This window comes from Peptoniphilus harei, from assembly GCF_900454685.1.
Lineage (GTDB): Bacteria > Bacillota > Clostridia > Tissierellales > Peptoniphilaceae > Peptoniphilus_A > Peptoniphilus_A harei.
The window spans coordinates 346,030-461,372 of the sequence record NZ_UATM01000032.1 but is presented as its reverse complement, the minus strand read 5'-3'; the positions used below and the strand labels follow the sequence as shown (position 1 = coordinate 461,372).

Below are 115,343 nucleotides of genomic sequence, written 5' to 3'. Positions count from 1 at the left end.
TGGTTTTGAAAATATTAATATTTATTCTCTTTACTTTAACTTTAGCAAGGAATACTACAAGTCCTACGCCGATATCTTGGGAATTACTGATGACCTAGATAGGAAGGTGTCAACTTACTCCAAGGGGATGAAGAGGAAGCTATCCCTCCTCATCATTGTCCTAATGGATAGGGACATCATCTTCCTTGACGAAGTGACATCGGGAGTAGACCCCCTATCTCGAGTGGAAATTAGAAAGATTATAAAAATTTTAAAGGACCAAGGCAAGACTATTGTCATCACATCTCACGACTTGTCAGAGATTGAAAAGGTTGCCGACCTTGTGACTATGATCAAGGATGGAAAAATTTTATTTACAAAAGAAGTTTCCAAGCTTGGAGAAAATCTTGAGGACTTATTTATAGAGGAGGGGTCAAAATGAAGGACAAGGATCTAAACAAGGCTGCTAGATACCTAATATTTAGGGACAAGGAAGTTATCATCAACACAGTTTTATTTCTTGTAATCACCTTTGCCTACCTTCTCGGTCTATACAAATTTCTTTTTGCGGACAAAGAAGAAGATTTTATCATCCTCATGACCTATGCCTTATACTTGGTTTTGGGATAATTGGGTCCAATACTATCCTTGTAAACTTAAGTCTCAAGGACAAGCTAAGTGGAAGGCTGGAGTTTTTATTAGGGACTGGACTTGACGTGAGAGAAATCATCAAGGTTTACTCCATAGAAAACTGGAGGATTTCACCTCTTCCTTCCTTTATAATTTTTTTTGGAACTTATGTAATTTGTAACTTGGGTAAGTCATTTGTGGCTCTCTACCTTTCATGCATTAGCCTTCATTATTTTTTGATTTTGACCCTTAACGTCATGGCAATGTATAGGAAGAATTTTAAGTTTTTCAAAAATATAGTTTTCTTTAGCACAAGTCTTGGAATTTATCTCTTTGGAAATTTTTCTGGGAGTATTTTAAAATTCCTAGGCTCTATAAACTTGGACTTAAATATCTTTTTAATTCTTGTAAATATAATTCTTGGAATTGGCTTGGGTCTTTATTCATTGTATCAAATTAAGATGATGGACAATGAAAAAGTCATGGAGGTGAGCTCAGTTTGGTCTTAAAATTAATTGGTCTTGACCTAAAGAAAATCTTGGACAAGAATGCCCTCTTAATGAGTTTTTTTTGCTCTCGCCTTCACCTACCTTTCAAGCCTTTCTCTTGAAAAGGATACAAGCCTATCAAGATTTATGGGGACAGAAGGACTTGCCCTTATCTTTTTGATTTTCGCCATAGAATTTTCCAAGGGAAGCCTCCAAGAGGACAAGATAAGGAAGAAAATCGAGTTTTTCCTTGCCAATGGGGTTGGAATAAAATTCTTAGTTATAAAATATTTTGGAGCCATCTACCTAGCCAGCCTAATTACCCTCTTGCCATCCCTAATATTTTTTGCCTTCAAGACAAAAATTGGAGTCCTAGAAATTTTTAACTTCTTACTTACGGCAGGCCTTTACACAAATTTTTTAATTTTAAAAATTTTAAACACAGAAAATATGAATAAGATGACGGGGATTCAAAACAAGATAATTCTCCTGGGAGTCCTTATCTTGGTGATCTCAACTAATATTTATATTTTCACTTCTGTGATAGAATTGTACTTGATAAGCAAGTTTTTAATTTTAATTGTTATAAATATTTTTATGGTCCTTAGGACAAACAAGGAGAGGATTGGGGTGACCTACTTTTGATGGGGAAGAGAGTTTTAAAAATCATAATTTGCCAAGTGGCCCTAATCTTTTATTGGGCCTGGCTCTATAAAGTGGGGGACCTAATAGAAAACCAAGCCCTCATGAACCTAATGAGCTTTTTAATAATAGGAATTATCTACGGCTTTATTCACACAGAAATAAGTAAGAGTGAAGACAAAAAAAGTCATGGAGTCTTTATCTTTTTTTCCTTTATCTTTTTTACCTTGGCCCTAAATAAAAATTTAAGTCCAATAATTTTTATGGGCCTTGGACTTGTAACAAGTTTGGTCTACATCAAGAAAAACCTAAAACCTGATAGGGCTAGGCACATTAGTATCCTTCCAGTTTCAAGGAAGATGACCCAGGTGGCTGTCCTTGTCCTCCTATTTGTTTTCACAGGGATAATTTATCTCCTTGACCTTGATGGCCCTGTGATTCATATTTTCTATCAAATAATATTCTTTGCTTACTGTCTATTGTTTTTTCTCTTCCTCAAGGACAGGGAAGATGTTTATGAAGAAGTATTTAAACTTTTTTATATGTCTGACTATCTTGGCGAAGAGCGTGAGAACTTTGCAAGGCTCATCCACGATGAAGTCCTCCAAGATATTTTTGCAGCCAAAAACTATTTGAGCCTGAGGGACCCAAGGGTGGACCTGGCAGGGAACATCCTTACAAATTTAAATGGAAGGCTTAGGGAAATTATGAAGTTCTATCAAACTAGGCTCTTTGAAGACTTTGGCATAGAAGAAAACATTCAGGGAGTTTTTGAAAATCTTGCCAGTCTCTATCCAGAAAAGAAAACTAGGATAGATGAAAAAATTTCTGAGACCCTAAGAGGAAATGCGAGCAAGGAAGAAGTTAGGCTTATATCAACTATTACTAAGGAGCTTGTCAACAACATCTACAAGCATTCCGAGGCCACCTATATTTTTTATAGGCTCTATGAAGATGAGGACTTTATTATTATGGAAGTTGAAAGTGACGGCATGAGAGAGGAAGACTTCAAGAATATTGAAGACTCAAAGAGGGGTGTCCTTCTTTTGAAGGTCCTTGTGACCTCTAAGGAAGGGGAAATCTCTTATAAGGACAGGGATGGAAGTCTTTACACGAGAATAAAAATAAGAAGGTATAGAAATGAAAATTCTTTTATTAGATGACCACAAAATTTTTGGTGAGAGCCTGAAGCTCCTCTTGGAAGAGAGGGGGATTTTTTGCACCTACACCAGCGACATAAAAAAGTTTTATGAGGAAGTGGAGGGTGACTACGACATAATAATCTTGGATATAAACCTCAAGGAAGAGGATACGGGCTTTGACATCTTAGATAAGATCTATGATAAAAATAAAAAAATTGTGATTCTGACTTCCTACGACATGATAAACTACAAGAGGCTGGCCTTAGAAAAGGGAGCCAAGGACTTTATAAACAAGTCCCTTGATGTTGATGAGGTCATAGAAAGACTTGAGAGGGTTTACAAGGACGAAAAAATTCCCTTCGATGGGGAAGAGAAAATAATTGAACCCCTTACAAAGAGGGAAGAGGAGATTTTATTAGAAGTCTTAAGTGGCCTAACTAAAAAAGAAATTGCAGATAAACTCTACATCAGCGAGAGGACCCTCTACAACCACCTGGCAAATATTTACGCTAAGCTTGGTGCCAAGAATGCCATTGAGGCTTGCAAGATTGCTCTTGAGATGGGCTATCTCAGGCCCCTTATGTAATAAAAAAACTAGGCCCTAAGACCTAGTCATAAATTTAAATTTATTTATCTTCTGATACTATTTTATAAATTGCGTCAGAAGATTTTCTTTTTTTCTCACGAATTGTGTAGTCTTTTGCATAGCCAATTGTTATTACAAGTCTAATTCTCGACTTAGTTCCAAGGTACTTTTGGAGTTTCTCTTCGTCGAACCAACCCATTATGCAAGTGGAGAGTCCAAGGCTTGTGGCTTGTGCTGTAAAGTAGGCTGCTGAGATTCCTATGTCAATGGACTTGTAGTCTTGATTCTTTACAGAGGAACCAAGTTTGGCAGATAGATTGTAATTTTCTTCTGTAATCACTGCAAAGGCATTGACGTCCTTGGCGAAGGAATTCATCTTGCCTAGTTGCAAGAGGTCTCTAACATTTTTGGCTTCGTCACCCTTTACAATATAATAAAAATAAGGTTGGGCATTACAAGCAGAAGGTGAAAGCTTCATGGCTTCAAGGCAGGCATCAAGCTTTTCAGCCTCAACTTCTCTGTCAGGGTCATAGGACCTGCAGGACTGTCTTACTTTTGCTAAGTCTATAAATTCTTTAAATTCCATTATTTCCTCCTAAAAATTCATCTAAGTCCCCATCAAAGAAGAAAAATTCGTCATCACGCATAAGGCAAGGGACACCAACCCTATTTTCTTCTACAATTTCATCAAAGGCATCTGAGAAGTCTCTTTCCTTTAAAAATTTCTTGAGACTTGCCATTGAAGAAGTTATGTCTACAATCTCACATTTAATATCCTTCTTTTTAATCTCTTCTATTGCCGGCGGACAATCTGGGCAAAGGCTTGAAACAAAAAGTGTTAACATATTTATTCCCTCCAAAAATTTATCTAGTGAATTATAAAAATCCTGGTCCAGTGATTTTTTTCTCTTAGGTATATTAGAAAAAATATTTCGATCTCTCATCTTCTTGTTGAAGTGGCGGCTGGCAAGCAGGACCATAATGTTGTCATCGTTTACAAAGTCACCTTGAAAGTCTAGGACCCTGGCTCCCTTGGATAGACCAAGAGAAGCAAGCCCCCTGTCGTTAGTTATGACAAGGTCACCCTGCCTTGCCTGGTTGGCGATGTAAATATCGGCAGCTTCCTTTGTGACATCAACATCAACCACTTGACCATAGGAAGGTGTGAAATCTTGGCTATAATTTTTCACAGTGATAAGTTTTGCTCCATATTTCTTTGAGAGGTCTTCAACTATTTTTCTAACTGGCGAACCGTCTGCATCTAATAATATTTTCATACTTATACTTTACCCAATAAGAATTTAATTTAGCATATTAATAAAAGTATTGAAATATTATATGGACCTAGTTTAGGAGGAAGAATGCTAACCTTAGAATTTGAGGACTATTACTTTACAACAGTTTACACTCCTAAGGCAGGAGATGGCCTAAAAAGACTAGCAGAAAGACAAGAATGGGACAAGTTCTATGCCAACTACTTAGCAGACTTAGATAAAAATAAGCCAGTAATAGCAACAGGAGATTTTAACCTTGTCCACAAGTAAATTGACCTGAAAAATCCAGAGACCAATAAAAGATAACCAGGATTTACAGACGAAGAAAAAGAAGGATTTAAAGACACCTTTAGACACGCTCATGGAGACGTAGAAGGAATGGGCTCAAAGAATAAAAACGTCTAGGATTAACAAGTCAGGCTAGAGGATTGACTACTTTTTATTAAGTGATAGGATTAAGGACCAACTAGTAGAATCAAAAATGCCAAACTCTGAAGATAGACAGGATCAAACTCCAATCCTATTAGAAATAGAAATTTAATAGCAAAAACAAACAATGATAAAAGTCAGATTAAAGAGATAAGTACATTTCAAAACTTATTTCTTTTTTTAAAGCCCTGACCAGTTGATAATTGTTATCACAAAATCCAGTGTTTAAGCCATTTGTAAAGGGTTATAAATATAATATATTGGAAGTATATCCAAATAAAAAAGAAAGAGGTAAGTACAATGAAAAAATTAAAAGGAACAAAAACAGCAAGTAACTTAATAACAGCTTTTGCAGGAGAATCTCAAGCAGTTCAAAGATACACTCTATCTCAAAAAATTGCTGACAAAGAAGGCTACAAACACATAGCAAAAGTTTTTGAAGAAACAGCTTTAAATGAAAGAGCTCACGCAAACGCACTTTATAAGTACTTAAAAGACGAATTTGAAAATGAAGCCATTGAACTAAACCCTGATTATACAGCTTTCCCAGTAGTTTATAAGGACACAAAACTTGCCCTTAAAGGAGCTATTGATGGTGAAAATGACGAAGCTGAAACTATGTATCCAGAATTTGCAAAAATTGCAAAAGAAGAAGGCTTTGACGACATAGCAAAATCATTTACAGAAATAGGCGAAGTAGAAGAACACCACAGAGACAGGTACAAAACTCTTCTAGATACTCTAGAAGCAGGAGAAATGTTTAAAAAAGACGAAGTAACAATTTGGAAATGCCTAAACTGCGGATATATTTACGAAGGTGAAGAAGCTCCTGTAGTATGTCCAGCATGTAAACACCCACAAGGCTTCTTTATGGCAGTAGGCCTAGTAAAATAAAACATTAGAAATGAAATATAAAAGTATAGAAACCTGACCTAGCATATAGGCCAGGTTTTTTTGTACGCTTTAGCACAAGCTGTGAAAATTGGTGCACGGGAAAGAAAGTTCAAAGCATGGAATTCTACCGGTAATAGCCACTTATGGGGTCACCACATAAGCCGGTGGTTTTTATTTACAAATATAGTTGTATAATAATATAAAGAATAACTATATGATGTCAACATTAAAATGAGTAAAAAATAAAAGACAATTAAATAAAAATAAGCATAACAAACAAGCCTAAATTAATTAGGCAAAGAAAATAATAAAGTTTTAATTCTGAGGAATAAATTTAGAATTAGTTTTTAAAAGCTTAAAAATAACTCTAATTAAAATAGCTTTATCTTTACCCTAGCTGCTATTAGAATTGTTCTTTAAAACATTAGTCAGTTTAGTAAGATGAGCATTAGCAATAATTTTCTAGAAGGAAATTGAGAAAGCAAGAGTAGACTTTTGAATAATAGGATAAACACAAGTCTGAAGCTCGGAAAAGATAATATCAACAATTCTGCAAAGAGAAATTTTAAAAGTAGCTAAATCTTCCTTCAATCTAGAACAATATCTAGTTAGTGACTTAAGCCCCATTAAATGATATTATAAACGTAAGTGGGCTTTAGCATCATTGGAAGAAAGCATATAAGCAGTTAACTTAGCATTGCTTTTATCAGTTTTAGTATTTCTAAGCCTATGATTATCATATAGTAAAAAAATAACACTAATTACTGTGTGTTCATTATACAAGGAGATTAACATGAAATATATTTACAGAATATTTGTATTCCTTACTGTTATACTCCTCCTTGGTGCCTTGGGACTTACCTTTATATTTGCGCCAAGAGGACAAAAATTAACTAATGAAAACAAAATTAATAATAAAGAAGAAGTTCAAGAGCCAGAGAAGATTTCCATTTTTAATGAGGAAGAAGACATTGTAAACATCCTATTAATTGGAATTGACTCAAGTGATGTGACTTATGAAGTTGATGAAAATTCTAAGAGGGCAGACACAATTATGGTTCTATCAATTGATCCCAAGTACGACAGGGTTAGACTTATATCCATCCCAAGAGATACATATTACAAGATAAAGGGATATGACAACTACAGGATGAACGCCGCCTACTCTCGTGGAGGAATTGACCTACAAGTTTCCAGTGTTGAGGACCTACTTGGTATAAAAATTTCCCACTATGTCACTGTTAACTACGAAGCAGTGGAAGAACTTGTTGATGCAATTGGTGGTGTAGAAGTTTACACACCAGAGTACAAGTACACTGACCCGTCAACTGTGCCACCACTAGAAATTGACTTCGAAGAGGGACTTCACCTCTTAGATGGTAAGGAGTCAGTAAAATATCTTAGGATAAGAAAAATTTACAAGGACCAAGACCTTGACAGGATCAAGGCCCAACAAGACTTTATCATGAAGATCTTCGACAAGATGAAGTCACCTAAGATGCTTCTTAAGCTTCCAAAATTAGTTTCCATTGCCAACAAGCACATTGAAACAGACATGAACTATGGACAGCTTTCCTATCTTGCCTACTATGGGGTAAGCCTTGACAAGGAAAACATTGATATGAAGACTCTTGTTGGTCACATGAAGAAGGGGTCTCCTCTTTATTATGTTGACAAGAAGGATGCAGTTTACCAAGCTTCTGAGCTAGAAAGACTTAGAAATAATCCTGATGACCAAGAAGAAGTAATTTACTATACAGAAGAAGAACTTGCCAATATGACTGATGCTGAGAGGGCAGAAGCTGAACAAAAGATGAGGGACAGAGAGTTAAGAGAAAGAATAAAGGAAGAGGGAATTCAAGAAAATTCTTCTAATGAAGACTCTAACTCTAATAGGACTTCAAATAATAGCAACTAAAGAGAACCCGAGAGGGTTCTTTTTTTATGGCTTTAGGTATTAATAAGTAAAATTCTTTATATTAATAATATCTTAGAAAGTATCAAAAAATTTAGGTTTATTAATTTATTGTAAAGTCATAAACAATTTATTCTATATAAATAATTTTAAAGTCGTAAAAATTTTTTGGTTATCAAATTATTGCCAAGTTACAAGCAATCTCTTCAATATAAATTATTAGAAAGATATAAAAAAATTTCTTCTTATAAAATAATTATCAACTAGGAAAAAATTCTTACTTCATAATAATTTGTAACTTTATAAAAAATCACGACCTCTTAATAATTTAAAAATAAAAAATCACCAGTCGCCTGGTGATTCATAACTTACTCTTAACTATTCAGCCAAAATTTTTATTATATTTTTTACGACTTCCTTGGACTTTTCCATTTGGTCAAGGCTCACAAGCTCGTAGCGACCGTGGTAGTTGTAACCACCTGTAAAGAGGTTAGGCGTAGGCAGTCCCATAAAGGAGAGCTTTGATCCGTCAGTTCCACCTCTCACTGGTCCAATCATTGGCTCAACACCAGACCTTTCAAAGGCAGCCTTTGCCAAGTCGATGATTTCCATGTGATCCTCAAGCTTTTCCCTCATGTTGTAGTATTGGTCCTTGATTTCAATTTTTATTCTGTCGTCGTATTTCTTATTTAAAAAGTCTGCAATATCTTGGAATAATTTCTTCCTGGCCTCAAACTTTTCCCTTGAGTGGTCCCTGATGATGTAGGACATAGATGTGGACTCAACAGAGCCTTCAATGTTAAGAAGAAGTGAGAAACCCTCGTAGCCTTCTGTGTATTCGGGCCTTTCATTGACAGGAAGCATTGAGTTAAATTCCATAGCAATGAGCTGAGAATTTACCATGGCATCTTTTGCTGAACCTGGATGAACATTCTTACCTTGAATTTTAACCTTGCAAGATGCTGCGTTAAAAGTTTCGTATTCAAGTTCGCCAAGTGGTCCACCGTCAACAGTAAAGGCAAAGTCTGCCCCAAAGTCCTTGACATTAAACTTGTCGGCCCCTCTGCCTATTTCTTCGTCTGGTGTAAATGCAATCCTAATGTCGCCATATTTTGCATCTTTATCATTAATAAGTTCTTCAACAGCAGAAATTATAATTGCAATTCCTGCCTTGTCGTCTGCACCTAAGAGTGTAGTTCCGTCAGTTGTTATAAGAGTTTGACCCTTTAAGTCCTTTAAAAAAGGAAAGTCTTTAAGACTTGTTGTGAAGTCGTCATTTAATTTGATGTCCTTGCCGTCGTAAGATTCAATAATTCTCGGCTTGACGTCTTTTCCAGTCATGTCGGGAGCAGTGTCCATGTGGGCAATAAATCCCACAGTCTTCTTTGCCTTGACTCTTCCAGGAATCTTGCCATAGACGTAGCCATTTTCATCAATCTCAGCATCAATACCAAGAGACTTTAACTCTTCCACTAAATAATTCCCAAGTTTTAACTGTCTTTCAGTTGATGGGCAAGTCTCTGATGCCTCATCACTAGTTGTCTCAAAAGACACATATTTTAAAAATCTATCTAACATTTTTGTCATAAAAACCTCCAATAAAAATATTTTATCACAGAAAAAAGCGACTTCAAAAGCCGCTTCCTATATAATATTAATCAAAATCCTTTTTTGAAATTCTGTCTTCCACAGAATAATCATTGTCCAAAATTTCAACATTGTACTCGCCATTAAACATTGGAGAGGACAAGATATAGTCGGCAGTAGTTGGAGATGTGGCAAGGGCAATGTTGTAAAGAGTTGATATCCTAAGAAGGGCCTTGACGTCTGGGTCGTGAGGTTGGGCTTCAAGAGGATCCCAAAAGAAGATCAAAATATCAATTTGCGAATCTGATATCTTGGCACCAAGTTGTTGGTCGCCACCTAAAGGTCCAGACACAAGCCTCTTGACGTCTAGTGAAGTCTCTTGTGATATAAGGGCAGCAGTTGTTCCCGTCCCAATGAAGTTGTGGCCTCTTAGTTTATCTTCATGCTTTCTTACCCAAGCAAGGAGGTCTTTCTTCTTGTGGTCGTGGGCAACAAGGGCAATAGTTTTTTTATTTTTAACTCTTATAGATTTAACTTCCATAAACACCTCTTTAAATAAAATCTTGACTAAGCAATTTCTTTAATATATAATATCAAAGATTGAAATCCTTGCATAGTTTTTTAATCTATGCCGAAGACCATAAGGAGGTGAAAGTATGAATAAATACGAAGCGGTGATTATGTTTTATCCTGAAGTGGAAGAAGAAAAAAGAAATGCTTCCTTCGAAAGACTTAAAAAAGTAATCGAAAAAGACGGAAAAATCAACAACGTTGATGAATGGGGAATGAAAAAACTAGCTTACGAAATCGACTACAAAAACGAAGCTTACTATATTTTCTATGAATTTGAAACTAAAGCAGAAGACATAGTAGAAATCAACAGAGTAGCGAAAATCATGGACCCAGTAATGAGACAAATGATTATCAAAGTTGAAGACTAAGGAGTTTTTATGAATAGTGTAAGTTTAATCGGAAGATTAGTGAGAGATCCCGAACTTCGTTATGCGCAAACTGGCACAGCAATGTGTCGTTTCACAGTTGCCGTTGATAGAAGAATGAGCAAGCAAAGAAGACAAGAGGCACAAGCAAACAATCAGCCAACAGCTGACTTTATATCTTGTACAGCCTTTGGAGCAACAGCTGAGCTTATAGCCAACTATCACAGAAAAGGCAGTCAAATTGGAATCGAAGGCAGAATCCAAACTGGATCTTATGAAAAAGAAGGAAGGACAATTTACACAACAGACGTTGTAGTAAATAACCTTACTTTTATTGGATCAAGCCAAGGTGGGGGACAAGCACAAGGCGGCTTTAACCAAAACCAAGGTGGATTTAATAATCAAAACAACTTCCAAAGCCAAGGTGGCTTCAGTCAACCAGGTGGTGGAAACCAAGGACCAGTAAACTCTGCTTACGAAAATGATTTTTCAAAGAATGATAACGATGACGATGGATTTTTCCCTGTTGATAATGACGATATTCCATTTTAAGGAGGGTAAAAATGCAAAGAAGATTTGGCAGAAGGAAAAAAGTAGATCCTTTTGAAAAAGATAAGACTAAGAAAATTGACTATAAAGATGTTGAAACACTAAGAAATTACATTTCTGACCGTGGCAAGATTCTTCCAAGAAGAATCACTGGCTTAAACGCTAAACATCAAAGAGAAATGACAGTAGCTATCAAGAGAGCAAGACAAATTGCACTTCTTCCATATAGCGCTGACTAATAAATCTTAAATTAACTGTTGGGTAAGGACCCAGCAGTTTTTTTGTGCAAATTTATTGTGAAGTTATTATAAGACTTAGACTTGTAAACTTTCACAGCTTTACACTTTTATCTTCTTTTTAAATTTTTTTAAGATATAATCATACTAAAGAGAATAATTAGGAAAATATTTTAAATTTAAAAAAGGAGGATTTTATGAAGAAGAAATTTATTTTGAGTGCGTCAATACTTGCTCTGGCTATCCCAAGTCTTGTAACTGCCAATACTAATATTAGGATTTGGATGAAGGGGGACATGATTAAGTCTGATGTGGCTCCTTATATCTATGAGGAGAGGACTATGGTGCCTCTTAGGGTGATTTCTGAAAATCTTGGCAAAGAGGTTCTCTGGGATGGAGCCAATAGGAGCGTGCAAATTAGCGATGGTTATGGTGGAGTTCTCTACCTAACAATTGATAAGAAGGAGATAAAAAATTTTTCTGCTGGGAATAGCAATACTATTAAACTAGATGTGGCTCCTAAGATCAAGGACGACAGGACTTTTGTTCCCCTAAGGGCTATCGCCGAAGCCTTTGGTGAAAGGGTTGACTGGGACAAGGATAAGAGGGTAGTTGTAATTGGTGATGGCTATGACTCTAAGAAGATAAAAGATGAAAAGAAAGATCTTCAAGAGAAGAAGGAAGTCTTGGACCCTCTTGGTCTTGACTACCTTTACAAGAAAGAAATGATGAATAAGTCTGACGAGGAGAAGGCTGTTTATGAAAAAAAGATGAGAGAAATGCCTTCAAAAGTTTTCAAGGGATACAAGAATGGTGAAGTTGAGGCTTGTCTTGCCTGGTTATCTTTTGCTAAAGCTGGAGAATTTTTTGGTCCTGAACTAAATAAAGATCCATATTTAAATCCTAGAAAGGATGGACTGGGAATAAGTGTAAGAGAAAGAGGCTCTTCTATGTCAAGTTTTGATGATTATGAAAAGGACGAGAAGTATAAAAGAGAAATCATGGGCGTAAATTCTGGTCCATCAATGGCTATGCTTGAGTATTTTGATTATTACTTGAATTTCGATGGGACTTTTAATTCTTTTAGGCTTCCTTCTCACTATCACGGCACTGGTCCTGAAATGCTAAAGGAAGTTAAGAATATTGTTGCACATCCTAAAAAGATAAAGTTTATAAAGGCTGATAAGGGTGAAGTTGAAAAACTTTTAAAGACTTTGAGAGATAGCGACAATTTTTATAAGTTAAAGAATCTTGCTTAAATTATAGGGACTAGCTTAGGCTAGTCTTTTTTTTATTTAAAGGCTTATAAAATTTTATTTTTTTAAATAACACATAGACAGCTGTCGATATGACTTGTATAATATTGATGGAGGTGGCTTATGTCAGATAAAAATGAGGATAAATATTTTGCCTATTCCAAGATGCTAAAGGTCTTGTGTGAGCCAAAGAGGCTTCAAATTATAGATCTTTTGTCTTGTAGGGAATTGTGTGCCTGTGAAATTTTGGAATATTTTCATATAAGTCAACCAACTTTATCAAGTCATATGAAGAAGTTGGAGGAAGCCGATTTTATAAAATCTAGGAGAGATGGAAAAAACATTTATTACAGGCTTAAGGAAGAGAGTTTCAAGGAGATAATAAATTTTATTGCTGATATTTCTACAAATACTGAAGATTGTATTTGTAAGATTGAGAATTAGTTTTATCTGAAGCTTAAGGAGGAAAGTGATGGAAGAAAAAAGAGAAGGTATTAATTTTTTTCAAAAATATCTGACCCTATGGGTCCTTATCTGCATGGGAGTGGGAGTTTTTTTGGGGAAAGTTTTTCCACAAATGACAAGTTTTGTATCTGGATTACAAATTGAGGGGATTTCTGTTCCCATAGCGATTCTTATTTGGATAATGATTTATCCCATGATGATAAAAATAGATTTTGAAAGTATAAAGGAAGTTGGCAAGAACCCCAAGGGTCTTTTTGTCACATGGATTACAAATTGGCTTATAAAACCCTTTACTATGTTTGGGATTTCCTACTTATTCTTCTTTATAATTTTTAAAAATTTGATTCCAGAAGACCTTGCCAAGGATTATCTAGCTGGTGCTGTTTTGCTTGGGGCAGCACCTTGTACTGCCATGGTATTTGTCTGGAGCAGCTTAACTAAGGGAGACCCAGCCTACACTCTTGTTCAAGTTGCCACAAATGATTTGATTATACTTGTGGCCTTTATCCCAATAGTGAAGTTTCTCTTGGGAGTCTCAAAAGTTCTTGTTCCCTATAAAACTTTATTTGTAAGTGTCTTGCTTTTTGTGGCAGTTCCTTTACTTGCAGGTGTGATTACAAGGAAGTATCTTGTAGGCAAGAGGGGTAGTGACTATTTTGAGAAAGAATTTGTAAATAAGTTTGATGGTATAACAACTCTTGGTTTACTTTTAACTCTTATCCTCATCTTTAGTTCACAAGCAAATGCTATTGTCGAGAACCCACTTCACATTGTTTTAATAGGAATTCCCTTAATTTTGCAGACAATTTTAATCTTTTCTATAGCCTACATGGCTTGTAAGGTCTTGGGACTTCCCTTTAAAATAGCGGCACCTGCTGGACTTATTGGTGCTTCAAACTTTTTTGAACTAGCTCTTGCAGTTGCTGTTGCCCTATTTGGTGTCGGCTCAGCTGCATCCCTTGCATGCACTGTTGGTGTATTGACAGAAGTTCCTGTAATGTTATTTTTGGTAAATGTGGCGAATAAGACTAAGGGAAAATTTGCCTGAGCTTATGAGATGAATAAGTCTAAATTTGTGGAGGAAGATAAAATGAAAAAAGTAAAAGTTGCCTTTATTTGTGTTCACAATTCTTGCAGGAGTCAAATTGCTGAGGCCTTGGCTAAGCTGTTGGCAGGAGATGTTTTTGAATCTTATTCTGCAGGTACAGAAACTAAAGACAAGATAAATGAAGATTCTGTAAGGCTGATGAAAGAAATTTATAATATTGATATGGAGAAGAGTCAAGAACCCAAGACCCTTGATAAACTCCCTCCTATTGATATAGCTATTACAATGGGCTGCGAAGTTTATTGTCCTTATTTGGAAGCAAAATATAAGGAAGATTGGGGTCTAGATGATCCTTCTGGCAAAAGCGACAAAGAATTTAAAGAAGTTATAGAAAAAATAGAAGAGAAGATAAAAAATTTAAGAAAAGATCTCTTAGAGGGGAATTTAAGCTTTTAATGAGAAGGGCTAGCATATAAGCTAGCCTTTTTTAATTAGATTTTTTAAAGAGAAATAGAGGATGTAGCCTGATATAAATCCCAAGGCCTGCCTATCCCAGAAGTCTGAAGTATAAGTTTTTATTATAAATATTTCAAAGAGGACTAAGATAAGACCCATCCCATAAAAATATTTTCTAGTGGCAAGATTTGACTTCTCTAGCTTGTATGCAAATAGAAATTCTAAACTTATGTAAGTTATTGACCTTATAAAGAATATAAAATTCATATTATCACCATCTTAATGATAACAAGGCCTTGTAAATTTCTTGTAAAATTAAAAAAAATAAGGGACCAAGCGAGTCCCTCATTTCTATTATTTAATTAAAGAAATTATCTAAAATACTAGATAAAGTATTGGCATTGAAATTAGAATACTTAAAATAACTCTTTCAATCCAGATGATAATATAATCTGAGAATTTTAGAGGTATTTCAGTTCCCATCATAACAGGGATTGATGCTGAGAAGAATAGGATTTCTGATACAGAAACTATTGCTACTAGCATTTTTGTTATTAGGCCAAGGCCAGCTTCTGCTACAAGTGGTGCCGGAAGAAGCATTTCTGCAATACTCATTCCCAGTGCTTGTGCAACCATAAGTGGTTCTTCTACCTTTGTGATAAGTGTGAATGGATAGAAGATGTAGCCTATGATATCAAAGATTGGAGTGTACTCTGCAAGTAAAAGTCCAATCATACCAACGCCTAGTAGGGATGGGGCAATGTTAAGTGCCATTTTAAAACCATCGATAAAGTTGTCTTTTATAACTTTTCCTAGGGAGTCAGCATTTTTGTAGGCTTCCATACCTGTGTTAAGTGCATCTGAGAAAGTAACTTTCTTCTTTGCTTCTGGTATATATTCTTTCCCAGAATAATATTCTTGTGGCTTCTTGCTTAGTGGGAAGATTCTTGCTGTGATTGCTGTTACTAAGAAAGTAACAAAAAGTGTAATCCAGAAGTAAGCTAGCCAGTAGTCCATAAGGTCAAGAGTTTTTGCTACGATAATCATAAATGTAGCAGAAACTGTTGAGAAACCTGTTGCTATAATTGATGCTTCCTTCTTAGTGTAAGTGTCTTCCATATAAACCCTGTTTGTAATTAAAAGTGCTAATGAATAAGATCCAACAAAGGATGCAACAGCGTCAACTGCTGATCTACCAGGTGTCTTAAATACTGGTCTCATTACTGGTTCCATGAAGACTCCAATAAATTCCATAAGTCCAAAGCCTGTCAAAAAGGCAAGGAAGACTGATCCAATTGGCACAATTGTTGTTACTGAAACCATGATTCCGTTCCAAATAAGTGGTAGCATATCGCCGTCAAAAATCCTAGCGGGTCCCTTTTTTGTTACGAACATAAATAAGAATACAAGGGCAGCTAATTTTAATACGAAGAAAACCATGTGAAGTTTACTTTTTTGCCAAGATTTTGATTTTATAGCGTAAGCTATACCAGCTACAACCATAAATACACCAAAGATTAGGTTATAATTTGGGATTTTCTTAACAAAACTTGTCAAGTGGTCAATGGGGATGGTGTTAGCATCTCCAATTTGTACAGGTACGAAGAACATGAATATGCCAAAGAGTGCGTATAATACGAACATTAAGATGTCCTTCGAGTTAAACTTTTTACTTTCCATTATTATTCCTCCTTTAAAAACAATAAAAGTTCATCAAACGACTAGCCTTTCGGTTTATTATATCACAGTATTATCTGAGTGAGAGAAAACTTTTTCCTTTTTTAACACTCTTTGTTTGTAACGCTTTATCAAAGTATAAAGATTTTTTTGTTTGACTATATACAAATTTTATCTGTTGACTTGAATTCAACAATAAAAAAAGACGAGTAAGCCAGAGGCAAATCCATTTTAGAGTTTTGCTCTTAGTTCACTCGTCTTTTATATTTTTATTTGAAATCAACTTCTATTACATTGTCAGAGTTTGCTTCTTCAGTCTTATAGTAGTCGTAGATGTCTCTTCCAAATCTTGTAATTTTTAAATCCTTAAATTCATCTTCTATGATTCCAAGGTCCATTAGTATATTTATTAGAGAAAGCTCGAAGTCTTTAAATTTAAATTCATATATTCTTACAAGCTTGCCTTCGCTTAAGTCCTTTATAAGATTTATGACAAAGTCCTTGTACTTTTCATAATCCTTGCCAAAGGAATCTTTCAAAAAGTCCTTATTAGTTAGGGCTTCAACCCAAATTGCAAGTTTAGTAACTTCGTCAAAGGCTAGATAATCTTCGGCTATGTCTGTAATATAAATGTCCTGTCTTCCATATTCTTTTTGATCTATATGGATAAGATGTTTCTTCTTTAAAAAATTGAAGTAGAGTTCTATTAGTGGGAAGTGCTTGTTCTTGTAAGTCATCACTTCTCTTGTTGGTCTAAGATTTATTGACTCAGCAAAGTCTCTTAGCATGGCAGGAGAGAGATCGCCAGACTTTAGGACACCAACATAATTCATGTCCAAAAACTCAATAAAGAAGTCAAAGTATTCTATAAAATCATTAGCCTCAAGGTCTTCTTCATTTGCCATTAAGATTTCCAAAACCTTGTCTTCGTAAAAGAATCCAGCTTGGCTCTTTTTTAAGAGGTCAAGATAATTAAAAATATTTTTTTGAATTTCTCCAAGCTCACTTATTATCTTGCCAACATCTCTTCCAAGCCCTGCAAGTTTGGAGTAAAAAGTAATTAAATAGTCAAGAGACATCACTAGCTCATCCTTACTTAAAAATTCGCCAGCTTCTGATAAGCTTTTGAAAATTTCCTTGTAGTCAAGCTTGTAGTCGTCAAATCTCTTGTTTTTATCAGCAAGGACCTTAAAGTAAATTTTTGAGAATAGTCTTACTATGAAGCCCATAATGGCTTCGTCCTTGGCTCCAGGAAGTATTTTTTTGTAAAGGTCTAAGTTTTGTGCAATCTCTAAGTCCTCTGGATCGAAAGTGCTTAGGAGCTCTGCAAATTCAGAGAAGTCATAGTCATCAAAGTCTTCTGATTCTTCTCTTGGGTTTTCAAAAGTTACCTCGTAGACTGTCAAGAGGTTTAAGAGGTCAGACTTTAGAAAGTCCTTATTTAATTCAAGGGGTCCAAACTCCTGTCTCATGTGGTTGATTAAACTATCCACATTGTTTTTATAAGTTAATAAATCCTTGTTAGAAATCATTTGAAGAACTTGGAGGACCATTTTCCTTTCATCTTTACCAAAGACCCTTATTAGGCCCTTGCTTGCAGAAGAGTATTCGATGGAGTCGTCTAGTTCAACTTCTATATATTCATCTAAGAGACAGTCATAAAAGAGATAGTATCCATCTTTTTTTTCTATCTTGAAGAGGGAAACATAGGAATCTCTTAAAAGTTCTTCCATCTTTTCTATCATAGGTTCTTCAAGGTCTAGTGAAGTCAAAATATTTCTCAAGACATCCTTAGAATAATAATAAAAGTCCTTGAAGTCCAAGAGGATAAAAGCAGATATGTTATCTTGGGGTCTTTTCATTAGATAGGGATTTTCTCTTAATAAATCAAATTCCTCTTTTTTAATAAAATTTTCAAAACCTATTGTTGATTGGTATATTACTTTTTTACCTATTTCATAAATTTCTTTTTTGTCATCTTTCATTATTTCACCCTTATGTTTTCTATTTCTTCATTAAGTTGGTCCATGTATTTTAAAATATATTCAATGTGGTAGTTGTAGACCCTGTCTTCCACACCTAAGTCTTGTGTGGGCTCTTCTTTAAGGTCATATCTTTTTAGGGCTTCTTGGGAGACCTCCTGGCTAAATTTGTGGATATCCATATTCTCCACCACTTCAAGCCTAACTGATATGCTTTCTATGAGTGACATAATTTTTTTCTCGCGAGAGATTTTATTGTACTTGTATTGGAAGGGAGTGTCTGCCTCCTTCTCCAAAAGTTTGTAGAGTTTTGTGGTACTTGCTAGATTTTTATTAAATTCACTTAAGTCCACCTTTTCGCCTGAAAGGACTTGCCTTAGGACTAAGTTGCTAGATCTGTAGCAGCTCCTGGCAGATCTTATAAAATCTTCCCAAACATTGGGCGATGAAATAAAATAATTTACCAAGACGCCAACAAAAATACCAATAAGGGTACCAATGATACGGTTTGTTGCGTAGTAAAATTTATCTGAGTCGGAGCAAAAACTTGCTACAAAGACTATGCAAGAAAGCTGGGTCATGTCCTTCATCTTAAAAACTACTAAGATGTAAATTGTAAGGAGGATGCCAAGGCCTGCTATTAGGGGCTCCAGGTATTCTTTAACAGATATTTTAGAAAAGAGGTATCCCACCATTACTCCAAAGACACAGGTGAAGATCCTCTTCTTAAAGTCTTGGAGTGATTCAGACATTGAGGGTTTCATTGTTGAGACTGCAGCTATGGATACAAATATTGCTGAGTCTAGGTCCAAGAGGTAGGAGATGTAGAGGCCAATGACAACTGCAAGGGCTGTCTTAAGGGTACGCATCCCAATCCTATACTTATAGTCTATTTTATTTTTTATTGCCATAAGATCACAACCTTAAAAAATCAAAATTATTTTTTGCTTTATTCATGCTAATTATATCAAGAATAGTTTTAATTGTACATTTCACGAGTTTATGATGTTAATTAAATAAAATGATATATTTGTAAATTTTTGGGTAAATATTAAGCAAAGAAAAAGGAGAGTGACATTTATGTTATTGAACTTTGTTGGAAAAAACATTGAACTTACAGAATCTTTGAAGGAAATTGCAGAAAAAAAATTCTCCAGGTTAGATAAATATTTTTCTGAAGAAGTTGAAACAAGGCTTGTTTTCTCTACAATAAAAGATGAACAAACTGTTGAAGCTACAATATTTTTACCAAAGACAATTATTAGGGCAGAAGAAACTACAGACGACATGTACTCTTCAATGGACAACGCTGTGGATGCACTTGCTAGACAAATTAGAAAACACAAGACTAAATTAAAGAGAAGATATCAAAACAACGAAACAATTAGGTTTGACGAACTTTTTGATAAAGAACCACCAAAGGAAGAAGCAGAACACAAGATTGTAAAGAGAAAGAACTTCGAACTTAACCCAATGGATGAAGAAGAAGCAATCCTACAAATGGATCTTCTAAATCACAATTTCTTCGTTTTCTTAGACGCGGATACTGATGGAGTTTCTATTGTTTACAAGAGAAAAGATGGAAACTACGGTAAAATTGAAGTTTAATATTAATAATATAAAATGTGAGGGCGCTTAGGCGTCCTTTTTTCTTGTCCTTTTAAAATAGAATCTAGAAAATATTCTCCAAATAAAATTAAAGACCTCTTGCTTTAAAAAAATTAAAAAATTTTTTACTTACTATTTATATTTCATTTACAATCCTCTGTTAGATTATAAGTAATAAATCTTAGGAGGAAAGTATGAACAAATTAAAAAAAGCTTTGTCAATTTCACTTGCCCTAGTGACTTTGGCGCCTTCTCTTGTATTTGCCCAAGAGAAAGATTTTGGTAGTGCAAAAAATGTAATTGTGATGATACCAGATGGGATGAGTGTAGAAGCACTTACAACTGCAAGATGGATGACTAAGGACAAGAAGTTTGTAATGGACGACATGGCAACAGGCCTTGTTAGGACTAACAACGCCAACACACCTATGGCCGACTCTGCTCCAGCAGCAACAGCCATGGCAACTGGCATAAAGACAGAATCTCCTTTTGTTGGTTCTTATCCATCTAAAGACGGCATGCCAGGATTTTCTAACTTTGACAAGGAAAGGGCTAAACAACCCATAGCCAACGTCCTTGAAGGTGCAAAGAGAAGTGGAAGATCCACTGGTATTGTGTCCACATCAAATATCCAACACGCAACTCCAGCTGACTTTTCTGCCCACAATCCTGACAGAAATAACTATGAAGACCTTGGCGAACAACAAGTTTACCAAGACATGGACCTTGTCCTAGGTGCTGGTAGCACTTATTTAAGTAAAGAAACTAGAAAGGACAAGGAAGATCTTATTTCTGAAATAAAGACAAGGGGTTACGATTATGTGACTACTAAGGAAGGTCTAGAAGGATCAAAGGGCAACAAACTTTGGGGACTTTTTGAAGACAAGTCCTTCCCTTATGAAATAGATAGGGACAAGACTACCAAACCTTCACTTGCAGAAATGACTGACAAGGCTCTAGAAGTTTTATCAACAAATGACAAGGGATTTTTCCTAATGGTTGAAGGTTCTGAAGTTGACTGGGCTGCTCATGCCAATGACCCAGTAGCTCTTATACACGAAATCAAAGCCTTTGATGATGCAGTAAAAGTTGCAAAAGACTTTGCTGATGAAAAGGGGGACACAGTAATTTTAATTGCTGCTGACCATGGAACTGGTGGGATAACTTTTGGTCACAGAAACATTTCCAAGGGTTATGACAAGGCTCCTCTTGATGAATTTACAAAAATAATTTCATCTGCAAAAATTTCTGTGACAAAGGCTGCTGAAGAAGTGAAGGAAGACAAGTCCAATGTGGGAGAAGTAATGGAAAAGCACTTTGGCATAAAGAACCTTACAGAAGAAGAGTTAAATCTTATTAAGACTGAAAAGGACACAGGTTCAGCAATGGGAAGAGTTATCTCAGCAAGAAGTCACATTGCTTGGACAACTGGAGGTCACGTTGGTGGAGATGTAGGACTTTATTCTTACTCAACTACCAAGGATGCTAAGAGACTAATTGGAACAGTTCACAATTATGAAATTGGAAGATACGTGGAAGATGTCCTTGACATTGATCTTGATAAGTTGACAGAAGAACTTTACCAACCTATAAGAAGAGGCTTTGAAGAAAAGGGAGCCAAGGTTGAATTTAAGGTAAAGGGACCAAATGATTATGAAGCTATAGTTACTAAGGGATCTGATAAGATTATCTTCCCTGTTTCAAAGAACTACGCTATAAAAAATGGTGAAAAAGTTGAACTTGGTGGACTTACAATTTATTCCACAAGAGCTGTATATGTTCCACAAACAGCCTTTGATCTTGTAAAATAAATTTCTTAAATTCTTATTCATAAAATAATAAAAATAAATCCTCAAAAAAAAGACCTGCAGTTTTAATTTCTGCAGGTCTTTAACATTTGATTTTAAATTAAATTTATTCTAGATTTGTAGTTTCAATTCTAGTTTTATTCTTCTTACCAGTCTTAACAACAAAGATTGCGTAAGCAATAGCTAGGACTCCAGCTGCTGGATAGGCAATAGTAAATGGCAAGCGAAGTCCAAGTTTTTTCTCACTTATAATAAATGCGAAAACTATAAATGTGTAGAAGATTCCTGGTATCAAAGTTATTAAATAATTTTTGTTAGTGTTGATTAGATAAATTGTGGCAACTGCTAGGGCAAAGATTGCTACAAATTGGTTTGTGAATCCAAAGTATCTCCAAAGCATGTTAAATCCATTTGGGTTTGACTTAGCGAAGAAGAGGATTGCTATTGCAGGTATAAATAAAACTGCTGCAAGACCAGCTCTCTTTGCGCCAGATCTTTGGTCAATGTTTAATTCTTCAGAGATTATTAGTCTTAGAGACCTAAAGGCAGTGTCACCAGAAGTGATAGGTAGTGCTATTACTCCAAGAACTGCAAGTAATCCTCCAATGTCTCCCATAAAGTATTTTGAAATTTCTCCAACCATTAGGGTTCCAGCTGTATCAAGTGGAGCTCTTCCTGTTGAGAAGATTACCATGGCACCAGCTGCCCAAACCATTGCGATAAAACCTTCTGCAATCATAGTTGAGTAGAAAGTTGTCTTAGCTTCTGCTTCTGACTTAACAGTTCTTGACACAAGAGTAACTTGTGAACCGTGGAATCCTGATAGGATACCACATGCAACTGTTATAAAGAAGGATGGGATAAATCTTTGACCAAGTGGGTGTTCTGCAAGTAGACCGTAATTTGCAAAAGAAAGGTCTCCAGAACCCTTAACAAAGATTCCAATAAATACTCCAATGGCAGAGATAATTAAGAAGGCACCAAATAGTGGATATATTCTTCCAATTAGCTTGTCAATAGGAAGTACAGTTGAAAGGATGTAGTAGGCAAAGATCACTGCGTAGATAATCCAAATAACATTAGAATCTACACCAACCTTTAAGACGTCGTTGGCAATTAAGTCTCCAGGTGTGTAAACGAAAACTACACCAGTTAAGAGAAGTAGGATGGCAATAACGATATTATAAAATTTACGAACGCCGTCGCCAATATACTTACCAACAAGTTTTGGCACTTGAGACCCGCCATTTCTCATAGAGATGAAGCCTGTCATGTAATCGTGGACTGCACCTGCGAAGACACAACCTAATGGGATTGCCAAGAAGGCAATGGGTCCAAATAAAATACCTTGGATAGGTCCAAGTATAGGGCCAGTTCCTGCAATGTTAAGTAGGTTGATAAGCCAGTTCTTCTTTTCGCTCATCACTACATAGTCAACTCCGTCAGCTTTTGATACTGCTGGAGTAGGTCTATCGTCTGGTTGAAGTTGCTTTTCTACATATTTTGAGTAGAAAAAACCTCCAACAAATAAAATAATAATTCCGATAATAAATAGTAACATAAATTCCTCCCCTTACTTTTATTATTTCCTATAAGATTATAGGCTAAGACTGGCTCAATTACAAGAAAGTTGATGTTTGACATGGACTTATTGAGCCTTAGTTGAGAAAAAAATATGAAAAACTTTTACGAAATTAAAAAAAGGTCCACTATATTGGACCTAAAGATAAATAATCGAAAGTTAAAGTCTACAAAACTTATAAAAATGATGAAAATGGATTTAATTTTATTAAGTCAGGCTTTTAATAAGATTTTATTTTGCCATCGGTCTTTATTCTTGATTAAAAAGCAGGAATCTCAGAAGTTTTAAAATTATTTTAGACCAATAGTTTTTATAAGTAAACAAAACATAGATTTCTAATTATCCTTTTAAATCTCATTAAATGCTCGCAAATCCTTATTCTAAAGGGCTTCGAGCATTTTTACTGTTGGAAGATACTTCACGTTTCCTTATATATTTCCTCATGAATTGACTGTCAGAAGTGGTAAATTAGTAGTAAATTCATCTGTACTACTAAGCAACAAGACGTTCCTGCTGTTTCTTTTTTTCCAAGCGGTTCATCTCTGCCATAGCAGAATCGAATGTAGCATGTGCGTAATAGTTCAGCGTCATGTTTATATTCGCATGCCCCATAATGTACTGCAATGCTTTTGGGTTCATTCCTGCATTTGCATAGTTAGTGCAGAACGTATGACGCAAAATGTGTGGAGTGATATGGGGTAGCTTATCCTCATGATATTTATTGTATTTCTTGACAAGGTTTTTCAACATACCATTGTAATCACTTGCCACTTTAGGATAGTCTTTCCCATTGAGAAAAAGGAAATTACTATAACCATCAATCACAACACATTTACGGTTCTTCCGATTCGCCAGCACTCGCTGAAACGCTTGATAGGCTTCTTCAACCATAGGAACTTGTCGTTCGCCACTTTTAGTCTTGGGAGTTTCAATGTAGTATCCATTTTCAGTATCTCGTAGTAACTGATGGTCTACCTTGACAAGACGATTTTCAAAATCCAAATCTGGAAGTGTCAGACCGCCAAACTCTGAAATACGAAGACCCGTTTTTAAGAGTATCAGGATTTCATCATAATTCTTGCTGTAGGTCTTATCAGCTTTCGCAAAGGATAACAGCTTTTCTTCCTGCTCCGTTGTCAATGCGACTTTAGGAACAGTATCATCATCAATGACGGTATTTAGCTGGAAGTCAAAGGGATTCTTCCGAACACAATCGTCTTCAATCGCAATATAGAATGAAGCCCTTAAAGAACGCTTATAGTTATTGATGGTTTGATAAGCATATCCATCTTCACTCATTCTAATCGCCCATTCTTTAGCGTCTGATGGCTTAATACTGTCAATACTTCTTACACCTAACTTGTCTTTCTTCAAAATATCCATAAGATATTTGCGTCCAGTTTCAGTGTTTTTTCTAACCTTTGGTCTTTGAGCGTTCTGTTTTGCGTAAAGCTGGCAGAGTGTCATTTTCTTTCCTACAACATCAATACCATCATGAATGTCTTTCTGTAACTCTGCGATTTTCTCTCTAAGTGAGATACAATCACGCTTTCCTGCTGGTACTCGGTCTGTAGCCACAAGTTTCCACGAGTAAACAAATTGCGGTTCTCCAAATGAATCTATATATTTGTATAAGTATCTTCCGTCTTTTCGTTGGCTCTCTCCAGTCTTTAAGATTCGACCTTTATTGTCACGTCTTTTTTCTGACATGGCATTTGCTCCTTTCCTTTATGGAAAGAGCCTTGATACGACTTAATACTATTTTATCATATACAAGACCCTTTGGCGACGCTAGATTGCGTCCAATGTATCTATAATTTTTTCAAATTGTTTTCGTTTAATCTGAATACGATTGCCATTCATAATCAGCCAATTTGCATTTTTATTTTCCTCTGCCAAGCGTCGTAGCTTGTTTTCGCCAATACGAAAATATTTTGACGCTTCTTCAATGGTTAGGGTATAACGTTCCCAAATAGGAATGTCAGTCTGCTTCATAAAATCCTCCTTTCCAAATCACTTATTTGGATTTCATAAAAGTTGTTTTACCAGCAATCGAACAGCTTTAGCAAAGCTCACGGGAGTTCCACCCCTGCATGGTTCTCATGTAGCCATACTCATTGCCTGCGACGGTTTTATCACGCTCGGACTATTGACTGTATGGGAGTATCATTATCACGATAAGAATGTCGTTGCAGGCAATCCTGCTAAAGATTGCTTCTCGGATCACTAACATGAATCGCTCGCTATCTTTATAAGATAGGTCATGGCGGTTAGTTCCGTTGGCTCTTTTCTTATCGAAACGTATTCGATTACTTTTATTCAGTTTTCAAAGAACAATGGCTCGTTAGCCTATCAAAACACATTGAAAGCTCAATATGCTTTGGTGGAATAACAAACCTCCCTGTTCGGGAAGCGTGGAATGGTTTAGCACGCTTCCACGAAAGGAGAGAGGATATTACTTAATTTCAAATGACAAAATCTTTGTAATCAGTCTGGTTTCCATTCTTCCACGTAAGACTTCATCAACGACCATACTTTGATTGCCATATTCATCTTTCATAAGTCGTAGGGAACGCTTCGTTATGTACCCTCTGTAATGATGTAGAATCTGGTTAATCGCTTCGGTATCGCCATCTGTTGCCTTTACAATGAGAGGAAAGGGAATCATAGGATATTGTGTTTTCATTCTTCAAATTCCTCCATAAACTTTTTAATTAAGGCTAGTCCACTGGTTCTATGCCGATAGACAGTAGAACGGTTCAATTTCAACAGGTCTGCAATTTCTGAATCGCTCATGTCCATAAAGTAAAACAGCAGTAGAATTTCACGTTTCTTGTCTGGCAACTCACGTAATGCTTCACTCAACAAATCATTTTCAACGCCTACTGATAACCCATTGAGTGTAAAAATCTGAAAGTCAGTTGAATAGTTATCTGTTGTCGCAAACTGGCTAACAAGATAATCGCCAACATCCGAAAAGGACACCTCACGCTTTGCAATCCTTGAAAGATAAAGCATATAATTCTTTCGCTCGTCTTCCATAGCACGTTTACAGATATAGTCAAACTGATTTTCTATTGTGGTCTGAAAAGAAGATGGTTTCATGTTTCTCACCCCCTTTCTGTCTAGGAAAGGAAGTGAGCCTTGCTCGTTTATCTCCTTTCACTCTTAGTCCCAATGTGAAAGGGGGATTTGTTGCATTACTGATAAATAAACTTTGTAAAAAAGTTCTGAATAGCCAAAAAAGCATATAAACAGATTTATTTCTCTGTTTACATGCTTCTGTTATTCTATCTATATGATTTATAAAACCACATTGGTGGACGTACTTATCTATTGCAGATAGACGACTTTTTTTGACAAGAACCCAATGTAAGGAAATTTATTGTATATGATGTACTTCATGGCGACGTTGACCTCCAACAAACCGCCATTTGGAAGTAATATACAATATTTTAACAGCGTAAATAGCACTACCATATAACGGTTTTTTTTATTGGCGTTTAGTAGTGCTTTTTATTAAATATAAACCTATAAACCATATAACACGTTTTTCTATACCTGTTTTTAATTCAGTAGGAACAATAAAATGTATAGAGGTGGTCTACTATGCGTAAAAAAGAAGATAAATATGATTTTAGAGCCTTTGGTTTAGCCATTAAAGAAGCTCGATTGAAACGAGGTTTAACTCGTGAACAAGTGGGAGCATTGATTGAAATTGACCCACGGTACTTAACTAATATTGAAAATAAAGGGCAACACCCCAGCATACAAGTTCTTTATGACCTTGTATCGTTACTTGATGTGTCCGTTGATGAATTTTTCTTACCTGCTAATAACTTGGTAAAAAGCACCCGACGATTACAGATAGAGAAATACATGGATAGCTTTACAGACAAAGAACTATCCTTAATGGAATCTTTAGCCAGCGGTATCAACGAAGCAAGAAACATCGAAGACTAATTAAAAGAATCCATACATAACGGAAAGAGCCGATAAAATGAGATTGTATTAATCTCATTTTATCGGCTCTGCGTCTTTGCGTCTGGCTCTGTAATCACAGTTACTTTGAACTGCTTTATTTCAATTAAATTTTCTTGTCTGCATTTCGGACAATAGAGGGGGAATTTTTTTAATTCAGTATCTTCCCTTATCTTTAATCGTGTTTTATTTCCACATACAGGACACAATATCCACTTGTAGTTTATAATAACTATCTCCTCCTTTACACTTTAATTCAAATCTTTATTAAAAAATATTTCATCTTATTTAACAAGAAACCATATTTATATAACAACATAAAATACACTAAGTTATTTTATTGAACATATATCGTACTTTATCTATCCGACTATTTGGACGACGGGGCTGGCAAACAGGTTCACCGGTAGTAACATGGTACCCTTTTAACTCTGTTAAACAAACACTACGTCCATTTGTAAAGAAAGTTAAATCACTACGATATTCTTGAATACACCGAGCAGGGATTTCTCCACTAAGAATGACCTCATTATTTTTCAATTGAGTGTCTACGATGTTCGCACAATATTTAGGAGCATCGTTGTATGCTCGTGAAAGATATTCCTGTGGCGCATAAATTTTAAAACTAAGATATGGCTCTAACAATTCTGTTCCAGCTTTTTTTAAGACTTGTTCCAATACAATAGGAGCAAGCATCCGAAAATCTGCTGGGGTACTAACAGGGCTATAGTATAAGCCATACTTAAAACAGATTTTACAGTCCGTCACATTCCAACCATATAATCCTTGTTCGCAACCATAGCGTATCCCTTCCATAACTGCATTTTGAAATGATTGATTTAAGTATCCAAGAGAAACCGAGCTCTCATACTGCATTCCACTTCCCAACGGAAGCGGTGATACAGATAAACCAATGGAAGCCCAGAAAGGATTTGGCGGCACTTCGATGTGAATGGTATATTCTGCATTTTTTAACGGTCTCTCCATATAAATGACTGTAGGCTCTTTTAGTTCTATCTCCACATGATACTTTTCTTGCAACAGTGCACTAATCACTTCCATTTGTACTTTCCCTAAGAAAGAAAGTATAATTTCATGTGTCGTAGAATCCACGTAATATCGTAGAAGCGGATCACTATCTGAGATTTCCAAAAGGGCATCAAGCAACATTTCTCTCTGTTCAGGTTTACTCGGTTCAACAGTTGTTTGTAGTAGAGGGTGCGGATTTTCAATCTTTTTTCTCTGTGGCAATAGTTTTGTATCTCCAAGAACACTATTTAACTTCAAAAACTCATTTTGCAAAATAACAATTTCTCCAGAATAAGCTCTATCAATCTTACATAATTCACCATTTATTGAAGTATACATTTCTGTAACTTTTATTTTTTCTTTTTCTGATACTCTAACCGAATCTCGTAAATGTAGTACTCCACTATAAAGGCGTATATATGCAAGACGTTGTCTTTTTTTTGTATATTCAATTTTGAAAACATTTCCGCAAAGTTCAGACGGACCTCGATGTGTTGATGAATAAAATTTATTAGTAATAACTTCTATAAGGTTATCAATCCCTATATTACTTTTTGCACTTCCATGATAAAGAGGGAACAGAGAACAATTCTGAAATCTTATGCTTTCCTCTTGTTCGAGTTCCAATGCTTCTAATGATTTACCGGACATATATTTCTCTAAAAGGTCATCGTTTCCCTCTATTACCGTATCCCATTGTTCAGATTCGGTAAAGTTCGTCACACACATATTAGGATACAGTTCTACCTTCTGTTTGATTACAATTTCGGCAGAAAGTTTCTCTTTAATATCCTGATAAACCGTTGATAAATCAATTCCATTTTGGTCAATCTTATTGATAAAAAAGATTGTGGGAATCCCCATTTTCCTAAGTGCATGAAATAATATACGAGTTTGTGCTTGTACGCCATCTTTTGCAGAAATCAGTAGAATTGCCCCATCTAAAACTGATAATGAACGATATACTTCTGCTAAGAAATCCATATGTCCTGGCGTGTCTATGATGTTCACCTTCGTATTTTCCCACTGAAAAGAGGTTATTCCTGTCTGAATTGTAATTCCTCTCTGACGTTCTAAAAGCGTATTATCCGTCCTCGTTGTACCTTTGTCCACGCTTCCTAATTCTGTAATCGCTCCACTGTTATATAATAAGCTTTCTGTTAAGGTAGTTTTTCCTGCATCAACATGAGCTAAAACTCCAATATTAATAATTTTCATGTGATTTTCCTCCATTCAAAAACCCAAAAGGGCATAAAAATCCCAGTGATAAATACTTTTATCACTGGGATTTTTATGCATAACCATAGGTATACAAAGCATACAGATATTCTCTGGATACTTTAGAATCACATGATAAAGGTATTCTTAAACTGGGTACAAAAAACTAAGCCCTCCTAAAAAAGGACATCCAATTATTTGTTCCCACTATCAAATTGACAGTTTATTTAAGAATACCTTGTCGCATATTTATTAACTCCTTTTAAATAGATACTTAAATAATAGCACGTAAGAGCATATTTGTAAAGGAATCTCCAATTTTTTATCAAAGAGAGTACGTGATTACAAAATAGCTGTAATAATGTACCAATATTTGTTATTCTATAATCTTCCAATTACTCCCGTTCTTTTCAAGTACCAAATCAAATTGAGATACCTGCGTTGCTTTGGTCTGCTGGTCGATATACTCCACTGTCAGCGATACCGTGACTTGATTATCCTTACGATTGTGAATAGGATTTACCAGTTCTTGAAAGATGTACTCTTTTCCGATTGGTTTTAATATCCCGTCATTCACATAGTAGGAAAGTTCACTGGCTGTCGCTGTAGGATAGAGCTTGAAGAACGTCGTTAAAAACTCATTGATTTCATTGGTTGTAATGGAATCAACCGTCCCCTCACTTTCAATGGCTTTTGGTTTATAACTTGATTTCTTAGGTATGTTGGTAATGGTCGGATTCTTAACCAGTACCATATTTCCAGAACCATCTACATAGACACTCACTATATAAGCAGAGTGGACGGTCTTTGTATTTTCTCCCTCTGTAATGAGCTGGTCTACACTGTAGGTTACATTAAACTCATTGTCGCCAGTTGGCTCTACCGTCCATATCTGAAATCCTCTTACAGAAGACGATACAGGAATATCTTTGCGTACTGTATCAACATTGAGAGCTTGAAGTTCATCTGTCAGATAGCCTTTTAGACTTTCCATTCGATTATCAATGGACTTATCGGATTGCTCCCATGAATAGTAGACTTTCGCAAAGTTCTCTACAAAATTTTCTACATGATGAGTATCAACGTATTCCTTTTCTATGATAGTTGTTTCGTGAATAGTATGAGTATCTATAGCTGTAAAGTGCTTGAATATCGCAAAGCTGAAACTAAGCCCTAAAAGTACCCACAAGGCAATCACAACCTTTTTATGAGGATTGACCTTATAGTAGACACGAGGTTTCTTTTCCTTTGGTATCTGTTTTTCTTTATTCTGATTTTTTCTAAATTTCATCATTAAATCTTCCTTTCTCATTGTTTGATTCGTCCTGCTCCCACTAAATGCTGTTGCCAGTAGGGGCTTGTTAAGTCGGCATAACCGATTGGGTCGCCTGCATGAAACATACGGTTATTGCCAAGGTATATCCCAACATGAGTAATATAAGAGCCAGCGTTATAGGTAGAATGAAAGAAAACCAAATCGCCAGCTTGTGCTTCCGATAGTGGGATATGCTGGGTCACATCATATTGCTGTTGTGCGGTTCGTGGTAAGTTAATTCCAGCTTTTCCATACGTCCATTGTGTCAGTCCGCTACAATCAAAAGAAGTAGTCGGGGAAGCTCCACCGTAAACGTATCGCCAGCCCTCATATTTCAGTGCTTCGTCCATGATGGCTTGTACCGTATCATCATCAAACTCTGTTGTGACAAGATACTGCGTTACCAGTTGCACATAAAACATATTGCCATAGTTGTATCGCCAGCCCCCATTGATAGGTATGGCTATGGGATTGGGGTAAGACACTTTTTCGCCACCTGAATACTCTTTTGAGAAACTTTGAGCCAGTTCAAAGGTATATTTATTTCCACGATTAGCCACATACCCTAAGAAACCACCACCATAATTGTAGGACTGGATAACCGATTCTAAATCTACACTGAGCCTTTCGCTACTGGCTAATAATTCACTGAAATACTTCACACCTTGCTTAATGGATTCTTCTGTACTCAATGAATTAGGTGGAAGACCGAGGGATTCCGAGGACTGCATAACATCTTCCGCAGTACCGCCCGATTCCACCTGTATAATCGCAAGAAGTATGTTGACATATTCTTCAACGCCATATTCTTTGGCATATTTTTCTACCATAGGCTTATGAGCCAGCACTTCTGCGGAAACATTCACACCTCCATAATGAATATTGGAAATTCCGCTGTCCTGTTCATCTGAAAATAAAATGGCAACAAACAGAAGCAGTGAGAAGACCATCAAGAATAATCCAGAACCACCAATCACTAAAGTTTTCAACTTCATGGTTTCTTACCGACTTTCTTAATGGTGGCGGTTTTGATTGGTGGTCTACTTCTTGTATTTTGTAGTGGTACTCTTTGAACAGTAGACGGACGTTCTTTTGTGATTGGACGTTGTGAAGTTCTATCTGCTGTAGTGGTTGAAGTTGCTGGCTTTTGAACGGTTTTTTCTTGAACGGTATTGCCTTGGCGTTCCACTTTTGGACTTGAAAAATCGGACTTAACTGCTGGACGCTCTTGTTTGGCTTGTTGAGATTCCTTATATGAAGTCTGAATATTAGACTGTTTTGAGGTCTGTTCATCATGATATTGTTCTTGTCTTGTAGTCGGTCTTTCATGAACAGAAGAAGCAGGCTGTTTTTTCTGTTTGACCTGTTCCATTTCAGAGCGACGCTTCGCAATGGTTTTTCGCCTTTGTTCCTGCTGTTCCTTGCGTCCACTGGCTCTGTCCGCTTTGGTTTGAGAAATACTACTGGTTAAATCACGGACATTCTCTTTTACTTTGGATTTTCCTTGATATACTGCATATCTTGCATTGGTCGGCAAATCTTTAACCTGTTCTTTCAAACCACTAGCAGTGTCTACCATTCTGTCTTTGGTATCAGCTACTGTACCGATGGTTTGACCGATACGTTTTCCAAGTGTTGATTTTTCCTTTCCGTCTGGTCGGGAGTGATCTGCTTGTGTCCTTGCAGAACTCCCCGAACCCGACTGTCCTTTTTTACCTGTAACAATGGCAGACCCAGCCCCTAGAGTAGTCATGGAACGTCCAAGTTTCCGCTGTAGACGGTGCATGTGAGCGTGCATAAGCATACGAGGTTTTCTCATCACACGACTTCCCACACTTTGAGAATCGTTACTCTGTAGAGAAAACATACTCATTAAATCGCCCAGCTTGAAGTAGATTCCTGCAAAGGTCACAATCTGTAGAAAAGCAATCAAAAAGAACGGATAACCAGCCGATAAGGTATAGAGCATGGTTGAAATACTAAATGCTGTCGTAATAATCAATGTGATTCCAGCTCGTGTCAAAATGGTATTAAAGAGCTTTGTTATGGCTCGTTTTGACATACCATCAAATGATGGAATCATGCTTAAAATAAAGCTCACAGGCAGAAACATAGCATAGATGATAAAAAGTACCTGCGAGAAAATCATGATTCCTGTTAATAGGAATACAAATATGGAAATCCCAATATTGAAGACAAATAGGAAGAAGACTGTACCTAAACGGTTAATGGTCTTTGTAATGGTTAGATTGGTATTGCTTCTGTCTTCAATTTCTTCCGCAACAATTTTTTCTCTGTCTTCGCCATTGTTGGAATCTGGGCTGGTGGAGAGCAGGCTTTCCACACGGTCAATACCGATACTTTCAATGTCTGAACTGTTGTATTGAAGCAGTAGCCACGGTTGCTGAACCTGTATGGAAAACAGGCTATCTCTGATTAAGTCCACGCTGTCCTTGCCTTGACTATCGGAATGGGGCATGACAATCTTCGTGCCAAGTGATAAACTGGCATTACTGATGTCTGATGAAAAGTCATTGATTTTTTTAATGTAGTCGGGAGCGTAGGCAATAAAGGAAGCCGATAGGATAAACACCAGCACAAAATTCATAATGGCATGAATTGCCTTTGTGGTTTCTCTCTTTATCAGTCCCGTATAGGCAACATAAACCCCAAGAACCAAAATCAAGAGTAAGAGGAATCCAACATAGAAACCCTCTGTTGAAAATCCGTTTGCACTCACACCAGCTAAGGTCTGCATATTCTTACCAATGGAATCTGCTGTAGCGGAAATGAAGTCTAAGGAATAGGCTTCCTGTACTAAGTAACCTGTCGCATTGGAAACATACAAACTGATTGTCCAAATAAAATTGGTAATGGCATATAGTCCATACATGACCTGTTTTCCAATCCCGTCCGACCAGTTCCACGGAAGCCAGCCCCAGCTATTATCCACATAAAAATCCAGTTGATAGTTTTCAAGTGGGTATCGGCTGTATTCATTTGCCACATTGACCGTATCATCTACCAAGCCCGCAGCTTGAACCACCGTTCCCAGCATGGCTAAAAGAAAAATGGCAATCACAAGTGTGAAAGCCACTGTCATTGCCACTTTACCTAGACGTTTCAGCGTCCAGTTTGATTTTATTCTGTTTACTATTGATGGTTTCACATTTACACCTCTTTTCGCACAGGTGGTCTGGTATCAAAGGCATGGAGCAGTTCTTCAAATACAGGGTGGAACTGTATCACACCGACACGACCATATAAATCACTGATAAGGCATTGCCCGTTTTCCAAATCACGCAATCGCTTCTGATTGTTTTCGTCCTCTGGGTCTACACCAAAAAAGGCTAAGGTCTTTTTAATCTCGTTAAGGTCAGTGGAACGAAATGCAAATTTTAAGCCGAGGTTATTTTTCAGTTTTTCATCTAAGAGGTCGTCTGTATTTTGGGTCACGAAATATACCCCAGCGTTCATAGCACGACCAGCCCGAACCAGCTTCATAGATAGTGTTTTTCCTTGTGCTACCTGTAAAAAGCTCCATGCTTCGTCTAAATCTACAATCTTGAAAATGCTTCGGTCTGTATGGATAAAGTCTAAAGCAAAGGTACTAATGACAATCAGCATAGCAACGGATAAAAGCTCCATAGTGGTATATTCCTCAAAGGAAGTTTCCTTGTCGGGAAGTACCAAGTCCGCAACCTGTATAATGTTCAGTTGTTTTTCTAAGCTGATAGACTGCTCCACATAACCATTACTGAATAATAAATGTGCAAAGTCATAGTCTGTAAAACTTTCGATATGGTCGGCTATACTGGTACTTAGTGGCGTATTCTCAACCCGTAATTCCTCAATCACTTTCATCAACCCTCGTACTTCACTATTGGTTACTGCACGAATGGCTTTTCTAAGGATTGGGAAGCGTTCCCCATCACGAGAGGAAATCCCCGTAAGGAATGTCAGAATATCAATAGCCAGTGATTCAGAATCTTTGGGATTTTTCATAATCACATAAGGGTCAAGTAAGCCTTTGTTTTTCTCATCAGAAGTCAGAGTGACGATATTGATTTCATGGGAAATCTCTGGCAAGGTTTCTTTCCATCTGCCACGTTCTGCTTTTGGGTCTACAATCACTGCTTGTGCCCCATAAAGCACCGCATAATAGACGATAAGGTTATTCGCAAAGGATTTACCACCACCCAGCGAACCAACAAAAGCCGACGCTAACGCATTGGTTACTGAACCCTTAACCCCTTGACTGGCAAGAGCAGGTTTCAGATAGACATTGCGTCCAGTATCTAAGCTGTAGCCAACATAAATCCCCTCATTTTCCCCCAGCATTTGAGTAGCACCAAAACCTAAACCAGCGAGGAAATCAGAGGTCACGTATTGAATATAATCATTCATATAACGCTTGCTGGCAGGTAAAAATTCTTCATGTAAGCCGAGCATATCCCCAAATGGTCGTACCAGTTTTACGCTTAAATCGTCATAAAAATCTTTCACTTCATTACAACGACGTTTGAGTTCGTCAAGATCATTTGCTGATACCCTTACCACATAAGACAGCTTGTACATAGATTCCTTGCTTTGGTCTAAATTGGTTTCCAGCTCATTCACACTTTCCAGAGCTTCCGCCACATTGGAGCTGGTTTCATTATCACTTTGCCAAGCGTGGTTATCCAAGTCTTTCAGTTCTTTCTTTTTATTGCGGACAGTAGATAGGGCTTTACGATTCGCTACAATTTCCACATTCATTGACGTATCAATCGGGAATGTAAATTGCTGTTGCTGGTAGTAGAAGATTTCAGAGGACGGGAAGTCCAGTTCTCCGACAATGCTGTTAATGGTAAAGTAAGCTACATAGACGGTTTCATCTTCCTGCTGGATTTTCAAATATCGCTGTTTTTCTTCCACCAAACAGCGAGTAGGCTTAATCAAGTCATAGTATTTAATCAGCGTTTCATTATCCAGCTTTTTCTTTGATAGATGGTACTCATACTCTTCATAGGCAGTGTCTGTCTGTCCGTAAAGGTGTTCAATCAGATAGCCGAAGTCGTCCTTATCTAACCTGCGGATTTTGAAACGACGAGAGATTTTATTTTCTAAGAGCTTTTCCATCTTCTGAAAACGCAGGATTTCATCATTACTCATACTAACAAAATCGCCCATCAGCTTATGGTTCACATCATAGACAAAATCAGACAAAGCATTTTTTGCTTCAACGGTAAGACTTTTCATAGAAAACTCCTGATCGTTGAGAAGCAACTTAAAGCCGATAAAGAAACGGTAGTTCACTTGATTTTCGCCAATCATGGATATTAAAGCGTCTGTCTGTTGGTCGATTTTGTCATAGGCAACCGCTTTGAGCTTGCCAGTGACTTCATTTTTGGAACGCTCTTGTGCAGAACGTATGCTGGATTCTGTACTGATTTGTAAAGCATGAATTTTGCCATCACGATTTTGTGCGATAAGCTGTCTGAAAGAATCATGCACTTGTATTTTCTGTTCTGGACTTAGAAATGAGTAATTGTAAGGAACAAGCTCATAGTAAGCATAACATTCCCCGTCTTTATTCCAGACGAGATTGTTTTCAATGTATTTAATTGGATATGCCATAAAATTCACTCCTAACTGCTGTAATGGCTTCTTGTGGCTGGTTTCTGCCAAGCGTTACTTTTTTTCCTGCATAGGTCAGCTTTGGTCGCAGTGCATAAGCAATGACAGACTTCAAAAATCCATAAGGCTTTTTACCATCAAAAGTTTTTGTAGACATAAACCATGTGAAAGCCACAGGAATCCCAAAGTATTTGAGAAATGCTCCCTCTATCATGGAAAGAGGGGGCAAGTTGCCAAGTATCATCACTGCAAAGAGTGACACGACAAACCATGTCATTTGCGTAAAGGTTATGGGAAACGGAAGTCTAAAATCGTTGATGGAGTACAGCACTTTCTCAACAGACCAAATACTGGTATAGCTTCGTATTTTCTTCATAGAATCAATCCTTTCAATAGACGATTTCAAAAATCCCATAATTGGTTGTGATAAAAGTTCCCGAAATTTCTAAATCACGACCATAGGATTCGTAATCAATATAGTTTTGAAGACTGGTTGGCACTTCGCCCAATACTCCAGTTTCTTCAATGTAGTAACGTGCGACATCTGCCATATCATCACAATCCGAGTGAATGATAATATCCTCTTGATGTTCGCTTAGTTCCTCAATACTTGAAAAATGAGTGAGCAGAGCAGATAGCTCGGATTGTAGTTCCTCTGGCAACTCCGATACCATTTCCCATAGGCGATTGAGTTCGCCAATAGAAGTGTATTCGTCAACCGTAAAGGGTAACTCATAATCGTGAATGGCGTATTCCTCGTATTCATCATTCAAGCCGATTTTCTCTTTGACTTCTTCAAAATCAATGGGAAAGGTAAACCAAGCACCGACTAATTCTCCTTCATTGTATTTACCTAAGTTGGCAATATAGACTTGCATATCGTCCATGTGTTCACGTCCTTTCTTTGTAGAGATTCAAAAATCCCTACCGCACTTCGTTTGGTGTACCATTCTTTTGCGGAACATAAGAAAACCACTTATATTCCACAAAATAACGGTTTAATTTAAGCACCGATAATGCGATTAAATAGCTCTAATAAAATGTCTTTTACTCCAGCAGCGTTGAACACCAAGCCCACCGCAATAATCGCAATGATGAGAAAGCCAATCAGTTTACTAAACTCACGCTTGAAGCCAAGATACAAGCCAATTACAACGATTGCTAAAAGTACCAGTGATTGAGCATTTGATAGAAACCAGTTATAAAGGTTTTGTCCAAAATTCATAAAAATGTTCTCCTTTCTGTATGCAGTGAATTTGTATTTAAGTTATTTTTTTGTCGTTATCACGTCCTGTTCTTTTACCGACTGTTGCTTTAAAATCTGCTTGTGTCGGTCTGTCAGTTTCGCATGGTCGAGAATGTCTTTCACAACCTGCGTCTGGTTAATTTCATCAAGTGTAATAGCAACCTTTAAGGTCGGGGCGACTTGATGAGATAGCCAGTTTAGTGTCCTTTGGAAAGAGTAAGGCTCTGGTTTTGTGGTTAGCTTTAATCGTTCACGATTGTTTCCAATAAACCATGCCCATTCTTCATTGAGTTTCCAATCGGAACGTGCTTTTGAATCGTCCTTATCCACAAAGCGGATATACCGATTGATAATCTTAAAAGCTGTATGCTCTGGATTATCATAGACAAGTAAATCACGTACTGCATAATAGGCACGCTCATTTTTTAGTCGGATTTCAAAACGGTTTTTAACCTCTGCGTCTTCAATGGGAATATCATTTTTCTTGTACTGCTCATAGTCCTTTTCATAGATACAGAAATAGACTTCGCTTTGTAATGAACCGATATAAAGCGTGTTTCCCATACATTCCTTTTCATCTTTGCGTACCAGTTCGCCACTGCGATAGCTCTTGAAACTGCGGAACACCGAAATACACTCTTCCTGTAGGCATTTTTCCGTCAGTGTGGGAATATTCAAAATCCCTGTTTTATCGTTGATGGCAAGGTCAAGGCGTTTCATCACGCCACCAGCCACCAAAGCGTCCATAAAGAACTCATACCAGCTTCTTTGTTGTGCTAGAAGATAGCTTTCAAATTGTCTGCACCCACGACCTTTTAATTCCACCAGAACACCTTTGTCTATCTCATGAGAGCAGAGAACGAATATATCGCCTAAGGCATAATGTTCTGAATAAGAATAAAAGCCATAGTCTTCATGAAGAAAATAGGAAAGTTTCAATTGCAATATTTCTTCAACCACATGCTGTACGTCCATTGTGGGAAAGCGAATCCTTACATAGTCAAAGAGCATTTCAAGTGGGGCATCGGGATTGAAGCGTTCCAGAGTTTCCCAAAGGGATTGTTGCAACTCGTCTGATGGCTTAACCTTGCCAGTTTCAATGTCGCTAAGATATTGCCTTGTAATGCCTGTAGCAATAGCCAGTCGGTTTTGAGATAGCCCATAAGCCAACCGTTTTTCCTTTAAATGCTGTATCAAAGTTTGTTCATTCAGTTAAATCCCTCCAATTAAAAAAGGTATGTCAACTATTGAAGCTCATTTGACATACCACGAAATTTTCTAAACTCCTTGTAACCAAAGAATTTTCTGCTATTTTTTTGACTGTTTCCTGTCGATTTGTACCCCCCTGTTAGATACGGGGGGTTAGGTGCTGGCGTGGCTATCGCCACACCAGCCAGCAAGATCAGTCCACACCTGCGACTTTCGCTTCGCACGTCGCCTGCGTGGACTGTCTGCTGTTGGTTAGTTTTTTTATTTCCTCCAAAAAGTCATGACCTTTTGGTACTAAGGGAGTGTAAAATTCTGATATGACACTTGTTCCCACATCAACATAGCCACGACCTTTGATTTGTTTTAAGAAGAAATCTTTTTGTACATCACTGCCAAACATCATGCCATAGCCCATTTCAGACATTCTTCCAAGTGCCACTCTGAAATTAAACTGGTCACGGATTCCGTCGCCTAAATATTTTGCGTCTGGACGTTGACAAGCCAGTATTAAAAAGAAGCCAGCTTGACGACCTAACATGACAATCTGTTTGAGCTTGTTTAAGACTGCGGTATTTTCTTTATTTCCCAGCATTTCCATGAAAGCCACGTATTCATCAAAGATAAGAAAGTTTGCAGGAAGTCCTAAGTAGGCATAGTTCTCGCCAGTCTTATAGTTTTCCATCTCTTTCATAGCTTCACTTCGTGCCATCATTTCATCATAGAAACGGTCAATGCAGGAGAGCATATCTTCTTTTCTGTAGTAGACATTCCCCATCACAGAGCCTAAGTCGGCAAGGTCGGCGTTCTTTGGGTCAAGAATATAGAGCTTAGAATCTGTATAAAGCAAGGCTTCAATCAGTGTCAGTATAAAGTAAGTTTTACCGCCACCTGTACCACCAGCTATGAGCATGTGAGGGAGCTTGTCATATTCCCACCATACGTTTTCCATCAAGCGTAGTTTGCCATCTTTGGCTTGGACTTCATCAATAGAAATACGACTGGCGATGGTGTCATAGAGCAGGGTATATTCCACATAAGAATCTTTTAACTCTTTATCCGTCAGCTCACAGTACAATCCGCTTTCTAATTTCTTTTCCAAGTGTAGGAGCTGGTCTTGATATTTTCCTAGCGTGATTTCCACTCGCATCTGTATTAAACCATCTTTAAGGCGATAAAATATTTTGGGAAAGTAGGTTATCTTTTCCTTAGTACGACTGGACGAATCTTTGAAGAAGCCATCTGTTTTGACCTGTTCCGATTCATACCACTTGTTTTCAAGTACCATCTTAGCCAGCTTTTGACGGTGGTACAGTTGTTTTACTGTATCATATCTATATCTTTTGAATAGAAATGCCACCAGCAAGCAGACAAGAATTGCGACACTAACACTAATAACTAAATAGGGAATGTGAATCTTGTCTACTTGTGATAGGTTAAAGTCCTGCCAGTTAATCTGCTGGATTGTCTTCACATGAAACAGTCCGATAACCAGCAGGAAAATTGGCAGTAAGGACGCTACTGTAAAATGAAAGACTAAATCCTTGTCACTTGGGCGAATCCTTTTACCACGAATGCCAAACTGTTTCATGCGGGATTTCCTCCTTTCTCTCTAGTGGAAGTAGCATGACTATTTATCCGTGGCTGGCTCTTTTTTTAGGTTGTGGCTGATTTTTAAAGGTACTGGAATCTTTCGTCAATACAATATCGTCTGCCTTGATATACCAGTCAACATCTGCCCCTCGGAAGGTAGCGGTAGCGACGGTATCTGCAACTGGATTGATGATTTCCACTTTTGCGTTATAGTCAAACTCTTTCAAAGGAACACTGGCAGGAATACTCACTTGAATCATACGTCCTTGCCCTTTGGATTTTAAATCATAGGTACGTTCTTTGATTTCATCTGAAACCGTACCGTCGTCATTTTGGATTCGTACTTCACGACGGAGTGCTGAAAACTTTAATTCTCCAAATGTAGCGTCTTTATCTAATACAATGCCATTAGGTAATCTCATCATTTTTCCTCTCTTTCTTTATTCTTTTATCATGTCGTCCGCATGTAAAAGGTAATTTGTGAATCCACGAGTACCAATTTTATAGCCCTCTGCGGTAATACGTGGATTGACTAACATTACACGTTCCTCAAAGCCGAAATGTTTTTCTCCAGCTTCAGCAGGAAGCACCACCACAATATCATCTGCTCTTTGAACGTCAGAATAGAGGTTGTAGCTTCGAGATAAGACAGTTAATTGTCCGTTGATTCTTCGCTGTTCTACTTTATCCTCGCCAGCAAATTCTAAATTGCCAAATGTTTTTTCCATGTTGGGAATCACAAATTTAAGTTCCATATTTTTACCTATCCTTTCTTTTTATTGTTTGATAAATCTTGTTTGTTTGATGGTCTTAAAGGGAGGGGAGCGACCTTTTGATTCTTGATTTTCTGTTTTCATAAGTTCACTTCCTTTCAAATATTGGGTAAAAAAATAGACACCTCATTTTTTGAAGTGTCTACCTATTAAATATTCAATTTTATTGGAAGTATCTTTGTATCTTCACTTTTCAAGGATAAATCGTCGTATCAAAGCTCATTCATAAGTAGTAAATTAGTAGTAAATTGAGTGGTTTTGACCTTGATAAAGTGTGATAAGTCCAGTGTTTATGCGGATAATTAGATTTTTATACTGTTTTTAGTAATAAAAATTGTAAGAAAAAACTGCAGTCTTATTTCTTTTCAATATAGGCGATTTCTCTTTGGATAAAGCGACCTGCCACATTGGCAATTTCTCTTACAGATTTTATTTTTATATAAGAACTTCCAAATAAAAACTTTGCGTTGTCAACTTTGTCACTATTTAAAATGGCAGAAGTGTGAATACCCATTTTTTTAAGCTTATCCAATTCCAATTTTGTATTTTCAAGGGAGGCTTCTTCAGAATATTTTTTTGATCCAAAGAAATTTTTTGAACTTAGGGGTCTCATGTCACGAGGCTCAGCATCTGTTAGAGCAATTGTGAGACGGTTGTCATTTATATTTTCGATTAAATTTTTATAGGCTCGATAAAAAAGTCCGTCTCGGTTCCAACCCATGGCCTTGTATCGAAAGATTTTTTGGGGGTCGGACTTATCTCCATAATCTTTTAAGATGCTTATAACTGTATAGTCGCCCACACTTTGGTAGGAAATAACTCTGTTTAAGATGTCGTTGTTTTCGAGGGACTTGGAGACTATGTAGGCCTCAATTGCTATGTCTGATTCAACTTCTAAAAGAGAAGCAGAAGCGTCTAAGACTAGGTCCACTTTCATAATGGAGCGAGGCTTTAAATTTTTCTTGGAAAAAATATTTGCCCTTTCAGTAATCATGGACTTATAGGCCAGGCGTGAAACTAGCCTTCCCCTCTTGGTCACCACTTCTTCTTCGCCATATTGGAGGGAGAGGGCCACCCTAATTTTTTTGGACAGGCTTTTAATCTCCTTGTCGTAAAACTTTTTATCCTTCTTAAATTTTAAGAGGTGCCTTTCTATTGTTGACTCCTCAAGTTTTTCTTTACTTAAGTCTTTATTATCAAGTCCTCTTGTGAAATGGAGTTTTGATTTTTTGTGGGCTCCAAATAAATATTTTTCTTCGATTATTTTCATTTGGTCTTCTGAATAAATTGATTTGCCAAAATTTTTTTCAATAAAGTTTTCCCTCTCTCTTCGTCTTTTTGCAGCAAGGGAATATAGAAGTCCAGAAAGCCCAGAGCTTTTATTGTTTTTGAAGTCGCCAAAAATTGTTGGTTTGTTAGATCTTTCAAGTTTTACAAAGCCCATGGAGTCAAAGAAGGTAAAATTTTTTAGGGGAGAAAATTTTAAAAGTTCATTTTCTTTGTAATTTAAATTTTCTCTAAAGATTTTAAGGACTCTTTCTTCTACATTATTTTCATTTGTGTCGCAACAAAGTCTTAAGTTATTATAAATTTTTTCTCTTTTAGGACTTAGTTTATAGTCTTTCCCCAAAATCGTATTTATTTTTTTCATCTGGAGATCAAAGAATAAATTTTCCTTTAGTGCCAGGTTCTTTCGCTGCAAGTCATATTTATCTTCTGAAAATTTCTTTGCGTAAGTTTCCCTTAGGGAAGTCAAGACTCTTCGAGAGGATAATTCTTTTTTATAGACAAAATCTTCTAATAGATAGACTGCGAATAAGTCAAATTTATCCCTATTGAGATTGTACTCCCAGTTAGAAAATAAGTCCTCGAGACTCTTAGACCCAAAATATTTTGCAGAAAGGCCAATTATTAAATTTACATAAAAGTCGGGATTGCCAGAAATATCTTGGCCTGTGATAAAGGGTTCACTGTCATAGTCCATGGACCCGTCCCAAATTATATTTTTTATTCGATTTTTTTCTTTTATTAAAAATTTATCTTCCATAATAAGCAGTCACTCTTGAAAAATATTTTCAAAATATAAGTCTTCTTTAAACCTTGTCCTTATTAGGTCTCTTAAAATTTCTTCTTCAAAGGGATCAAAAAGTTTATTGGCAATAGTTAAATCAAGGGCAGAAGTAAGGGAAAGGTCTTCTCTTACAAGATCAATTGCATCAAAAATCCCCCTGAGGTCTGGTGCTGTTGTAGAAATTTCTCCTGCTTCAGCTTTTAACTTTAAGTCGTAGAAAAAATTGGAAATATCCCTTACACAATCTTTCATCATTGACGGATATTCTTTTTTAATAAGATCCTCAAGTCTTTCGCGAGAGATAAGGGGCATCCTAATAATTACAAAACGAGACAAGAGAGCCTCGTTTAATTCTCTTGTGCCTTCGTAACCATAGTTCATTGTGGCAATAAATCTTGTGGCAGGGTGAAGCCTAATTATGTCATAGCCTGGTATGTCAATTACCCTCCTGTAGTCCAAGATAGAGTGAAGGACAGCCATGGCTTCGTTCTTGGCCATGTTTATTTCATCAAGTACAACAAAACCACCAACCTCTGCAGCTCTTGCAATAGGGCCCTTTCGAAATAGGACATTTCCATCTCTTAAGGTGTCGTCACCAATTAAGACAGAAGAGTCTATATTTATGTGAAAGGATAGGTTCCAAAGAGGCCTTTTAAAGATGTAGGCCAGATTTTCTGCCAAGACGTTTTTACCTGTAGACTTATCTCCAACAAGGAGGATGTTTTTTCCCGCCAAGATTGCAGATGTTGCCATATCTAAAATTTCGTCACCAGAATATAGAAAGTGTGGCTTAGGTATCCTTTCCTTATATTTTTCATCTAAGTCGTAAGACCTTATAAAGTCTTGAATTTTTTTATTATTCATATTATCACTTTTCAATTGAATTAATTTCATTCTCTACATACAATTTTTTAAAATTCCCAAGACCTATGGCAGAAATAATAATGTCTATGTCCTCATGACCCTTAAAAAAGAGATCAATAGTTGGGTTATAAAAAATAGATATATTAGAGACTTCTACTTTTTTATACCTTTTTGTGTCTCCATTATCCTTTATTGAAATGTCAAAGTCAAAAGTGCCCACAGAGCAGCAAGATGCCTTGACGTCCACATCAGGATTTACAAAAATTTTACTTATATTTTTCTTTTTTAAAAAGGACAGAGCCTTATCACTTAATATAAAATTCATAAGACCTCCTTAAAAAGTCCTGTAGATTATACTTAAAAAAGTAACTCATATAATTAATCTTATTTCAATTATAAGTCTAAAAATAAATCACAACAAGTTAAGATTGTTTAGGAAAAATCTAAGTCAGAAAATTGCAAAAAAAAAGAAGGCATAAACCTTCAGATAAAAAAATGGTCGGGGTGAGAGGATTCGAACCCCCGGCCCCATGGTCCCAAACCACGTGCGCTACCAAACTGCGCTACACCCCGACGACAGATTCACATAAGTGAAAACTTGTATTTTATTTTCGAACAAATACTATTATAGCATGTAAAAAATATTTGTCAAAGCTTTTTTTACAAAAAATTTAATCTCTCAAAAGCTATCTAATTCATTTTACTTGAAATCTAATAAAAATACAACTAAAATAATAGTACTATGGGAAAGGAGCTAAGATGAAGGCTATTATTTTTGATTTAGATGGAACCCTAGTTGATTCTATGAAATATTGGAGAAGTGTTTCTCGTAACTTCATGAAGACCAAGGGAATAGATATAGAAGATGCAGTCCAGCACAAGATGACAACTATGAACTTGGACGCATCCTTAAAGTATTTAAAAGACTACTATAAATTAGAAGAAAGCTTTGAAGAACTTATGAGAGACTTTAGCAGGACTGTTGAAGATTTTTATAGAAACAAGGTTGAAACTAAAGAAGGATGTCTTGAAATTTTAAAATATTTTAAGGACAAGGGGATGAAGGTTGTAATAGGAACATCAACTGCAGCCCACTTCGCCAACATAGTTATAGAAAAATATAGGATAGATAAATTTATTGACGGCCTCTACACAGCAGATTCAGTGGGGCACCTAAAGGCAGAAGAAAAATTTTACACATCAATTGCAGAAGAACTGGGAGAAAGGCCAGAAGATGTATTTTTAGTAGATGATTCCTACCTTGCCCTAAGGACAGGAAAGAGAGCAGGACTTAAAACTATTGGCATCTATGACGAGAACTCTAAGGACACTTGGTCAACAATTGTTAGTGAAAATAAAAATTCTGTAAAGAGATTATTAGAATTGAAAAATTTATGAGATTATTTTTATTTTTTGCAGTAAGAATAGTACCTGCCTTTATAATTACTTTCCTAGGCTTTTCCCTTATAAGAGTTAACTTCTTTAGTCACAGGAAGAAAAATTCCACAGGCTTTAGAGAATTTTTGCTTAGCCTTTTCGCAGCCTACCTGGTTTTTTTAGCCATAATGCTTTTTATGCCCAACTCCTACATAGCAGGTTCTGGAATAAATTTGACCAACGAGAACTTTGACTTTGTTGGCAACTTTAAAGATAGATTATCATCAGGAGCCTGGGGAGTTAACCTAGTTCCCTTTAGGACTATGAAAAACTATATAAAATATTCAGGCTTCACCCACACACTTACAAATATACTTGGGAACATAATAATTTTTATCCCCTTTGGAATTTTAGTACCAGAAATTTTTCCAAAGTTTAGAAGATTATTAAAAATTATAAGCTTATCCATTGCCACATCCTTTTTTGTAGAATTCATCCAATTTTTTATTGGAAGGTCAGTGGACATTGACGATTTAATTTTAAATGTCTTGGGATCTTTTATTGGTTATCTTATTTGGGATAAGATTTTAAGATATAAATTTGCCAAGAAGAAGAGAAGAAAGAGAAGACCAAGGCCCTCTAAAATTGACAAAGACCAGGCTATCTAGTATAATTTTAGTCTAAGTAAATATGGGGGCGAAAATGGTTTCGACGGGGATTTTGAGCTTAAAGTAGCGAGTCGTTGATGGATCACACAACGTAAAAATGGTCTATTAAAAAATAAACGACGAAAATAATTTCGCACTAGCTGCCTAATTAGGTAGCAATCCGGCCAGACACCGCGATCTGCAACCGGGTTTCAAATTAGCGGGCAAACGAACTCTGTGATGCGTCATAGCAGAGGGGGTTTATGGCGATACCCTGTATGAGTTTGACACTCTAGTAATACAGGGGAAAACTAAAGAGGAGTCTGCACTCGGAGAATCTTTCTGTAAGAGGTCTTCGGACGTGGGTTCGACTCCCACCGCCTCCACCAAAGCAAAGTCATTCATGTGAATGGCTTTTTTATTTTGCGTAAACTCACAAAAAGGGACTTAAGATAATTTAAGTCCCTTTCCGTATTTATACATTTTTAATTGTATTCTTAATTTTATTTGCCGAATAAAATTATCTTATGAAGACTTTAGTAGTCTTTCATACTCTTCCACTAACTCCACTGGTATTACAAAGTTAAAGTAGCCGCCACTTTTAGACAAGAAGAGATACATTAGTCCAAGTCTTGTGAATTTTTTCATATTGACGTAGACGTTCTCGTCTGAATAGTCTACAGCTCCATTGTAAAAGTCGTAAAAGGACTTGTGTTCCTTCTCATCAAAGGAAAGTAGAGTGTCCTTAAACTTAGACAAAATGGTTTCGTGGATTGCATCAATTTCTTCTCTTTCGCTTAGTCCTTCAAGGCCAAGATCATAAGAAGAAGCGATTAGCTTCCTCTGGTCCTGGTCTAAAGCCTCCACAATGGGGTATAATCTATCTATAGGCAGTTTATTAATGCTTTCAACTTCAAATAGTTTTAATAAAAAATCGCTCATGTTTCACCTCGTATTTATTATACATGAAATGAGCAATGGGAGGTAATATGTCAAAAATTAAAAAACTTTCAGATGGCGTTTATTGTAAGATTGTTCCACTTAAGGGCAACCCCCTAAAGAGCATCAACATCTACATGGTCAAGTCCAAGGGCGAAGCCATGATTGTGGACACAGGCTTTAACACAGAAGAAATTAGAAATGAGATGCTTTCTTTTATGAAGGACATGGAGGTTGACTATGACAAGACAATTTTATTCTTGACCCACCTTCACTCTGATCACACAGGTCTTGCTTCATGGTTTCATGAAGAGCTTGGCATTGATATTTACATGGGAGATATTGACTACAGGATGATGTCTTCTATGGCTGATGCTAACTCAAAAAGATGGAAGGAAGTTATGGATACTACTCACATCCAAGGACTTGAAGAAGACAACTTAAAAATCGAAGAGCACGCTGGTTTTATTTACAGACCTAAGTCAGAGTTCCCCTATGTGTCCTTTAATCCAAACTATATTTTAAAAGTTGGGGACTTTACTTTTAAGGGAATGGACTTTTCTGGCCACACTCCTGGCATGGTTGGTCTTTATGAAGAAGAAAGAAAAATTCTTTTCTGTGGCGACCACCTCTTGGGAGATATCACTCCAAATATAACTTTTTGGAACTTCACAGTGGGCGACAGTCTAGGAAGGTATCTTAAAAATATTGAAAAGTTAAGAGACTTGCCAATTGATCACTTGTATTCTTCTCACAGGGCCCTTATTGAAGATGTGCCAAAGAGGATTGATGAATTGAAGGCCCATCACCAACACAGGGTGGATGAAGCCTACAAGACTTTAAAGGAAAAGGGCAAGTGCACTGTTAGGGATATTGCCATGAACATGACTTGGGATATGAGGGCCAGAGACTTTTCTGAATTCCCTAATACTCAAAAGTTTTTCGCAGCTGGAGAAGCCCACGCCCATCTTGAACATCTAAGGGCCATAGGCAAGGCTGACTTTGAGTGGACTGATGACGGAGTCCTTTTATACTACGCAAAGTAAAATTTATTTGATTTAAGAAGCTACAAGTCATAAAATATTTATGGATTAGTAAGTAAATAATTGGAAGAAATAAAATTTGGAGTGAATTATGGAAAATTTAGTTTGTAAATATAAGGATAAAGTTTTAAAATCTGGCGGAGAAACTATTCTTTGTGGAATTGTAAATGTTACACCGGACTCCTTCTCTGATGGAGGCAAGTGGTATGGCAAGGACAAGGCCATTAAGAGGGCTCTTGAACTTATAGAAGCTGGTGCCGGCATGATCGACCTTGGTGGTGAATCTACTAGACCAGGATCCCACTATGTTGAGATTCAAGAGGAAATAGAAAGGGTTGTTCCTGTTATAAAGGAATTAAAGACAATGACTGATGTCCCACTTTCTATTGACACATGGAAGGCAGACGTTGCTGAAGCAGCAATTGAAGCAGGAGTTGACTTTGTAAATGACATCACAGGCTTTATGGGAGACCCAAGAATGGCAGAAGTTGTGGGCAAGAGTGATGTTGGTGCAATCCTAATGTTTAACCCAAAGATTGCAAGGCCAAACCACAAGTCATCTGCCAACTTCCCACCTTTTGGGGGCGAAGGAGCTTTCACTGAAGAAGAATTAAAATCCTTTGAAGAGATGGATGTTGTGGAAGTCATGAAAAAATATTTATCAAAATCACTTGAACGTGCAGAAGCAAATGGAATCTCAAGAGAAAGAATTATGCTTGACCCAGGCATTGGCTTTGCCCTTACAAAAAAGGAAAATTTAAAGTTGATTGATAAAATTGACGTCTTAAGAGACATGGGATGCTTTAGCTTCCTTGGAGTTTCAAGAAAGAGATTTATAACAAATATTTTAAGTGAAAACAATATTGATGCTGACGGCAACAATGAAGAAGGCTTTGAAAATAGGGACGAAGCTTCAGCAGCCCTTACGACTATTGCAGCTTACAAGGGTGTAGAAGTTTTAAGAGTCCACACAATGGACCACCACCGTCTTGCAAAGCTAGTTGCAGATTCAGTTAGACTTAACCAAGTAATAGAAGATGTAAGTTTTAAGGCTTATTCACTTTAAATTATTTTTCATAAGATATATAATATTATTTGTTAATAGAATTAGGGGGAAATTATGGCACTAATAGAAGAATTAAAAACAAAAGTTAGAGAAGCAAAACCAGAAATAGTATTTCCAGAAGGAAACGACAGAAGAATCTTAAGAGCAGCAATTAGACTTAACGACGAAGGCGACATTAAGCCAATCGTTCTTGGAGACGAAGCAGAACTAAAAGCTCTTGCAGAAAAAGAAGGCGTTGAACTTGGAAATCTAGAAATCCTTAATCCAGAAACTTACGAAGGAAAAGATGAAATGATCAAGGCTTTCGTAGAAAGAAGAAAAGGAAAAGTAAACGAAGAACAAGCAGCAGATATCCTAAAAGACAACAACTACTTTGGAACAATGCTTGTATATATGGAAAAAGCTAAGGGATTTGTATCTGGTGCAGCTCACACAACTGCAGACACAGTAAGACCAGCTCTTCAAATCATAAAGACAAAACCAGAATACAAGAGATGCTCAGGTGCCTTCATCATGATTAGAGATGACGAGCTTTACCTAATGGCAGACTGTGCAATTAACACAGACCTTGATGCAGAAGGCCTAGCAGAAGTAGCGGTAGTATCAAATGAAACTGCAAAACAATTTGGCATTGATCCAAAGGTTGCAATGCTTTCCTTCTCATCTCACGGATCAGCTTCTCACGAAAGAGTAACAATGGTAGCAGACGCAGCTAAGATGGCAGCAGAAAGAAATCCAGAAATGGCAGTTGATGGAGAACTTCAATTTGATGCAGCCTTCATCGAAAGAGTTGCAGCTAAAAAAGCACCAGAATCAAAGGTAGCAGGTCACGCAAATGTATTTATCTTCCCAAGCATTGAAGCAGGTAACATTGGCTACAAACTTGCACAATACTTTGGTGGCTTTAAGGCAGTAGGACCAATCCTACAAGGACTTAACGCTCCAGTAAACGACCTTTCAAGAGGTTGTGTAGAAGACGAAGCTTACGCACTAGCTATCATCACAGCAGCACAAGCAGTTCTTTAATAAAAAATAGACTTAAAGACTTCCTTAGGGGAGTCTTTATTTTTGTACGCTTTAGTATGAATAAACCACCAGCTATGCTGGTGGTAGGAAAATAAGCTTTAGCTTCAAGCAAAAAACCTCCCGTGATAAACTATTAATGTTACTGGCAGTAGCATAAATAGAAAAGGGAGGTATCCTAAAATGGATAAAAATAGTTTATCACATACATCATGGAATTGTAAGTATCACGTAGTATTTGCTCCAAAATACAGAAGGCAATTAATATATGGAAGATTAAAACAAGATATAGGAAAAATATTAAGAGATTTATGTGATAGAAAAGGAATAAATATAATAGAAGCGGAATGCTGTCCAGACCATATCCATATGTTGTTGGAAATTCCACCAAAATACAGCATATCTCAAACGATGGGATATTTAAAAGGAAAAAGCAGTCTAATAATATTTGATAGGCATGCAAACTTAAAATATAAATATGGAAATAGACATTTTTGGTGCAGAGGATACTATGTAGACACAGCAGGAAAGAATGTGAAAAAGATACAAGAATATATAAAAAATCAATTAAAAGAAGATTACATGGCAGATCAAATAAGCATTAAAGAATTTGTTGACCCGTTTACGGGTGAGCAAGTAAACAAAAGCAAAAAATAAGGTGCTTTAGCACCAGCTGTGAAAATTGGTGCACGAGAAAGAAAGTTCGAAGCATGGAATGCTGCCGGTAACAGCCCCTTATAGGGGCAAAACAAACCACCGGCTCAGCCGGTGGTTATGATTTTGCCTTTTGTTTATATAATGATGTCAAGTAAAATTTAGTTAAAAGAGTAGGTTATATAAGATATGGAAAAGAAAAAGTGGAAGATTTTTTTAGTAGAAGATGACAAGGTGATTGCAGAAGAAATTAAAAGACACCTGGAGTTTTGGAATTATGAGATAAAAATTGCAGAGGACTTTCAAAATATTTTTGATGAATTTAAAAACTTTCATCCTGATTTAGTTTTAATGGATGTGACTCTTCCCTTTTACAATGGCTATCATTGGTGCAAAATTATTAGAAAAAATTCTAAAGTTCCAATTTTATTTATTTCAGCTGCTGATGAAAACTTAAATTTGATAATGGCAATGGATCTTGGAGCAGATGATTATTTGACTAAGCCCTTTGAACTAGACCTATTACAAATAAAAATAAGAGCCTTGCTTAGAAGAGCTTACGAATATATTGAGACAAGAAATATTCTTTACAAAGATATAAGCCTTGACTGCGACAAGATGATTATATCAAGAGAAAACAAAGAAATAGAGCTCACGAAAAATGAATTTAAAATTTTAGAAATTCTCTTGGAAAAGCCAGGTAAAGTTGTTAATAGAGATGAAATTATTGATAAAATTTGGCAAACTGACTCTTATATTGACGACAACACCTTAACAGTAAATGTAATGCGTCTGAGAAAAAATCTAGAAGATATAAAGATTTTTGACCTAATAAAGACTAAGAAAGGAGTAGGCTATTATGTCCCACCTGCCAATTAAAAGTTTTTTAAAGAGAGAAAAATTCACATTAATTCTTGGACTTTTCATATTTTTTTATATCCTGGGAACTTATTTAATTTTTGAATTTGATAGAGATAAGTCAACTTACATAGCTTTTTTATATCTATTTTTATTTTTTATTTATATGATTATTCTTTACTCCATAAGGGATCAGAATTACAGAAAAGAAATAGATATTTTAAATAGAAAAAACTACGAAAAAATATTAGAACTTTATGAGTCTCCATTATCAAAGGCTCTTTATAAAAATGTAGAAGAAAATAAAAGAATTAAAGAAATTGGAGAAAAGAAAAAAGCAGATGTGAAAAACTACTTAACTATTTGGACTCATCAAATAAAATCTCCAATATTTGCATTAAAACTTTTACTCAAAAAAGATGAAATAAACAAAATAGATTGTGAAAAAGAGATTTTTGAGATCGAAGAGTATGTGGGAAATATTTTAGGCTATGCAAGGATGAATGCAGATAGCACAGACTATGTCTTTAGCAAATACAGTTTAGATGAAATTATTAAGGGAGTAATTAGGAAATATTCGATTCAGTTTATTGGAAAAAATAATAGGGTAGACTTTTTTGAAACTAAGAAAATAATTTTAACTGATGCCAAGTGGTTTTCTTTTTTATTAGAACAAATTATTTCTAATGCAATCAAGTACACGCATAATGGAAGGATTGCAATTTATTTAGAGAAAAATGAACTTGTAATTGAAGATAATGGAATTGGAATAATGCCAGAAGATTTGCCGAGAATTTTTGATGCAGGATACACTGGTTACAACGGTAGGTTGGAGAAAAAGTCAACGGGACTGGGACTAAATCTCTCAAAGAATATTGGGAAGTCTTTAAGAGTGACATTGAGGTGTGAGTCAGAGCAAAAGGTTGGCACAAAGATGTTTATAAATTTAAAAAATATTTTGGATTAGAGTGTTTAGCACTCTTTTTTTTATATCTTACAAAAATGTCACATTAAAGCTCTATTTGTTATGTAAATAAAAGGATTTATTTTTTTATACAATTTATAATGTAGTAAGAGGTGAGAAAATGATAAAGAAAATATTCAAAGGAATTTTAATTTTTTTAGTATCCCTTATTATTCTTATAGGGATTGGAGATTTTTTGTGGATTAATCTTCCGAAGTTAAGTGCAAGAAAAAATATTTCAGATATAGAAGAATATGGCAAAGAGGTAAGCCAGATAAATTTAGATGATAATGTGAAAGTTGTTGGACTTGGGGAAGCGACTCACGGAAACTCTGATTTTCAAAATTTAAAATTAGAAGTTTTAAAGACCTTAGTTGAAAAAAATAATTTAAAGAGCTTTGCCATTGAAGCTGATTTTGGCGAAGGAATGATAATAAATAATTACATTCATGGAAATAAGAGAGATGAAAATATTTCAAGAATTCTTTCTTTTAATATTTATCACACAAAGAATATGAATGACCTTATAAACTATATGTTTGACTACAACCAAAAAGCAAAGGATGAGGACAAACTTTCTTTTTACGGCTTTGACATGCAAAATCCTGAAAAATCCATGGAGTTAATTTTAGATTTTTGTAAGGAAAATAATATTTTACAGGAAAAAGACTTACAAAAGGAATTTTCCTTTATTAAAGATGAAAAATTTAAGATTTCACAGATAAAAGATAAAGAAGATTTGTTGTTGGAAATAAAAGCTCACACAGACGCCTTATCTTCTCCTAAGGCAAAAATTCTTTCAAGAGCTCTTACAAATGTCTTGGATAGTGTTAAGTATTACGAATTAGATTTTAATGATTATGTAAAAGTAAACAATGTGAGAGATGAGCTTATGGCTGAGAATGTTAAGTGGATAAGTGATTTTGAAAAATCAAAGGGAAATGATCTGCTTTTAATTTCTGGTCATAATGGTCACATCGCAAAAAGTGAAAAGTTTTATGAGCCAATGGGGTCTCACTTAAAGAAAATATTTGGCGAAGAATATTTTATTATTGGCACTGACTTTTATAAGGGAATAGTAAACATAAACGAAGTTGGTCCAGATAACAAGAGGTCAAACCATGTCTTTGTCTCTGCTGATCCTTTAGCTAACAGTGCTAGAAAATTTAAAGGAAAATATTATTTAGATTTTACAAAAGTTAAAGATGGGGAAACTTTTGACCTTATAAATAAAGAAATCAACATGATAAGTTTGGGCGAAGGATACTCTCCACTAATGAAATTCATACCAAGAACTTATAGAGTAAAGGAAGTCCCAAAAGATTTATATGATGCAATGATCTTTGTTTATTATGCAAAACCTCTTGCAGTAATTGATGAAGCTTAAGTTTGGAAAAATTTTGTAGGCTTGAATATTGTAAGATATTTGCCTATGTGCCTATAGATTCCTTGCAAAAGTTGATGACGACAAGTTAATAATCTTCGCCATTGATGTGGGCCACAGAAAAAATATTTATTCATAAGACTTCCTTAAGGGAGTCTTTATTTATGCAACAAAAAAAGTCACTATGCTCAATGCATGTGACTTTTTGCAAATATTAAATTATATGTTTAATCTAAATTAATAGTTACGGTTTTGGATTCTTGATCCCATTCAATATCTTGGTCTATTTTATCTTTAGTATTTCCGTTAGTTAAATTAAATACTTTAGCAACATTTGTTAAACTAACACAAAGTCTGTCATTTTTAATTATTGGTTTAGAGTCCATTTTTACTTTTTCTCCATTTGAAAGAACTATTTCATCCCCGTCAATTTGAATTGAAGCGGTAACTCCATCTTTAGTGAAGGAAGCTGTTCTAGTTTTATTATCCCACTTAACATCACATGATAGAGCTTCGGCAACATATCTCAATGGCATCATAGTCCTGTCGTTCTCAATAAAAGGAGCTACATCCATTTCAAAAAGCTCATCTTTTCCATCAATATTTTTGTAGTATAAATTCATACCGATTAAGAATTTAAAATACTTACTAGTATTATTATTTTTTTGAACTTTAGAATCCTTAACGTCATTTTGTTTTTCGTCGGATTTTGTAAAATCGTTAGAAATATATTTAGGTACATATGAAGCTATATGAGATTTTGTATTCCTATCAATGTATCTTGTCTCATTATTATAAATGTAAACAGGTTTCTCTATATAATGTTTTTCAACAACTGTTTGTGTGTTTTTATTTTGATTGTATTTATCTTTTAAATACAGGTTGTTAAGATAAATCAGCTCATCAACAGTTTGTGCCTTATCAATTTGATTAGACTTAGATGGAGTTAATATTCCTTCATTTCTTAAAAGTCTCTTAATATAGTCTTTAGTATTATTTAAATTAACATCTTGGATATTTGGTCTATTGTTATCAGGTCTTCTTGGAGGATTAGTGTCTTTATTAATGTCTTCCCACTGAGCAATAAATTTAATGCTTTTCATATATCTTAAATCTCCATTAATTGCGTTAGCAGCTCGTGAACCTGGTAAGAACAGTCTGTTTCTTTGTATTAATTCATCTTTGTTTGCATGATAATCGCTATGATATTCAACGACAGGTTTCCAACCAATGAATTTTTTACCTTGAGGAGCAGTAAATTTATTTTCTGGTAATTTTAGATTATAGAAATCATCAATTTTTATAGTTTCGTTATTTATTTTACCTACTCCACCATTAGGATCATAGCTTATATTGAAGTTTATAATATTATTAATTTCAACATCCCAATAAGGTTCAACCTTTAAACGTAATCTCCTATAATTAAATTGAGGATCTTTCTTTAAAGAATAAGTACCATCAGATTTTTTTATAATTGAAGGATCATTAATTTCATAACTTTTTTCAGCGTCTTCCAAACTAAGATTAAAATTACCATTAACAGCTGTTAATACTATTCTTTGGTCTAAGTATCCTTCATATTTGGTAATGTTATTAGAATCTGAAGAAATAAGATTTTTTGGGAAATTTTTAAAACTTGTAAAACTATTTTGATCAAAAGCAGATTCTCCGATTTTAATTATTGACTCTGGAAAATCCACTTCTTCTAAAAGATTATTCCTGAATGCATCTCTCCCAATTTCTTTTAAATTATCAGACAATTTTATTTTAGAAATTTTATTAAAAGAAAAAGCATTGGCACCTATAAGATTTACAGAGTTGGGTATATTAACATTTTCTAATTTATTGTAATAAAAAGAATGAGCTTCTATAGTTTTTAAAGAGCTAGAAAGCACTAAATCAGAAATATTATTGATAGAAAAAGAATTTGGACCTATTTCTTTAACAGAATTAGGAATATTTAATTTTTTAATATTATTACTAGAAAAAGCCCTTTCACCAATTATTTCAAGAGTATCAGGAAGTTTGATATTAGTTAAATTATTGTTTGAGAACCCACTCAAGTATTTTATTGATTTAGGAATTGTAAGATTCTCAATTCGATTATGAGAAAAAGCATCTTCTTCGATTTTAATAACAGACTCTGGTAAAATGATATCTTTTATCCTATTATGGCTAAATGCACCATAACTTATTTTTTGGATATTTTTAGGAAGTTTAACCGAATTTATAATATTTCCTGAAAACGCCCCTATTCCAATCTCATTTACAGAATCGGGTAACTCTATTTCTCTAAGTGCATTCTGAGAAAAAGAATTTTTACCAATTTTTTCTAGATTATTTGGTAATTCGATAGAAGAAATGCCATTACCAAAGAAAGAATATTCTTCTATTATTTTTAAATTCTTTGGCAATTTAATACTTTCTATTTTTATTTTATTAGGTGAATTGGAAAAAGCTCCATCGCAGATTATTTCAATAGAATCAGGTAAATTCAGATTAACTATATTTGTATTTGAAAATGCATTTTCACCTATACCAGTTATTAGATCACCTGAAGCAGAATACTTCGGAATAGTAAGGCTTGTAGTGTTTTCTAATTTTTTAAGACCTTTCTCAGAGAAACCCTTGACTAAAACTATATTTTTACCTAATTCATCAATAAAGATTGTGTCATACACAAAGTCATCTGCTTCCCATTGATTTTCATCTTTATCGACAGTAGAAGTAGATTCCACATTATTTGTAACATATGTATCTGCAGCTACCACACTATTAGGCAATGAAGTCGTTAATACAGAAAAAAGAGTAGCTCCTAACAATACTTTTCGGACTGTTGAGTTTTTATAATTCATTTAAACCTCCTATAATTAATTTTTTAAATAAATATTTGCTAATGTTTTCATTTAGTCTAATTATAGTAAAAATCAAAAGTAAAGTAAAATTTATTTAGAATGTTTTAATTATTTAAAAGACTTTATGGTAAGGCCGTAGGAGGTGTAGGATTGGTGCCTATAGACTCCTTGCAAAAATTGACGACGACAAGTTAATAATCTTCGCCATTGATGTAGGCCATAGAAAAAGTATTTATTCATAAGACTTCCTTAGGGGAGTCTTTATTTTTTTGCCTTTTATTTATATAATTGATTTAACATTTTACAAAAGTAAACCAAGAAGGAGGATATTTATGTCTAAGCTTAGGGATGGAATTTATGGACTTGCCATAGCCGATGCTCTTGGTGTTCCTTTTGAGTTTAAGAAAAGGGGGACTTTCACTTGCACAGGCATGGTGGGTTTTGGAACTTGGAACCAAGTTGCTGGAACTTGGTCTGACGATACTAGCATGACCCTTGCCACTTGCAAGTCCATAAAGGATAAAAACAAAGTTGATGTCGAGGATATTAGAAAAAATTTTGAGGCCTGGCTATTTGAAGGAAGGTTTGCTTGTCATGGAGAGACATTTGATGTTGGTATGACGACAAGAGAAGCCTTGGCAGAAGGTCATGGGATTGATGATTTTTATGCCAATGGCAACGGGTCTCTTATGAGGATTTTGCCCCTTGCCTTTACCGATGCCAGTGATGAGGAAATTGAAAGTGTATCAAGTATAACTCACGCTCACGAGATTTCTAAAAAGGCTTGCCTAGATTATGTCCATCTTGCAAGAAAGTTAATTGCTGGAGAAAAACTTGAAGACCTTGGCCTTGACCATATAAAAAACAAATCTGAAGATGAGATCCAGTCAACAGGTTTTGTCCTTCACACTCTCGAAGCCTCTCTTTGGTGTCTTTTAAATACAAATTCTTATAAGGAAGCTGTCCTCAAGGCAATAAATCTTGGCGATGACACAGACACCACTGGAGCAGTGACTGGAGGACTGGCAGGAATTATCTATGGCTTTGATGAATTTCCAAAAGAGTGGGTGGATGAATTGAAGAACAAAGAAATGATTGAGGAGTGTTTATTTTAGAAAATTTAAAAATTGAAACAATAAAGAAAAACTCCCTGGAAAAATCCAAGGAGTTTTATTTTACATAAGAGTCAAAGCGTATTTGACTCCAATCCCAATCACTGCCCCTAGTCCTATTAGCTTAAAGAGGTCCACCTTCTTCATGTAGAGGACGAAGCCTAGGACGAAGGAGATAAGTGCTGCCAGGCTCATGCCTTCAAGCTTAAGTCCTTCAGGGAATACTGATGATTGGAAGAGTTTTAAGGTTGTTATAAAGATGAGAGACACAACTCCTGCTTTGATACCAAGGAGGGAGTAGTCCATGATTTTAAATTTTTTGCCCTTGCTAAAGAGGAAGTATCCCAAGATCATCATTAGGATGAACTGAGGAAGGACAAGTCCTGCTGTTGCAAGAATTGAGCCAAGGATTCCGTGGACGTTTTGTCCAACAAAGGTTGCCGAGTTAATGGCAATTGGTCCTGGAGTCATTTGTGAAATGGAAATCAAATCTATAAATTCTCTTGTAGAGATCCAGGCGTGTTCTTCAACAACATACTTTGATATCAAGGGTATTACTGCGTAACCGCCACCAAAGGCGAAGCATCCGATTTTAAAGAAAATTAAGAATAAATCAAGCATTTTTGTACCTCTCCATAACACTAAAATAAGAAATTCCTGCGATAGCACAGAATAAAATTATTAGTCCTGTGTTGATACTTGTGAAAAAGGCAACCAAGAAGACTAGGATAATCATGGCTGCACTAAAACGTGGATTGTTCTTGTAAGAAGAAATCCCCATGCGGGCCACTGTTATAAATAAGACTGCAGAGATCACTCCACTGATGCCTTCTAGGGCTGCGTTTATAAAAAAGTTTGACTTAAATTCTTGGTAGAAATTTGAAATCACTGACAAAATTATAAGGCAGGGAAGAGCCGATGCAACAAGACAAGTTATTGCTCCAAGAGGCCCTCTCAAGTAGTAACCTGTAAGGACTGAGCAAGAGATTGCCATGGCCCCAGGTCCACCTTGGGAAATGGCAACTATATCCATCATCTGGTCTTCCTCAATGAGTTCTAGGTCTGATACAAAAATGTCCTTTATAACAGGGACAATTGTATAGCCTCCTCCAAAGGTTATGGCATTTATTTTAAAAAAAGTTAAAAATAACTTTGAGATAGAAATTTTTTTCATTAAATCACCTCATCAAATTATAGCACAAAAATGAATTTTTAAGTAATTTCGTGTATAATCTACTTAAGGAGTGATGTGATGAAGATGGGAATTATAGGCCTTGGCAACATGGGTGCTGCCATGGCACACGGTCTTTTAGATAATAATATAGAAACTTTTCTTTACGACAGGAGCGAAGAAAAGAGAGATGCCTTTAAGGGCAATGAAGTAGCAAGAGTAGTTGATTCAGAAGTAGACGTAGTGAAGGGTGCAGATGCAATTATCCTTGCAGTTAAACCCTATGTTTATGAAGCTGTAATCGAGGCAATAAAAGATGAAGTAAAAGATCAAATCATTATTTCTATTACTTCAGCTTTTGACATTGAGAAACTTGAAAAGAGCCTTCCAAATAAAAAGCTTATGATGGCTCTTCCAAATACACCGGCAAAAATTTTGAATTCCATGACAGGGATTTGCCCTGGCAAAAATATTTCAGAAGAAGAGGTTAAAGAGATAAGAAAGATCTTGTCCAACTTTGGAGAAACTGAAATCGTAGAAGAAAAGAACATAAAAATTTATGAGGCAGTTTCAGGTTGCATGCCTGCCTATGTCTACATGTACATTGAAGCAGCAGCAGACGCAGCAGTTTCTTATGGAATGCAAAGGGATATGGCTTACAGGGTTATATCTCAAGCAGTAGCTGGATCAGCAAAAATGGTGAGGGAGTCTGGAATTCATCCAGGTGAATTAAAGGACCAAGTTACAACACCGGCTGGAACAACTATTAAGGGAGTAAAATCTTTAGAAAAGGATGGTTTTAGGTCTGCAATTATAAATGCAGTTGATTCTATTATGAATAAATAGGAGGTCATTATGAAAGATTTATTGGTATTTTTGGCAGAAGGTTTTGAAGAAATTGAAGCTTTAACAATTGTTGATGTCCTTAGAAGGGCCGACCTAAAGGTGGACACAGTTTCAATTAAGGACAGACTTGAGGTAAAGGGAGCTCACGGTGTGACAGTTCTTGCTGACAAGACTTTTGATGAAATTAACATCGAAGACTACAAGGCAATGTACATTCCAGGAGGTCAACCTGGTGCTACAAATCTCATGAATGACAAAAAAGTTCTTGAGTTTGCCAATGTCTTTAATGATGAAGAGAGAAAAGTAATAGCAATTTGTGCAGGACCACAAGTTCTTGATGCAGCAGGTCTTTTAAAAGACGGAAAGTTCACTTGCTATCCAGGAGTTGAAAATAGATTAAAGGTTAAGGACCCACAAGACTCACCAGTAGTTGTTGAAGACAACATAATAACTGCTATGGGGCCAGCCCTTGCAATCCTACTTGGGGTTAAGCTAGTTGAAATTTTAGTTTCAAAGGAAAAGGCAGAAGAAGTTGCAGAAGGCTTACTACTTCCACAACTTAAAAAATTTATTTAAGATAAGATTAGAAAATGTGCCAGGTAAAGCTGGTGCATTTTTTATTTTTAAAATTATTAACTTACTTCCCAGAATATAGGAAAGTTCTTTTCCTTTTATTACTAATATACTAGTGTTATAATTATTTTAACTTAAGAAATCTAAGTAAGTGGGCTTTTAGCCTATTTTTATTATTATAAATTTTGGAGGATAAATGTTCGCAAAACTTATTTTGAAGAGGGGAGAATCTGCCTATGGATATGACAGGGCAAAAATTTCAAAAGAGACTTCTCTTCTTGGCCTTATATCAAATATACTTGCAGCTGCATTAAAGGTGATTCTATATATCTTTACTGGCTCAATTTCAATTTTATCTGACGCAGTAAACAACATCACAGACTGTGTCAGCTCTATTATTTCTATTTTGGGCATAAGACTTGCTGCAAAACCAAGAGACAAAGACCACCCTTATGGACATGGCAGGCTTGAATATTTGATTTCTCTTGTAGTTTCTGGTATTGTACTTTCCGTTGGTTTTCAATTTTTGAAAACTTCTGTGGGAAAGATCCTTCACCCAGTCGCCATTTCTTATCCAAAATCCACTCTTGTGATTTTGATTGTAACTGTGGCAATAAAATTTTGGCAGGCCTCTCTTTATTCAAAGGTTGCAAGGGCAATTGACTCTGTAACTTTGAAGGCCCAAGAGAAGGATTCACTTAGCGACACACTTATAACTTCTGTTGTAATTATTTCTATATTAATAGAAAAGTTCACAGGAAAAATATTAGATGGCTATGTTGGTTTAATAGTTGCTTTATTTATTTTATACACAGCTATTTCACTAATATACGAGACTATTTCAATTATACTTGGACGTGGTCTTAGTGACGAAACTAAACACGAGATAAAGTCCAAGGTTTCAAACTATGAGGGCATATCCAATGTTCACAACATGATGGTGACAGACTTTGGTCCAGACAATATGATTGTGATAATTGATGCAGCCCTAGATTATAATTTGACCCTTGAAGAGGCCCACAATATTGTGGACAAGGTTGAGAGGGAAATCTCTGATTTACTTGGGATAAAATTAATCATTCACGCAGACCCAAAAGGCAGTAGCAATGAGATAATCAACTCTGTCTCCAAGGACCTTAAAAAAATTGTGAGGGAGTCCCTAAACATTTACTCCTTCCACGACATTGTCCTTGAAGGCAAGAAAATTTATATAGACATTGATTATAATGCCGATTCTGTAAAAACGAGAGAAGAAAAGGATGCTCTGAAAAAAGAGATAAGAGATAAGTTAAAATCCATCTATCCAGATTACGAATTTGATGTAACTCTTGATGCGATTTTTTAGGAGGAATATATGAAGGCTTTAGTTGTAGGTGCCGGAAAACTAGGATACAGACTTGCAGCGTCATTACTAGATGAAGACTGCGAGGTGACTGTAGTTGACAACAATGAAGATGTAATCGAAAACATATCCAATTCGTTAGATGTTTTTAGTATTTGTGCAAATGCTTTGGATTTTGGCGTCTTGGAAGAACTTGATATTTCTCTCTTTGACTATGTAGTTGCTACCACAACTAATGACGAGGCCAATGTAATTCTTTGCACAATCTCCAAAAAACTTGGAGCAAAGTATGCCATTGCAAGGGTAAGGGACCCTGAATACAGGAAGCACCTTGATTTCATATCAGAGGAACTTGAAATAGATAAGATCATAAACCCAGACAATGCAACTGCAAGATCAATTTTTAAATACCTAATGAAGAGATACCAACTTTACTCTGATGAGGTTGCTGGTGGAAGAGTTTCCCTTGTTGAATTTAATATAGGAAATGACACAAGCTTTATTAACAAAAAAATCATGGACATTGATAACATTAAAGACCTTCTTATTGCAGCTATATCGAGAAATGGTGATGCAATTATCCCAAATGGTCGTACTGTTTTAGAAGAAAATGATGTTATAATCCTTGCAGGCAAGTCTGAAAATATTGAGGCCTTTGACAAGGACCACACAGGAGTAAATAGGACAAGGTCTCTTAGGAGTACAATGATCCTTGGTGGAGGAAAGACTGGACTTTATCTAGCCATGCTCCTCTTAAAAGAAAATGTGGATGTCACTATTGTTGAGATAAATAAGGAAAGATGTCTTGAACTAAAAGAAATGGTTCCAGGAGCCAACATTATAAATGGAGACGGGACAGACATAGCAATCCTTAAAGAAGAAATGGTCCACACTTATGATTCCTTTGTAGCAGCAACAGGTATTGATGAGGCCAACCTCCTCATGAGTCTTGTGGCAAAGCAAAGTGGAATCTTTAAATCTGTTGCCAAAATTTCTAGGACAAACTATGACAAGGTCCTAGACAAACTTGACATAGATGCAGTCTTTAACACTTCTTATATAACAGCTGCAGAAATGCTAAAGGAAATCAGGGGAAAAAGCTCCCTTGCCCTACATTTGCTTTTAAACGGTCAAGTTGAGTGCGTCGAATTAATTATAAGGACAAGCCATTTAGTTTGTGGCAACACCCTAGAAGACTTGAGTCTACCTGATGGAACTCTTATTGTTTCCATAATTAGGGGCCAAAGCATGATAGTCCCTAATGGTAAGACAGTCCTTGAATCTGGCGACAGGATAATATTATTCTCCATGCACGAAGTTGCTCCAAGGGTTCAAAAGATTTTCTCTTCTGAAGGGAAACTAAAGGACGCAATTAAGTCAATTAAGAAGAGAGGAAAGAAAGATGAACTATAAGCTTATTTCAAAATTATTAGGCTATATTTTATTAATAGAAACTGCCTTTATGGCTCCATCTCTCATCCTGAGTTTAGTTGAAAGAGATGGGTCATCTTATGGCTTCTTAATCCCAATGGCTATAGCAGTCTTTTTGGGATTAATTTTAATTAATTTAAAAATAAAAAAGAACTCCATGTCACCAAGAGACGGAATCTTAACAGTTACTGCATCCTGGGTTTTGGTCTCCATTGTCGGGGCACTTCCCCTTTGGATCTCCGCAGGTATGACTTATGTTGACTCCTTCTTTGAAATTGTATCTGGTTTTACAACAACTGGAGCTTCAGTTATATCAGGCATAGAGTCTTTCCCAAGGTCAGTTGTCCTCTGGAGGTCTATCACTCACTGGATAGGTGGTATGGGAATTTTGGTCTTTACTGTGGGACTTCTTCCCAAGCTTGGAGTTGGGGCCTTCCAAATTTTTAAGGCAGAGTCACCAGGACCAGTTGCCGGAAAAATAGAGTCAAGGATTTCCCAATCATCTAAGAGGCTCTACATAATTTATCTTATTTTGACACTAATACTATTTATTTGCTTAAAGATTGCTGGCATGCCAATTTTTGATTCCCTAGTTCACACTTTCGGTGTCCTAGGTACTGGTGGATTCTCTTCCTACAACGACTCACTTATGTCCTATGAAGGGAACTCAGTTCACTTTATCCTGGCAATTTTTATGTTTTTGAGTTCCACAAACTTTGTAATTTATGCCCTTCTTTCTAAAAAGAAGTTTAAGGAAGTTCTACAAAATGATGAATTAAAACTTTGGATTTGTATAATCATAGGAGCCATTGCCCTAATAACCCTAGACCTATATTCCAAGGGTTATCCATCACTTTTCATGGCCTTTAGGGACTCAGCCTTCCAAGTAACATCAATATCGTCTACATCTGGTTTTGCCAATGCAGATTATGAACTTTGGCCAAGTTTTTCAAAATTCATCTTGTTAATCCTGATGCTCTTTGGTGGTTGTGCAGGTTCCACTGGTGGCGGGATGAAAATAGTGAGGATTTCAATTTTATTAAAATTAATAAAAAGGGAAATGAAGAAGGCCACTCACCCTAAGGCAGTTCTTCCTGTGATGTCAGATGGCAAGTCTTTGTCAGACGAAGTTGTCCTAGGTATTAACGCCTATCTAGGAACTTATTTTGTAATAGCAGTCCTATCTACAGCTTTAGTTACGCTTTCTGGAGTAGATGTTATAACAGGATTTTCTTCAGTTGCTACAACTTTATCAAATGTTGGTCCAGGCTTTGGAGATATTGGTCCTACGAAAAACTTTTATTTTTATAGCGACTTTTTCAAACTCTACTTCAGTGTCCTAATGCTTTTGGGTAGACTTGAATTCTTTACAATAATGGCACTTTTTACAAGAGGAAGACATAGAAAGGAAATTATTAAGTTATAATGAAGATTTTAATTATAGGTTCTGGAAAGGTTGGTTCAACTATTGCCAAGGCCTTGAGTCTTGAAAAATATGAAGTTGACCTAGTGGATAGGGACGAAAAAAATTTTGAAGAGATAACAGATAGCGTAAATAAAATAAGGGCCGACGTCTTGGAAGAGGAATTTGTCATTAACCACGACCTTAACAAGTACGACTACGCCATTATAGCTACAGATAGCGACAAGACTAACCTAATAATGGCCTCAATCTTTAAGGGACTAGATGTAAAAATAATTCTCCGTCTCGATGAAATGGAAAATATTTCTGAAATAGGAATTATAAAAAATTCTCTTCCAAATGTTGTAAATGTATTTAACCTAAGCCTTGAAACTGCAAAACTTGTGACCAAGTTAATTGGGTCTACAGAATATTATGAGGCAGACTATTTTGGCAAGGGCAAGATAGAAGTCACAGGCCACTATATTGACATGGATGAGGAATTTGAAAATCAAAAGATAAAGGACATTGGGTCTCTTTCTACAATCCTTGTTGTTGGAATCCTAAGAGAAGGGGACTTAATTGTACCCGACGGAGAAACTGTCCTAAAGTCTGGTGACTATATCTACCTTATGGGCCTTTCCTTTGACATAAGAAACTTTAAGCACGCCCACTTTGAAATCAAGGAAAAGGAAGAGGAGAGAGAGGTTGTAATTGCATCGGGAGACTACAACTTCAACAAACTTATCTCAAACCTTGAAAATATAAATTTAAAAATTCTTGAACCAGACAGAGAAAAATTTGAAAAATACAGGAGAAATATAAACAGGGCCTTTGTAGTTAATAAAAAACTTAGAAACGACAAAATTTTTAAGGAAGAAGCCATTTCTAAGGATGGGGTCTTCATATCCATGACAGACTCTGATGAACTAAATATTGTCCTTGGACTACTAGCAAGAAGTCATGGGATTGCAAAAAATATTATCATTCAAAAGGATAATAACTACGACACAATCTTGGAGAGCCTTGGAATTTATAGGGTCATTGATCCAAAGGTCATTGTTGCCAACGAAATCATCAAGGCAATAAATACTGACATGAAGGTTTCGATCAACTATATGTTTGGCGGGAAGGCTCAAGTTTATGAAATAAAAATTCCAGACGACTTTGTCTACATTGGCAAGAAGCTTTCTGAAATCAATCTCCACAAAGAAATTATTATTGGTGGGATAATTAGGTACGACAACTCTGCCGTTATCCCAAGGGGAAATACGAAAATTGAAAAGGGCGACAGGCTTGTCATCTTCTCTACTAATGAAAGTAGAAAGGAACTTGAAGAGTTAATCGACCCAAGTCTAAAGAAGAGTATCTTTGACTTCTTCAGGAGGTAATTTTGTGAAGGAAATTTTAAAAAATGATTGGCAAGACATTTTGGAAGAAGAGTTTGAAAAGGACTACTACAAGGACCTTAGAAAACTTTTAATTGAAGAATATAAAAATTATGAAATATTTCCAAAGGCTCAAGATATTTTTAATGCCTTTCACTACACTTCTTACAAGGACCTAAAGGTTTTAATCTTGGGACAGGACCCCTACCACAATGTGGGCCAGGCTCATGGACTTGCCTTTTCTGTCAAGGAAGGTGTGGCAATTCCACCCTCACTTAGAAATATTTACAAGGAACTAAATTCTGATTTGGGAATAGAAATTCCACGAACAGGTTACTTAAAATCATGGGCAGACCAGGGGATAATGCTTCTTAACACCACCCTAACAGTTAGGGCCCACCAACCCATGAGCCACTCAAAGATTGGATGGGAGATATTCACCAATGCAGTCATAGAAAAAATTAGCGAAAAAGAAGACCCAGTAGTTTTTATACTATGGGGCAACCATGCCAAGGCGCGCAAGAAGTTTATAAAATCAGGCAACCACCTCATCATTGAAGGAGTTCATCCATCTCCACTTTCAGCATCGAGGGGATTTTTTGGATCAAGGCCCTTCTCAAGAGCCAATGAATTTTTAAAAGAAAATGGAGTGACACCTCCAACTTGGGAAATTAAATAATAAAGATTTAAGCAGGGAAACTATTCCTTGCTTTTTTATTGACCAAATTTTTTGAATTCTTATAAAAAAATTGACTTTGTAATAAAATATAAGATTATAAAAATTTATGAAGTTATAAGAAATTTCGAGATCATAAAAAACTGTGAAGTCACAAATATTTCTCAGGTCTTAATAAAATAAGAAGTCTTAAAAAAATATAAAGCTATAAAAAACTTCTAGGTCATAATAAAATGAGAAGTCACAAAAAGTTAAGAGTTTGCAAGGGTTTATCAATTCACAAAATTTATAAATTAAAAAATACAGAAACAATAAATACTAAAAATAAAAGAAAGTAAGCCTTGCTAAAATCTTTTTCTTTTCTTTGCTATAATGTAGGAGAGGTGAATTATGGAGTATTTAAAAACAAGCTATTCAGATATAAAGGAAGTTATGATAGGTAAAGTCCCTGCAGTGATAATTGAGCCAAAAGAAGAGACTAATAAGACCTTAGTTTTTTATCACGGCTGGGGATCAGACAATGAAAGTCAAATCTTTAGGGGAAATATTTTTGCAGCCTATGGCTACAGGGTTATCCTCCCAGAAGCCAGATATCATGGTGAGAGGAATGTGGAAAAGATTGACCACGAAGACAAGGCTGTTGAAGGAAAATATATTTTAAAGGTAATTATGCACAACATCGAGGAAGCTCCTTCTATCTTTAAGTATATTGAAAAAAATTATCCAGGAAATGAAATCGCAGTGGGAGGTCACTCCATGGGTGCCATTACTGCTGGAGGCCTTTATGCCTTTAAGAAGGACCTCAAGATGGCCTTTGTCTTTAACGGAATAAATAATTGGGAAGAACTTGTCCGTGGTGTAAATGAACTTAAAAATAAGGACAATATTGACGAGAGAGAATTTAGGATTAACGAATTTTTCCTAGACATGAACCCAATGGATAGTCCAGAGGCTTTTAAGGATAGGCCTATTGTTCTTTTTAACGGAAGAAACGACGATATAATCGACCCAGCTGGTCAGGAGTCCTTTGCCAAGGAAGTTGAAAAAGTTTACGAAGACAAAAAACTCTTGGGCTTTAAACTTTTTGACATGACCTACCACCAAATAACAACTCAAATGCTGGAAGAAGCAATTAAATTTTCAAAGGAAGTTGGCAAATTTTAATGAAAACTGAAAAATATTTAGTTAAAGAAAAGAAAAAGCTAAACTTATATGAGGTTCCAACTTCATACAATGGAAAACTTGAAAAAGATGAAGTAAAAGATACATTGATACCTGCAAATATTATAAAGATGCGTGAGTATCAAGAAAAACTTTATGCTGAAAACAATCAATCGCTTTTAATTGTTCTTCAAGCTATGGATGCTGCTGGCAAGGATTCCCTAATAAAAAATATAATGACTGGAATAAATCCACAGGGTACAAAAGTTGTTTCTTTTAAAAAGCCAAGTGAAAATGAGTTGGATCATGATTATCTTTGGAGGGTGGCAAAAGATCTGCCTCCTCGTGGAGAGATTGGGATATTTAACAGAAGTCATTATGAAGATGTTCTTGTATCAAGAGTTCACAAATTAGTCCTAGATTAACCCTTCCCAAAAAACTTAGTCACTAAGGATATATGGGAAAAAAGATTTGAAGAAATAAATAATTTTGAAGAGTATCTTTCAAATAATGGAATAAAAATTGTAAAATTTTTCCTCCATGTTTCTAAAGAGGAGCAAAAAGAAAGACTTATGGAGAGAATTGAAAGACCAGAAAAAAATTGGAAATTTGCATCCTCAGACATAACAGAGAGAAAGTATTTTGATGATTATATGAAGGCCTATGAAGATATGCTAATTAACACTTCTACAAAAGCTGCTCCTTGGTACATTGTGCCAGCAGACAGGAAGTGGTTCTCAAGATATCTTGTCTCAGAAGTTATCTTAGAAAAGTTAAAAGAAATGGATCCAAAGTACCCTGAACTTTCAAAAGAAGAATTAGAAAGTTTGGACAAGTGGAAAAAAATCTTGGAAGAAAATTAAAAAATAATTAAAAGTTTTTTTCTTGGGAAATTTTATAAAAGACCATCAAAGTGTGATAAAGACTTCGTTTTACGGAGTCTTTTTTTGTATAGTTTTCACAAGTATTGTACTTAAGTATAGATTTACAAGGAAAAAGGATTGTGTTATACTGTCGATAATTTATTCAAAAAAGGGAGGAATAATTATGAAAGATCAATGGCAGTTTGCCAACAGTCCACTTATGTATATGGTTTGTTCTGTTGGTATCATCTTAGTTCTTTTCCAAGGGACTTATCTTTTGAGAAGGGCCCTAAAGGCTACGAAGGAAATGAACATGGATAAGAAGAAAATCAAAAAGGGAATAGTGACAGCGGCGGTTTCATCTATTGGACCTGCACTTGGTATTTGTGGATCCATACTTGCACTTATTGTTACTCTTGGTGCACCAGTCACAGCTCTTAGGATGTCAGTAATTGGTGGAACAAATTACGAAACCATGGCTGCAAACTTTGGTGCCAAGGCAATGGGTTCAGAACTTGCTACAACAATGGACCCAACAGTTTATGCCAATGCTCTTTGGACACCTGCTCTTGGTGTAATGGGTTGGTTAATCTTTATGATAGTTTTTGGCCACAAGATGGAATCTGTAAACCACATCCTTACTGGTGGTAGGAAGGCACTTCTTCCTGCAGTTTCTGTGGGAGCTATGCTTGGAGCCTTTGCATATTTTTGTGTAGACAACCTATCAAAGGTAAACACAAATCCAAAGGTTACTTTTGCAACTGTATTTGGCTTCATAATTATGTTTATCTGCCAAAAGTTGGGCAAGAAGTACGCTTGGTTAAAAGACTGGGGACTTACTTTTGCAATGTTTATTGGTGCAATTGCATCTCAATTAATATTTTAAGGAGGAAAAAATGACAGCTTACGAAAAATTTTCTCAATCAATTCACAAGTTTGGAAGACTTACAATGGCTCTTGGCATGATTGCTGTACTTCTTCCACCAATGCTTATGACTTTTTATTATGGATATAATCCAGGTCTAGCAGCCATAATAGCAGGTGCAATTTCACAAATGTCTGTATCAGGAGCCTTTTACTTTTCAGAACCAATTGCCAACTATCCAATCATTGGGGCAGCAGGTTTATACATGTCAACCCTATCAGGAAACAGTGTCAATTTAAAAATTCCTGCGGCAGTATCAGCAATTTCTGGTTCAGGCTACAAGCAAGGTACAGATGAAGGTTCAATGATGGGAACAATAGGCATTGCAGTTTCAATTTATGTTGCAACATTTTTTGTAATTATATCAACAATTTTTGCTCAAACTGTAATTGTCAACTTGCCAGACCATGTCAAAGAAGTTTTAACTCTTATAATTCCAGCACTTTATGGAGGAATCTTTGCACAATTTTCTGTCAAATCTTTTAAGACAGGAGTTTTTGCCTTAGTTGTTGCCTTTGTTATGTCAAAGATTGTTGCTCTAATACCTTTTAATGCAACTTTTTTAATAACTCTTGTTACAGTTTTCTCATCAATTTACTTTGCAAAAACACAACTGGAAACTATCAATAAGAACTCATAGGAGGAAATATGAAGGACTTTGAAAGAGAAAAACTTTTAGAAATTTTTGAAGACTTACTTTTGATCCACTCTCCTTCTTATGGAGAAGAGAAAGTGGCAGAATATATAATAAATTTTGTAGAAGAACTTGGTGGAGAGGTCTATCTCGACCAGTCACAAGATAAATATGGGGGAAAGGCTCCTACAATTTTTGCAAAGTTTAAAGGTCAGGGAGAAGGAGTAACTTTTTCGGCCCACATGGACGTCATTGAACCCAACAAGGATTTAAAAATTATAAAAGAAGATGAAGTTTGGAAGACTGATGGCAATACAACTCTTGGTGGCGACGACAAGGGTGGTCTTGCAGCAATCCTATATTCAATCTACTATCTTGTGACAAAGAACCACAAGCACAGAGATATTTATGCAATCTTCACACCAGGAGAAGAAGTGGGAATGCTTGGTGCTAGAAATATAAATTGGGAAGAAGTCTATAAGAACATGGACCCTGCCAAAAATATGATTGTAGTTGATAATGCAGGATCTTGCGACAAGGTGGCCTACAAGGCTCCTACATCTTATTCTTATAGTTTTAAGATAAAAGGCAAGTCTGCCCATGCAGGCATTGAGCCAGAGAAGGGAATATCAGCGATTATGCTTGCAGCCAAAGCTATTTCTAAGTTTAAGAATCTAAGGATTGATGAATTCACAACAGCAAATGTATCTAAGATAAATTCTGATTTTCCAAAAAACGTCGTTCCAGATTATCTTGAATTCTCTGGAGAGATTAGGGGTCACGACAAGGACCATGTCTTAGAAATTCTTGATGAATATCAAAAGATTGTAGGGGACTTAACAGAAGATTTTGACTTTGAAAAAACTTTGGACTATCCAGCTCTTGCTCCAAGTGATATGGAATTTGCAAAAAAAGTTATAAAATCTTACAAGAATGTAGGGGTAGATGCAAAAGAAGTAATAATTGGTGGTGGATCCGATGCCAACTTCTTCGCTGAAGAGGGCTTCAACTCTCTTATAGTTGGAGTTGGAATGGAAAAGGTCCACACAAAGGAAGAGTATATAGTTTTAGAAGATCTAGAAAATACCACAAGAGCTCTTATAGATTATCTGAAGCTTGATTAAGAAAAAATAAATATGAGAAAGAGGTCATGAGTTTTATATAAAAGAAGGCTCATGACTTTTTTATTTGAGATTTAAAAAAATATTATAACTGTGGATAAATAAAAAGAAATTATAGAAAAAATCTCCTAGTTATTTATAAAATAGTGGTTATGAATCTACAAATGTAGATAAAAAAAGAAAATTGTGGATAAAAATTTAAAATTTATAAAAATTAAACAAAAAAAGAAGGCCTAAGCCTTCTTTAATATTATTATTATTCAACAGGTTCGAAGTCTGATTTTTCTGCTCCACAAAGAGGGCAAACCCAATCTTCAGGTAGATCAGCAAATGCAGTACCAGCCTTAACGCCGTTATCTTCGTCGCCTACTTCAGGATCATAGATGTATCCACAAAGTGTACATTCATATTTTTTCATTTTTATCTTCCTCCTATTAAAATTTATGCTTTTTTCCAAGCTTAAATACATTATAACAAATTGCTAAATATAATACAGTAAAATTTTAAAATTAAATACCTTCATAGTTTTTGGAGTTTAAATGAGAGAAGTAATGGGTAATTTTCTAATAGATGGAGTGAGAATTATGGATACTTTATATAGATTTAATGGTTCTGTATATAGCGATTTATCTCTAATAAAGGGTTTTTTGGATTCAGCCATGAGAGATTTAAATCCTTATATTGCCGACCAAGAGAAATTATTTGATATAAAAGTTATTTTAAATGAGCTTGTAATAAATGGAGCAATCCATGGTAACCAAGAAGACCTTAGAAAGAAGGTCTATTTGAACTTGCTTATAAAAGATGATTTTTTAAAAATTATTGTTTCAGATGAGGGTAGGGGCGTTGACCACGACACTTCCTCCTATAATTGTGGAGAAAAAAAGTGCAATGGCAGGGGTCTAGTTATTGTTGAGGCCTTAACTGACCAGCTAATCCTAAATCATAACGAGGTCATCGCAATTAAAAATCTTTGATACTTTATTAATTGATAAATTATATATATGGAAATTTTATGTAATTTATTAATTTATAAATAATAGAATAATTTTTATAGAGAAACCTCTAGGGGTTTCTTTTTTCTTGCAAGAAAAAATGGCTGCCCTGTGACAGCCATTAGTTTATTTTATTAAAGAGCCTTTAAAACTTTTACAAGATGGTCATAAACTCTCTTAGTTGAAGAAATTGAAAGAGTTTCCTTTTGTGTGTGTGCTCCTACAGTGTCTGGTCCAATGGAGATAATATCTAAGTCTTTATTTTTCTTGTAGAAGACACCACATTCAAGTCCACCATGTGTGAACTCTTCTTCCATTTCTTTTCCTGTAATCTCTTTGTAGATTTTCTTTACAATTTCTCTAAAGTCAGATTCTTTTCTGTATTCCCATTCTGGATAAGGGTTGATAAATTCTGCTTGGCAGTCATATTTTTCAACTATATCCAAGTAAATTTTGCCAAATTCTTCTGAAAGTGAAGAAGATGCAAATCTTAGTGAAACAAAAACTTCAATTGCGTCATCAACTTTTTTTGCAATAGCAAGGTTTGATGATGATTCAAGAACTTTTTTCTCTTCATTTAAGAAAGTGTGTGGTCCAGTTGGGAGTTCTAATAAATAGTTTGCAAGTTTTTTAGTGTCATCACCAGTTAAAACTTTTCCATCGTGAGAAATTTCCTTACATTCTATTACAAGTTCTCCTGCCACATCCTTGAATTTATCTTTTACAAAGGCTATTGCTTCTTCAAGAGCTTTTTCATCTGCCACAAGAGAAAGCTTGCCCTCTCTTGGGATGGCATTTTGTTTTGTGCCGCAGTTGATGTCAATTAATTTTGCACCATCAAGCTTGTTGATGATCTCAGCCATCACCTTGATCATGTTGCCCCTGTTATTGGCAATTTCCATACCAGAGTGGCCACCTAGGAAGCCGTGAAGGTGAAGGTCAAAGGCCTTGCCAGAATAATCTTCTTCTTTAAAGACAAATTTTGATTTAAGAAGTTTTCCACCTGCAGATGAAACTGTTAGGACACCTTCTTCTTCAGAGTCGATGTTTATAAGGTACTTGCCATCAAGATGCTTTGCATCAAGGTCCTTGGCACCGTGCATGTCAGTTTCTTCTGATACAGTTACGATTATCTTTAGGGGACCGTGTTCTTCCTCTGCAAGAGCCATTGCCATGGCAACACCAATTCCATTGTCTGCTCCAAGAGTTGTGTCATTGGCGTGAAGAGAATCTCCATCAACAATAAGTTCAATTGGATCAGTTTCAAAATTGTGGTCAGAGTCCTTGCCCTTTTCACAAACCATGTCCATGTGACCTTGTAGAATAACCTTAGGCTTGTCTTCCATGCCACTTGTTGCAGGCACTTCCATAATAATATTTAGGCTGTCATCTTGAACAACTTCGTAGCCCTTTTCTTCTCCAAACTTCTTTAAAAAGTCAGAAACTCCCTTTTCATTACCAGATTCCCTTGGAATTTGTGATAGTTTTTCAAAATAATCAAAAACTTTTTTTGGTTCTAAATTCATCTTAACCTCACTTTATAATAACCTTGTGGTAAACTTTCTTACCCTTCCTAATAATAATTTCTCCATCCTTGAAGCTGTCTTTTGTGATTTCAAGTTTAGGGTCATTTATTTTTTCATCGTCAATGCTAACTCCACCTTGTTGGATTAGTCTCCTACCTTCAGAGTTTGTCTTAATAAGTCCAAGCTCAGTCATAAGGTTTAAGATTCCCACAGGTTCGTCAAACTTATTAGCTTCAAATTCAGTTGAAGGTATGTCTTCTGATGCCTTGTCGCCACCAAATAGGGAGTGAGAAGCATCAAGAGCAGACTTAGCAGCTTCTTCGCCGTGAATGTCTTTTACAACTTCAAAGGCAAGAACTTCTTTAGCCTTGTTTATTTCTGCCCCTTCTAATTTTTCGTATTCAGCAATCTTATCAAGTGGAAGCATAGTGAGAAGCTTCATGAACTTAATAACATCTCTGTCGTCACAGTTTCTTAGGTATTGGAACATTTCATAAGGTGTAGTCTTTTCTGGGTCAAGCCAAATTGCTCCTGCCATAGTCTTACCCATCTTGATTCCTGCTGCAGTAGTAAGAAGCTTAAATGTCATGGCATAAACCTTGTCGCCTTCAAGTTTTCTTACAAGTTCATAACCACCAAGTATGTTGGACCATTGGTCAGATCCACCAACTTCTAGCTTACAGCCATACTTCCTGTAGAGGTATAGGTAGTCGTAGGATTGCATAAGCATGTAAGAAAATTCGAAGAAAGTAAGTCCTTCTTCCATCCTGTTCTTGTAGCAATCAAATTGTAGCATCCTGTTAACAGAGAAGTGGATACCAATTTCTCTAACAAATTCTAGGAAGTTTAACTTAGTTAACCAGTCGACGTTGTTTTCAATGTAGCCCTTGCCGTCAGAAAAATCTAAGAAGCTAGAAATTTGTTCCTTAAATCTTCTTGCGTTGTAGTCAATAGTTTCCCTGTCCATAAGTGATCTCATGTCAGACTTGCCTGATGGGTCGCCAATAGTTGTAGTTCCGCCACCAAGTAGGGCTATAGGCACGTGGCCAGCATTTTGCATGTGTTGCATAACCCTAATTTGGATAAAGTGACCAAGAGTTAGGGAGTCAGCAGTTGCATCAAAGCCAACGTAAAAAGGAACTGATTCTTCGCCAAGCATTTCCCTTAGCTCGTCTTCATAAGTGCATTGGTCTAAGTAACCTCTCTCGCTTAAAATATCGTATACATTTTCCATAAATTCCTCCAAAAAAATAAAAAGGGCCCCGTGAACGAAAGGACGCATTCGTGGTACCACCTTTCTTCGCCGAGGCCTCAAAAATTAATAGACTCCAATATTGTAATTCAGCTTTCGCTTACTGTATATCTTCAACGTCTTATATTCATACTATTTATGATATAATAATCGAAAATAAAATAAATGTCAATGGTGATAAAATGCTTGGTATAGATATAGTAGAAATTTCTAGGATAAAAAAACTAATGGAGGAAAAGGAAAATTTTCTTCCAAAATTTTATAATGAAGATGAGATAGAAAGAATAAAAAAGAGAAAAGACCCCTACGAAAGAGCCAGTGGAATCTTTGCTGCCAAAGAAGCTGTGGCTAAGGCTCTTGGGACAGGTCTTGGAAGAATTTCTTTCAAAGATATAAAAATAAAATATAATGGAGATGCCCCTTATGCAGAAGTCTTTGATATGAAATTTGATTTATCTATCAGTCATGAAAGAGATTATGCAGTGGCTGTTGCAAAAATCAGGGGAGATAATTTTATGGGAAAAAATCATGAAGAAGAAATAATTTTAGATGAAGAAATGAAATCCCTTTGGAAGGACAGGGACGACTTTGGCCACAAGGGAGACTTTGGGAAAATTGGAATCCTTGGTGGGTCCATGGGGATGACGGGATCATCTTACCTATCATCAAATGCTGCCTTAAAAGCTGGTGCAGGTCTAGTTTATAATATTGTCCCAAGAGAAATCTTTGACATAATGTCCATAAAATTTGTAGAGCCAATAGCAAAGAACTTTGATGATTTAGATGAAATGGAAAAATTTATTGAAGGTCTAGATGTCCTTGCCATGGGACCTGGCATGGGACTTGGAACTTACGGACAAGAAGTCTTTAAGAGAACAATAAAAATAGAAAAAAACCTTTTAATAGATGCCGACGGCTTAAATATCCTGTCAAAAAACTTATATTCATTAGGAAAAAGACAAGATTTCACAACAATCCTAACGCCCCATGAGGGAGAATTTGCAAGACTAACTGACTTATCTATAGAAGAAATTAAAAATAATAGAAAAGAAGTTGCAGAAAAATTTGCAAAAAAATATAAGGTCATCTTAGTTCTAAAGGGTCACGAAACAATCGTCACAGATGGAGAGAGAACTTACACCAATAGGACTGGCAACTCTGGCATGGCAAGTGGAGGATCAGGTGACGTCTTGACGGGGATAATCTCTGCCATGATGAAAAATTATGACCTATTTGATGCGGCAAGGCTTGGAGTTTATATTCACGGACTCTCAGGTGACATCTTTGCAAGAAAAAATTCAAAGACCAGCCTAAGGGCAAGAGACCTAATAGAAGGCCTTGACCAAGTTTTTAAACTTTTTGAAGAAAACTAAATTTGTTTTTTTTGATTTTTTTGAGTTATAATGAATTTAAAGCAATGTTATCCGAAGCTTAATTAGATGTTTACATGTAAATATTAAAAGAGCCGAAATTGATTTATTAAAAAAGTGAAGGTAGATGAAGAAATTTTATGAAATCATATCCATTTAAAGTCCATGCCTTTTGGCAGATCCTAAACCTTTTTGTTCTAATAACTATGTCCGAGTCTGTAAAAAATAATAGAAGCCCAATAATTGTAGCCTTGCCTGCCTTGTTGGCTCTTGTCTTAAATTTGATTTGGATAAAAAAAGAAAGGGACAATTGGAGCAAGGGATACAAAATAGCCATGGGTATTTATGTAGTAGTTTTAATTTTATTTACAATTTTCATGGTTAAAATGTCAATGTAAAGAAGTAGCCTTAACTTTTCTCAGACAATTTTTAAAGGAGTTATTATGTTTAAAAATAGAAAAATACTTTTTATAATTTTATTTGCTCTAGATATATTTTATACATATCTCGCAATCACAGGAGTGGCAGAATTTTTTCACAGGTTTAGAGGGCCAATCTATGTACAAGTTCTTTGGTTTGTAGTAGTTTTTGCACCGGCAATTGTTCACTACCTACCAGGAGGAACAAAATATAATTTAAAGGAAACAAAGAAATATACCATTCCTTTATTAGTTATGATTGCAATAAATTTTGTAATGCCAATGTACTTGTAATGATTTTTTAAAATAATTGCCATCTAAATGAAAATAAAAAGGAGAATTGTGATAGAATGATATAAAGGTTGCTCATAGATCAATCTTTTAATTCTCTCTTGCCTTAAAAGGTGAAAATTATGATGATAAAAAGAGGGGACATATTCTATGCCGACCTGTCGCCAGTTATTGGATCAGAACAGGGAGGAGTAAGGCCCGTAGTTGTTGTTCAAAATGACATTGGAAACAAATATTCGCCTACAATAATAATAGCTGCAATTACATCTCAACTTAACAAGGCGAAGTTACCAACCCACGTTAATGTGAAAGCTAAAGATGTTCCACTGCCCAAGAATTCTGTAATTCTTCTAGAGCAATTGAGGACGATAGATAAAAAAAGGTTGAGAGAGAAAATCGGTAGATTCGACAAGGATGTCATAGGAGAGATTGATGCAGCAATAAAAGTTAGCTTGGCGATAAAATAATTGGGCAACATACATATTGACTATCTCGTAAGAGGTAGTCTTTTTTTGTTTAAAAATTTTAAATAGTTTCTTATAATACTTGCAAAAATTTAAACTTTAAAAATCATTAACAATAGAAATGCTCTCGCCTATGTGATAAACTTATTACCGGAGAGATTTATGGAAAAAGTAAAAATTTTTGGAGTTGAAATTTTTAACATTGATAATTCTGAGTGTGAGAATATTTTAAGGGACTTCTTAAAGAGAGATTCTCTTAAAAAGATTTACACTCCAAATACTGAAATCGTAATGGCAGCTAAGAGAGATGAAGATCTAAAGAATCTTGTCAACTCAGGAGATTTAATTCTTGCTGACGGGATTGGTCTTATCCATGCATCAAAACTTAGGAATAAGCCTTTAAAAGAAAGGGTCACAGGTTTTGATACCTCTATTAAGCTACTTGAGCTTGCTGATGAGATGGGTCTCAACTTATATTTTTTAGGTGGCAAGGAAGGTGTTGCAAGGGATGCAGCAGAAGCTGTCAATGAAAAATATAAAAACTTAAATGTTGCAGGATTTCACAATGGCTATTTCAATTCCAAGCTAGACGGTGAGAAGTCTAGTGTAGAAGAAAAAATAATAGAAGAAATAAATTCCAAGGACATTGACATTGTCTTTGTTGGCTTTGGTTTTCCTCGTCAAGAAAAGTGGATTGACGCTTGGAAGGATGAAATAAAGGCCAAGGTTATAATTGGAAATGGTGGAGTCCTAGATATCTTATCTGGCAGGGCAAACAGGGCCCCAGATATTTTTATCAAGCTTGGTCTTGAGTGGCTCTATAGGCTTATAAAAAACCCATCTAGGATTAAGAGGCAAATTGATTTGCCAAAGTTTTTGTTGGCGGTAATGAGAGATAAAAATTCAGTTGAGTGAGGAGAGGAATTTTGAATATCGAAAATAAAGCAGTTAATACTTTGAGAATGCTGTCTGTTGATCAAATTGAAAATGCAAATTCAGGTCACCCAGGCCTACCCCTTGGTGCTGCACCAATGGCCTATGCTCTTTTTAAGAATCATCTCGTGAGAGATTCTAAGGATTTAGATTGGAAAAATAGGGATAGGTTTGTCCTTTCTGCAGGACATGGATCTGCACTTTTATATTCACTTTTTTACTTATTTGACTACGGTATAAGTCTTGATGACTTAAAAAACTTTAGGCAACTTGATTCTAGAACACCAGGTCACCCAGAGTACGGTCACACTAGGGGTGTTGAAGCAACTACTGGACCTCTTGGCCAAGGGATTGCCATGGCAGTTGGTATGGCAATTGCAGAAGAAAAACTTGCTGCCCTCTATAACAAGGCAGACCTAAAACTTGTTGATCACTATACTTATGCCCTAGTTGGAGATGGATGTCTGATGGAAGGAATTTCTAACGAAGCATCTTCGCTAGCTGGCACACTAAAACTCGATAAACTAATCGTCCTTTACGATTCAAATAAAATTTCCATTGAGGGATCAACTGATCTTGCCTTCTCAGAAAATGTTTGTGACAGGTACAAGGCTCTTGGCTGGGACACTTTTGTAGTAGAAGATGGAAATGACTTAGATGAAATAAATGCAAAAATCGAAGAAGCAAAAAAATCTGACAAGCCTGCTCTTATTGAAGTTAAGACAAAAATTGGCTACGGCTCACCGAGAGAAGACTCTGCAAAGGCTCACGGTGAACCCCTAGGCAAGGAAGATAGAAAGTCAACTCGTGAATTCTTTGGACTTCCTGATGAAGATTTTCATGTTGATGAAGATGTGAAGGCTCACTTCCAAAAAATCGTTGAAGAAAATACTGCAAAGGTAAATGAAAAGAAAAAAATTGAAGAAGAATATGCAGCGAAATATCCTAAAGAATATGAAGACTATCTTGCTGCCTTTAAATTAGAAAAGAAGGAATTATTAGAAGATTCCTACTACGATTCCTTTGATAAAGACATGGCAACTCGTGCGATCTCTGGCGAAGTTTTAAATAAGATTGCCAAGGACAACATCCACATCTTTGGTGGATCAGCTGACCTTGGACCATCAAATAAGACTATGTTAAAGGGAGAAGAATATTTCTCAGCTGACAATAGACTTGGAAGAAATATAACTTTTGGTGTTCGTGAAAATGCCATGGGTGCAATCACAAATGGAATCCTTCTTCATGGAGGCCTAAGGACTTATGCGTCAACTTTCTTGGTTTTCAGTGACTACCTAAAGCCAACAATTAGACTTGCAGCCCTTATGAATATTCCAAATGTCTACATCTTCACTCACGACTCCATTGGAGTTGGAGAAGACGGACCAACTCACGAACCAATTGAACATCTTGCAATGTTGAGGTCCATCCCAGGAATTGTTGTATTAAGACCTGCTGACGGACGTGAAACTGCAGCTTCACTTAATCTTGCCTTCAATTCAAAGAACACGCCTTTTGTCCTTGCCCTATCAAGACAAGGTCTTCCACAACTTGAAAATTCTTCAAAAGACATTTACAGGGGTGCTTATATAATTAAGAAGGAAGAAGGAGAACTTGAAAAAATTGTAATAGCTACAGGTTCAGAAGTTTCTCTTGCCCTTGAAGCAGCAGACGGATTAAAAGGAGTTCGTGTGGTTTCAATGCCTTCTATGGAACTTTTTGATGCCCAATCCTCTGACTACAAGGAAGAAATTCTTCCATCAAATATCACTAAGAGGATTTCACTTGAAGCCTTATCATCCTTTGGCTGGCACAAGTACATTGGCATGAAGGGAATGGCAATTTCCATTGATACCTTTGGTGCAAGTGGAAAGGGCTCTGAAGTATTTGAAAGATTTGGATTCACAAAAGAAAACATCAGAAGAAAAATTCAAGAATTTTAATAGAATATATAAGAGGAGGGCGACCTCCTTTTTTAATTTAAATTTTTATTTGCGTTTTTGATTTATTTTTTATAGTTCTTAGTAAGACTAAATATTTTTAAAAAATTATTTTTATAAAATACAAAAATTTTGAGATTGGAGGGAGAAATGAAACTTATAAAAGAAAAAAGATGGGCAATAGTATTTTCGCTTTTGGCAATGCTACTTTGGGGCTCTGCCATACCCCTAATAAAGACAACTTACATTCATGCCAACATCTTGCCAGATGATCCTGGTGGGAAAATTTATATTGCCGGGATAAGATTTTTTATGGGAGGACTTTTGACCTTCATATACTTTTTTCTTTTCAACAAGGAAGAAGTAAAGAGAGAAAATGTAAATTTTAAATTTATTGTAATTATTGGCTTGTTGCAGACCTGTTTACAGTATGGTTTTTACTATATTGGACTCTCCAACACCTTGGGGTCTCTTACTGCAGTTATACAATCGTCAAATGCTTTTATCACAGTTTTGTTTTCAGTCCTCTTAATTAGTGATGAGAGACTTACTAAGAAAAAGGTCATAGCCCTACTTGTTGGTTCAACTGGGTTACTTATAACAAATTTAAACTCACAGGGAAGCTTCCACTTTAAGTTTACTGGAGAAGGTTTTGTCTTAATTGCCCAAACTGTTAATGCCCTTTCCAGCGTCCTAATAAGAAAGTACGGAAGAAATCTAAATGGCTTTCTCCTTACGGGGTCACAATTTGTCCTTGGGGCGATGCCACTAATTATCCTTGGAGCCATCACTCACAAGTCTAATGTGAACTTTGACTTCGTCTTATTCTTAATGCTATCCTATGGGGCCTTTATATCGGCAACTGCCTTTACCATCTGGACCTTTGTCCTCCAGGCTCACAGTGCCAGTGAGTTTGGAATTTACAAATTATTTATTCCAGTCTTCGGGACAATTTTATCCATCTTGGTCCTTGGAGAAGACCTAACAATAAATATTGTCTTGGGACTTGTCTTTGTCCTAGCAGGGGCGATAATCTTAAACAAAAAACAAACTAAAAAGGGGGTTTGACCCCTCTTTTTTTATGCCATTTCAATGCAAAATTAAAAGTATAAATGTTATAATGAAGTCGGGAGTGGTATTTTGAGAATTAAAAAAAATCACGCAATAATTTTATTTTTATTACTTATATTTTTAGGATTTATATATTTTAACCATAAAAACTTTTCCAAGGATAGGACATAGTAAGACTTAAGGGGGTAAGTGTTAATGAGCCCATAGAGGACTTCAGCCTTGCATCTAAGTCTGTATTTTTGTGGGCTGACCCAGTTCTATATATAACAGACAGGGAAGGGAATATTGTAAAGAAGATTCAAAGAGAAGATGAAAACATCGAGGCCTTCTTCGCCAATAACTACGCCTTCTTGTATGAGAAAGACCTAGGTAAGGTCCACATGTATTCAGAGATGGGCGAGCTTCTTTCAACCACAGATGTAAAGGGAGATATCTTTAACATCACTTATGAAAATGCAAATATAATTTTTCACGTCGTCGATGAGAAAAATGAAATTTTATATTTAATGGGCAACGACTCAACTCTCACAGAGATTTATAGGACAGGTAATCAAATATTGACTCACGATGTAGTTGATGATAAAAATCTTTCTGTTGCAGAAATAAAAAATGAGACAAGTGGTTATACTTCTATCGTTTATAATTTAAACAAGGGAGAAAAAACTTCTAAAAGCCTAAGCCACGAAATTGTCATGTACCTAAAGAAGGACAAGAGGTCAGTATTGGCCCTTACAGACAAGACAATTTATAGGTTTATGAATTCTGGCACAATATATGAAGATAGGGTCCCAAATATTTCTGACATCTTGGTGGAAGGCAAGAAGACCTACCTTCTCCATTCAGGAATTATCACAGAATACAATTACATCCTAAAGCCAGGCAAGAAAAAAATAATTGCAGCCAATGTCAACAAGATGGAAAATATTTCTGGATCAATTTATGTCTATGGACCAAGTGATGTTGGTGGAGAAATTGGAAATTCTGGAGAGTTTTACACAAGGTTGGGCTACTCCCTAGACAAAATTAAAATCAACGGACTTTTGATTGGGGCCTTGAGAAATGGGGACCTAAGTCTTTACTCCGTTGTAAATACAAATACAGTAAGAGAAGAAGATAGTAAAATTGAGACAACTTATAAAGAGGTGTAAAAGTGAACATAGAAAAAAATACAGACGCTGTTGCAAGTGAGGCAGACAAGGCCCTGAGATCAACCTTCGGTGGACTAGAGTCTTGGGAAAGACTACTTGTGGTTGCCATTATAATTGTAGGAACTTTTATAATTTTAAAGTTAATCGATTCCTTTATAGGAAGACAATTAAATTCAGATAAGATAAAGGAAAAGGGATCCTACAACAGGATAGTTACAGTTACAAATTTAATCAGACGTATAATTAAGGTAGTCCTAATTTTTATTGGAATTACAATAATCATGAGTGTCTTTAACATTTCAATTGCACCAATTATTGCAACTCTAGGTGTGTTTTCACTGGCAATAGGTGTTGGCGCCCAAAGTCTTGTTAAGGACTTTATCAATGGGTTTTTCATAATTTTTGAAGACCAATATTCTGTTGGGGACTTAGTTGAGATTGGTGACATTCAAGGAATTGTTGAAGACCTTGGACTTAGGGTCACAAAAATCCGTGACTTTGACAAGATTCTTCACGTAATTCCCAACAGCAATATTTCAATTATTTCCAACAAGGAAAGGGCTAATATAAGGACAAAAATTGAATTTTACCTAGACAATTCTTGTGACCCAGACTTTGCCGAAGAAAAAATAAAAGAAGCCATAGAAAAATACAGGGACCACAAAGATATGGTCATGGGACCAAACTTCTGGGGAGTTACTGAAAATGGAAGGGATTTCTACAAGATGGCCCTTGTCTATTACACAAAGCAGGGACAACAGTATGATCTTGAGTTTGCCCTTAGGTCCGAGATTATAAAAACAATGCAAAGAGAAAATATTGATCCCCCTATGATTAGAAATAAGTTTATAAAAGGAGAAATTGAAGATGCTTTACTATGAGTTAGGCGATATAGTTACCCTAAAGAAGGGACATCCATGTGGTGAAAACAAGTGGGAAATCGCAAGAAAGGGTGCAGATATGAAACTAAAGTGCCTGGGTTGCGACAGGGTAGTTTGGATGAGCCGTATGGATTTTGAAAAGAGAGTTAGAAAAATTTTAGAAGGAGATAAATTTGTAAGTATTGTCCATCATAAAAAAGAAGGTGAGTAAAATGGACGTGAAAGAAGTTTACGAAGCCAAGGAAAGACTCGAGGGTCACATAAAAGAAACTCCTGTAGTTTACGCACCAAACCTTGGAGAAGACATCTACCTCAAGGTTGAAGTTCTCCAAGATACAGGCTCTTTCAAGTTAAGGGGAGCCTACAACAAGATTACAACCCTATCAGATGAGGAAGCAGAGAGGGGAGTTGTGGCTTGCTCGGCAGGTAACCACGCCCAAGGTGTTGCCAAGTCAGCAAGTGAGAGGGGGATAAAGTCTGTTATCTGCATGCCTTATCACGCACCTCTTTCTAAGGTCAAGGCCACAAGAAATTATGGGGCTGAAGTTGAACTAGTAAAAGATTCCTTTGATGATGCAGCAGCCTTTGCAAAAAAATTATCTGAAGAGGAAGGCTACACCTTCATTGCACCCTTTGACGATGAAAAAATTATTGCAGGCCAAGGGACAGTTGGACTAGAAATCCTAGAAGAACTTCCTGACCTTGACATAATAGTTGTGCCAATAGGTGGTGGCGGACTAATCTCTGGTGTTGCCTTAGCAGCCAAGTCCATAAATCCAGACATAAAAATAATTGGAGTTCAAACAAAGATTGCCCCATCAATGTATGAATCAATAAGAGAGGGCAAGCGTCTAACAGTGACAGGTGGGTCCACAATTGCCGATGGCATTGCAGTCAAAACTCCAGGAGAAATTACATATGAAATGGTAAAGGAATATGTGGATGACATAGTTCTTGTAACTGAAGGAGAGATTTCTTCTGCAATATTAACCCTTCTTGAGGACAATAAAATCATAACAGAAGGAGCAGCAGCTTCCACAGTTGCAGCCCTTATGTATAAGAAGTTTAACCACAGGGGCAAGAAGGTTTGTTGTATTCTTTCTGGTGGCAACATTGACGTCACAAGAGTTTCAAAAGTAATTCAAAAGGGACTTTACAAGACTAATAGGAGAATGGAACTTAAGATAAAATTAGATGACCAACCAGGACAAATATCCAAGATGTCAGCACTTCTTGAAAAGCAAGGAGCCAACATAGTAAAGATCAATCAAAACATCGACCTAGTTGGCGACACAATTGATTCCATGATTGTCAGCGTTGTTATTGACACCAAGGACAAGAACCACCAAGACGAAATCCTAACAGCCCTAAACCAAAATTCCTATGTATATAAGGCGAGGTACAACGACGCCCAATTTTAATTTGACTTTTAATTAAGATTAAAAATAAAATTTTGAAAATCAAACTTAAAAGAAATTAAACAATTAAAAATTAAGAAAAATTGAGAGGCTTGACCTCTCTTTTTTGATTTAATTTGGAACGGCAGGCGACAAAAATATGAAGTCCCTTAAACAAAAATAAAAAGTAGATGAAAATTTTTTTATTTATTATAATGAAGGCGGAGGGATTATGTTAAATTCAGATAAAATCGCAAGACTTGCAACTTATGCTCTCATCTACGAGGTATCTTTGAGTCCCAAGCCAGGACTTGTTAGCCTAATAGATGTGGGCGCCCACGACGACATGGACTACATGGACTTTTTAAAATCATCAATTGTCCTCTACGACTACTTCAAAATTTCCTATGAGCTTGGAGAAAAATCTAAGGGAGAAGACTTCTTGGAACTTAGAGAATATGGAAAACTTTATGAAGACAAGATGAAAGAAGCAACAGGTGGAGTCAACACCCACAAGGGAATTATTTTTTCTCTAGGACTTATGGTTTACGCTACTGCAATAGAAATTAGGAGAGAAAATTTTTCTTTTGAAAAGGTAATTGATAGGGTGGCTTATCTCAATCGTGGCATAAGCAATGAATTAAAAATAGATAAGGCCCAGACTCATGGCGAAAAAAACTACAAAAAATATGGCCTAAAGGGGATAAGAGAAGAAGCCGAAGAAGGTTTTAAGAAGGCCCTTATGGGACTGGACTTTTTAAAGGAAGCTGAGAAAGAAACAAACTTTGACTATGCTCTTACTGGTACCCTATTTTATTTCATGTTACTTATCGAGGATTCTAACATAATCAAGAGAGGAGGGCTTGAAGGTCTAGAATTTTTAAAAGAAACTTCAGCCTATGTCCTTGAAAACAAGTTGTACGAAAGTGAAGATGGGATGAGAGAGATCCAAAAAATAAATGAAGAATACAAGAGGAGGAACCTAAGTCCAGGTGGCTGTGCCGACTTTTTGATCCTCACCTTGTATTTCTATCTCTTGGAGGCTAACGTTGATTGATTACAGACAAGTTATGAAATTTGAAAAAAAGAATATTGAAAAATTCTTGGAAGACTTTGACATAAAGTATGAGAGAGATGTGGACTACACTCTTGCTGCCTTTGATGGCGACAAAATTGTTGGGACAGGGTCTTGTGCAGGCAGGGTCCTAAAATGCTTTGCAATTGACCCGACCTACCAAGGCATGGGAATAACCAACGCAATAATCACAAGGCTACTTGACCACCAATATGAACTTGGCAACAATCACCTCTTTATATTTACAAAACCAAAAAACATCAAGATTTTTACAGACTTTGGGTTTTCCCTAGTTGAAGAGACAGAGGATGTTGCTCTCTTAGACAACAAAATAGATGAACTCCATAAACTCTTGAAAAATATCGAAGATGAGAGAGAGTCAGGTGCTATTGTAATAAATGCCAACCCCATGACCAAGGGTCATCTCTATTTAATTAATGAAGCAAGAAAACAAACTGACATCTTGAACATTTTTATGGTGGAAGAAGACGGATCAACCTTTCCCTACGACTTTAGGTATAAGATTGTAAAGGAAGAGCTGGAAAATTTTGAAGATGTGGTCGTTCATAAAGGTAATGACTATATAATTTCAAAAAACACCTTCCCAACATATTTTTACAAGGATGAAAAAACTATTTTAAAAGCCTATTCAGAGCTAGACACAAAAATCTTTGGCAGATACTTTGCCAAGGCCCTAAATATAAAAAAGAGATTTGTGGGAAGCGAAGACAAGGATGTTGTGACAAAAAATTACAACGAAACCATGGAAAGAATTTTGCCAGAATATGGGGTTGAAGTGGTAGAAATTCCAAGGACAAGCTTGGATGGTGAAATAATTTCGGCATCAAAGGTCAGGGCCCTTTTAAAAGAAAGAAAATTTGAAGAAGCTTACAAATTTTTGCCAGAAGCCACAATCAAGGCCCTGAAATCAGAAGAAGGACAGAGGATAATAAATGATAGACTCTAAAATACTTGCCATGAATAGGATGCTTGAGGCAAAAGAAAAAAGATACTACAAGATAAAATCTTTGACAGAAAAGTTTGAATCTCCAGTTCTTTCCTTTATGTTAAACATTCCAGGCGAAGATAAAAACTTTAAAGAAGCTGTTGACTTTCACAAAAAATATATAGAAAAGATAAAAAAACTTTTGGAAGAAAATAAAATAAAAATATTATTTGAAGACTACGAAGATTTAATCACAGGCATGGAATATATTGGAGTCCTTGAGGGGAATGGGAGAGAGATAAAAAAACTCATGATTGAAATGGAAGAAGAATCCCTTGGAGGAAGGCTCCTAGACCTTGACATCTACGACAAGGACTTCTCACAAATCTCAAGATCATCCTTGGGACTTCCAGAGAGAAAGTGCATAATTTGTGGAGACACAGCGAGGACCTGTATAAAGGAAGAAAGACATAAGCAAGAAGAACTTGAAGATAAGGTAAGAGAGATTATTATAGAGGACTTAGACCAGGTACATAAGTTTTAGGAAGATAATAAGATATTTACAAATTTTTAATAAGAGATCTTTATCAATAGATCTCTTATTTTTTTTGTAATAAACTATTAAGAAAATGATGAAAAATCCCTGTTTTCACCAAATTAATTAGTTAGGACTTAGACTAACTACAAATTAAATTTGTTATACTAACAATTTTATATTTGCTTAAGATCGCCAGTATTAGGCCTTTAATATCTTGAATAGGAAACCCTTTCTAGGGTATTATAAGTAAAAAGGAGGTTTTTTCTATGAAGAAAAAATATTTTGGACTTAATCTTCCAATGTTATTGGTTTTATCAATAATTATTTTTATAGCGACTTACTTGGGAGTTTTGTCTAAAGATTTAGCGGGCGGAGTTGCTCTGATGTTCGCAATAGGTATTATTTTATATGAAATTGGTGAGAGAATTCCAATTTGGAACACTTATGTTGGTGGTGGACTTGTTCTTGCCTTCTTGGGTACAGCGGTTTTAGTTTATCTAAATGTTATCCCAGAAGAATATGCAGAACTTATTTCATCTGTTAACTCAAAACCAATGGGACTACTAAACTTCTTTATCATTATGCTTATCTCTGGTTCACTTCTTGGACTAAATAGAGACCTAATGATCAAGTCTTTTGCAGGATATATCCCAGCAATCCTTGGTGGAGTTTTAGGTGCTGCCATTCTTGGTATTATTGGTGGACTTTTCTTTGGAGTTTCTCCAGCTAACACTGTTTTAAAATACGTTCTTCCTGTAATGGGTGGAGGTAACGGTGCAGGTGCTGTTCCTCTAAGTCAAATTTATGAAAGAGTTACAGGAGATTCTGCTGCAAACTACTATGGCTTTGCTATTTCAATTCTTACAATTGCTAATATCTTTGCTATTATTGCTGGTGGTATTTTAAATAAACTTGGAAGCAGTAAACCAGGACTTACAGGAGATAAGAAAACTCTTATGAGATCTGCTCCTGAAATTGAACAAAATGAAGAAAAGTTTACAACACAATTAAAGGATTACGCTGGAGCAATTTTAATGGGTCTTACTTTCTATCAATTAGGTAGACTTGTAGCTGATAAGATTTGGGATCCACTTGTTCCTTCAGTGCCAATTCACCCATTTGCTTTTATGATTATCATTGTTGCTCTTGCTAATGGACTTGGACTTGTTCCAGGATCACTTAGACAAGCTGCAAAGGAAGTTCAATCTTTCTTCACAAAAAACATTGTAATCTTAATCATGGTTGGTGTTGGTGTTGAAACTGACTTAATTGAACTTAGAGATGCCATTACTTTTGGTAATGTTGTTATGTCATTCCTAATTGTTGTTGGTGCTGTTATTGGTTCAGGTGCTGTTGGACACCTTGTAGGATTCTTCTTTGTTGACTCTGCTGTTACAGCAGGCCTATGTATGGCTAACAGAGGTGGATCTGGTGACTTAGCAGTTCTTGGAGCAGCTGACAGAATGGATTTAATTTCTTATGCACAACTTTCATCAAGACTTGGTGGAGGAATAATACTTGTTATAGGATCAATACTCTTTGGAACGCTCATGTAGACTAGGAGGGATTTTTTTGAAACTAAAAAAAGAAGCCATGGCCGGAACTCTTGAGTCAAATGATATTTTAATCACTGTTGACGATGGAGAAGGCATATCTATTGAACTGGAAAGTTCAGTAAAGAAACAATTTGGTAAACAAATTGAAAAAGTTATAAGAGAAACTTTAAAAGAATTAGATGTAGAGAATGCAAAAGTTACTGCAGTAGACAAGGGTGCCTTGGACTACACAATTAAAGCAAGAGTAGCAGCAGCATGTTTTAGAGCAGCTGAAAGCACAGAATATAATTGGAGCTGATATTTTGAAAGAGAGATTAAGAAGAACAATGATGTTTCTTCCAGGTAACAACCCTGCAAACATCACTGATGCTCACATCTATGGTCCTGATTCAATTATGATCGACCTTGAAGATGCTACGAGCATAAATCAAAAAGACGCGGCAAGATTTTTAGTTTACAATGCACTAAAAACTTTAGACTACGGAGATACTGAAGTTGTTGTAAGAATTAACGCCCTTGATACACCTTATGGACGTGAAGATATTAAGGCAGTTGTTAAGGCTGGGGTAGATGTAATTAGACTACCAAAGTCAGAAACTGCACAAGATGTTATTGATGTAGATGAAATCATAACAGAAGTTGAAGAAGAAATGGGATGCCAAGGAAGAACTCTAATGATGGCAGCTATTGAATCTCCAACTGGAGTTATTAACGCAGTTGATATTGCAAAGGCATCACCAAGAATGATGGGTATTGCACTTGGAGCAGCTGACTATGTTACTAACCTAAAGACTCAAAGGTCAACTCATGGTTGGGAACTTTTCGCAGCAAGAAGTCAAATTGTTTTAGCTGCAAGAAACGCAGGCATTGCTTGCTTCGATACAGTTAACACAAACCTTGATGATATGGATGCTTTTAGGGAAGAAGTTCAATTTATTAAGGACCTAGGATTTGACGGAAAATCTGTTATCCACCCTAAACAAATTGCAGTTGTAAATGAAGTTTACACACCAACTGAAAAAGATATTACGAAGTCACTTCGTATTATTGCAGGTTCTAAGGAAGCTGAAAGAAAGGGATCTGGAGTTATTACAGTTGACGGCAAGATGGTTGACTATCCAGTTATAGCTGGTGCACAAAGAGTTCTAGACCTTGCAGTTGCAAGTGGAGTGCTAAAGAAGGAGGATATTGATGAACTATAATAAAAATGCAGTAGGAAGAGATATCCCTGAATCCCTTGAAGGCATTGGCGAACTTGTTCCTTTCAAAGGCGAAGGCAAATATCTTAGAACTGAAAGAAAGGCTTCTCCAAAAATTAGATACGGAAATAGGGACGAGAAAAAACTTCTAGGTTCTATTGAAGAAGCTGTTAAGAAGAGTGGACTTAAGGACGGAATGACAATTTCCTTCCACCACCACCTAAGAAATGGTGACTATGTTGTAAACATGGTAATGCAAGTTATTGCTGATATGGGAATCAAGGATCTAACTCTTGCTCCATCATCACTTTCACCATGTCACGACAAGTTAATCCCATTAATTGAACAAGGTGTAATCACTGGAATTCAATCATCTGGACTAAGAGGAGAACTTGGAGAAAAAATTTCACAAGGTATCCTTAAAAAACCTTGCATTATCCGTTCTCACGGTGGACGTGCAAGAGCAATTGAAGATGGAGAGCTTCACATTGACGTTGCCTTTTTAGCAGCACCAGCATGTGACGAATATGGAAACATAAATGGTAGAGAAGGAAAGGCAGCTTGTGGATCACTTGGCTATGCAATTGTTGACGCACAGTACGCTGACTGTGTAGTTGCAATTACAGACAACCTTGTACCATTCCCAAATATTCCTGCTTCAATTGGCATGATGTATGTTGACTATGTTGTAGAAGTTGACGCAATTGGAGATCCAAAGGGAATTGTTTCTGGATCAATTAGATTCAACGACAACCCACGTGACTTACTAATTGCTAACAACGCAGTTAAGGCGATCAAGGCTTCTGGACTTTACAAGGACGGCTTTAGATTCCAAACTGGAGCAGCAGGTTCAACTCTTGCAGTTGCAAAACTTCTTCGTGAAGAAATGAAGAAGGATAACATCAAGGCATCAATGGCCCTTGGTGGAATCACTGGATATATGGTGACAATGCTTGAAGAAGGTTTAATTGACGGTATCTATGATACACAATCCTTTGACCTTGACGCAGTAAGATCAATCCGTGAAAACACAAAACACTTTGAACAAACTGCATCTTCATACGCAAACCCTAACAACCCAACACCTGCAGTTAACACTCTAGACTTTGTATTACTTGGAGCCCTTGAAGTTGACACTGACTTCAACGTAAACGTAATGACAAGATCAGACGGAGTTATCAACCAAGCAGTTGGTGGTCACCAAGATACAGCACCAGGTGCAGAAATGTCACTTATACTAGCACCACTTGTAAGATCAAGAAATCCAATTGTCAAAGACAAGGTTACAACAGTTTGTACTCCAGGCGAAGCTGTTGATGTAATCTGTACTGACTACGGTATTGCTGTAAATCCAAAGAGAAAAGACTTAATCGAAAAATTCGAAAAAGCTGGAATTGAACTTAAGGACATCAAGGAACTACAAGAAATGGCAGAAAAACTTACAGGTAAACCTGAAGAAGTTGAATTCTCTGACGAAGTAGTTGCAGTTGTAGAATACAGAGACGGTTCTATAATCGATGTAATTAAGAAGGAAGCTTAAAAATTAAAATATAACCATACTCATAAAAGGGAGGCAAGAGCCTCTCTTTTTTTGCAGAAAATTTGGAACTTGTAAATATTTATAAGTTTCAAAAAATTATAAAGTGATAAGATTTTACGACTTGAGAAGAAATTATGAAGCTATAAAAACTTGCCAAGTGATAACAAATGGAAAAATGAAAGGAATTTATGAAAAGATAAAATCTTATGAAGTGATAAATACGTATGAAGTGATAACAAACTTTAAAGTGGTAAGAACTTATGAAGTCACAAAAAGATGTTAGATGATAGAAATTTATGAAGTGCTAAAAATATATTAAGTGATAGAAATTTATTAAGTCATAAAAAATAAGAGAGTTAGAGATAATTATGAAGTGCTAAAAATTTATCAAGTTATAAGAATTTACAAGTTGGCAAAAATTAAAAATTCCACAAGGTTTTTGCAATTGACATTAATGAATATTGGTGCTATTATAATGAAAAATAACTCAATAAGAGGAAGAGTATCCTTCTTGACTGATTAAAGAGAGCTTCGTTTGGTGAGAGAAGTAGAGGAAGATTGGGAGAACATGGTCCTTCTTGAGGGTCTATCGATATTTAGGTAGGCACGGGCGCGCCCGTTACAGCGATAGAGTATGATAGTACTTGAAGAGTCTTCCATCGCGAGTTGGAAGAGAATTAAGGTGGTAACACGAAATAGCTTTCGTCCTTTAGGGATGGAAGCTTTTTTTATTGTCTTCCTTCCTCAAGTACAAATAAAAAAGAGGAGAATAAAAATGCCATTAATAATACCTAGAGATTTAATTGTTGAAGAAGTTTTGCAAAGAGAAAATATTTTTACAATGAGGGATTCCTTTGCCATTAAGCAGGACATAAGACCCCTTAGCATTGCCATTGTAAACTTGATGCCCAAGAAGGAAGAAACTGAACTTCAACTCTTGAGGATGCTTTCAAACACTGCCTTGCAAATTAACATCGACCTTGTGAGGATGGAGTCCTACAATCCAAACAACTCCGATGCCAAGAGGCTGAAGTCCTTTTACAAGACTTATGACGATATAAAAAACAATAAGTACGACGCCATGATAATTACTGGGGCCCCTATTGAGACCCTAGCCTATGAAAAGATAAAATATTGGGATGAGCTAAAGACGATTTTCGAATTTGCCAAGAAAAATGTCTATTCAACAATGTTTATATGCTGGTCTGCCCAAGCTGCCCTCTATCACTACTACAAGATTGAGCACAAGCTTAGCGACGAAAAAATCTTTGGGGTTTTTGAATTTGACAAGCTAAGGGACAATAAGATCGTCAAGGGCTTTGATGACAGTTTCTTGGTCCCAACATCAAGGCACACTTATGTTGACCTTGAAGACTTTGAAGGCTTTTCAGATTTAGAAGTCCTTGCAGCAAGGCCCGACACTGGAGTTTCTCTTGTGACAAGTAAGGACAACAGGTTTGTCTTTAACTTTGGCCACTGGGAATATGACAAGAACACCCTCCACAATGAATACATCAGAGACCTATCTCAAGGCAAGAAGATTGCTCCGCCAATAAATTATTATGAAGACAACGACCCTAAGAAGGATATAAAAATTAGGTGGAGGTCTGCGGGCAACCTCTTCTTCTCCAACTGGCTCAACTACTGCGTCTACCAAGAAACTCCCTTTGCCATTGATAGTATTGAGGGAAAGTCAGTTTCAAAATTTGGCGGAAGCTCCCTAAAGGACGCAGGACAATTTGCCAAGGTGAAGAAAATTATCTTCTCCAAGGAAGACAGGGACGTGATTGTGGTTTCTGCACCGGGAAGAAGATTTAAGAAGGACACAAAAATCACCGACGAATTGATTTCTCTTTCTGACAAAAACTTGAGGATTGAAGAAGTGAAAGAAATCATAAAATCTCTTGAGGAAGAATTAGAAGTTCAGAACTTAAGTCGTGACAAGCAAGTTGAAAAAATTAAAAATAGGTTTTTATCCATAGCCCAAGACCTAAGTCTTGAAGATTTTTGGGATGATGAATTGAAGTTTGTTTTTGATGAGATAAAGGAGTCCAGGGACAAGGACTTTATTGTGTCCAGGGGCGAATACCTTAATGCCAAGCTCCTTGCAAGATATCTGAATTACGATTTTATTGATGCCAAGGACCTAATCATCTTTGATGATAGGGGACAAGTTGATATAGAAAAGTCCAAGAGGGCCATCCAAAACCACATTGGAGAAAACAAAAAGGCAGTTGTCCCAGGTTTTTATGGGAGCGACGAGAAGGGAAACATTGTTACTTTCACAAGGGGAGGCAGCGACTACACAGGCAGCCTCATCGCTTATGCCCTTGACTCCAAGGTTTATGAGAACTGGACTGATGTAAATGGAATCATGACATCTGACCCCAATAGTGACCCAGATGCCAAGACTATTGACAAGCTTTCCTACACAGAATTAAAGGAAATTATTGGAGAGGGAGCCCAAGTTTATCAAGAGGATGCCATAAATCCCGTTGCCAAGAAAAATATAACTATAAAAATTTTAAACACCAATGATCCAGAAAATCATGGAACAATTATAAAGGATTAAAAAAAAGACCAAGGCTTGCACACCTTGGTCTTAATTTTTTCTTCTATTATATTGTGAATTTTGAAAGTTAAAAAATTAAATTTCTTTATTTCTTAACTTGTCAGCAATTTCTTCTGCCTTTTTCTTGTCTTCGCCTGTGAAAGTCGGGTACTTTGGATTTATTTCTTCCATTGTTTCAATAAGGGCAAGAGTTGCAATTTTTCTTGCAAGCCAAGGATTGTCTGCTGGAAGTACATACCATGGGGCAGTTTCTGTTGAAGTATTGTTTAACATTTCTTCAAAGGCAACTTGGTACTTGTCCCAATTGTCCCTGTCATCTAAGTCGGAAAAGGAGAAGTCGGCATTCTTCTTTGGGTCTTCGATTCTCTCAAGAAGTCTCTTTCTCTGCTCATCTTTGGAAACATTGAAGAAAAATTTCACGACCTTAAAGCCATTTTCAACAAGGTATTCCTCAAAGTTGTTGATGTGCTTGTATCTCTTTTCCCAAAGATTTTCGTCGTTTTTAATTTCATCTGGAAGATGACCTAGAGTGTCATAAATTTTTGGCGAAATAATATCTTCGTAGTAGGAACGGTTTAGGATTGCAACTTCGCCCCTCTTAGGAAGGCCCTTAGCCATCCTCCAAAGATAGTCGTGGGCATTTTCTTCGTCAGTTGGCTTGCCGTAGGATGTGTTCTTTAGGCCTTGGGGTTCAAGGTTGGAAAAAATATATTTTATTATCTCGTCCTTACCTGCAGCGTCAATTGCTTGGAGGACAACAAGGATTCCCTGTTTTGATTCTGCAAAAAGTTTTTCGTGAAGCCCTCTTAATCTTGGGACAAGATCTTCATAAAGTTCCCTTTTTATTTCATCATCTTTTTCTTTACTTACAATTTTTTCTTCCAAGTCTTCTATTTTTATTTTCTTGCCACTTATTTTATATTTATTAATCATTAAGACCTCCTATTTAAGTCCATAAAATATTTTCTACTAATTTATAAAACAATGATAACTTATAATAAAAACTTAGGCAAACAAAAAAGGCCTGCCTAAGCAAGCCTTGTAATTAAAATCTTATAGAGATTCAACAATTTTTTCTGTTAGGTCAATAACTCTTTCAGTGTAACCCCATTCGTTGTCATACCATGAAACAAGTTTAACCATTTTTCCGTTAACAGTTGTAAGAAGTGAGTCGAAAATAGAAGAGTGTTCGTCGCCAATAATGTCAGAAGAAACAAGTTCGTCTTCTGAGTAAGCAAGGATACCCTTTAATTCATTTTCAGAAGCCTTCTTGATAGCTGCGTTGATTTCTTCAACTGTAGCTTCTTTTTCAAGTTCAAAAGTTACGTCAACTAATGATCCAGTTGGAACAGGAACTCTTAGGGCAAAGCCAGTTAAGATTCCGTCAACTTCTGGAATAACTTTTCCAACAGCCTTAGCTGCACCAGTTGAAGTTGGAATTATATTTTCTGCTCCCATTCTTGCACGTCTCATGTCCTTCTTGTGAACACCGTCGTGGATGTTTTGGTCGTTAGTGTAAGCGTGAACAGTGGACATAAGTCCCTTCTTGATTCCAAAGTTTTCTAAGATAACCTTAGTCACTGGAGCAAGACAGTTTGTTGTACAAGACGCGTTAGAGATAATGTCGTGTTTTTCTGGATCGTACTTGTCGTCGTTAACTCCCATAACAACTGTAAGCATGTTGCCCTTGCCTGGAGAAGTTAAGACAACTTTTTTTGCACCACTTTCAAGGTGACCTCTTGCTTGTTCTTCGTCCTTGAAGGCACCAGATGAATCAATAACAACATCAACACCGAGGTCCTTCCAGTTCATCTTGTCAGGAGTCTTTGATTCAACGAAAGTAACTTTCTTTCCATTGATAATCATTCCGTCGTCAGTGAATTCAATTTCACCAGGGAACTTTCTATAGATTGAGTCGTATTTAAATAGGTGAGTTCTTTCTTTTAGAGTTTTGTCTAAATTTCTAACAGCTACGTGAGTAACTTCAAAATTAACATCGTCTCTTAGGGCCCAGATCCTTAGAGCATCTCTACCAATTCTACCAAAGCCCATTATGCCAACATTTTTTTTCATAAAAACCTCCATTGTTCATTGCATTCTTACCTTCATTATAACACAAGTAGATAAAAGTGAAATTCAAAAATTATTGTGATAAAATTAGGCAAAAGGAGTGGATCACATGAAGAGTGGATTAAGTAGAGAAGATGGATTAAAACTTTTGAAAGAATACAACAAGGAACAATTTCACATAAGACATGCCCTTACACTTGAAAATGTAATGGGATACTTTGCAGAAGAGTATGACAAGGACAATGTAGACTTTTGGAAGATGGCAGGACTACTCCACGATGTGGACTATGAAAGATATCCTGAAGAACACCTAAAGAATACGCCAGAAATCTTAAGAGAAGCAGGTGGAAGCGATGAACTCATCCATGCCATTATGGCCCACGGGTCTGGGATATGTTCTGATGTCGAACAGAACTCTTCATGGAGAAGATATTATTTGCAACTGATGAACTTACAGGTTTAATTTATGCAGCATCTCTTATGAGACCATCAAAGAGCACCAAGGATATGAACTTAAAGAGCGTGAAGAAAAAATTTAAAGACAAGAAGTTCGCAGAAGGCTGCTCTCGTGATGTAATAAAAAGAGGAGCAGAAAAGCTGGGTTGGGAACTTGATGAGCTAATAGAAAAAACTCTTCTTGCCATGCAGGAGATGGAAAATATTATTGAAGAAGCCTTAAAAAGGGAAATAAGCTATTAAAAAATGCCAAAATATCCTATAAATTCGTTGATTAGCAAGCCTTGCTGTGTTAGAATTTATATGTTATAGAAATTTAAGGGAGGTATAAGTTTGCAAACTTTATTATCTATTATAATTATTATTGCGAGCATAATTGTAATAAGTGTAGTTGCACAAATGGAATCAGAACAAGCTGGTCTAGGAACTCTTCAAGGCGAAGAAACTAGCATGTGGGGATCTCACAAGGGTTCTAGTAAAAAAGATATCCAAAACAGAATTGTTATTGGTTCAAGCATCGTTTTTGCACTTGCACTTATTATTTTAGCTGCAATTTAATTAAAATTTAAGGAGGATTAGAATGGATATGTTATATCTAGCTCCTATAGTCGGCGTTTTGGCACTATTATTTGCTGCATTTAAGGCAAGTTTCGTGTCAAAACAAGATGCCGGAAATGAAAGAATGAAAGAAATTTCTTCTTACATTTCAGAAGGAGCTATGGCATTTTTAACAAGAGAATATAAGGCTCTTGTTGTATTTGTAATTGTACTTGCAATTATCTTGGCAGTAGGACTTAGATCAATTCCAACTGCTATTTGTTTCGTAGTAGGAGCTATCTTTTCAGTAGCTGCTGGTTATGTTGGTATGAAGGTTGCTACAAGAGCAAACGTTAGAACAACAAACGCAGCATGGAAGGGTGGCCTAGGTAAAGCCCTTGACGTTGCCTTTTCAGGTGGAGTTGTAATGGGAATGTGCGTTGTTGGTCTAGGAATTATTGGTATTACTGGCGCATATTTCATAACAGGTGGACAAACTGAAATTATTACAGGATTTTCACTTGGAGCATCATCTATTGCACTTTTCGCAAGAGTTGGTGGCGGTATCTACACTAAGGCTGCAGACGTTGGAGCTGACCTTGTAGGTAAAGTTGAAGCTGGTATCCCAGAAGACGACCCAAGAAACCCTGCAGTTATCGCTGATAACGTAGGAGATAACGTTGGTGACGTTGCTGGAATGGGAGCTGACTTATTTGAATCTTACGTTGGAGCACTTCTTTCAGTTATCACTCTTGGAGTTGTAGCTTATGGAGAAGAAGGTGTTAAATTTGGTATTCTTGTTGCAACAATTGGTATCTTAGCATCAATTGTAGCTGCTTTCTTTGTTAAGGGAGACAAGAACCCACAAAAAGCTCTTAACGCAGGTGAATATGTAGCAGCTGGTGTTACAATGATAGCTTCAGCACTTTTATCAAACTACATCTTTGGAAGTTTTGCACCATTTGCACCAGTAATCATTGGTATTGCAGTTGGTCTAATAATTTCTAAATTTACAGAATATTACACAGCTGAAGATTATGCACCAGTTAAGAGAATTGGAGCAGAATCAGAAACTGGTTCTTCAACAAATATTATTGCTGGACTTTCTGTTGGTATGATGTCAACAGTTGGACCAATCATTGTTATCGCTATTGGTATTATTGCAGCTTACATTGGAGCTGGCGGAAACGCTGACCCAATCGTAGGACTTTACGGAATTTCTCTTGCAGCTGTTGGTATGCTTTCAACAACTGGTATGACAATTGCCGTAGACGCTTATGGACCAATCGCAGACAACGCTGGTGGTATTGCAGAAATGTGTGAACTACCAGAAGACGTTCGTGATATTACAGACTCACTTGACTCTGTTGGTAATACAACAGCAGCTATAGGAAAGGGATTTGCAATTGGATCAGCAGCACTTACTGCCCTTGCACTTTTCGTTTCTTATATTAACGCTACTGGCCTAACAGGAATTGACATTTCTAAGCCAGAAGTTATTGCTGCAACTTTCGTTGGTGGTATGCTTCCATTTGCCTTCTCTGCACTTACTATGTCAGCAGTTGGTAACGCAGCATCAGAAATGATCGACGAAGTAAGAAGACAATTTAAAGAAATTCCTGGAATCATGGAAGGTAAGGCTACTCCTGACTATGCAAGATGTGTTGACATCTCAACAGGTGCTGCTCTTAAGCAAATGATCGTGCCAGGACTAATCGCTGTAATTGTTCCAATCCTTGTAGGTCTACTACTTGGCACAGAAGCCCTAGGTGGTCTTCAAGCAGGAGCTCTTGTAACTGGTGTATTAATGGCAATCTTTATGTCAAACGCTGGTGGAGCTTGGGACAACGCTAAAAAATACATCGAAGGTGGAGCACACGGTGGTAAAGGTTCAGAAGCTCACAAGGCAGCTGTAACTGGAGACACAGTTGGTGACCCATTCAAAGATACATCAGGACCTTCTCTTAATATTCTAATTAAACTTATAACTGTTGTATCCCTTGTATTCGCACCACTATTTGTTGCATACGGCGGACTATTCCTATAAAAAAAAATCTGTTAGAGAGAAATCTCTAGCAGATTTTTTATTGCAAACTATATTAACTTTTATGGACTCTGTCAGAATTTATCTGGCAGGGTTTTTTATTTAAGATATATTCATAATAATTTTTTAGTATTTTTAAATGTAAAAGGCAAGATAGATGCCTGCAATAAAATTAGAAATTGCATGTATAATCCAGCTGGGAATAATTGATCCACCTGAAATTTCTTCATTGACGTAACCCATAGCAAAGGCTGCAAGGCTTGTTAATAAAATAATTAAAATAGTTTTTAAATTCCCGACAAGAGGAAAGAACATTACTCCATGCAAGAGACCAAATAGTAGTCCTTGTATAAAATTTGCCTTAGTAAATCCTAGCTTATTGGCAAGTCTTTTTAAGATAAAGCCTCTGAATAAGATTTCTTCAGGAAAAGACGTATTAAAGACTGCATAAATAAAAATTGCAGGAAGGGCAGCAAAGCCAAGTCCTTGGAATTCTGAAGTTGCGCTTTCAATGTTATTTAAGCCTTTTAGAAAAACTAAACTTATTGCCAAATAAAAAACTGTTACAAGAATAATTGCAAGAGCTGTCTTCTTAGCTCCCTTTATTTTTTTCAGTCCTATCCAATCTGGAAACCTTTCTTGTTTTCTTGCTGAAAAGTACCAGAAAAGAAAGGGAAGGAGAGAAAATAATATAATTTCTAGTAAACTGTTGATGATTTTATTTATTGCTAAGGTCATTTTGCACTTCCAATTAAAATAATATTTGTAACCACTTAGACATAAAATCTAAGAAACTAACTAATGCTTAAAGTATGAAAACTTTAAAGGTTACTTAATATTTTTTTAGTATAGCACAAGAAAATATTATTTTTTCTAGCTTCTTTTAAAATTTTTGTAAAATTTTTATAAAAGTTTCTTACAAAAAAACCACCAGCCTGTGAACTCAGCCAGTGGTTGTGATATAAAAATTTTAGCAATCTGTTGGGTCTAATAGATTGTTTAAAGTCTTAACGTGAATACCTGTTGCATTCTTTGGAAGATAGCCTGCCTTCTTGTCCCTGTATCCAGTTGCTGCTATGTCTAGGTGAACCCATGGAGTATTTTCTTTTACGAACTCACCAACGAAAAGTCCTGCTGTAACAGTGCCTGCATGTCTACCAGAAGTGTTCTTGATGTCAGCAACTTCTGACTTGTTTAATTTCTTGTAGTCTTCGTCATAAGGGAAGGCCCAGATTTTTTCTCCAGATAATTTTCCTGCTTCAAGGACTTCATTGTAGAAGTCTTCGTTATTTGTAACTGCACCTGTGTAAACTTCTCCAAGGGCAATTGTAACTGCACCAGTAAGTGTTGCAAGGTCAATAATTTTTTCTGCTCCAAGGTCATTTGTTGCATAGTGAACTGCATCGGCAAGGGTAATTCTTCCCTCAGCATCTGTATTTGCAACTTCAATTGTAAGTCCCTTCATGGAGTCAATTACGTCGCCAGACTTGTAAGCATGACCTGAAATCATATTTTCACAAGCTGCAACTACACCAACAACATTTGTCTTTGCCTTGTTCTTTGCAAGGGCATACATTGTTCCAATAACTGTGCCAGCTCCACCCATATCGCAGTGCATGTAGTTCATGCCAGATGGAGACTTGATGTTGTAGCCACCTGAATCGTAAGTTAGTCCCTTACCAACAAGGGCAACTTTTTCTGTGTCGGCATTATTGTATTCCATTACAATAAGTCTTGGACGGTTTGCTGCACCAGCTGCAACTCTTAAAAAGGCCTTCATGCCAATTTTTTCGATTTCATCTTCTTCATAAACTGTAACCTTAACGCCAGCTTCTTCTAATTTTTCCTTTGTAATATTGGCAAGAGTTTCTGGATAAATTACATTTGCTCTTTCGTTCACAAGGTCTCTTGCAAGGAAGACTCCATCCATAATGTTTTCTATCTTATCAAGACCTTGTCTCAATTTTTCTTCAGGTCCCTTGAAGGCAGTGTAGTTGACAGTGATTTCAAAGTCGGACTTCTTTTCTTTTACACTAGTTTTCTTTGTGAATTCATATTCACTTTGGCGAAGTCCTTCATAAGCTGCCATAATAGTTTTTTTGTTGCACATACCAAGGTCTGGCATTTTTATTTCAACTTCGTGCTCTTGGTTTTCTCTTAAAATATTTCCAAGTTCAAAGAAAAGATTTCTCACATCTTCTAGGTCAAGCTCATCATCGCCTAGTCCCATAAAAATTTCTGATTCTTCTTCAAAGCTTGGAAGGTATAAACTTTCCTTAAACTTAAAAGCGAACTTTTTCTTTTCAAGATATTCCTTAATTTCACTAGGAAGTTTCCCATCTTTTTTTACGAAGTGGACCTTTAGTCCTCCTTCTTTATACAAATTAAATTTTATCATAATTCACCTCTTACTCTAATTATACATGAGATTGTAAAAAGGTCTAATTTAAAAAAATAAGTTAAGAAGCATTGCATTACTATTTTTCTTAGATAAATTGTGATAATATTAAATTATAGAACTTTAACATCAATTTAGACTTTAGTTTTGAATTGGTGTTTTTTGGGTGGTGTAAAAATGAGAAAAGAAGTAAAAGCATCAATAATGTTATTTGCAACAGCAATAATTTGGGGACTTGCCTTTGTGGCACAAGCAGCAGGCATGGAGCACTTAGGGCCCCTTTCTTTTACAGCTGCAAGGTGTTTTGTAGCAGTAGTATTTTTATACCTAACCTATAAATTTTTTATGATAAAGTCTAAGGCATATAGAGAAGAGAAGTTTGATATGAAGAGGACTCTTGTGGGAGGGACAATTTGTGGCCTGGTCTTTACTATAGCCATCAACCTTCAACAAGTTTCTCTTATTTATACAACAGCTGCCAAGGCAAGCTTTTTGACAGCCCTATACATAGTTTTTATTCCATTAATAGGACTGCTTTTTGGGAGAAGGCCAAGTATAAAGGTTATTCTTTGCATCTTCCTTGCCATGGTGGGAACCTACCTCTTGTCCATTAAGGGTGGATTTAACATAAATAAGGGAGATTTAGTTGTGATCCTATCGGCTCTTATCTTTGCCATTCACATCTTACTCATGACAAAGTATTCAAGAGACACCAATGCGGTTTTACTTTCCTTGGTTCAATTTGCAGTTTGTGGAATAATCTCTCTTGTGGGAGCCCTGGTCCTCGAAGATATAAGCATGGATGGGATTTTAAAATCCTATGTGACTATCCTCTATGTGGGAATTCTTTCTTCTGGAGTTGGCTTTACTATCCAACTTATGGCCCTAAAGGACCTAGACCCAGTAGTAGCGTCAATGATCTGTTCCCTTGAATCAGTTTTTGGTGCCCTCTTTGGTTGGATGATTTTGTCACAAGAAATGACTGAGAGAGAAATCTTTGGGGCTATAATAATTTTTGTGGCAACCCTACTTGCCCAAGTCCCAATAGAAGCTTATCTTGAGAAAAAATTAAAGAGAAAGCTAAAGAGAGGATAAAATTTCACAAGAATTTTAAATAGAATAAAAAAACTTTCACATTACTAAGATATAATTATAGGGAGGTGAAGATATGTCACTATTTAATAAAATTTTCCAAAAGCCTGGAAAGAAATTAATAACTATAGACGGAGAATACGGCTCTGGGGCAAATGAAATTGCCAAGAAGGTTGCCGATAAATTAAAATACGAATTTTATGATGAAAAATTAATAGAGCTTATGAGTCTTGAGAAAAAGGTTAAGCCAGAAGAGATAAAGAAGGACGACTCCTTCTTGCAGGGGACAATTTATGATCTTTATAGGCAAAATTATTCCTACTCCCAAGAAGACATAGCAACAAATGACGCAGCCTTCCTCCTGGACTCAAGGACAATTAGGGAGATTGCAAAAAAGAAAAAGGCAGTTATCTTTGGCAAGTGTGGTGACTTTGTCTTAGAAGACTTCCCAAAACTGTCAATTTTTATATACGCGTCAAAAGACTTTAAAGAAGAGAGAATTCTAAATACCTACAAGATCAAGAAGGACAAGCTTGAATTAAAGATGACACGTGAGAACAACAGACGTGCCAACCACTACTCCAGAAACACTGGAAGAGTTTGGGGAGAACCTGCCAACTACGACATCTTGATCAACTCATCATCCTTTGATTTCGAAAGCATAGCAGACCAAATTGTAGAAATTTCACAAAATAAAAAATAAGAATCCTGACAATTGTCGGGATTTTTTTATTGTCTAAAATCATGAAAAATTTACATGGTCTTTATAAAAAACATACAAATCTTTTAATAGGGGTTTGTAAAATATATAAAAATAGGATTTTAGCGAGATTGCAACTGTGGGTTTACAAATTGCAAAGATAAATTTATAGATTGCTACTTTAAAAATATATAAAATTCAAATAGAAAAGGAGGTAGAATTATGATTTTAGGAGATAAAATTATGAATCTTAGGAAGAAAAATGCTTGGTCTCAAGAAGAACTTGCAGAAAAACTTGGTGTAAGCAGACAATCTATTTCAAAGTATGAAAGTGCCCAAGCAGTACCTGACATGGAAAAAGTTTTAAAGTTAAGTAGAATTTTTGGAGTTACAACAGATTATTTGCTTAAAGATGAAATTGAAGAACTTGAATTTTTGGATGAAGACTTCGAGGAAGACAAAAAGCTTATAAAAGTTAGCATGGAAGAAGCAAATGAGTATCTAGACTTAAAAGAAATATCTGGCAAAAATATTGCACTTGGAGTTTCTCTTTGCATAATCTCGCCTATATTTTTATTGCTTTCTTCACAAGCTTATGAAAGTAAACTCATATTAGCTCCAGAAAATGTAGTAGATGGAATCTCTCTTACAGTTTTAATCTTATTTATAATTGCTGCTGTTGGAATATTTATAAGGGAGTCTATGAAATTAAAAAAATATGAATTTATAGAAAATGAAGACATAGATACAGCTTACGGTGTTGATGGAATGGCAAGGGAAAGAGGAGAAAGCTTCCACGATTACTATGTGAGAAGTAATACACTCGGAGTTTTGCTCCTGGTGGCGTCAGTTATTCCAATTTTTGTTGGAATGATTGTCTCAGTGGAAGACATGACCATGATTATTTCAGTGGTTATTATGCTCCTTCTTATAGCTATTGGGGTGAATCTTTTGGTTAAAACAAATCTTTATATGAACTCTATTAATGCAATATTGGAAGAGGGAGACTTTAGAAGAAAAAATAAAAAATTAAAGAGGAGAATAGACCCTTATTGTGGAATTTATTGGATTGCTGTTACTGCAATCTATGTAGCCTATTCTTTTTTGACAAACAATTGGGATAGGTCTTGGATTATTTGGCCTGTTGCAGGCGTATCTTTTCCAATTTATTATCTAATCTTAAAATCTATTTTTGAGTCCAAGACAAAAGATTAAGAAAGATAGACTGGAAAATTTTCTTTTCTTTAGAATCACCAATTCTTTAATTATTAATTGGGTACAAGTTAAATAGGATTAAAGAGATGGTGATAAAATGAAAAAAGATGATTTAATAATTGAGAAAGTTATAAAAAATGTTGGAGTAATTTATTTTAACAGACCTGAGAAAATAAATGCTCTTAATTTAGAGATGGTAAGAGATATAAAGAGGATACTTGAGAAGTGGGAAGATGACGATAATATAAGAGCAGTTCTTCTTGATAGCAAGTCAGACAAGGGATTTTGCTCTGGTGGAGACTTGGTCCACCTCTATGAGGACTTCATAATGGATGATGATTGCCATGACAAGGACCAACTATTCGTTGAGGAATTTGAACTAGATAAGTATGTTGAAGCTTACAAAAAACCTATAGTGTCCTATTGGAAGGGGATAGTCATGGGTGGTGGGGTTGGCATCAGCATAAACTCTGATCTTATCCTTTGTGACGAGACTGTAAAGTGGGCCATGCCCGAAACTGACCTAGGCTTTGTACCTGATGTAGGCGTAGGTAAATATATCTCTAGCTTACCCCAAGCCCTTGGCCAATATGTAGGACTTTGTGGTGGAGTCTTAGAATCTCCTGACTTGATAAAACATGGACTAGCCCACGTCTATATTGATTCAAAAGATTATGAAAAGATAAGAGAAAAGTTTTTGGACTTATCAGAAAAATATTCTGGTCAAGGATTAATTGACAAGTTAAGAGAAGAAGCAGAAAAATATAAAAAAGAAGGTCACGAAACTTTTGTTGAGAAGAATAAGGACAAGATAGAAAAATATTTCTCTAAGGATAGCTTGGAAGAAATTTATAAGTTTCTAGAAGAAAATCAAGATGATGACTTTGCAAGATATATTTTAAAAGACTTGGAAGGCAAATCTCAATTTAGCCTGGCCGTACAGTTTAAAAAATATTTTGTGGGCAAGAACTTGACCTACTCAGAAATGGTGGACCTAGACCTAAAAATTTTGAGATACTCATTAGAGATTGGCGAAATGGAAGAAGGCATAAGGTCCAAGATGATAGACAAGGACAATGAGCCAGATTGGAAATATAAGAACTTGGAAGATGTGAAAGACGAGGATATAAAAAAATTATTAGGTGTTTAAAATAAAGGAAGGGCATTCATCTTGAATACCCTTCTTTTTTATTTCAAATTTTCGTCTCTTATGATTTTTATGTCGTACTTGCTTAAAATTGTGTCGCCCATAAGAATTTCTTCAATTGCCCTTTTAGATTCTTCATCAGCTTCCTTTAAGAGGCCTTTTTTTATTGCCTTCTTTTCTATCTCAGACTTTTGGTCCTTGGAGAAGTCGTTGTAGTCCTCGATGTCAATCCTGTTAAAAATAGATTCCCTCTCATCATAAACCTTTAGAGAGTCCTCATAAATTTCATGGCTCAAAATCTCTGCGGCTGGAATCCTAACTTCGATAGACTTGTCTCCAACATCAACCTTCATCTTGTTAAGGTCAATGCCAGCATTTATTATCCCTTCATAAGATACGATGAACTCCTTAGAAGTGAAGGGGACCTTGTAACCGTAAAAAGTATTTTGATTTTCAAAGTGGCCCATGTTTGTATAGTGGTACTTTAAAGTTGTCAGCTCCTTGGCAGAAACTAACTTGTTGTAAATCAAGCTAGAAGTGATCTCTGGCTCCATCTCGCTTTTCATTTGCTTCTTCCCATAGAAGAAAGCAGCAAAGAGGGCGAGACCAATAAGTAAAATTATAATAATGATTTTCTTAATTTTTTTCATCTAAAACCTCCATTTTAGTCTATAAATAATTTTTACCACGGGAAAAAAATCCTAAACCTTAGAAATTAGCTAAAAAACATTGACAAGATTTACTATTTTATTGTCATAAATATAAATTCTCTGATATAATTAAGCAAAAAGATAATGGAGGAAGATTTTATGGACGATGGCGCCTTGTGGGCTAAGCTCTTATTAATAGCAATACTAACTAGCATAAACGCATTCTTTGCATCAGCTGAAATGGCAATGGTTTCAGTAAACAACAACAAGATAAAAGAATTGGCAGAAGAAGGAGATAAGAGGGCCAAGACCCTTATGGATATATCACAAGATCAAACAAGATTTTTATCCACAATCCAAGTAGCAATAACCTTGGCAGGATTTTTCTCATCTGGATCTGCAGCAACATCTATATCAAAAGTATTAGGAGAATTCTTGAGAGGATATGGGATACCCTATGGCGGAACTATAGCCTTTATTTTGGTGACACTTATCCTGTCCTATATAACACTTGTTTTTGGAGAGCTAGTGCCAAAGAGAATTGCCCTACAAAATTCAGAAAGAGTTGCCCTAAAATCATCAGGTGCAATTGCCTTTGCATCAAAGATATTTTATCCCTTTGTAAAATTACTTTCAGTTTCAACAGTATTAGTATTAAAAATTATGGGAAAATATTCAGAAGATGTAGAGGAAAAAATTTCAGAAGAAGAATTAAAATCCTATATAAAAGTTTCAACCCAACAAGGAGTAATAAACTCAGCTGGGGAAGAAATGATAGTTAATATAATGGACTTCGACGACAAGTTGGCCTACGAAATAATGACACCAAGGACTTCCATCTATATGCTGGATTATGACGAGTTCACAACAGAAACAATAACAGAAGTCTTGAAGATGGGATACTCAAGGATGCCCGTCTATCGTGAGAACACAGACAATATACTGGGAACAGTCTACATCAAAGACCTCTTTGTTGAATACGCAAAAAATAATTACGAGTTCATAAACTTGGATAATTGCATAAAGTCCCCTTACTATGTACCAGAAACAAAAAAAATTGACATGCTCCTAAAAGAGCTTCAAGCATCAAAAAACTATGTAGCAATCCTAATTGACGAGTATGGAGGATTCTCAGGCATGGTGACAGTAGAAGACATAGTAGAAGAAATAGTTGGAGAAATCGAAGACGAGTACGACAAGGAAGACAACAGCGTAGAAAAAATTGGCGAAAACGAGTATATAGTAGACGGATCCATGGACATAGAAGACATAAACGACGCCCTTGGTCTATCCCTATATTCAGAAAATCACGAGACAATCTCTGGCTTGATAATAGAAAAACTTGGCTTTATACCAGACGAAAAACAAAAGAAAAAACTTAGCGTCAAGACAGGAGGCTGCATCTTGACAGAGCTAGCAGTAGCAGAAAAAAGAATAATAAAAGCCAGCATCAAAGTTATACCAGAAGAACAAGAAGAAGCCAAAAGAGAATACAAAGAATTCAATTCATAAAAATTAACAGGTCCTAGGGCCTGTTTTTTTGATGGGATTTTATTGGAAATTATAGAGCTAAAAAATTTATAGACTAAAAAATGGCAAAAAAAATTGCCGAGATAATCTCGGCGAGTAAAAGGAATTTAATTAAAAAAGTGTATTAAATAATCTGTTATCAGTTTAACATAGTAATACGAATAAGACAATAATAAATTTAAAAATATTTTGTTAAATTTAAAAATTTATAAAAAAAGAGGAGCTTATTCGCTCCCCTAATCTTTAGTAAAACTAGAAAAATAAAATTATTTTTCTTCTTTTGATAATTCTTGTGCTTTTGCGATGAAAGTTTTATAAAGATTTAACGCATCTTCATTATTATCTTCCATTATCATTGCTTCAGGGTGAAATTGCAAACATAAGAAATATGTTTTGTCAGTTCTTTTTACTGCTTCGATAGTACCATCAGAAGCTTCTGCCAAGACTTCTAAGTTTTCTCCCAGATCTTTAACTGCTTGATGATGCCAAGAGTTAACTTCTACATTACCAGATTTTCCGAAACCTTCAGCTAAGATATTGTCAGGGAATACATTTATTTCGTGTTTCACAAAAATTTCCTTGTTTGGATCTCTGTGAACTATGTCAGTTGGATTTTGAACTATTATATCTTGATATAAAGTTCCGCCTGATAAAATATTAGTTAGTTGCATTCCTCTGCAAGTTGCTATTGTAGGCTTATCTTCTTCTAATAAAGCCTTAAGTAAAAATACATCGGATTCATCTCTGCGTGGATTGATATCTTCTAAAGTAGGAATTGGTTCTTCGTTGTATAAAGCAGGATTCAAGTCATCTCCACCAGTTATAACAACACCTTGAACATCTTTGATTTCTTCTTTAGCTTGTTCAAGAGATTTCATTTCATTAAGAAACACAACATTTGCACCAGCTTTTCTTAAAGCATCAGCATACATTTGAGTGTCTATATCTACTTTATCTTTTGAATCTTTATCAACTTCATCAGTTGACCAAGAAACTGCAATTGTAGGACCGTCTACATTATTTTTATCACTACAAGCAGTAAAGATTAACATTGATACAAGTAAAAAAGTTAAATAGATAGCGATTTTTTTAATGTTAAATTTCTTCATGTCATACTCCTCTCTAAAATATAACTTTCTAGCCTTACATTTACAGTATAACGTTTTCATAAAAATAAAACAATAAAAATTTTTGAAAATAAATTAGCAGACTACTTGCAAGAGTGCTAATGATGTTGTATAATTTAGATAGTCAAAGATAGTCAAACTAAATTTGACCATGATTTTTATCTTAATTTCACAGAAACAGAAACAGAAACAGAAACAGAAACAGAAACAGAAACAGAAACAGAAACAGAAATGGAAACAGAAACAGAAACAGAAACAGAAACAGAAACAGAAACAGAAACAGAAACAGAAATGGAAATGGAAATGGAAATGGAAATGGAAATGGAAATGGAAATGGAAATGGAAATAAATCCAAAGATGAAATTAAATAAAAATCTTAATTTTATTCCATTTAATTAATTTCTATTATGTTGCAATATTTTTTATTGGGATATAAATAGATAGAGATTAAATGTTTATATATATGAGGAGGTAAGATTTTGAAATACAAAGATTATTATGAAATCCTTGGAGTTTCTAAAGATGCAGATGAAAAGGAGATAAAGAAGGCTTATAGAAAGCTTGCGAAAAAATATCATCCTGACGTCAACCAAGGCGACGAGGTAGCTGCAGAAAAGTTTAAGGAAGTTTCTGAGGCCTACGAGGTCTTGTCTGACGCTGACAAGAGAAAAAAATATGATACTTTTGGATCTAATTATGATTTTTCATCTGGTTATGATTTTGACCCTTCTCAATATGGTTATACTTATACCACAGGAGGAAGCGGTGCAGATTTCTCAGACTTCTTTGAAACAATTTTTGGCTCATCTAAGTCTGGCGGCAACTTCTCTGGTGGTTTTAACATAAATGACATCTTCGGAGATTTCTCTTCTAAGGGAAGGGGAAGGAGTCAAAAGAAGGCTAGGAATAAATTTGAATCTGAACTTTCTATTTCTATTAAGGAAGCCTTTCTTGGTGTGACAAAAAATGTTTCCCTAACTTACAAGCAAAAGGAATATGACATTGCTGTCAAGGTTCCTGCTGGAATCACTAGGGGCAAGAAGGTCAAGGTAAGGGGAGAAAAGTTTGGTCTTCCTGGCGACATCTTGTTCAAGATTAACATCAAAGATGAAAAAAATCTTGCTCTTGATGGCCTTGATGTGACTAGGACTGTGGACATCTATCCATGGGAAGCTGCCCTTGGATCTTCTAAGACTGTTGAGAGTCTCAGCGGCAAACTCAAGTTAAAGGTACCAGAAGGTTTTGTTGGTGGAAACAAGATGAGGATTCCTTCCAAGGGTTTTAAGGACCTAAAGGGAAACTTAGGTGACCTCTATGTGGTATTTAACATTGTGAACCCTGAAGAATTAACTGAAGAACAAGTAAAACTATATAAGGAATTAGAAAAATTAAGTAAATAACAAGATTAAATTGATTAAATAAATAATAAATGAGGTGTTTATATGAATTTTGAAAAATTTACTCAAAAATCCCTTGAAGCCGTTCAAGGCGCCTACAATATTGCGAAGGAATACGGCAATCCAGAGGTAAAAGAAATTCACATCAATTACGCCCTCTTAAATGATAAGGAAGGCCTTATTCCTAGGGTCTTGACATATATGTATAAAAACCCTGATATGTTAAAAAGTGAGGTCTTAAAGGTTATTGAAAGACTTCCAAAACAATCAGGTGCAGAAGTTTATGCCGACTCTTCTTATAGAGACCTTTTCCAAAAGGCAGAGGGCTTTAAAGAAAAGATGGGCGACGATTACCTTTCTGTTGAACACATCTACCTTGCCCTTTTAAATATGAAGGGGACTGACTCTTCTTCTGTCTTTAATAAGAACAAGATTGATGCTGATGGATTTTTAAATGCCCTTAAGAAAATCAGGGGCAACCAACACGTAACAACTGATAACCCAGAGGGAACTTATGACGCTCTAAAGAAATATGGCCAAGACTTAACTGAACTTGCTCGTGAAGGCAAGCTTGACCCTGTTATTGGTCGTGATGAAGAAGTTCGTAATGTAATCAGGATATTATCTCGTAGGACTAAGAACAACCCAGTTTTAATTGGTCCTCCTGGAGTTGGTAAGACTGCCATAGCTGGTGGACTTGCCCAAAGAATTGTCTCTGAAGACGTGCCAGAAGGCTTAAAAAATAAAACTGTCTTTTCTCTTGATATGGGTGCCCTAATTGCTGGTGCCAAATATCGTGGTGAGTTCGAAGAAAGATTAAAGGCTGTCTTAAACGAAGTCTTAAAGGCTGATGGAGATATAATTTTATTTATCGACGAAATCCACAATATTGTGGGAGCAGGCAAGACTGACGGTGCCATGGACGCATCTAACCTTTTAAAGCCAATGCTTGCTCGTGGCGAACTTCACGCTATTGGAGCAACAACTCTTGACGAGTACAGAAAGTACATCGAAAAGGATCCTGCTCTTGAAAGAAGATTCCAAAAGGTTATGGTAAATGAACCAAGTGTTGAAGATACTATTGCAATCCTTCGTGGTCTTAAAGATAAATATGAAATTTACCACGGAATTAGGATCTCTGACCCAGCAGTTATTGCTGCAGCAACTTTGTCCGATAGATATATAAGTGACAGGTTCTTGCCAGACAAGGCAATTGACTTAATGGACGAAGCCTGTGCAATGCTTAGGACAGAAATCGACTCTATGCCAACAGAAATTGATGAAGTTAGAAGAAGAATTTTGCAACTTGAAATAGAAAATCAAGCCCTTAAAAAGGAAACTGATGAAGCAAGTGCTGAAAGACTTAAAAAACTTCAAGGCGAACTTTCTGAAGAAAAGGCAGAGTTTGACAGGTTGAAATCAAAGTGGGAGGCAGAAAAGAAGGAACTTGATTCAACAAAGGATATCAAGAAGAAAATCGAAGAAACCAACCACGCCATAGAGGAAGCTGAAAGAAATTACGACTTAGAAAGACTTTCTGAATTAAAATACGGGACTCTTCCAAAGTTAAAGGAAGAACTTGCAGAAAGAGAAAAGACATCTACAAAGGACGAGTCATCTATGGTGAAGGAAGAAGTAACAGAAGATGAAATCGCCTATGTAGTTAGCAGGTGGACAGGAATTCCTGTTGAAAAATTAAATAAGACTGAAAGAGATAAATTACTTGGTCTTGAAGACATCCTCCACAAGAGGGTTATTGGTCAAGACAAGGCAATTGAACTTGTGTCTGACGCAGTTTTAAGGGCAAGGGCTGGACTAAAAGATCAAAACAAACCAATAGGTTCCTTTATCTTCTTGGGACCAACTGGAGTTGGTAAAACTGAAACAGCCAAGGCACTTACAGAAACACTTTTCGATGACGAGAGAAACCTAATAAGGATTGACATGTCCGAGTACATGGAAAAACACTCCGTGTCAAGACTTGTGGGATCTCCTCCAGGATATGTAGGTTACGATGAAGGTGGACAACTTACTGAAGCAGTAAGGAGAAAACCATATTCAGTAATCCTATTTGATGAAATCGAAAAGGCCCACCCAGATGTATTTAACATCTTGTTACAAGTCCTTGATGATGGTAGACTTACTGACAACCAAGGAAGGACTGTGGACTTTAAGAATACAGTTATTATAATGACATCAAACATTGGATCTCACTTCTTGATTGATGGAATCGATGAAGATGGCAAGATCAAAGAAGATGCAAGAGAAAATGTAATGGCTGATTTAAGGGCATCCTTTAGGCCAGAGTTCCTCAATAGGGTTGATGAAATTGTCTTATTCAAACCACTTCAAAGAAGTGAGATTTATGGCATCATCAAAAAGAGTATTGAAGAGGTTGAAAAGAGACTAAGAGATAGAGACATCCACATCGAAGTTACAGATGGTGCCTTGGACTTTATCTTGAACGCATCCTTTAGCCCACAATACGGTGCAAGACCTGTTAAGAGATATATCTCTCACAAGCTTGAAACAATTATCTCTAAGCTTATTATTAGGGGCGACGTAATGGACGGCGACACAATTGTTGTTGAAGTAGAAGCAGACGACTTGTCTGTCAAAGTAAAATAAATATAAGGACTTGCTTAGGCAGGTCCTTTTTTTAGAATTTTGTGATTGGAATTAGGTGAATTTTTAGCAAAAACTTAGGGACTTATTAGTTTTTTTAATAGAAAAAATTATTTCCGTAAAATTACAAATTGTTAAGAAAAGATTAAATCTAATAAAAACCTCTAAGTTATCACATTCCTATCACAAAAAGGATTTAAACTCAGTAACATAGTATGAATTAAGAAGTATAAAAATATTTTATATTTTAATTTAGGAGGAAATTTATAATGAAACCATATAGCAAGAAATATTTAACCCTAGCCTTAGCAGGAGTTTTAGCAGCATCAATCCCAGTATCTGCTTTTGCGGAAGTAGAAGGAAATGGTGATGGAAGCCCAACAGCAAATCAACCAGAAGTATCAACACCAGCAAAACCAGAAACAGAAACTCCACCTGTAGATAATAGAACAGAAGCTCAAAAAAATGATTTATCAGATATAAATGTTACTATTGAAAAAGGTGACAGATATTATATTAAGAATTTGAAGCTTCCTGAAGGAGCAACAGTTGTAGGAGAAAACTACTATAGTTATGATTCAACTGGAAAAAGAAGTGAAACAATAAGAGTAAAATTTAAAGATAATTCTGTGAAGGATATTAAAATTAACTTTGATGTTATTAACAGAAAAGAAGAAAAAAAACATGGAAACATCACTCTTAGAAATGTAAGATACGATGGAAAACACATCAAGGGTGAAACATCAGCTTATGCTGAAATCTACGTTCAAGATAATTATTATAAAGAATTTAGAAGCAAGAGATCTATTGGAAAAGCTGATAAGAATGGTGAATTTTCAATAAAATACGACATCAAAGAAGGCGAAAGTGTAACTATTTTTGCTGATGATGGAGATCGTACTTCAAGAAGTGTAGAAGTTAAAAATGACAACTACAAAAATATCAAGGGAACAAGAGTTGACGCTACAGGCCTAAATATTGTAGGCAGAGTTTTAACAGGAACTGTAAAGAATCACGCTTTTGATTATATTACAGTTTACCTTGATGGCGAAGAATTAGGAAAAGCAAGAGCCAACAAGGATGGATTCTTCTCAATATCACTTAATAAAAGTATAGACAGAAGAGACCTTGACGACCTAAGATTCTACACTGATAAAAAAGAAGTTGAAAATAAAAAATTCAAAGTTACAGAAGCCCTTGAAGGACAAAAACTTGTAAAGGGTACTGCAAACACTGATGATGAAATCACAGTTTATGACGCATCTGGCAAAAAAATCTCCAACACTTATGTAAATAACGCTGGAGTATTCACAGCTTTCTTAGATAGAGCCCTAATCGCCGGCGAAACAATTAAACTTGAAGCCAAAGATAAGGACAAAAACATCACTAAGATTGAATACAAGGTAACAAAAAATGCAGTAGAAGAAGTTAAGGCAATTTCTTACATCAAGGGATATCCAGATGGAACATTTAAGCCACAAGCAAATGTAACAAGAGCAGAAGCAGCTCAAATGTTTGCTACACTTCTAAATGGTGGAACAAACTTTGGAACAAGCCAAGCAACAAAGTTCTCCGATGCAAGCGACGATTGGTACTCAAAGGCAGTTAACTATGTTGTTGGCAAGGGACTAATCTCTGGTTACCCTAATGGAACATTTAAACCAAATGACAGCATCACAAGAGCAGAATTTGCACAAATGA

General features: G+C 36.0%; 115 protein-coding genes, 1 tRNA gene, 1 other RNA gene, 3 pseudogenes and 1 other annotated feature (2 of these 121 only partly in view). Of the genes and pseudogenes, 76 read left to right on the top strand and 44 right to left on the bottom strand.

All coding sequences use genetic code 11. The features are described 5' to 3' along the window. The 6 genes from DRZ96_RS03670 to DRZ96_RS03650 form a co-directional block, all read left to right on the top strand. Nucleotides 1–421, top strand: the 3' portion of a protein-coding gene (locus tag DRZ96_RS03670; RefSeq protein WP_112889611.1) for an ABC transporter ATP-binding protein. 239 nt of this gene lie to the left of the window's left edge; 421 of the gene's 660 nt are visible here — the last part of the coding sequence; the start codon falls outside the window, past its left edge; its stop codon occupies nt 419–421. Then, nucleotides 418–609 carry a hypothetical protein gene (locus DRZ96_RS11650; protein WP_256584810.1) on the top strand — a complete coding sequence of 64 codons (192 nt, stop codon included), beginning with the start codon at nt 418–420 and terminating at the stop codon, nt 607–609. The genes DRZ96_RS03670 and DRZ96_RS11650 overlap by 4 nt, the downstream gene beginning before the upstream one ends. Before the next feature lie 86 nt (nt 610–695). Next, nucleotides 696–1,118 (top strand): hypothetical protein, encoded by a 423-nt coding sequence (locus tag DRZ96_RS11645; RefSeq protein ID WP_256584809.1) that lies wholly within the window; start codon nt 696–698, stop codon nt 1,116–1,118. A gap of 126 nt (nt 1,119–1,244) precedes the next feature. Beyond that, nucleotides 1,245–1,742, top strand: coding sequence for a hypothetical protein (locus DRZ96_RS03660; protein ID WP_236587153.1), 498 nt, complete (start codon nt 1,245–1,247; stop codon nt 1,740–1,742). Further along, nucleotides 1,742–2,902: a sensor histidine kinase gene (locus DRZ96_RS03655; RefSeq protein ID WP_112889610.1), complete on the top strand. Its 1,161-nt coding sequence runs from the start codon at nt 1,742–1,744 to the stop codon at nt 2,900–2,902. The genes DRZ96_RS03660 and DRZ96_RS03655 overlap by 1 nt, the downstream gene beginning before the upstream one ends. Continuing rightward, nucleotides 2,880–3,467: a response regulator transcription factor gene (locus DRZ96_RS03650; RefSeq protein WP_112889609.1), complete on the top strand. Its 588-nt coding sequence runs from the start codon at nt 2,880–2,882 to the stop codon at nt 3,465–3,467. Before DRZ96_RS03655 ends, DRZ96_RS03650 begins: the two co-directional genes overlap by 23 nt. A gap of 40 nt (nt 3,468–3,507) precedes the next feature. On the opposite strand, the gene DRZ96_RS03645 is transcribed toward DRZ96_RS03650, so the two are convergent. Further along, complete coding sequence (locus tag DRZ96_RS03645; RefSeq protein WP_112889608.1) at nt 3,508–4,053, bottom strand: nitroreductase family protein; 546 nt, start codon at nt 4,051–4,053, stop codon at nt 3,508–3,510. Further along, a complete protein-coding gene (locus DRZ96_RS03640) occupies nt 4,043–4,744 on the bottom strand; it encodes a DUF188 domain-containing protein (protein ID WP_112889607.1) in 702 nt (233 codons plus the stop codon). The genes DRZ96_RS03645 and DRZ96_RS03640 overlap by 11 nt, the downstream gene beginning before the upstream one ends. Nucleotides 4,745–4,822: 78 nt before the next feature. Here DRZ96_RS03640 and DRZ96_RS11640 point away from each other — a divergent pair. The 3 genes and pseudogenes from DRZ96_RS11640 to DRZ96_RS03625 all read left to right on the top strand — a co-directional run. After that, nucleotides 4,823–5,282: pseudogene (locus DRZ96_RS11640) on the top strand (exodeoxyribonuclease III); the annotation flags it as partial. A gap of 188 nt (nt 5,283–5,470) precedes the next feature. Further along, nucleotides 5,471–6,064: a rubrerythrin gene (gene rbr, locus DRZ96_RS03630; RefSeq protein ID WP_112889605.1), complete on the top strand. Its 594-nt coding sequence runs from the start codon at nt 5,471–5,473 to the stop codon at nt 6,062–6,064. Nucleotides 6,065–6,857: 793 nt separating this feature from the next. Continuing rightward, nucleotides 6,858–7,982 carry an LCP family protein gene (locus DRZ96_RS03625; protein ID WP_112889604.1) on the top strand — a complete coding sequence of 375 codons (1,125 nt, stop codon included), beginning with the start codon at nt 6,858–6,860 and terminating at the stop codon, nt 7,980–7,982. A gap of 375 nt (nt 7,983–8,357) precedes the next feature. Here DRZ96_RS03625 and pepT read toward each other — a convergent pair whose 3' ends face one another. Then, nucleotides 8,358–9,566 (bottom strand): peptidase T, encoded by a 1,209-nt coding sequence (gene pepT, locus DRZ96_RS03620; RefSeq protein WP_112889603.1) that lies wholly within the window; start codon nt 9,564–9,566, stop codon nt 8,358–8,360. A 67-nt stretch (nt 9,567–9,633) separates the two neighbouring features. After that, entirely contained in the window at nt 9,634–10,107 is a 474-nt protein-coding gene (locus DRZ96_RS03615; RefSeq protein WP_112889602.1) for a methylglyoxal synthase, read from the bottom strand. A 115-nt stretch (nt 10,108–10,222) separates the two neighbouring features. On the opposite strand from DRZ96_RS03615, the gene rpsF reads away from it, so the two are divergent. The 7 genes from rpsF (at nt 10,223) to DRZ96_RS03580 (ending at nt 14,514) form a co-directional block, all read left to right on the top strand. Then, nucleotides 10,223–10,507: a 30S ribosomal protein S6 gene (rpsF, locus tag DRZ96_RS03610; protein WP_070700069.1), complete on the top strand. Its 285-nt coding sequence runs from the start codon at nt 10,223–10,225 to the stop codon at nt 10,505–10,507. A gap of 9 nt (nt 10,508–10,516) precedes the next feature. Then, nucleotides 10,517–11,056 carry a single-stranded DNA-binding protein gene (locus DRZ96_RS03605; protein ID WP_070700068.1) on the top strand — a complete coding sequence of 180 codons (540 nt, stop codon included), beginning with the start codon at nt 10,517–10,519 and terminating at the stop codon, nt 11,054–11,056. A gap of 11 nt (nt 11,057–11,067) precedes the next feature. Further along, nucleotides 11,068–11,292: a 30S ribosomal protein S18 gene (rpsR, locus tag DRZ96_RS03600; RefSeq protein ID WP_005957053.1), complete on the top strand. Its 225-nt coding sequence runs from the start codon at nt 11,068–11,070 to the stop codon at nt 11,290–11,292. Nucleotides 11,293–11,486: 194 nt separating this feature from the next. After that, the gene (locus DRZ96_RS03595; RefSeq protein WP_112889601.1) at nt 11,487–12,548 is read left to right on the top strand and encodes a copper amine oxidase N-terminal domain-containing protein; all 1,062 of its coding nucleotides are present in this window, start codon (nt 11,487–11,489) and stop codon (nt 12,546–12,548) included. Nucleotides 12,549–12,668: 120 nt separating this feature from the next. Further along, entirely contained in the window at nt 12,669–12,989 is a 321-nt protein-coding gene (locus DRZ96_RS03590) for an ArsR/SmtB family transcription factor (RefSeq protein WP_144019617.1), read from the top strand. A gap of 28 nt (nt 12,990–13,017) precedes the next feature. After that, the gene (arsB, locus tag DRZ96_RS03585; RefSeq protein ID WP_172605453.1) at nt 13,018–14,058 is read left to right on the top strand and encodes an ACR3 family arsenite efflux transporter; all 1,041 of its coding nucleotides are present in this window, start codon (nt 13,018–13,020) and stop codon (nt 14,056–14,058) included. A gap of 42 nt (nt 14,059–14,100) precedes the next feature. Then, nucleotides 14,101–14,514 carry an arsenate reductase ArsC gene (locus DRZ96_RS03580; RefSeq protein WP_112889599.1) on the top strand — a complete coding sequence of 138 codons (414 nt, stop codon included), beginning with the start codon at nt 14,101–14,103 and terminating at the stop codon, nt 14,512–14,514. Nucleotides 14,515–14,535: 21 nt separating this feature from the next. Here DRZ96_RS03580 and DRZ96_RS03575 read toward each other — a convergent pair whose 3' ends face one another. The 4 genes from DRZ96_RS03575 to DRZ96_RS03560 all read right to left on the bottom strand — a co-directional run bounded on the left by DRZ96_RS03575 (nt 14,536) and on the right by DRZ96_RS03560 (nt 19,084). After that, nucleotides 14,536–14,781, bottom strand: coding sequence for a hypothetical protein (locus DRZ96_RS03575; RefSeq protein ID WP_112889598.1), 246 nt, complete (start codon nt 14,779–14,781; stop codon nt 14,536–14,538). Nucleotides 14,782–14,889: 108 nt separating this feature from the next. Continuing rightward, on the bottom strand, nt 14,890–16,194 hold the full coding sequence (locus tag DRZ96_RS03570; RefSeq protein ID WP_112889597.1) for a YjiH family protein: 1,305 nt from the start codon (nt 16,192–16,194) through the stop codon (nt 14,890–14,892). 266 nt (nt 16,195–16,460) lie between these two features. Continuing rightward, on the bottom strand, nt 16,461–18,176 hold the full coding sequence (locus DRZ96_RS03565) for a hypothetical protein (protein WP_112889596.1): 1,716 nt from the start codon (nt 18,174–18,176) through the stop codon (nt 16,461–16,463). Further along, on the bottom strand, nt 18,176–19,084 hold the full coding sequence (locus DRZ96_RS03560; protein WP_112889595.1) for an FUSC family protein: 909 nt from the start codon (nt 19,082–19,084) through the stop codon (nt 18,176–18,178). Before DRZ96_RS03560 ends, DRZ96_RS03565 begins: the two co-directional genes overlap by 1 nt. Before the next feature lie 169 nt (nt 19,085–19,253). On the opposite strand from DRZ96_RS03560, the gene hpf reads away from it, so the two are divergent. Together hpf and DRZ96_RS03550 are read left to right on the top strand one after the other, a co-directional pair. Beyond that, nucleotides 19,254–19,781 (top strand): ribosome hibernation-promoting factor, HPF/YfiA family, encoded by a 528-nt coding sequence (gene hpf / locus DRZ96_RS03555; protein WP_112889594.1) that lies wholly within the window; start codon nt 19,254–19,256, stop codon nt 19,779–19,781. Nucleotides 19,782–19,975: 194 nt separating this feature from the next. After that, entirely contained in the window at nt 19,976–21,592 is a 1,617-nt protein-coding gene (locus tag DRZ96_RS03550; protein WP_112889593.1) for an alkaline phosphatase, read from the top strand. Nucleotides 21,593–21,695: 103 nt separating this feature from the next. Here DRZ96_RS03550 and DRZ96_RS03545 read toward each other — a convergent pair whose 3' ends face one another. The 5 genes from DRZ96_RS03545 to DRZ96_RS03520 form a co-directional block, all read right to left on the bottom strand. After that, nucleotides 21,696–23,150 carry a carbon starvation CstA family protein gene (locus DRZ96_RS03545; protein WP_112889592.1) on the bottom strand — a complete coding sequence of 485 codons (1,455 nt, stop codon included), beginning with the start codon at nt 23,148–23,150 and terminating at the stop codon, nt 21,696–21,698. Nucleotides 23,151–23,663: 513 nt separating this feature from the next. Continuing rightward, nucleotides 23,664–24,881, bottom strand: coding sequence for a tyrosine-type recombinase/integrase (locus DRZ96_RS03540; RefSeq protein ID WP_049542880.1), 1,218 nt, complete (start codon nt 24,879–24,881; stop codon nt 23,664–23,666). Between the two features lie 81 nt (nt 24,882–24,962). After that, nucleotides 24,963–25,166 (bottom strand): excisionase, encoded by a 204-nt coding sequence (locus DRZ96_RS03535; protein WP_000814511.1) that lies wholly within the window; start codon nt 25,164–25,166, stop codon nt 24,963–24,965. Between the two features lie 460 nt (nt 25,167–25,626). Further along, entirely contained in the window at nt 25,627–25,857 is a 231-nt protein-coding gene (locus DRZ96_RS03525; protein ID WP_000857133.1) for a helix-turn-helix domain-containing protein, read from the bottom strand. Beyond that, entirely contained in the window at nt 25,854–26,276 is a 423-nt protein-coding gene (locus DRZ96_RS03520) for a sigma-70 family RNA polymerase sigma factor (RefSeq protein ID WP_000804885.1), read from the bottom strand. Before DRZ96_RS03520 ends, DRZ96_RS03525 begins: the two co-directional genes overlap by 4 nt. A 504-nt stretch (nt 26,277–26,780) precedes the next feature. Here DRZ96_RS03520 and DRZ96_RS03510 point away from each other — a divergent pair. Continuing rightward, the gene (locus DRZ96_RS03510) at nt 26,781–27,134 is read left to right on the top strand and encodes a helix-turn-helix domain-containing protein (protein WP_070701362.1); all 354 of its coding nucleotides are present in this window, start codon (nt 26,781–26,783) and stop codon (nt 27,132–27,134) included. A gap of 59 nt (nt 27,135–27,193) precedes the next feature. On the opposite strand, the gene DRZ96_RS03505 is transcribed toward DRZ96_RS03510, so the two are convergent. The 18 genes from DRZ96_RS03505 to DRZ96_RS03410 all read right to left on the bottom strand — a co-directional run bounded on the left by DRZ96_RS03505 (nt 27,194) and on the right by DRZ96_RS03410 (nt 44,659). Continuing rightward, nucleotides 27,194–27,361 (bottom strand): cysteine-rich KTR domain-containing protein, encoded by a 168-nt coding sequence (locus DRZ96_RS03505; protein WP_000336323.1) that lies wholly within the window; start codon nt 27,359–27,361, stop codon nt 27,194–27,196. Nucleotides 27,362–27,479: 118 nt separating this feature from the next. Beyond that, nucleotides 27,480–29,399, bottom strand: a complete 1,920-nt coding sequence (gene tet(M), locus DRZ96_RS03500) for a tetracycline resistance ribosomal protection protein Tet(M) (protein ID WP_000691736.1) — start codon at nt 29,397–29,399, stop codon at nt 27,480–27,482. Between the two features lie 15 nt (nt 29,400–29,414). Continuing rightward, complete coding sequence (locus DRZ96_RS03495) at nt 29,415–29,501, bottom strand: tetracycline resistance determinant leader peptide (protein ID WP_011058339.1); 87 nt, start codon at nt 29,499–29,501, stop codon at nt 29,415–29,417. Nucleotides 29,502–29,775: 274 nt separating this feature from the next. Then, on the bottom strand, nt 29,776–30,711 hold the full coding sequence (locus tag DRZ96_RS03490; RefSeq protein WP_001224320.1) for a conjugal transfer protein: 936 nt from the start codon (nt 30,709–30,711) through the stop codon (nt 29,776–29,778). Continuing rightward, on the bottom strand, nt 30,708–31,709 hold the full coding sequence (locus DRZ96_RS03485) for a bifunctional lytic transglycosylase/C40 family peptidase (RefSeq protein WP_000769868.1): 1,002 nt from the start codon (nt 31,707–31,709) through the stop codon (nt 30,708–30,710). Before DRZ96_RS03485 ends, DRZ96_RS03490 begins: the two co-directional genes overlap by 4 nt. Beyond that, nucleotides 31,706–33,883, bottom strand: coding sequence for a CD3337/EF1877 family mobilome membrane protein (locus tag DRZ96_RS03480; protein WP_000804748.1), 2,178 nt, complete (start codon nt 33,881–33,883; stop codon nt 31,706–31,708). The genes DRZ96_RS03485 and DRZ96_RS03480 overlap by 4 nt, the downstream gene beginning before the upstream one ends. A 2-nt stretch (nt 33,884–33,885) precedes the next feature. Beyond that, nucleotides 33,886–36,333, bottom strand: coding sequence for a conjugal transfer ATPase TcpF (gene tcpF / locus DRZ96_RS03475; RefSeq protein ID WP_112889591.1), 2,448 nt, complete (start codon nt 36,331–36,333; stop codon nt 33,886–33,888). Then, the gene (locus DRZ96_RS03470) at nt 36,317–36,709 is read right to left on the bottom strand and encodes a conjugal transfer protein (protein WP_000723888.1); all 393 of its coding nucleotides are present in this window, start codon (nt 36,707–36,709) and stop codon (nt 36,317–36,319) included. The genes tcpF and DRZ96_RS03470 overlap by 17 nt, the downstream gene beginning before the upstream one ends. A 13-nt stretch (nt 36,710–36,722) precedes the next feature. After that, a complete protein-coding gene (locus tag DRZ96_RS03465; RefSeq protein ID WP_002368312.1) occupies nt 36,723–37,220 on the bottom strand; it encodes an antirestriction protein ArdA in 498 nt (165 codons plus the stop codon). A gap of 116 nt (nt 37,221–37,336) precedes the next feature. Next, on the bottom strand, nt 37,337–37,558 hold the full coding sequence (locus DRZ96_RS03460; RefSeq protein ID WP_001009056.1) for a hypothetical protein: 222 nt from the start codon (nt 37,556–37,558) through the stop codon (nt 37,337–37,339). Nucleotides 37,559–37,600: 42 nt separating this feature from the next. Next, entirely contained in the window at nt 37,601–38,776 is a 1,176-nt protein-coding gene (gene mobT / locus DRZ96_RS03455) for a MobT family relaxase (RefSeq protein ID WP_002390710.1), read from the bottom strand. 205 nt (nt 38,777–38,981) lie between these two features. After that, a complete protein-coding gene (locus DRZ96_RS03445) occupies nt 38,982–40,376 on the bottom strand; it encodes an FtsK/SpoIIIE domain-containing protein (protein ID WP_002368310.1) in 1,395 nt (464 codons plus the stop codon). Nucleotides 40,377–40,419: 43 nt separating this feature from the next. After that, nucleotides 40,420–40,800 (bottom strand): YdcP family protein, encoded by a 381-nt coding sequence (locus DRZ96_RS03440; protein WP_407673044.1) that lies wholly within the window; start codon nt 40,798–40,800, stop codon nt 40,420–40,422. Between the two features lie 18 nt (nt 40,801–40,818). Then, nucleotides 40,819–41,133 carry a YdcP family protein gene (locus DRZ96_RS03435; RefSeq protein ID WP_000420681.1) on the bottom strand — a complete coding sequence of 105 codons (315 nt, stop codon included), beginning with the start codon at nt 41,131–41,133 and terminating at the stop codon, nt 40,819–40,821. Nucleotides 41,134–41,506: 373 nt separating this feature from the next. Further along, complete coding sequence (locus DRZ96_RS03425; RefSeq protein WP_112889589.1) at nt 41,507–43,198, bottom strand: VWA domain-containing protein; 1,692 nt, start codon at nt 43,196–43,198, stop codon at nt 41,507–41,509. 9 nt (nt 43,199–43,207) lie between these two features. Continuing rightward, nucleotides 43,208–44,086 (bottom strand): AAA family ATPase, encoded by an 879-nt coding sequence (locus tag DRZ96_RS03420; RefSeq protein ID WP_112889588.1) that lies wholly within the window; start codon nt 44,084–44,086, stop codon nt 43,208–43,210. 4 nt (nt 44,087–44,090) lie between these two features. Next, complete coding sequence (locus DRZ96_RS03415; protein ID WP_112889587.1) at nt 44,091–44,411, bottom strand: hypothetical protein; 321 nt, start codon at nt 44,409–44,411, stop codon at nt 44,091–44,093. Between the two features lie 171 nt (nt 44,412–44,582). Continuing rightward, nucleotides 44,583–44,659, bottom strand: a tRNA-Pro gene (locus DRZ96_RS03410). 186 nt (nt 44,660–44,845) lie between these two features. On the opposite strand from DRZ96_RS03410, the gene DRZ96_RS03405 reads away from it, so the two are divergent. From DRZ96_RS03405 to ssrA, 3 genes are all read left to right on the top strand, one after another. Further along, nucleotides 44,846–45,484 carry an HAD family hydrolase gene (locus DRZ96_RS03405; RefSeq protein ID WP_112889586.1) on the top strand — a complete coding sequence of 213 codons (639 nt, stop codon included), beginning with the start codon at nt 44,846–44,848 and terminating at the stop codon, nt 45,482–45,484. Then, on the top strand, nt 45,481–46,131 hold the full coding sequence (locus DRZ96_RS03400) for a VanZ family protein (RefSeq protein WP_070700056.1): 651 nt from the start codon (nt 45,481–45,483) through the stop codon (nt 46,129–46,131). The genes DRZ96_RS03405 and DRZ96_RS03400 overlap by 4 nt, the downstream gene beginning before the upstream one ends. A gap of 24 nt (nt 46,132–46,155) precedes the next feature. After that, nucleotides 46,156–46,499, top strand: a transfer-messenger RNA (tmRNA) gene (gene ssrA, locus DRZ96_RS03395). Between the two features lie 136 nt (nt 46,500–46,635). Here the strand turns inward: ssrA and DRZ96_RS03390 are convergent. Continuing rightward, nucleotides 46,636–47,052 (bottom strand): hypothetical protein, encoded by a 417-nt coding sequence (locus tag DRZ96_RS03390; RefSeq protein ID WP_112889585.1) that lies wholly within the window; start codon nt 47,050–47,052, stop codon nt 46,636–46,638. A 47-nt stretch (nt 47,053–47,099) separates the two neighbouring features. On the opposite strand from DRZ96_RS03390, the gene DRZ96_RS03385 reads away from it, so the two are divergent. The 7 genes from DRZ96_RS03385 to DRZ96_RS03355 all read left to right on the top strand — a co-directional run bounded on the left by DRZ96_RS03385 (nt 47,100) and on the right by DRZ96_RS03355 (nt 54,044). Then, nucleotides 47,100–48,095: an MBL fold metallo-hydrolase gene (locus DRZ96_RS03385; RefSeq protein WP_112889584.1), complete on the top strand. Its 996-nt coding sequence runs from the start codon at nt 47,100–47,102 to the stop codon at nt 48,093–48,095. 88 nt (nt 48,096–48,183) lie between these two features. Beyond that, nucleotides 48,184–49,158 (top strand): dihydropteroate synthase, encoded by a 975-nt coding sequence (folP, locus tag DRZ96_RS03380; RefSeq protein ID WP_112889583.1) that lies wholly within the window; start codon nt 48,184–48,186, stop codon nt 49,156–49,158. Between the two features lie 54 nt (nt 49,159–49,212). Next, a complete protein-coding gene (pta, locus tag DRZ96_RS03375) occupies nt 49,213–50,184 on the top strand; it encodes a phosphate acetyltransferase (RefSeq protein WP_112889582.1) in 972 nt (323 codons plus the stop codon). A 180-nt stretch (nt 50,185–50,364) separates the two neighbouring features. Then, complete coding sequence (gene tnpA, locus DRZ96_RS03370) at nt 50,365–50,838, top strand: IS200/IS605 family transposase (RefSeq protein ID WP_112889581.1); 474 nt, start codon at nt 50,365–50,367, stop codon at nt 50,836–50,838. 186 nt (nt 50,839–51,024) lie between these two features. Next, nucleotides 51,025–51,714 carry a response regulator transcription factor gene (locus DRZ96_RS03365; protein WP_112889580.1) on the top strand — a complete coding sequence of 230 codons (690 nt, stop codon included), beginning with the start codon at nt 51,025–51,027 and terminating at the stop codon, nt 51,712–51,714. Beyond that, the gene (locus DRZ96_RS03360; RefSeq protein WP_112889579.1) at nt 51,695–52,660 is read left to right on the top strand and encodes a sensor histidine kinase; all 966 of its coding nucleotides are present in this window, start codon (nt 51,695–51,697) and stop codon (nt 52,658–52,660) included. Before DRZ96_RS03365 ends, DRZ96_RS03360 begins: the two co-directional genes overlap by 20 nt. A 118-nt stretch (nt 52,661–52,778) precedes the next feature. Next, on the top strand, nt 52,779–54,044 hold the full coding sequence (locus tag DRZ96_RS03355) for an erythromycin esterase family protein (RefSeq protein WP_112889578.1): 1,266 nt from the start codon (nt 52,779–52,781) through the stop codon (nt 54,042–54,044). Between the two features lie 224 nt (nt 54,045–54,268). Here DRZ96_RS03355 and DRZ96_RS03345 read toward each other — a convergent pair whose 3' ends face one another. After that, on the bottom strand, nt 54,269–56,896 hold the full coding sequence (locus DRZ96_RS03345; RefSeq protein WP_112889577.1) for a leucine-rich repeat protein: 2,628 nt from the start codon (nt 56,894–56,896) through the stop codon (nt 54,269–54,271). A gap of 146 nt (nt 56,897–57,042) precedes the next feature. Between DRZ96_RS03345 and DRZ96_RS03340 the strand changes: the two are divergent. Both DRZ96_RS03340 and DRZ96_RS03335 read left to right on the top strand, forming a co-directional pair. Further along, nucleotides 57,043–57,138: pseudogene (locus tag DRZ96_RS03340) on the top strand (type II toxin-antitoxin system RelE family toxin); the annotation flags it as partial. Between the two features lie 90 nt (nt 57,139–57,228). After that, nucleotides 57,229–58,011 (top strand): ADP-ribosylglycohydrolase family protein, encoded by a 783-nt coding sequence (locus DRZ96_RS03335; protein ID WP_112889576.1) that lies wholly within the window; start codon nt 57,229–57,231, stop codon nt 58,009–58,011. Nucleotides 58,012–58,071: 60 nt separating this feature from the next. On the opposite strand, the gene DRZ96_RS03330 is transcribed toward DRZ96_RS03335, so the two are convergent. Continuing rightward, nucleotides 58,072–58,629 carry a chromate transporter gene (locus DRZ96_RS03330; RefSeq protein ID WP_070699998.1) on the bottom strand — a complete coding sequence of 186 codons (558 nt, stop codon included), beginning with the start codon at nt 58,627–58,629 and terminating at the stop codon, nt 58,072–58,074. Next, nucleotides 58,622–59,182, bottom strand: coding sequence for a chromate transporter (locus DRZ96_RS03325; protein ID WP_112889575.1), 561 nt, complete (start codon nt 59,180–59,182; stop codon nt 58,622–58,624). The genes DRZ96_RS03330 and DRZ96_RS03325 overlap by 8 nt, the downstream gene beginning before the upstream one ends. Before the next feature lie 78 nt (nt 59,183–59,260). On the opposite strand from DRZ96_RS03325, the gene proC reads away from it, so the two are divergent. The 12 genes and pseudogenes from proC to DRZ96_RS03265 all read left to right on the top strand — a co-directional run bounded on the left by proC (nt 59,261) and on the right by DRZ96_RS03265 (nt 71,544). Beyond that, nucleotides 59,261–60,025, top strand: coding sequence for a pyrroline-5-carboxylate reductase (gene proC, locus DRZ96_RS03320; protein WP_112889574.1), 765 nt, complete (start codon nt 59,261–59,263; stop codon nt 60,023–60,025). Nucleotides 60,026–60,034: 9 nt separating this feature from the next. Further along, the gene (locus tag DRZ96_RS03315) at nt 60,035–60,601 is read left to right on the top strand and encodes a DJ-1 family glyoxalase III (protein ID WP_070699995.1); all 567 of its coding nucleotides are present in this window, start codon (nt 60,035–60,037) and stop codon (nt 60,599–60,601) included. A gap of 193 nt (nt 60,602–60,794) precedes the next feature. Then, nucleotides 60,795–61,943, top strand: a complete 1,149-nt coding sequence (locus tag DRZ96_RS03310; RefSeq protein ID WP_112889573.1) for a cation diffusion facilitator family transporter — start codon at nt 60,795–60,797, stop codon at nt 61,941–61,943. Between the two features lie 9 nt (nt 61,944–61,952). Further along, nucleotides 61,953–63,353: a Trk system potassium transporter TrkA gene (trkA, locus tag DRZ96_RS03305; protein ID WP_070699993.1), complete on the top strand. Its 1,401-nt coding sequence runs from the start codon at nt 61,953–61,955 to the stop codon at nt 63,351–63,353. Beyond that, entirely contained in the window at nt 63,343–64,797 is a 1,455-nt protein-coding gene (locus tag DRZ96_RS03300; RefSeq protein WP_112889572.1) for a TrkH family potassium uptake protein, read from the top strand. The genes trkA and DRZ96_RS03300 overlap by 11 nt, the downstream gene beginning before the upstream one ends. Next, complete coding sequence (locus DRZ96_RS03295; protein WP_112889571.1) at nt 64,797–66,164, top strand: TrkA C-terminal domain-containing protein; 1,368 nt, start codon at nt 64,797–64,799, stop codon at nt 66,162–66,164. Before DRZ96_RS03300 ends, DRZ96_RS03295 begins: the two co-directional genes overlap by 1 nt. Before the next feature lie 4 nt (nt 66,165–66,168). Further along, a complete protein-coding gene (locus DRZ96_RS03290; protein WP_112889570.1) occupies nt 66,169–66,840 on the top strand; it encodes a uracil-DNA glycosylase in 672 nt (223 codons plus the stop codon). A gap of 387 nt (nt 66,841–67,227) precedes the next feature. Then, the gene (locus DRZ96_RS03285; RefSeq protein ID WP_112889569.1) at nt 67,228–68,001 is read left to right on the top strand and encodes an alpha/beta hydrolase family protein; all 774 of its coding nucleotides are present in this window, start codon (nt 67,228–67,230) and stop codon (nt 67,999–68,001) included. Next, nucleotides 68,001–68,861: pseudogene (locus tag DRZ96_RS12305) on the top strand (polyphosphate kinase 2 family protein). The gene DRZ96_RS03285 and the pseudogene DRZ96_RS12305 overlap by 1 nt, the downstream one beginning before the upstream one ends. Nucleotides 68,862–69,045: 184 nt before the next feature. Continuing rightward, complete coding sequence (locus DRZ96_RS03275) at nt 69,046–69,747, top strand: DUF5058 family protein (protein WP_070699988.1); 702 nt, start codon at nt 69,046–69,048, stop codon at nt 69,745–69,747. A gap of 10 nt (nt 69,748–69,757) precedes the next feature. Continuing rightward, nucleotides 69,758–70,426 carry a hypothetical protein gene (locus tag DRZ96_RS03270; RefSeq protein ID WP_070699987.1) on the top strand — a complete coding sequence of 223 codons (669 nt, stop codon included), beginning with the start codon at nt 69,758–69,760 and terminating at the stop codon, nt 70,424–70,426. Nucleotides 70,427–70,434: 8 nt separating this feature from the next. Next, nucleotides 70,435–71,544: a M20/M25/M40 family metallo-hydrolase gene (locus tag DRZ96_RS03265; protein WP_112889568.1), complete on the top strand. Its 1,110-nt coding sequence runs from the start codon at nt 70,435–70,437 to the stop codon at nt 71,542–71,544. A 253-nt stretch (nt 71,545–71,797) separates the two neighbouring features. Here DRZ96_RS03265 and rd read toward each other — a convergent pair whose 3' ends face one another. Beyond that, nucleotides 71,798–71,959, bottom strand: coding sequence for a rubredoxin (rd, locus tag DRZ96_RS03260; protein WP_070699985.1), 162 nt, complete (start codon nt 71,957–71,959; stop codon nt 71,798–71,800). 121 nt (nt 71,960–72,080) lie between these two features. On the opposite strand from rd, the gene DRZ96_RS03255 reads away from it, so the two are divergent. Next, entirely contained in the window at nt 72,081–72,518 is a 438-nt protein-coding gene (locus tag DRZ96_RS03255; protein ID WP_236587223.1) for an ATP-binding protein, read from the top strand. Nucleotides 72,519–72,670: 152 nt separating this feature from the next. On the opposite strand, the gene pepD is transcribed toward DRZ96_RS03255, so the two are convergent. Both pepD and tyrS read right to left on the bottom strand, forming a co-directional pair. After that, a complete protein-coding gene (pepD, locus tag DRZ96_RS03250) occupies nt 72,671–74,062 on the bottom strand; it encodes a beta-Ala-His dipeptidase (RefSeq protein WP_112889567.1) in 1,392 nt (463 codons plus the stop codon). Nucleotides 74,063–74,069: 7 nt separating this feature from the next. Beyond that, the gene (gene tyrS, locus DRZ96_RS03245; protein WP_112889566.1) at nt 74,070–75,296 is read right to left on the bottom strand and encodes a tyrosine--tRNA ligase; all 1,227 of its coding nucleotides are present in this window, start codon (nt 75,294–75,296) and stop codon (nt 74,070–74,072) included. A 200-nt stretch (nt 75,297–75,496) separates the two neighbouring features. Here tyrS and DRZ96_RS03240 point away from each other — a divergent pair, with 200 nt between their 5' ends. The 19 genes from DRZ96_RS03240 to DRZ96_RS03150 all read left to right on the top strand — a co-directional run bounded on the left by DRZ96_RS03240 (nt 75,497) and on the right by DRZ96_RS03150 (nt 94,654). Next, nucleotides 75,497–76,687 (top strand): NAD(P)H-hydrate dehydratase, encoded by a 1,191-nt coding sequence (locus DRZ96_RS03240; RefSeq protein WP_112889565.1) that lies wholly within the window; start codon nt 75,497–75,499, stop codon nt 76,685–76,687. Between the two features lie 137 nt (nt 76,688–76,824). Further along, nucleotides 76,825–77,082 carry a hypothetical protein gene (locus DRZ96_RS03235; RefSeq protein WP_112889564.1) on the top strand — a complete coding sequence of 86 codons (258 nt, stop codon included), beginning with the start codon at nt 76,825–76,827 and terminating at the stop codon, nt 77,080–77,082. A gap of 45 nt (nt 77,083–77,127) precedes the next feature. After that, nucleotides 77,128–77,397, top strand: a complete 270-nt coding sequence (locus DRZ96_RS03230; protein ID WP_112889563.1) for a hypothetical protein — start codon at nt 77,128–77,130, stop codon at nt 77,395–77,397. Nucleotides 77,398–77,516: 119 nt separating this feature from the next. After that, nucleotides 77,517–77,861 (top strand): type II toxin-antitoxin system PemK/MazF family toxin, encoded by a 345-nt coding sequence (locus DRZ96_RS03225; protein ID WP_112889562.1) that lies wholly within the window; start codon nt 77,517–77,519, stop codon nt 77,859–77,861. A gap of 159 nt (nt 77,862–78,020) precedes the next feature. Continuing rightward, nucleotides 78,021–78,773: a WecB/TagA/CpsF family glycosyltransferase gene (locus tag DRZ96_RS03220; RefSeq protein WP_112889561.1), complete on the top strand. Its 753-nt coding sequence runs from the start codon at nt 78,021–78,023 to the stop codon at nt 78,771–78,773. Between the two features lie 11 nt (nt 78,774–78,784). After that, nucleotides 78,785–80,734, top strand: a complete 1,950-nt coding sequence (gene tkt, locus DRZ96_RS03215; protein WP_112889560.1) for a transketolase — start codon at nt 78,785–78,787, stop codon at nt 80,732–80,734. A gap of 147 nt (nt 80,735–80,881) precedes the next feature. Continuing rightward, entirely contained in the window at nt 80,882–81,799 is a 918-nt protein-coding gene (locus tag DRZ96_RS03210) for a DMT family transporter (protein WP_112889559.1), read from the top strand. Between the two features lie 242 nt (nt 81,800–82,041). Continuing rightward, nucleotides 82,042–82,950, top strand: coding sequence for a hypothetical protein (locus DRZ96_RS03205; RefSeq protein ID WP_256584803.1), 909 nt, complete (start codon nt 82,042–82,044; stop codon nt 82,948–82,950). Nucleotides 82,951–82,952: 2 nt separating this feature from the next. Next, complete coding sequence (locus DRZ96_RS03200; RefSeq protein WP_112889558.1) at nt 82,953–83,831, top strand: mechanosensitive ion channel family protein; 879 nt, start codon at nt 82,953–82,955, stop codon at nt 83,829–83,831. After that, entirely contained in the window at nt 83,818–84,042 is a 225-nt protein-coding gene (locus DRZ96_RS03195) for a DUF951 domain-containing protein (protein ID WP_005957132.1), read from the top strand. Before DRZ96_RS03200 ends, DRZ96_RS03195 begins: the two co-directional genes overlap by 14 nt. 1 nt (nt 84,043) lies before the next feature. Continuing rightward, entirely contained in the window at nt 84,044–85,252 is a 1,209-nt protein-coding gene (gene ilvA, locus DRZ96_RS03190) for a threonine ammonia-lyase (RefSeq protein WP_112889557.1), read from the top strand. Between the two features lie 208 nt (nt 85,253–85,460). After that, nucleotides 85,461–86,285 carry a triphosphoribosyl-dephospho-CoA synthase gene (locus DRZ96_RS03185; protein ID WP_112889556.1) on the top strand — a complete coding sequence of 275 codons (825 nt, stop codon included), beginning with the start codon at nt 85,461–85,463 and terminating at the stop codon, nt 86,283–86,285. Continuing rightward, nucleotides 86,278–87,270, top strand: a complete 993-nt coding sequence (citC, locus tag DRZ96_RS03180) for a [citrate (pro-3S)-lyase] ligase (RefSeq protein ID WP_112889555.1) — start codon at nt 86,278–86,280, stop codon at nt 87,268–87,270. Before DRZ96_RS03185 ends, citC begins: the two co-directional genes overlap by 8 nt. After that, nucleotides 87,257–87,793: a citrate lyase holo-[acyl-carrier protein] synthase gene (citX, locus tag DRZ96_RS03175; protein WP_112889554.1), complete on the top strand. Its 537-nt coding sequence runs from the start codon at nt 87,257–87,259 to the stop codon at nt 87,791–87,793. The genes citC and citX overlap by 14 nt, the downstream gene beginning before the upstream one ends. A 260-nt stretch (nt 87,794–88,053) precedes the next feature. Beyond that, nucleotides 88,054–89,343, top strand: coding sequence for a 2-hydroxycarboxylate transporter family protein (locus DRZ96_RS03170; RefSeq protein ID WP_112889553.1), 1,290 nt, complete (start codon nt 88,054–88,056; stop codon nt 89,341–89,343). A gap of 16 nt (nt 89,344–89,359) precedes the next feature. Beyond that, nucleotides 89,360–89,641: a citrate lyase acyl carrier protein gene (citD, locus tag DRZ96_RS03165; protein WP_112889552.1), complete on the top strand. Its 282-nt coding sequence runs from the start codon at nt 89,360–89,362 to the stop codon at nt 89,639–89,641. A 4-nt stretch (nt 89,642–89,645) separates the two neighbouring features. After that, a complete protein-coding gene (gene citE / locus DRZ96_RS03160) occupies nt 89,646–90,545 on the top strand; it encodes a citrate (pro-3S)-lyase subunit beta (protein WP_112889551.1) in 900 nt (299 codons plus the stop codon). Beyond that, the gene (gene citF, locus DRZ96_RS03155) at nt 90,535–92,082 is read left to right on the top strand and encodes a citrate lyase subunit alpha (RefSeq protein ID WP_112889550.1); all 1,548 of its coding nucleotides are present in this window, start codon (nt 90,535–90,537) and stop codon (nt 92,080–92,082) included. Before citE ends, citF begins: the two co-directional genes overlap by 11 nt. A 481-nt stretch (nt 92,083–92,563) precedes the next feature. Beyond that, nucleotides 92,564–92,795 (top strand) — a binding site (T-box leader). 62 nt (nt 92,796–92,857) lie between these two features. Beyond that, complete coding sequence (locus DRZ96_RS03150; protein ID WP_112890568.1) at nt 92,858–94,654, top strand: homoserine O-acetyltransferase/O-succinyltransferase family protein; 1,797 nt, start codon at nt 92,858–92,860, stop codon at nt 94,652–94,654. A gap of 75 nt (nt 94,655–94,729) precedes the next feature. Here the strand turns inward: DRZ96_RS03150 and DRZ96_RS03145 are convergent, their stop codons facing one another. Both DRZ96_RS03145 and gap read right to left on the bottom strand, forming a co-directional pair. Next, complete coding sequence (locus DRZ96_RS03145) at nt 94,730–95,587, bottom strand: PPK2 family polyphosphate kinase (protein ID WP_112889549.1); 858 nt, start codon at nt 95,585–95,587, stop codon at nt 94,730–94,732. Nucleotides 95,588–95,707: 120 nt separating this feature from the next. Beyond that, nucleotides 95,708–96,727, bottom strand: coding sequence for a type I glyceraldehyde-3-phosphate dehydrogenase (gene gap / locus DRZ96_RS03140; protein ID WP_070699962.1), 1,020 nt, complete (start codon nt 96,725–96,727; stop codon nt 95,708–95,710). A gap of 106 nt (nt 96,728–96,833) precedes the next feature. On the opposite strand from gap, the gene DRZ96_RS11620 reads away from it, so the two are divergent. From DRZ96_RS11620 to DRZ96_RS03125, 4 genes are all read left to right on the top strand, one after another. After that, nucleotides 96,834–97,187, top strand: coding sequence for an HDIG domain-containing metalloprotein (locus DRZ96_RS11620; RefSeq protein ID WP_236587222.1), 354 nt, complete (start codon nt 96,834–96,836; stop codon nt 97,185–97,187). Then, the gene (locus tag DRZ96_RS11615; RefSeq protein WP_236587221.1) at nt 97,145–97,423 is read left to right on the top strand and encodes a hypothetical protein; all 279 of its coding nucleotides are present in this window, start codon (nt 97,145–97,147) and stop codon (nt 97,421–97,423) included. The genes DRZ96_RS11620 and DRZ96_RS11615 overlap by 43 nt, the downstream gene beginning before the upstream one ends. Nucleotides 97,424–97,513: 90 nt before the next feature. Further along, complete coding sequence (locus DRZ96_RS03130; RefSeq protein WP_070699960.1) at nt 97,514–97,738, top strand: preprotein translocase subunit SecG; 225 nt, start codon at nt 97,514–97,516, stop codon at nt 97,736–97,738. 22 nt (nt 97,739–97,760) lie between these two features. Further along, nucleotides 97,761–99,764, top strand: coding sequence for a sodium-translocating pyrophosphatase (locus tag DRZ96_RS03125; protein ID WP_112889548.1), 2,004 nt, complete (start codon nt 97,761–97,763; stop codon nt 99,762–99,764). 132 nt (nt 99,765–99,896) lie between these two features. Here DRZ96_RS03125 and DRZ96_RS03120 read toward each other — a convergent pair whose 3' ends face one another. Together DRZ96_RS03120 and DRZ96_RS03115 are read right to left on the bottom strand one after the other, a co-directional pair. Continuing rightward, nucleotides 99,897–100,499 (bottom strand): CPBP family intramembrane glutamic endopeptidase, encoded by a 603-nt coding sequence (locus DRZ96_RS03120; RefSeq protein ID WP_112889547.1) that lies wholly within the window; start codon nt 100,497–100,499, stop codon nt 99,897–99,899. 232 nt (nt 100,500–100,731) lie between these two features. Continuing rightward, nucleotides 100,732–102,159, bottom strand: a complete 1,428-nt coding sequence (locus DRZ96_RS03115) for a leucyl aminopeptidase (protein WP_112889546.1) — start codon at nt 102,157–102,159, stop codon at nt 100,732–100,734. 177 nt (nt 102,160–102,336) lie between these two features. Here DRZ96_RS03115 and DRZ96_RS03110 point away from each other — a divergent pair, with 177 nt between their 5' ends. The 4 genes from DRZ96_RS03110 (at nt 102,337) to DRZ96_RS03095 (ending at nt 106,316) form a co-directional block, all read left to right on the top strand. After that, nucleotides 102,337–103,254: a DMT family transporter gene (locus DRZ96_RS03110; protein WP_112889545.1), complete on the top strand. Its 918-nt coding sequence runs from the start codon at nt 102,337–102,339 to the stop codon at nt 103,252–103,254. 73 nt (nt 103,255–103,327) lie between these two features. Next, complete coding sequence (locus DRZ96_RS03105) at nt 103,328–103,954, top strand: cytidylate kinase-like family protein (protein ID WP_112889544.1); 627 nt, start codon at nt 103,328–103,330, stop codon at nt 103,952–103,954. A 219-nt stretch (nt 103,955–104,173) separates the two neighbouring features. After that, nucleotides 104,174–105,166: a helix-turn-helix domain-containing protein gene (locus DRZ96_RS03100; protein ID WP_112889543.1), complete on the top strand. Its 993-nt coding sequence runs from the start codon at nt 104,174–104,176 to the stop codon at nt 105,164–105,166. A 97-nt stretch (nt 105,167–105,263) separates the two neighbouring features. After that, nucleotides 105,264–106,316, top strand: a complete 1,053-nt coding sequence (locus tag DRZ96_RS03095) for an enoyl-CoA hydratase/isomerase family protein (RefSeq protein ID WP_112889542.1) — start codon at nt 105,264–105,266, stop codon at nt 106,314–106,316. 38 nt (nt 106,317–106,354) lie between these two features. Here the strand turns inward: DRZ96_RS03095 and DRZ96_RS03090 are convergent, their stop codons facing one another. Next, the gene (locus tag DRZ96_RS03090) at nt 106,355–106,963 is read right to left on the bottom strand and encodes a DUF4230 domain-containing protein (protein ID WP_112889541.1); all 609 of its coding nucleotides are present in this window, start codon (nt 106,961–106,963) and stop codon (nt 106,355–106,357) included. A gap of 159 nt (nt 106,964–107,122) precedes the next feature. Here DRZ96_RS03090 and DRZ96_RS03085 point away from each other — a divergent pair, with 159 nt between their 5' ends. Next, nucleotides 107,123–108,475 (top strand): hemolysin family protein, encoded by a 1,353-nt coding sequence (locus tag DRZ96_RS03085; RefSeq protein WP_112889540.1) that lies wholly within the window; start codon nt 107,123–107,125, stop codon nt 108,473–108,475. A gap of 284 nt (nt 108,476–108,759) precedes the next feature. Here the strand turns inward: DRZ96_RS03085 and DRZ96_RS03080 are convergent, their stop codons facing one another. Further along, nucleotides 108,760–109,662: a gamma-glutamyl-gamma-aminobutyrate hydrolase family protein gene (locus tag DRZ96_RS03080; protein ID WP_236587220.1), complete on the bottom strand. Its 903-nt coding sequence runs from the start codon at nt 109,660–109,662 to the stop codon at nt 108,760–108,762. A gap of 189 nt (nt 109,663–109,851) precedes the next feature. Between DRZ96_RS03080 and DRZ96_RS10495 the strand changes: the two genes are divergently transcribed. The 4 genes from DRZ96_RS10495 to DRZ96_RS03060 form a co-directional block, all read left to right on the top strand. Further along, nucleotides 109,852–110,019 carry a hypothetical protein gene (locus DRZ96_RS10495; RefSeq protein ID WP_172605452.1) on the top strand — a complete coding sequence of 56 codons (168 nt, stop codon included), beginning with the start codon at nt 109,852–109,854 and terminating at the stop codon, nt 110,017–110,019. Nucleotides 110,020–110,099: 80 nt separating this feature from the next. Further along, a complete protein-coding gene (locus DRZ96_RS03070) occupies nt 110,100–111,020 on the top strand; it encodes a DnaJ C-terminal domain-containing protein (RefSeq protein WP_112889537.1) in 921 nt (306 codons plus the stop codon). 42 nt (nt 111,021–111,062) lie between these two features. Continuing rightward, a complete protein-coding gene (gene clpB / locus DRZ96_RS03065) occupies nt 111,063–113,645 on the top strand; it encodes an ATP-dependent chaperone ClpB (protein ID WP_112889536.1) in 2,583 nt (860 codons plus the stop codon). A 266-nt stretch (nt 113,646–113,911) separates the two neighbouring features. After that, nucleotides 113,912–115,343: the 5' portion of an S-layer homology domain-containing protein gene (locus DRZ96_RS03060; RefSeq protein WP_112889535.1), read on the top strand. Its footprint extends 356 nt past the window's final position; only the first 1,432 of its 1,788 coding nucleotides appear in the window; its start codon is at nt 113,912–113,914; the stop codon falls past the right edge of the window.

What these genes read in the sequence shown, in the direction of transcription:
- DRZ96_RS03510 (WP_070701362.1), top strand. Translation starts at nt 26,781, where the DNA reads ATGCGTAAAAAAGAAGATAAATATGATTTTAGAGCCTTTGGTTTAGCC.
- proC (WP_112889574.1), top strand. Translation starts at nt 59,261, where the DNA reads ATGAAGATGGGAATTATAGGCCTTGGCAACATGGGTGCTGCCATGGCA.
- gap (WP_070699962.1), bottom strand. Translation starts at nt 96,727, where the DNA reads ATGAAAAAAAATGTTGGCATAATGGGCTTTGGTAGAATTGGTAGAGAT.
- DRZ96_RS03615 (WP_112889602.1), bottom strand. Translation starts at nt 10,107, where the DNA reads ATGGAAGTTAAATCTATAAGAGTTAAAAATAAAAAAACTATTGCCCTT.
- DRZ96_RS03470 (WP_000723888.1), bottom strand. Translation starts at nt 36,709, where the DNA reads ATGAAGAAAATACGAAGCTATACCAGTATTTGGTCTGTTGAGAAAGTG.
- DRZ96_RS03440 (WP_407673044.1), bottom strand. Translation starts at nt 40,800, where the DNA reads ATGAGATTACCTAATGGCATTGTATTAGATAAAGACGCTACATTTGGA.
- DRZ96_RS03325 (WP_112889575.1), bottom strand. Translation starts at nt 59,182, where the DNA reads ATGAAAAAAATTTCTATCTCAAAGTTATTTTTAACTTTTTTTAAAATA.
- DRZ96_RS03520 (WP_000804885.1), bottom strand. Translation starts at nt 26,276, where the DNA reads ATGAAACCATCTTCTTTTCAGACCACAATAGAAAATCAGTTTGACTAT.
- DRZ96_RS03090 (WP_112889541.1), bottom strand. Translation starts at nt 106,963, where the DNA reads ATGAAAAAAATTAAGAAAATCATTATTATAATTTTACTTATTGGTCTC.
- DRZ96_RS03535 (WP_000814511.1), bottom strand. Translation starts at nt 25,166, where the DNA reads ATGAAGCAGACTGACATTCCTATTTGGGAACGTTATACCCTAACCATT.
- DRZ96_RS03465 (WP_002368312.1), bottom strand. Translation starts at nt 37,220, where the DNA reads ATGGACGATATGCAAGTCTATATTGCCAACTTAGGTAAATACAATGAA.
- DRZ96_RS03210 (WP_112889559.1), top strand. Translation starts at nt 80,882, where the DNA reads ATGAAACTTATAAAAGAAAAAAGATGGGCAATAGTATTTTCGCTTTTG.
- DRZ96_RS03150 (WP_112890568.1), top strand. Translation starts at nt 92,858, where the DNA reads ATGCCATTAATAATACCTAGAGATTTAATTGTTGAAGAAGTTTTGCAA.
- DRZ96_RS03335 (WP_112889576.1), top strand. Translation starts at nt 57,229, where the DNA reads ATGTCTAAGCTTAGGGATGGAATTTATGGACTTGCCATAGCCGATGCT.
- DRZ96_RS03195 (WP_005957132.1), top strand. Translation starts at nt 83,818, where the DNA reads ATGCTTTACTATGAGTTAGGCGATATAGTTACCCTAAAGAAGGGACAT.
- DRZ96_RS03595 (WP_112889601.1), top strand. Translation starts at nt 11,487, where the DNA reads ATGAAGAAGAAATTTATTTTGAGTGCGTCAATACTTGCTCTGGCTATC.
- DRZ96_RS03525 (WP_000857133.1), bottom strand. Translation starts at nt 25,857, where the DNA reads ATGAAAACACAATATCCTATGATTCCCTTTCCTCTCATTGTAAAGGCA.
- DRZ96_RS03230 (WP_112889563.1), top strand. Translation starts at nt 77,128, where the DNA reads ATGTTTAAAAATAGAAAAATACTTTTTATAATTTTATTTGCTCTAGAT.
- DRZ96_RS03345 (WP_112889577.1), bottom strand. Translation starts at nt 56,896, where the DNA reads ATGAATTATAAAAACTCAACAGTCCGAAAAGTATTGTTAGGAGCTACT.
- DRZ96_RS11650 (WP_256584810.1), top strand. Translation starts at nt 418, where the DNA reads ATGAAGGACAAGGATCTAAACAAGGCTGCTAGATACCTAATATTTAGG.
- DRZ96_RS03655 (WP_112889610.1), top strand. Translation starts at nt 1,742, where the DNA reads ATGGGGAAGAGAGTTTTAAAAATCATAATTTGCCAAGTGGCCCTAATC.
- DRZ96_RS03095 (WP_112889542.1), top strand. Translation starts at nt 105,264, where the DNA reads ATGAAAAAAGATGATTTAATAATTGAGAAAGTTATAAAAAATGTTGGA.
- DRZ96_RS03400 (WP_070700056.1), top strand. Translation starts at nt 45,481, where the DNA reads ATGAGATTATTTTTATTTTTTGCAGTAAGAATAGTACCTGCCTTTATA.
- DRZ96_RS03310 (WP_112889573.1), top strand. Translation starts at nt 60,795, where the DNA reads ATGTTCGCAAAACTTATTTTGAAGAGGGGAGAATCTGCCTATGGATAT.
- DRZ96_RS03445 (WP_002368310.1), bottom strand. Translation starts at nt 40,376, where the DNA reads ATGAAACAGTTTGGCATTCGTGGTAAAAGGATTCGCCCAAGTGACAAG.
- DRZ96_RS03415 (WP_112889587.1), bottom strand. Translation starts at nt 44,411, where the DNA reads ATGAATTTTATATTAAGTGATAAGGCTCTGTCCTTTTTAAAAAAGAAA.
- DRZ96_RS03495 (WP_011058339.1), bottom strand. Translation starts at nt 29,501, where the DNA reads ATGCTTTGTATACCTATGGTTATGCATAAAAATCCCAGTGATAAAAGT.
- DRZ96_RS03170 (WP_112889553.1), top strand. Translation starts at nt 88,054, where the DNA reads ATGAAGAAAAAATATTTTGGACTTAATCTTCCAATGTTATTGGTTTTA.
- DRZ96_RS03645 (WP_112889608.1), bottom strand. Translation starts at nt 4,053, where the DNA reads ATGGAATTTAAAGAATTTATAGACTTAGCAAAAGTAAGACAGTCCTGC.
- DRZ96_RS03365 (WP_112889580.1), top strand. Translation starts at nt 51,025, where the DNA reads ATGGAAAAGAAAAAGTGGAAGATTTTTTTAGTAGAAGATGACAAGGTG.
- DRZ96_RS03550 (WP_112889593.1), top strand. Translation starts at nt 19,976, where the DNA reads ATGAACAAATTAAAAAAAGCTTTGTCAATTTCACTTGCCCTAGTGACT.
- rd (WP_070699985.1), bottom strand. Translation starts at nt 71,959, where the DNA reads ATGAAAAAATATGAATGTACACTTTGTGGATACATCTATGATCCTGAA.
- DRZ96_RS03460 (WP_001009056.1), bottom strand. Translation starts at nt 37,558, where the DNA reads ATGAATTTTGGACAAAACCTTTATAACTGGTTTCTATCAAATGCTCAA.
- DRZ96_RS03385 (WP_112889584.1), top strand. Translation starts at nt 47,100, where the DNA reads ATGTCAAAAATTAAAAAACTTTCAGATGGCGTTTATTGTAAGATTGTT.
- DRZ96_RS03405 (WP_112889586.1), top strand. Translation starts at nt 44,846, where the DNA reads ATGAAGGCTATTATTTTTGATTTAGATGGAACCCTAGTTGATTCTATG.
- DRZ96_RS03605 (WP_070700068.1), top strand. Translation starts at nt 10,517, where the DNA reads ATGAATAGTGTAAGTTTAATCGGAAGATTAGTGAGAGATCCCGAACTT.
- DRZ96_RS03125 (WP_112889548.1), top strand. Translation starts at nt 97,761, where the DNA reads ATGGATATGTTATATCTAGCTCCTATAGTCGGCGTTTTGGCACTATTA.
- DRZ96_RS03275 (WP_070699988.1), top strand. Translation starts at nt 69,046, where the DNA reads ATGAAAGATCAATGGCAGTTTGCCAACAGTCCACTTATGTATATGGTT.
- citF (WP_112889550.1), top strand. Translation starts at nt 90,535, where the DNA reads ATGAACTATAATAAAAATGCAGTAGGAAGAGATATCCCTGAATCCCTT.
- DRZ96_RS03425 (WP_112889589.1), bottom strand. Translation starts at nt 43,198, where the DNA reads ATGGAAGATAAATTTTTAATAAAAGAAAAAAATCGAATAAAAAATATA.
- DRZ96_RS03625 (WP_112889604.1), top strand. Translation starts at nt 6,858, where the DNA reads ATGAAATATATTTACAGAATATTTGTATTCCTTACTGTTATACTCCTC.
- clpB (WP_112889536.1), top strand. Translation starts at nt 111,063, where the DNA reads ATGAATTTTGAAAAATTTACTCAAAAATCCCTTGAAGCCGTTCAAGGC.
- DRZ96_RS03640 (WP_112889607.1), bottom strand. Translation starts at nt 4,744, where the DNA reads ATGAAAATATTATTAGATGCAGACGGTTCGCCAGTTAGAAAAATAGTT.
- DRZ96_RS03560 (WP_112889595.1), bottom strand. Translation starts at nt 19,084, where the DNA reads ATGGCAATAAAAAATAAAATAGACTATAAGTATAGGATTGGGATGCGT.
- DRZ96_RS03080 (WP_236587220.1), bottom strand. Translation starts at nt 109,662, where the DNA reads ATGAAAACGTTATACTGTAAATGTAAGGCTAGAAAGTTATATTTTAGA.
- DRZ96_RS03115 (WP_112889546.1), bottom strand. Translation starts at nt 102,159, where the DNA reads ATGATAAAATTTAATTTGTATAAAGAAGGAGGACTAAAGGTCCACTTC.
- pepD (WP_112889567.1), bottom strand. Translation starts at nt 74,062, where the DNA reads ATGAATTTAGAACCAAAAAAAGTTTTTGATTATTTTGAAAAACTATCA.
- DRZ96_RS03185 (WP_112889556.1), top strand. Translation starts at nt 85,461, where the DNA reads ATGTTAAATTCAGATAAAATCGCAAGACTTGCAACTTATGCTCTCATC.
- ilvA (WP_112889557.1), top strand. Translation starts at nt 84,044, where the DNA reads ATGGACGTGAAAGAAGTTTACGAAGCCAAGGAAAGACTCGAGGGTCAC.
- DRZ96_RS03540 (WP_049542880.1), bottom strand. Translation starts at nt 24,881, where the DNA reads ATGTCAGAAAAAAGACGTGACAATAAAGGTCGAATCTTAAAGACTGGA.
- DRZ96_RS10495 (WP_172605452.1), top strand. Translation starts at nt 109,852, where the DNA reads ATGGAAACAGAAACAGAAACAGAAACAGAAACAGAAACAGAAACAGAA.
- DRZ96_RS03435 (WP_000420681.1), bottom strand. Translation starts at nt 41,133, where the DNA reads ATGGAACTTAAATTTGTGATTCCCAACATGGAAAAAACATTTGGCAAT.
- DRZ96_RS03295 (WP_112889571.1), top strand. Translation starts at nt 64,797, where the DNA reads ATGAAGATTTTAATTATAGGTTCTGGAAAGGTTGGTTCAACTATTGCC.
- DRZ96_RS03145 (WP_112889549.1), bottom strand. Translation starts at nt 95,587, where the DNA reads ATGATTAATAAATATAAAATAAGTGGCAAGAAAATAAAAATAGAAGAC.
- DRZ96_RS03660 (WP_236587153.1), top strand. Translation starts at nt 1,245, where the DNA reads ATGGGGACAGAAGGACTTGCCCTTATCTTTTTGATTTTCGCCATAGAA.
- DRZ96_RS03100 (WP_112889543.1), top strand. Translation starts at nt 104,174, where the DNA reads ATGATTTTAGGAGATAAAATTATGAATCTTAGGAAGAAAAATGCTTGG.
- tcpF (WP_112889591.1), bottom strand. Translation starts at nt 36,333, where the DNA reads ATGGCATATCCAATTAAATACATTGAAAACAATCTCGTCTGGAATAAA.
- rpsR (WP_005957053.1), top strand. Translation starts at nt 11,068, where the DNA reads ATGCAAAGAAGATTTGGCAGAAGGAAAAAAGTAGATCCTTTTGAAAAA.
- rpsF (WP_070700069.1), top strand. Translation starts at nt 10,223, where the DNA reads ATGAATAAATACGAAGCGGTGATTATGTTTTATCCTGAAGTGGAAGAA.
- DRZ96_RS03315 (WP_070699995.1), top strand. Translation starts at nt 60,035, where the DNA reads ATGAAAGATTTATTGGTATTTTTGGCAGAAGGTTTTGAAGAAATTGAA.
- citX (WP_112889554.1), top strand. Translation starts at nt 87,257, where the DNA reads ATGATAGACTCTAAAATACTTGCCATGAATAGGATGCTTGAGGCAAAA.
- DRZ96_RS03300 (WP_112889572.1), top strand. Translation starts at nt 63,343, where the DNA reads ATGAACTATAAGCTTATTTCAAAATTATTAGGCTATATTTTATTAATA.
- DRZ96_RS03255 (WP_236587223.1), top strand. Translation starts at nt 72,081, where the DNA reads ATGAGAGAAGTAATGGGTAATTTTCTAATAGATGGAGTGAGAATTATG.
- hpf (WP_112889594.1), top strand. Translation starts at nt 19,254, where the DNA reads ATGTTATTGAACTTTGTTGGAAAAAACATTGAACTTACAGAATCTTTG.
- DRZ96_RS03120 (WP_112889547.1), bottom strand. Translation starts at nt 100,499, where the DNA reads ATGACCTTAGCAATAAATAAAATCATCAACAGTTTACTAGAAATTATA.
- DRZ96_RS11615 (WP_236587221.1), top strand. Translation starts at nt 97,145, where the DNA reads ATGGAGAAGATATTATTTGCAACTGATGAACTTACAGGTTTAATTTAT.
- DRZ96_RS03220 (WP_112889561.1), top strand. Translation starts at nt 78,021, where the DNA reads ATGGAAAAAGTAAAAATTTTTGGAGTTGAAATTTTTAACATTGATAAT.
- rbr (WP_112889605.1), top strand. Translation starts at nt 5,471, where the DNA reads ATGAAAAAATTAAAAGGAACAAAAACAGCAAGTAACTTAATAACAGCT.
- DRZ96_RS03580 (WP_112889599.1), top strand. Translation starts at nt 14,101, where the DNA reads ATGAAAAAAGTAAAAGTTGCCTTTATTTGTGTTCACAATTCTTGCAGG.
- DRZ96_RS03390 (WP_112889585.1), bottom strand. Translation starts at nt 47,052, where the DNA reads ATGAGCGATTTTTTATTAAAACTATTTGAAGTTGAAAGCATTAATAAA.
- tyrS (WP_112889566.1), bottom strand. Translation starts at nt 75,296, where the DNA reads ATGGAAAATGTATACGATATTTTAAGCGAGAGAGGTTACTTAGACCAA.
- DRZ96_RS03110 (WP_112889545.1), top strand. Translation starts at nt 102,337, where the DNA reads ATGAGAAAAGAAGTAAAAGCATCAATAATGTTATTTGCAACAGCAATA.
- tnpA (WP_112889581.1), top strand. Translation starts at nt 50,365, where the DNA reads ATGGATAAAAATAGTTTATCACATACATCATGGAATTGTAAGTATCAC.
- DRZ96_RS03490 (WP_001224320.1), bottom strand. Translation starts at nt 30,711, where the DNA reads ATGAGAAAGGAAGATTTAATGATGAAATTTAGAAAAAATCAGAATAAA.
- DRZ96_RS03570 (WP_112889597.1), bottom strand. Translation starts at nt 16,194, where the DNA reads ATGGAAAGTAAAAAGTTTAACTCGAAGGACATCTTAATGTTCGTATTA.
- DRZ96_RS03285 (WP_112889569.1), top strand. Translation starts at nt 67,228, where the DNA reads ATGGAGTATTTAAAAACAAGCTATTCAGATATAAAGGAAGTTATGATA.
- DRZ96_RS03265 (WP_112889568.1), top strand. Translation starts at nt 70,435, where the DNA reads ATGAAGGACTTTGAAAGAGAAAAACTTTTAGAAATTTTTGAAGACTTA.
- DRZ96_RS03225 (WP_112889562.1), top strand. Translation starts at nt 77,517, where the DNA reads ATGATGATAAAAAGAGGGGACATATTCTATGCCGACCTGTCGCCAGTT.
- DRZ96_RS03235 (WP_112889564.1), top strand. Translation starts at nt 76,825, where the DNA reads ATGAAATCATATCCATTTAAAGTCCATGCCTTTTGGCAGATCCTAAAC.
- DRZ96_RS03240 (WP_112889565.1), top strand. Translation starts at nt 75,497, where the DNA reads ATGCTTGGTATAGATATAGTAGAAATTTCTAGGATAAAAAAACTAATG.
- DRZ96_RS03650 (WP_112889609.1), top strand. Translation starts at nt 2,880, where the DNA reads ATGAAAATTCTTTTATTAGATGACCACAAAATTTTTGGTGAGAGCCTG.
- DRZ96_RS03105 (WP_112889544.1), top strand. Translation starts at nt 103,328, where the DNA reads ATGTCACTATTTAATAAAATTTTCCAAAAGCCTGGAAAGAAATTAATA.
- pepT (WP_112889603.1), bottom strand. Translation starts at nt 9,566, where the DNA reads ATGACAAAAATGTTAGATAGATTTTTAAAATATGTGTCTTTTGAGACA.
- DRZ96_RS03590 (WP_144019617.1), top strand. Translation starts at nt 12,669, where the DNA reads ATGTCAGATAAAAATGAGGATAAATATTTTGCCTATTCCAAGATGCTA.
- DRZ96_RS03485 (WP_000769868.1), bottom strand. Translation starts at nt 31,709, where the DNA reads ATGAAGTTGAAAACTTTAGTGATTGGTGGTTCTGGATTATTCTTGATG.
- DRZ96_RS03355 (WP_112889578.1), top strand. Translation starts at nt 52,779, where the DNA reads ATGATAAAGAAAATATTCAAAGGAATTTTAATTTTTTTAGTATCCCTT.
- DRZ96_RS03575 (WP_112889598.1), bottom strand. Translation starts at nt 14,781, where the DNA reads ATGAATTTTATATTCTTTATAAGGTCAATAACTTACATAAGTTTAGAA.
- DRZ96_RS11620 (WP_236587222.1), top strand. Translation starts at nt 96,834, where the DNA reads ATGAAGAGTGGATTAAGTAGAGAAGATGGATTAAAACTTTTGAAAGAA.
- arsB (WP_172605453.1), top strand. Translation starts at nt 13,018, where the DNA reads ATGGAAGAAAAAAGAGAAGGTATTAATTTTTTTCAAAAATATCTGACC.
- DRZ96_RS03270 (WP_070699987.1), top strand. Translation starts at nt 69,758, where the DNA reads ATGACAGCTTACGAAAAATTTTCTCAATCAATTCACAAGTTTGGAAGA.
- DRZ96_RS03565 (WP_112889596.1), bottom strand. Translation starts at nt 18,176, where the DNA reads ATGAAAGATGACAAAAAAGAAATTTATGAAATAGGTAAAAAAGTAATA.
- folP (WP_112889583.1), top strand. Translation starts at nt 48,184, where the DNA reads ATGGAAAATTTAGTTTGTAAATATAAGGATAAAGTTTTAAAATCTGGC.
- trkA (WP_070699993.1), top strand. Translation starts at nt 61,953, where the DNA reads ATGAAGGCTTTAGTTGTAGGTGCCGGAAAACTAGGATACAGACTTGCA.
- DRZ96_RS03330 (WP_070699998.1), bottom strand. Translation starts at nt 58,629, where the DNA reads ATGCTTGATTTATTCTTAATTTTCTTTAAAATCGGATGCTTCGCCTTT.
- pta (WP_112889582.1), top strand. Translation starts at nt 49,213, where the DNA reads ATGGCACTAATAGAAGAATTAAAAACAAAAGTTAGAGAAGCAAAACCA.
- DRZ96_RS03085 (WP_112889540.1), top strand. Translation starts at nt 107,123, where the DNA reads ATGGACGATGGCGCCTTGTGGGCTAAGCTCTTATTAATAGCAATACTA.
- DRZ96_RS03360 (WP_112889579.1), top strand. Translation starts at nt 51,695, where the DNA reads ATGTCCCACCTGCCAATTAAAAGTTTTTTAAAGAGAGAAAAATTCACA.
- DRZ96_RS03545 (WP_112889592.1), bottom strand. Translation starts at nt 23,150, where the DNA reads ATGTTACTATTTATTATCGGAATTATTATTTTATTTGTTGGAGGTTTT.
- DRZ96_RS03420 (WP_112889588.1), bottom strand. Translation starts at nt 44,086, where the DNA reads ATGAATAATAAAAAAATTCAAGACTTTATAAGGTCTTACGACTTAGAT.